The sequence below is a fragment of the Pseudonocardia thermophila genome (assembly GCF_900142365.1).
Classification (GTDB): domain Bacteria; phylum Actinomycetota; class Actinomycetes; order Mycobacteriales; family Pseudonocardiaceae; genus Pseudonocardia; species Pseudonocardia thermophila.
Map to the genome: position 1 here is coordinate 57672 of NZ_FRAP01000015.1, position 113226 is coordinate 170897.

A 113226-nucleotide genomic window follows, 5' to 3' on the forward strand; every position below is an offset into this window, starting at 1 on the left:
CGGGTCGCCCGAGCACGCGATCAGGACCGCGTCGACCCCGGCCGCCGCCAGGTCGGTGACCTCCTGGGTGATGTCGGCCTGGTTGAGCAGCATCGGGTACGGACGGGCGGAGTCGGTGGCCCGGCGCAGGTGCTTGACGTAGGTGTGCACCAGCTCGGTATCCGGCGCGGCCACGCGCGCCAGGTTCGCCTCGACCATGCGGCCGTAGTCGGCCGAGCTGGCCTGCGTGGTCATGTGGACGACGCCGATCCTCATCGCGTCTCCTCTCCGGCGCGCGCGGCTGGGGACAGGTAGCTGACGGCCGTCATGCCGCCGTCGACGACGAGCGTCTGGCCGTTGACGTAGGTGGACGCACCCGACGCCAGGAAACCGACCGTCGCGGCGATCTCGTTGATCTCGCCCATTCGGCCGGTGGGGATCCGGGCGACGCGGGCGCCCTTCCACTGCTGGGTCATGCCCGTCAGGATCGGGGTTTCCACGAGGCCGGGGGCGACACAGTTGATCCGCACCCCGTGCGGTGCGAGCTCGTAGACGAGCGACCTGGTGAGCGCCATCAGGGCGCCCTTGCTAGCCACGTAAGCGGTGTTCTGCGCGTCGAGCGTGGCGATGCCGGCGATCGACGCGATGTTGACGATCGACCCGCTGCGCTGTGCGATCATCCGCCGCGACGCGTGCTTGATGGCCAGCACCGCGCCGCGCAGGTTGGTGTCGATCACCGCGGACCAGTTCTCCAGCGTCAGCTCGGTGATCGGTTGTTTGCGACTGATCCCTGCGCAGTTGACCAGTACGTGCACTCCGCCTTGCGCCGCGGCGAGCTCCACCAGCGACACCACGTCGTCCTCGGTGCGGACGTCGCAGCGGACGGCAAGCACGCCGTCGGTCTCGGCAGGGTCGACCGGGCCCGTGAGGTCGCCGACGACGACCCGCGCACCGCGGGCGCGCAGGTGCGCGGCGATGCCGGCCCCGATGCCGGACAGTCCGCCGGTGACGATCGCGACCTGCCCCCCGAGGTCACGCGGCAGCTCGGGCACTGCCGGGGCCGGTGTGGCCGACAGCGGCCGGTCGGGCGTGCTCATGGCCGCTCCAGGATGTAGGCGTTCGCCATGCCACCGGCTTCGCAGATGGCCTGCAGGCCGTACCGCGCGCCGGTCGCGTTCATGTGGTGGACGAGTGTCGCGGTCAGCCGCGCTCCGGTGGCGCCGAGCGGGTGGCCGAGCGCGATCGCGCCGCCGTTGGGGTTCAGCCGAGCAGGGTCGGCGCCCGTTTCCGCCAGCCACGCCAGCGTCACGGTCGCGAACGCCTCGTTGACCTCGAACACGTCGATGTCGTCGATCGTCAGGCCGGCGCGTCGCAGCGCCTGCTGCGTGGCGGTGATCGGCCCGGTCAGCATGAGCACGGGATCGACACCGGTCACCGCGAACGACGCAAACCGGGCCAGCGGGGTCAGACCGTGTCTGCGGGCGACGTCCTCAGCCATGATCAGCACAGCCGCCGCCCCGTCGGAGATCTGCGACGAGTTGCCGGCGGTGACGATCCCGTCGGGCCGGAACGCCGGCTTGAGCTCGGCGAGCGTCGCGACGTTCGTACCCGGCCGGATTCCCTCATCGGCGACGTGCATCCCGCCTTGCCCGTCCGGGATGCCGACGATCTCGGCGTCGAACCGGCCGCTCTCCCGGGCCACCGCGGCGCGCGCGTGCGACTCGGCGGCGTACTCGTCGGCCCGGGCGCGTGTCAGTGACCACTTCTCGGCCACCATCTCGGCGGCGAGGCCCTGCGAGAACTCCACGTCGCCGTAGCGTTCGGTGATCCGGGGCCCGCGTGCCTGCCCGTGGCCCGACGTGCGGGTGGCTCCCATAGGTACGCGCGACATCGACTCCACCCCGCCGGCGATGACGATGTCGTACTGGCCCGCCATCACCCCGGCGGCGGCGAACGCCACGGTCTGCTGGGAGCTGCCGCAGGCGCGGTCGACGGTGGTCGCCGGGACGGTGTCCGGCCACCCGGCCGCCAGCAGACTCCAGCGACCGATGTTGGACGACTGTTCGCCGATCGTGGTGACGCATCCGAAGATGACGTCGTCCACCACGTCCGGTTCGATCCCGGTGCGTGTGACCAACGCGTTGAGCACGGTGGCGGAGAGGTCGACCGGATGGATGCCCGACAGCATGCCCTTGCCCGGCTTTCCGCGGCCGATCGGGGAACGGACGGCGTCGACGACGACTGCGTTGCGCATCGGGGTCCCTCCTCAGCGGGCCGACAGGCGCTGGGCGCCGTCGAGCCGGATGACTTCGCCGTTGAGCATCGGGTTCTCCGCGATGTGGAGCGCGAGCGCCGCGTACTCCTCCGGGTGCCCCAGCCGGCGCGGATGCGGGATCTCGGCGGTCAGCCCGGCCCGGATCTCCTCGGAGTACCCGGCGATGATCGGGGTGTCGAACACACCGGGCGCGATCGAACACACTCGGATCAGCTTCGAGGCCAGGTCGCGCGCGGCCGGCAGCACCATGCCGTTGACCCCGGACTTGCTGGCCGCGTAGTGCACCTGGCCGGTCCTGCCCTCCCACGCCGCGATCGACGAGGTGAGCACGCACACGCCCCGCTCGCCGTCGACCGGTTCGAGCGCGGCCATGGCGGCCGCGACGTGGCGCAGCACGTTGTAGGTGCCGACGAGGTTGATGCCGATCACGCGCTCGAAGGCCGCGCGGTCGCCCGGTGAGCCGTCCTCGGCCAGGAGCCGCAGCGGGCCGCCGACCCCGGCGGTGTGCACGAGCAGGCGAGGCCCGCCCCACTCCTGGGTGCGCGCGACGGCCGCCCGTACCGCGTCGTCGTCACGCACGTCACCGGGCACGAACGCCGCCACGTCGGTGCCGAACCTGCCGGCGACCTCCGCACCCGGCGAGGTGGGCAGGTCGAGGACCACGGCACGCCCTCCGGCGGCGACGATCTTCTCGACGGTCGCCAGACCGAGCCCGGAGGCTCCGCCGCTGACCAGTGCGGTTTGTCCCTGGAGCTTCATGCGTTCGTGTCCTCCTCCGTCGTCGGCGTGGTCAGGTAGCGGCGCGCCCCACCGGTCCACGGCGGCATCAGCCCGAGTCGGACGGTGGCGAGGTCGATCGCGTCCCGCAGGCCGGCGTGCTCGTCGGCCAGCTCCACCGCCGCGGTCGCGACGGCCCGCAGGATGTGCCCGGCGGCGGCGATGCCGGTGTCGGTGACGTCCTGCGCCGGCGCGGAAGCCACGCAGCGCAGCCCGGCCCACGCGACGGCTTCGGCGACCACGGCGGGGTCGTAGCCGGCGGCGGTCTCGGCTGCCCGGGCGGCCAGCACCGCGGACGGGGCTGGGCCGGGGGAGACCTCGACGACGCCGAGCCCGTGGCGGATCAGGGCGGCCAATGACCCGGCGATCGCCTCACGAGCAGGGTCGGCCGGGTCGATGGCCACTTCGAGGAAGTGCAGCCCGTCGCCCACGACGTCCTCGTGCAGGCGGGCCTGCCCCGGAGCAAGCTCCTCGGCGTCGGTGATCTCCACCGTCACCCGGCCGCCGCGCCCGGCGATCCCGCCCGTGACCGCAGCGGGTCCGCCCTCGGGGTACTCGGTGTAGCGCCAGGCCTTTGCGCACGCGAGCAGACGACGGGCAGCCTCGGTGCCGCCGGTGAACGTGACCGTCATCGGTTCGGTGGCAGCCGCTCGCTGCGTGGCAGCGCGCCGGAAGCTGGTGAGGTCGTGGAAGTTGACCCGGATGGTGTTCTTCGCCTCCGGCGTCACGACCAGCTCGCCGAGCGCCTCGGACTCGGCGTGCATGGCCGCCGCGACGTCACCGGTGGCGGCCAGCGCGACAACCCGAGCGACGAGCCGGCCTGCCCGGGCCGCCCGGCGGGGCTCGGGGTGCGGGTTGTCAAGTCGGATCCGCGCCGGTGCGGTGTCCCAGCGTTGCCGGGCCGGCCGGGGAGCGGAGCGCAGCCAGGCCGAGGCGCGCTCGAGGGCTTGCTCGACGGAATCGGTGACGTCGTCGACCAGGCCGGCGGCGTGGGCTGCGTCGGCGTCGAGCCGGCGTCCCGACGTGATCAGGTCGATCGCCGGGCTGCCGAGCAAGAGCGTGCTGCGGACCACACCCCCGACTCCGGGGATGAGGCCGAGTACGGTCTCCGGGAAACCGACGACCGTGCGCGGCGACCGCACCGCGATTCTCCGGTGGCACGCCAGGGCCAGCTCGAGGCCGCCGCCGAGTGCGGCGCCGTCGAGGACGGCCACGACGGGGACCCCGGCGTTCTCCAGCCGGTGCAGGCGGCGCTTGCGCACGTCCACATCGGCGACGAACGCCGCCCGGTCCTCCGGCCGCACGGCCAGCAGCCGGTTGAGGTCACCGCCGGCGAAGAAGCTGGACTTCGCGGACGTCAGTATCACGCCGATCAGCTCGGACGCCTGCGCCTCGAGGCGGTCGAGCGCGGCGTCCATCGCCCGGGCGAACGCGTCGTTGAGCGTGTTGACCTTGGCCGTGGGGTCGTCCAGCACGAGGCGGACCAGGCCGTCACCGAGCTCTTCCCAGCGAACGGCCGGCGCCGGGGCGCGCGTGTCCGCCTGGTCCGCGGTGTGCGTCATCGGAAGGCTCTCCTCAAGGTGTGCGTCGACGAACGGCGCCCGGCCTCGGGCGGCCTCTCGGCTACCGCCGCCGCATACTACCGAGTATGATTTCTCCATACTACTGGGTATGATGTCATCCTCGCCCATGCGATAGGGATCCCTGCCATGACTGCTTCGACCTCCTCCGCCGTCGACTACGACGCCGTGTTCGCCTACGCCCGGGACGTGCTGGCTCCGCTGGCGGAGAAGGGGCTGCACGGCCGGGTCGACCCCGTGCTGACGCGTGCCCTCGGCGAGGGAGGCATCCTCCCCGCGCTGTATCCGGAGGGCGACCGAGCGCAGGCGAGCGCCCGCACGATCTGCGAGATCCGGGAGCGTGTCGCCTATCACTGCGTGGCCGCCGAGGTGGCCGTGGCGATGCAGGGCATCGGCGGCTACCCGATCCTGCAGTCCGGGCAGGACCACCAGCGCGCCGAGTGGCTGCCGCGCGTGCGCACCGGTGAGGCCGTCGCGGCCTTCGCGCTCACCGAACCGGAGTGCGGGTCGGACGCGGCAGCCGTGCAGCTGCGCGCCGAGCGGACCGGGCGCGGCTGGAAGCTGTACGGCAGGAAGAAGTGGATCAGCAACGCCCCTGGCGCGCACTTCTACACGACGTTCGCCCGCACCGGGGACGAGCCGGGCAGCCGCGGCGTGACCGCCTTCCTGGTGCCCGCCGACCGTCCGGGCCTGACGGCCACCCCGCTCGAGCTGATCAACCCGCACCCGATCGGGACGCTCGACTTCGACGGCGTCGAGGTCACCGAAGACGACGTGCTCGGCGAGGTGAACCGTGGCTTCCGGGTAGCGATGCAGACGTTCGACCTGTTCCGGCCGAGCGTCGGCGCGGCGGCGATCGGCATGGCGCAGCGCGCGCTCGACATGACGGTCGAGCGCGTCACGACGCGCCGGATGTTCGGGGTACTGCTCGGCGAGAAGCAGGGGGCGGCCCACCAGCTCGCCGACGCCGCGACTGCGCTGGATGCGGCACGGCTGCTGGTCAGGCGGGCTGCCGACGCCTACGACTCGGCCGATCCTCGGGTGACGGCGCATTCGGCGATGGCCAAGCTGTACGCGACCGAGACGGCTCAGAAGGTGATCGACACCGCGGTGCAGCTGCACGGCGCTGCCGCGCTCGCCGCCACTCATCCGGTGGGGCAGCTCTACACCGAGATCCGCGCGACCCGTATCTATGAGGGTGCCTCCGAGGTGCAGCGGGATCTGATCGCTCGTGACCTGTTTCGCGACACCGCCTTGGGGCGCCGTTCCAGCCGGGCGGCTCGCTGAGCCGGCCGGCACCGACAGCGACACGCGGGAGGCCGTCATGTCTGAGTCATCCGGACGCTCGATCCGCTCCGGTGAACGGGGACGGGAGGTGCTCGACGCCGCGGCAGCCGTCTTCGCCCGCAAGGGATACGCCCAGACGAGCCTGGATGACATCGCCGACGAGCTCGGGGCGACCAAGGGGCTGATCTACCACCACTACCGGAGCAAGGAGTCGCTCCTGCTGGACGTGCTGACGACCGGGGCGAAGACGCTCATCGACGGGGTGCGCCAGATCGCCCGGTCCGACGGCGACCCGCGGGCCCGCCTGCGCGCAATGGCCCGCGAGCACGTCCGGATCACCATGACGGACGTCGCCTACCAGCGGACGGCCTTCCGCAGCCTGCCGATGCACGTCTACCTCGCCCGGCGGTCGGTGGACGAGCGCTGGGGCAAGCTGCACGAGCTCCGCGCGGAGCACGAGGGCATGTTCCGCGACGTGATCGAGCAGGTGCTCAAGGAGGACGGGCGCACGCTGGACTCGGTGGACACCCGGACGCTCGCCCGGGGCATGCTCGGCGCCTTGAACTGGGTGAACGTGTGGTATCGAGAAGAACGCGACCAAGACGTCGACGGCATCGCCGACACCCTGGCCGAGTTCGTGGTCAACGGCGTCTCCCCACGCCCGTAGGCATTCCCGGCCGCGTGCGGTCACATCCCGTCCTCCCGCGTCGCCGCACACCTCCGGCATCGAGATGCCGAGCTCGACCTCCTTCTGCTCGGGTGCAGGCTCGAACATGTCGCCTCCGGTGACGCGTCGATCGCACGGGTCGCGGACGGATGCCGGGCGGGTGTCACCCGGTGAGGACACCGGCCACCTGCCGTGCGCTCCAGGCGAGCGCCGCCGCGGCGGACGCGGGAGCGGGGTTGAGCGTGACGAATCCGTGCACCTGGCCGGACCAGCACCGGTGGTCGACGTCGACGCCGCCAGCTCGCAGGTGCTCGGCCAGGGCCTGGCCCTCGTCTCGTAGGACGTCGAACTCGGCGGTGACGACGACCGTGCGCGGCAGCGGGGGCACCGGATCCCAGCGCAGTGGGGTGGACCAGTAGGCGTCGCCGCCCGGGGCGTACAGCTGCCAGAACCAGCCCATCGTCGATGTCGGCAGGACGACTTGACAGTCCGGGTCGCGGTGGCTCGGGGCCGCGCGCTCCGGGTCGACCGCGGGGTAGAACGCCACGACGGCGTCCGCGCGGGCTGTGTCCGGTTGCCGGGCGACGGCCGCCAACGCCAGGTTCGCGCCCGCACTGTCACCGGCCAGCACGATCCGTCGCCCCGGACAGGCCCGTGCGATCGACCGCCAGGCGGCGGTGACGTCGTCGATCGCGGCGGGATACGGGTGCTCCGGGGCAAGCCGGTAGTCGATCACCGCGACGTCTGCCGACCACGCGGCGGCGAGCCGGCGGGCGAACGGCAGCGACGCCGCCGCGGAGCCGAGGACCCACCCGCCGCCGTGCACCCACAGCACGACGGCGGGCGGGGCGGGATCGACCTCCAGCACGAGCATCGTCCGGTCCGTTCCCGCGACCTCGCGGACGAGCTCCCGCGCCGCGGACGGGCCGGGATCCTGACCGGGCCGCAGGACCCCGGAGACGGTCCGGGCCTCGGCCACACCCAGGGTTTCCAGCGGGGGAGCCGACGATGTGCCCTTGGCGGTGAGGATGGCCGCCACTTCGGGATCGATCCCCACCGGTCAGCTCCTGACGAAACCCGAGTAGCCGGCGGCCGCGACTTCCTCGGTGCGCCGGGCGTACGCGGGGAAGCCACCCGCGTACGGCATGAACACCCGCGGCTTGCCGGGCACGTTGGCGCCGATGTACCAGGACTTGGCCTTGAAGAACATCGTTCCCTCGGCGAGCTCGTTGGCGTGCTTGACCCAGGCGTCGGCCGCAGCCGCCTCGGCCTCGATCCGGGTGAAGCCGCGGTCGCGCTGGTCGTTGAGCAGTTCGGTGAGCCACTCGACCTGCTGCTCGCCCGTGGTCACCACGTTGGCCAGCACGGACGGCGAGCCGGGCCCGGCGAGGTAGAAGAAGTTCGGGAAGCCGTGCACCGCGATGCCCAGGTGGTTGACCGGGCCGCCTCGCCAGGCGTCGCGGAGCAGCTCGCCGTTGGCGCCCTTGATGTCCAGCCGGGTGAGCACGCCCGTCATGGCATCGAACCCGGTGGCCAGCACGATGTCGTCGACCTCGAGCAGTCGCCGGTCGGTGCGGATGCCACGGGCCTCGAATCCGGTGATCGACTCGGTGCCGAGCAGGTCGACCAGCTCGACGTTGTCCCGGTTGAACGTCTCGTAGTAGTTGGTGCCGACGCAGATCCGCCGCGCGCCGACGGGGTAGCCGGTGGGCATCAGCTTCCGGGCCACCTCGGGGTCGCGGACGATCTCCCGGATCTTGCCGTGGATGAACGCGGCGAGAGTTGCGTTGGCTTCCTCCGATGTCTTCAGGTCGGTGAACGCTGAGGTGATGTTCGTGCCGCCCAGGTCCCAGAACCGCTGGTAGCGGGCGTTGCGCTCCTCCTCGGAGACGTCGAACGCGGACTGCGTCGGCAGCTCCTTGAGGTATGCGGAGCTCATCGTGCGAACTGTTGCGCGACGCTCTCGGTATGTGGCCTTGACCGCGCGGTCCTCTGCCTCGGTGATGGGCCGGTTGCGGGCGGGGACGACGAAGTTGGGGGTGCGTTGCAGCACGTACAACCGCTCGGCCTGCTCGGCGATGATCGGGATGGCCTGCACGCCCGACGAGCCGGTGCCGATCACCGCCACGCGGTGGCCGTGGAGATCGACTTCCTCACGCGGCCACTCCGCAGTGTGCAGGATCCGCCCGGCGAAGGCGTCCATCCCGGGGAACTGCGGCTTGATGGGAGAGGTCAGCGGGCCGGTGGCCATCACGACGTAGCGCACCCGGATCGGGTCGCGCTCGGAGAACGTCACCCGCCAGCTCCGAGAGGTCTCGTCCCAGTCCATGCCGGTGACCGTGGTGCTGAACGAGATGAGGCGGCGTAGGTCGAGCCGGTTGGCGACGAAGCCGAGGTACCGCCGGATCTCGTCGGCGTCCGAGAACCGCTCGCTCCAGGTCCACTCCTGCTCCACCTCGGGGCTCATGGACAGGCTGTAGTCGTGGCTCTCCACGTCGCACCGGGCGCCGGGGTAGCGGTTGTTGTACCAGGCACCACCCACGTCGCCGTTGGTCTCGACACCCATCACGTGGTGCCCGGCGTTGCGGAAGTGATACAGGGCAGCGAGCCCGGAGAACCCGGCGCCGACGACGAGGACCTCGGCGTCGACCGTAGAATTGCGGGCGGTTGTCACTTCGTGGTGCCTTTCAATCGAAAGTGATAACTGTCCGCGCGTACGACGCGCGGTCCATGACGTCGAAGGCCGCATTGACCTCGTCGAGCGGGACGGTGTGCGACACGAGCGCGTCGAGGTCGAGGCGGCCTTCGACGCACAGCCGCTCGTAGTTGGCCACGTCGCGAGCGAACTGGCCGCCACCCATCTTCGATCCCTGGACGCGGCGCTCGCTCATCATCAACGGCTCGAGCGGCAGAGTGACGTCGGCGCCCATCCGGGCCATTCCGACCGAGGTCAGGGTGCCGCGCACCCCCAGCATGGCGAATCCGCCGCGCACGGTGGCCGGACTGCCGACAGCTTCGATCACGTGGTCCGCGCCGCCACCGGTCAGCTCGACGACTTCGGCGGCCGCGTCGTCGCCCGCGAGGACCCCGTGAGTGGCTCCGAACCGGCTGGCGATGGACAGCTTGGCGGGGTCGACGTCCACCGCGACGATCGGTGACGCGCCACTGAGCCGCGCGGCTGCGACAGCGCTGAGGCCCACACCGCCGCAGCCCACGACGACGACCGATTCCCCGGCTCGCACACGCGCGGTGTTGATGACCGCTCCCATGCCGGTGACGACCGCGCAGCCGAGCAGGCAAGCGGTCGCGAACGACAGCCGGTCGCCGATGCGGGCGACCCCGCTGGAGTGGACGAGCACCTGCTCGGCGAATCCGCCCACCCCCACGTATGCCTGAACCGGCCGGCCCTCGAGGGAGAGCCGCGGAGGCAGGTCGCGAGGCCGGGAGCGCGGCTTGTTCCGGCAGTGCTGGGGATGCCCTCCGACGCACCAGCGGCACGATCCGCAGAACATCGTTCCGGTCACCACGACTCGGTCGCCTGGACGCACGCCGGTGACACCCCGGCCGACCTCGAGGACCTCTCCGGCGACCTCGTGGCCGAGCACGACCGGGAGCCCGGGCTGCTGTCCGCCGCGTGCCGCGGTCAGGTCGGAGTGGCACACCCCGGACGCCCGCACCTCGACGAGAACCTCGTCGTCGAGCGGCTTGTCGATGTCCAGCTCGGTGACCCGGAGTGGTTCTCCGTAGCCGGCGAGGATCGCTGCTCGCATCGTCGTCTCCCGACTCGCAACTCATTCGTTCGAGACCATACAACCTATTTATGGTATTAAAAAGAGGTTGGGTCGAGGTTGAGGAGAGCTGGTGCCACCTGTTCGCGATCAGCGCCAAGACAAGGTCTTCATCGGGGGCCGCTGGACGGAGTCGGATGGAGGTGCGCTCGTCGACGTCCTGTTTCCCGGCGACGGCACACCCATCGGGCAGGCCCGCCTGGGCAGCACCGCCGACATCGACCGGGCGGTGAAGGCCGCCGCGGCCAGCTTCGCGTCGGGTGTGTGGCGCGACACTCCTCCCGCGCAACGCCGGGCCGTGCTGGATCGCGCCGCGGACATCCTCGAGGCAAAGATCGAGCTCCTGGCCGACGTCATGACGAGCGAACTGGGATGCCCCCACTGGTTCGCGACCGGGTACCACATCCCGTCGCCGTTGCGGAACCTGCGCTACTACGCCGAGCTGGCTGAGACGTATCGGTACGAGGAGGTCCGCAGCGACGGCAAGAACCGGTCGCTGGTGATCCAGGAGCCGGTCGGTGTCGTGGCCGGGATCACCCCGTGGAACGCGCCGCTGGGCACGCCGATCCTCAAGGCCGCGCCGGCGCTGGCCGCGGGCTGCTCGGTGGTGCTCAAGCCCGCGCCGGAGACCCCCTTCCTGGCCGGCCACCTGGCCGATGCGCTGGCCGAGGCGGGCCTGCCGGAGGGCGTGCTGAGCGTCGTGCCCGGCGATCGCGAAGTCGGCGCGCACCTGGTGGCGCATCCGCTGGTCGACAAGGTGGGGTTCACCGGCAGCACGGCGGCCGGCCGCGCGATCATGGCGGCGTGCGCGCAGCGGATCGCCCGGCCGACGCTCGAGCTGGGCGGCAAGTCGGCTGCGGTCGTTCTCGACGACGCCGACACCGAGCAGTTCCTGCGCGGCTACGTTCCGGCCGCGACAATGCTGTCCGGACAGGCCTGCATCGCCCCGACCCGGGTGCTGGTGTCCCGCAGGCGCGCCGACGAGATCATCGACGCGCTCACCGAGGCATTCGCCGCGCTGCGCGTCGGCGACCCGTTCGATCCGGAAACCCAGGTCGGACCGCTGATCAGCGAACGGCAGCGCGACCGGGTGCTCGGCTACTACCGCAAGGGCGTCGAGGAAGGCGCCAAGGCCGCCACCGGCGGCGGTGTCCCGCAGGGCGATCAGTACGCCCGCGGCTGGTACGTCGAGCCGACCGTGTTCGTCGACGTCACCTCCGACATGGCGATCGCGCAGGAGGAGATCTTCGGCCCGGCGATCGTGGTGCTGGTCTACGAGGACGAGGACGACGCGGTCCGCATCGCCAACGACTCGATCTACGGCTTGTCGGGATCGGTGTGGTCGGCCGACCAGGAGCACGCTCTCGCCCTCGCGCGCCGTATCCGCACCGGCATGGTCAGCATCAACGGCTTCGGGCAGGCGAAGGGTTCGCCGTTCGGCGGGTTCAAGCAGTCGGGCATCGGCCGGGAGATGGGCCCGGAGGGCATGACGGCCTACCTGGAGACGAAGTCCGTCGGGATCGGCCCGGACGCATGACCGGCACGTTCTACCTCGTCCGGCACGGCGAGACGAGCTCGAACCTGATCGGTGCCCTCGACACCGCCGCGCCCGGCCCGGGACTCACCGAGCGCGGCCGGGAGCAGGCCAGGTCGCTGGTCGCCCACTTCCGTGACATCCCCATCGCGTCGATCCACGTCAGCAATCTCACCCGCACGCACCAGACGGCCGCGCCGCTGGCCGCCGATCGGGGCCTGGAACCGATCGAGCACGCCGGGTTGCGCGAAGTGGGTGTCGGAGAGCTCGAAGGGCGCAGCGATCACGCGTCGGTGGCCACCTATCACGCACTGTACCGGCGGTGGCTAAGCGGTGAGATCGACGATCGCCTACCCGGCGGCGAGTCCGCACGGGAGGCGCTCGAGCGCACCGACGCCGTGTTGTGCTCGCTGGACCTGTCGCACGGGCCTGCGGTGGTGTTCAGCCACGGGTCGACGATCCGCCTGTGGGTGGCCATGCGGTGCGTGAACGTGGAGCCGTCGGTCGGCGCTCGGTTCATCGAGAACACCGCGGTGGTGAAGATCGCCGGCGGGCGCGGTACCTGGCGCTTGGAGTCGTGGGACCAGCGTACCGACCCGGCCCGCGACGCGCCGCCGGCAGGATCACCCGCCCCTGCCCCGAGTGATCGAGTCGCGGCAGCCGATGCGTCGCCATCAGGCCACGACGTCGTGGCCTGATGGCGACGCGGCGATCGGACCCGGCGGCCGGTTCCAGTCACCTGGTCGAGGACGTGACCAGCGGTACCGTCAGTGCCCGGCGTGCTTCTGGGCGATGTCGCGGCAAGGGGCCACGCGTCAGGTCGGCACGCGAGGTGAGCTCACCACTACCGAGCGCGGTGCCTCCGTTACGGCAAACACCGTATATTAATCGCAAGAATGTGCGGATCTGCTCCCGGGAGCCCACGTGACGCTGGTACGACCCAGGAAGACGGCGGTGCACCTCGCACAGCGCATCGCTGCCGACATCAACGAACGGGGCCACAAGGTTGGCGACCGGCTGCCGACCGCGAAGGAGATGCAGGCCGAGTACAACGTCGGCCACGGCACGCTCCGCGAGGCCTTGCGGTACCTCGAGCTGCAGGGTCTCATCTCGCTGCGCACCGGCCCGCAGGGTGGTCCGATCGTCCGGCAGCCCGACGCCGAGGCGCTGTCCACGACACTGTTGCTGCTGCTGCAGTTCCGCAGGGCCCCCTACAGCGCGGTCACCGAGGTCCGGTCGGCGCTCGAGCCCGTCATGGCGCGGCTGGCCGCCGAGCGGACGACCGACGAGCAGCTCGATCAGATCCGCGAGAGCGTCGAGAACATGGAGCGCGCGCTCGACGAGGAGGGCCCGTTCATCGCCGAGAACAAGCGCTTCCACAAGCTCGTCGCGCACGGCTCGGGCAACGACATCTTCGGGTTCTTCATCGACTCGATGATCGAGATACTGGACGGCTCGCCGATCGGCAAGGAGTACCCGGCCGCCCGCCGCGCCGCCGTGGCGAAGGCGCACCGGGCCATATACGAGGCGCTCGCCAGCCGTGACCCGGAGCTCGCGGCCAAGGCGATGGCCGATCACGTCGGGCAGTCCGTGTCGTACATGAAGGGCCGGTACGCCGAAGCGTTGGCGGCTCCGATCACCTGGACCATCAGCTGAGTGCGGACGGCGTGTTCGCGCCGGGCGGTCGGGGCACCCTGACGGCGCTCCCTCCATGGTGCAGCGCACCCGGTCGGCCGGCGAGCCGGTCCACGTCGGGATCGAGGCGAGCGCCGTCCGCGGCTACGTCCGCTCCTTCTGGGCGTGTCCGCGGTGGCAGGCGTCGTGGTAGGCGATGCCGGCGCGGACGGGGTGGCGCGGCACGCGGGGGCCGTCGGCGAGGGTGTCGACCAGCACCTCGTGGACGTCGCTGACGGATCGGGAGGAGCGGGCCGCTACGCCGGTCCGACGGATGGTCAACCGGTGTCGGTGGATACGCTGGGACGCCGTAGTACTCTCGCGCCGGGCTGGCGGGGGATCTCGAAGAGGGCGGATGTCGCAAGCACGAGGCCGGGGCGGTGCCTCGTCCCGGCGGCGGGACGACGCTGCGCGACGTGAGGAGATCACGGCGCGGCTGGAGGAGATCTTCCTCGCCGAGGGGTTCAGTTCGTTGACCTTCGACGACCTGTGCCGGCGCCTGCACTGCTCGAAGACGACCCTGTACCTGGTGGCCGCGACTCGCGAACAGATCATCCAGCGGGTCACGCGGCGCTTCTTCCAGAAGTCGACGGAGGTCATCGAGGCGGCGATCGCCGGGACCGAGGACCCGGCCGAGAGGATCGTGCGCTACCTCGCCGGCGTCGGCGCGGCGATGAGCCGGAACTCGCGGCAGTTCTACGAGGACATGGTTTCCTACGAGCCGACCGCCGCCATCTACCGCCTCAACGCCCGGGCCGCTGCGCGCCCGAGGCTGTCGCTGCGCGGTCGACGGGGGATTCCTGACCGCTCTGCGGTGACGCAGAGCCGGAACGCGTCCTCGTGCTGAAACTGTGGGGTTCCAATGGTTCGTTCCCGATCTCGGCGGTCCGTCCTCGGTGTGCTCTGCGCGACCGCCGCGGTGTTCGTCGTGTCCTGCGCCGCCCCGCAGGCGGCGCAGCCGGAGCAGGATCATCGCGGCGGCCGGGTGACGGCGGCGCCGGATGTCCGGGCCTGGTTCGACTACGATCGGCCGGCCTCGTTCGACAGCGTGGTCTCCGCGATCGAGGTGCCGACCCGCGACGGTACGAAGCTCGGCTGCAACCTGGTCAGGCCGGCGCGCGGTGGGGTCCCGGACGACGGTCCGCACCCGGGGATCGTCCACTCGTTCTGGCCGTACCGGAATTCGGTCGCTGCGGAGCACGAGTACCTCGCCGAACGCGGGTACAACGTGCTGCTCTGCTACGTGCGAGGCACCGGTACGTCCGGTGGGAGCTTCCCGACCTGGTTCGAGCCCGTCGAGGCGCAGGACGACTACGACGTGATCGAGTGGCTCGCCGCGCAGCCCTACTCGACCGGAGACGTTGCGCAGGTCGGGGGGAGCTACGGCTCGATCACGGCCTACCGCGCCGCGGCGCTGAAGCCGCCGTCGCTCGCACCATCGTGCCGTTCGTGTCCCCCACGAACATCTACGCCGAGTGGGTCTACCCCGGCGGGGTCCCGTCCACGATGGGGGAATGGTGGCAGACGTTGCCGGTGGTATCGGACACCGACCGCGTCAGCACTCTGCGGTCCTTCCAGGAGAATTCGAGCTACAACGAGTTCTGGGAGCAGATCGCCATAACCGAGGAGTTGGCGCAGGTCGACGTGCCGGTGCTGCACATCGGCGGCTACTTCGACATATTCAAGGAGGGTGGATTCGATGCCCTGCGGCAGCGGCCGGACAAGACGTGGCTGATCACCGGCCCGTGGACCCACTGGGATTTCCTGGCCGTGCCCGGCGAGGACGCTCCGGCGGCGGTCGATCTCTCCTACGGCGTCATCCTCCAGTGGCTCGACCACTGGCTGCTGGGGGACCAGAGGGCGAGCGTGCCACCGTCGCGGGTCATCAGCTTCGAGAACACCTCCACAGCGGGAGAGGGCACCTGGGGCGCGCACGACACCTGGCCCGTCGCCGGTGTTTCCACCACGCGGTTGTTCCCGGCGGCCGATGGTGGTGTGAGCGCAACGGCCCCGGCGTCGGGTGAGTGCAGCTACTCGGTCAATCCCTACGACGGTCCGTCCGTCGGCCAGACGGGGACCATGCCGCACGCGGCGGATCAGGATCAGGCGGCGAACGAGGGCGTGGACAACGCGCGCGGCAACGGCCGCTGCAGGTGGCCCGACGGCGGCCGGGAAGACGGCGTCTGCGGCCGGACGACGTTCACCCTCCCGGCGTTCGACACCGACACCTCGATCGCCGGCCCGGTGACCCTGCACCTGACCGCGTCCATCACCGCGGCGGACACGCACTTCGTCAGCAAGCTGGAGACGGTGCTGCCCGACGGGCGGGTCCTGCCGATCGAGACCGGGTACCTGCGCGCCCAGCTGCGCACCAGCCTCAGCCGGCCGGAGGAGATCGAGCCGGGCAAGCCGATCCCGTACACCATCCCGCTGGGGAACATGCACTGGAAGTTCAAGGCCGGCGAGAGGCTGCGGGTGACGCTGAGCGGCGGTGACTTCCCGAAGATCAAGCCCACCGCGCCTGCCGGGATCGTGACGATCCACCACGGCACCGGCACGTACCTCGACGTGCCGGTGGTCGGAAGCTAGGGAACGACCGCCGGGCGATCGCTGATCCCGCGCAGCGGCCCGGTCTCCGCTGCGCGGGATCAGCCGAACGCTGTGGCGCTCGGCGCCGGCGCTAGTGCTGCGGGACCGGCACCCCGCGGATCGAGGCGTCGAGCAGCTGCACCGGGTGTAGCAGCGGCCGCTCGCCCCGCAGGTGCTTGCCGATCTGCAGCAGGCACCCCGGGTTCGCGGTGACGACGACGTCCGGCTGGGTGGAGCGGACGTTCGCGGCCTTGCGTTCGCCCAGCTCGGCAGCGGCCTCGGGGTGGAGCAGGTTGTAGATGCCCGCGGAGCCGCAGCACAGCTCAGCCTCGGGCAGGTCCACCAGCTCCACGCCGGGGATCGAGGCGAGCACCGCGCGCGGCTGCGCCCGCACCTTCTGGGCGTGCCCGAGGTGGCAGGCGTCGTGGTAGGCGACGCGGGCGCGGACGGGGTGGCGCGGCGCGCGGGGGCCCTCGGCGAGGGCGTCGGCCAGCACTTCGTGGACGTCGCGGACGGAGCGGGAGAAGCGGGCGGCGCGCTCGGCCCACTCGGGGTCGTCGGCGAGCAGGTGGCCGTACTCCTTCATCGACGAGCCGCAGCCGGCCACGTTCGTGACGATCGCGTCGACGCCGAGCACCTCGAACGTCTCGATCGTGCGCTTGGCCCGGACGAGCGCCGGGGCCTCGCGACCGGAGTGCAGTTCCAGCGCACCGCAGCACTGCTGGTCGCGCGGCACGACCACGTCGAAGCCCTCGGCGGCCAGCACCCGTACGGTGGCGGCGTTGACGCGGTGGAAGAACACGTCCTGCACGCAGCCGGTGAGCAGCGCGACGCGGCCGCGCCGGTTGCCGCCCACGGCCGGGGTGACGCGGGGGAGCCGGGCGAACGCCTCCCGGACGGCGACCGGCGGCAGCAACGACTCCACGGCAGCCAGCCGGGCGGGCAGCGTCGCGGTGATGGTCGAGACCAGCTTCGCGACCGAGGGAGCGCGGCGCAGCCGCTGGTAGAGCGCGCCGGGCAGGGCGGCCAGCCGCAGCCTCCGCTTGTACGGGAACAGCGCGAAGATCGCGCCGCGGAACAGCTGCTCGCCCCGCGGGCGGGGCACGTTGCGCTCGATCTGCGGGCGCACCGCCTCCAGCAGCCGGTCGTACTGCACGCCCGACGGGCAGGCGGTCACGCACGCCATGCAGCCGAGGCAGTTGTCGATGTGCTCGGTGAAGGCCCCCTCGAGGGGGATCTCACCCTTCTCCGCGAGGTCCATGAGCAGGATGCGGCCGCGCGGGGAGTCCATCTCCTCGCCCCACAGCCGGTAGGTGGGGCAGGTGGGCAGGCAGAAGCCGCAGTGCACGCAGTCCGAGAGCAGCTCGCGGGCCGGTGGGCGGTGCGCGTCGAACACGGGTGTCACATCCAGGGGTCGAAGCGGCCCGGGCCGAGCCGGCCGGCTGGGTCGAGGGACTGCTTGACGGCGCGCAGGACCTTCAGCGCCGACGGGGGCGGCCCCCACGCGGAGACGGACGCGCCGGCGGGGCGGCGGCGCAGCACCGATGTGCCGCCGGCGGCCGCGACGGTCTCGTGCGCGGCGGCGACGTCCTGCGCATCGAGCACGACGGTGGCGATGCCGGTGCCCAGCCCCGCGGTGATCGCGCGGGCCGGGAGCGCGGTCAGCACGCCGGGCAGCTTGGACGGGCGGACGCCGATGCGCAGCACCGCATCACCGGGGCCGCCGCGGACGATCGCGGCGTGCTCGGCCCAGCGGTCGTCGCCGTCGACGGCGCCGGGCAGGACGGGGCGCAGCCGGTCCAGGCGGGCGTCCATCGCGGCGGCGGTGCCGTTGAGCCGGACGAGCAGCGTGCCGGCGTCCGGGGTGGTGCCCAGCCACTCCAGCGCCACCGCCTCGTGCGGCCCGGCGAGCACGGCCCGGGCCAGCTCAGCGGCCTCGGTGAGCGAGCAGGACACCGCCAGGGTGGCCTCCCGCTCGGGCACCGGGTGCAGTCGCAGCACCACCTCGGCGATCACGGCGAGGGTCCCGTACGAGCCGTGCAGCAGCTTGGCCAGGTCGTAGCCGGCCACGTTCTTGATCACGTGTCCGCCGCTGCGGGCGACCGTGCCATCGGCCAGCACGAGCGTGACCCCGATGACGAGGTCGCGCATCGACCCGAACGCCAGACCGCACGGGCCCGCGTCGCCGGTGGCGACGAGTCCCCCGACGGTGGCGCCCTCGGCGACCCGGGCGGCGTCCAGGCTCACCCGCTGGTGGTGCGGGGCCAGCTCCTCCTGCAGCTGCCGCAGCGGGGTCCCCGCGCGCACGGCGACGGTCATGTCGCCCGGGTTGTGCACGACGATCCCGGCGAGACCGGTGGTGTCGAGCACCGCGTCGACCGGCCCGAGCGGGCCCGCCCAGTCGGCGGCCGTGCCGGCGCCGGCGATCCCGAGCGTGCCGGAGCTGTCCAGGACTGCGTCGCGCAGCTCCTTGAGATCGGTGGGGTGCAGCATCGATGCGGTCACAGCCGTTCGATCACTCCTGCCTCCTCCAGCGGGTGCGGCCGGTACTTGCCGGGCTCCCCGCACAGCCGCGGGGTGGGCAGCACCTTCCCCGGGTTGCAGATGCCCTGCGGGTCCCACGCGTCGCGCACCCGCGCCATCACGGCGAGATCGTCCCGGGAGAACATCTTCGGCATCGAGCACGCCTTGTCGGTGCCGATGCCGTGCTCGCCCGACAGCGATCCGCCCATCTCCACGCACAGCTCCGCGATGGCCGAGGTCAGCTCCTCGGCGCGGGCGGTCTCCCCGGCGGCGCCGTCGTAGAGCACCAACGGGTGCAGGTTTCCGTCACCGGCGTGGAACACGTTGGCCACCCGCAGGCCGGCCGAGCGGCTCATCGCGGCGATCCGGTCGAGCGTCTCGGCGAGCCGGGTGCGCGGCACGACGCCGTCCTGGACGAAGTAGTCCGGGCTGATCCGCCCGACCGCGGCGAACGCCGCCTTGCGGCCGCGCCAGATCGCCGCCCGCTCCTCGGCGGAGCCCGCGATGTGCAGCCTGGTGCAGCCGTGCGCTTCGCAGATCCGCCGGACCTGCTCGAACGTCGATCCGCACTCCTCAGCGGGGCCGTCCAGCTCGACGACGAGCGCAGCCGGGGTGCCGATCGTGTACCCGGCGTGCACCGCCTCCTCCGCGGCCTCGATGGCCAGTGCGTCCATCATCTCGACGGCGGCGGGCACGATCCCGGCCGCGACGACGTCGGAGACCACCTCGCCCGCCGCGGCGACCGACGGGAAGTCCGCCAGCAGCGTCCGCACCGTCTCCGGGGTGCGCAGCAGCCGCACGGTGACCTTGGTGACGATGCCGAGCGTGCCCTCGGAGCCGAGGAACAGCCCGCGCAGGTCGGGGCCCTGCTGCTCGCCGGTGTCGGAACCGAGGGTCACCGTCGAGCCGTCCGGGAGCACGACCTCGACCGCCAGCACGTGGTTGGTGGTGAAGCCGTACTTCAGGCAGTGCGCGCCGCCGGAGTTCTCCGCGACGTTGCCGCCGATCGTGCACACCTGCTGGCTGGACGGGTCGGGCGCGTAGTACAGCCCGTACTGCGCCACGGCGCGGGTGACGTCGAGGTTGGTGACGCCGGGCTCGACGACCGCGCGCCGGTCCACCGGGTCCACCTCGAGGATCCGGTTGAGCCGGTTCAGGCCGATCACCACGCCGTCGGCGACCGGGAGCGCGCCGCCGGAGAGCCCGGTGCCCGCGCCACGGGCCACGAACGGCACCTCGTGCTCGGCGCAGACCCGCACGGCCGCGGCCACCTGCTCGGCGGTGCGGGGGAGCAGCACCAGCTCAGGGACGACCCGGTGCCCGGTCAGGCCGTCGCACTCGTAGACCCGGCAGCGGACCGGGTCGCTCAGCACGTCCTGAGGATCGAGCACGGCCTCGAAGGCTCGTCGCGCAGCACCGTCCAGCGGCATTGCCCCACCGTACGACGACACAAGAAATTCCGCAATGCGGAAAACAAAATCCGCATGCTAGAATTCGTGTCGTGGCTGCTCTGGAGATCGATCCCGCCCTTCGTTCGTTCGTGGCCGACGAGCTGTTGCCCGGTCTCGACATCACCCCCGAACGCTTCTGGGAGGTGCTCGACAGCCTGCAGCAGCGCTTCGCCGGGCGCATCGCGGAGCTGCTCGCGCGCCGCGACGAGCTGCAAGCGCGCATCGACAGCTGGCACGAGGAACAGGGCGGGGCCGGGGACCCGGCCGCCTACGAGGCGTTCCTCACCGAGATCGGCTACCTGCTCCCCGAGGAGCAGCCGCACATCACCGTCACCGACGTCGACCCGGAGATCGCCACGATCGCCGGGCCGCAGCTCGTCGTGCCCGCGACGGTGCCCCGCTACGCACTCAACGCCGCCAACGCCCGCTGGGGCTCGCTCTACGACGCCTTCTACGGCACCGACGCGCTGCCGCCGCTGGACCGCGGGCTCGCTCCCGGCTACGACGAGGAGCGCGGTGCGCAGGTGATCGCCGAGGTCGACCGGCTCCTCGACGAGTTCTTCCCGCTCGCATCCGGCAGCCACGCCGACGCCACCGCCTACACGGTCAACAACGGGCAGCTGGTCGTGCACACCGCGACGGGGGAGACCGGGCTGGCCGACGCCGACCAGTTCGCCGGGTACTCCGAGCGCGGCGTGCTGCTGCGCCGCAACGGGCTGCACGTCGAGCTGCACATCGACCGCGAGCACCGGGTCGGCCGCCAGCACCACGCCGGGATCGCCGACGTCGTGCTGGAGTCCGCGGTCACCACGATCATCGACCTCGAGGACTCCGTCTCCACCGTCGACGGCGAGGACAAGGCGCACGGCTACCGCACCTGGCTCGGCCTGATGACCGGGAAGCTCGAGGCCACGTTCGAGAAGGGCGGTCGCACGATGACGCGCGTCGTGCACGGCGACCGCACCTGGACCGCGCCCGACGGCTCCCCGCTCACCCTGCCCGGGCGCGCGCTGCTGCTGGCCCGCACCGTGGGCCACCACATGACCTCGGGCGCCGTGCTCGTCGACGGCGAGGAGGTCGCGGAGGGCGTGCTGGACACGCTCGTCGTGGCCACCGCCGCGCTGCACGACCTGCGTGGGCTCGGCCGGTTCACCAACTCCCGCACGGGCAGCGTCTACATCGTCAAGCCGAAGCAGCACGGCCCCGACGAGGTGGCGCTCACCGTTGAGCTGTTCGCCGCCGTCGAGGAGGCGCTGGGCCTCGCCCCGTGCACGCTCAAGATCGGCATCATGGACGAGGAACGGCGCACCTCGCTCAACCTCGGCGCCTGCATCGCCCGCGCTGCCGACCGGGTCATCTTCGTCAACACCGGCTTCCTCGACCGCACCGGCGACGAGATCCACACCGACTTCCACGCCGGCCCGGTCGTGCGCAAGGAGTCGATGAAGTCCTCGAAGTGGCTCTCCACCTACGAGGACTCCAACGTCGACGTCGCGCTGGCCGCGGGCTTCGCCGGCCGCGCGCAGGTCGGCAAGGGCATGTGGGCCAAGCCCGCCGCGATGGCCGCGATGCTGGAGCAGAAGGGTGCCCAGCCGGAGGCAGGTGCGAACACCGCGTGGGTGCCGTCGCCGACGGCCGCCACCCTGCACGCGCTGCACTACCTGCGCACCGACGTGGCCGCCCGCCAGCGCGAGCTCGCCGGGCGGCGCACCGACCGGCGCGGCATGCTCGCCGTGCCGCTGCTCACCGAGCCCCTCACGCCCGAGGAGATCCGGCACGAGCTGGAGACCAACGCGCAGTCGATCCTGGGATACGTCGTGCGCTGGGTCGGGCTGGGCATCGGCTGCTCCACGGTGCCCGACCTGGAGGGTGTCGGCCTCATGGAGGACCGCGCCACCCTGCGCATCTCCAGCCAGCTGATCGCCAACTGGCTCCACCACGGCATCGTCGACGAGGAGACCGTGCGGGTCACGTTCGCGCGCATGGCGGCGCTGGTCGACGAGCAGAACGCGAGCGAGCCGGGTTACCCGCCGATGGCGGCGGACCTCGAGGGCAGCGAGTCCTTCCAGGCCGCGCTCGAGCTGGTGTTCACCGGTGCCACCGAGCCCAACGGCTACACCGAACGGGCACTGACCACCTGGCGGCAGCGGGCGAAGGCCCGGGCGAAGAGCAGCTGAGCGATCGTAGGGTCGAGGCGTGCTCGAGCTGCGCCGCGTCCCGATCGACCACCCCGACGCCCGGCAGCTGATCAACGGGCTGTTCGCCTTCTACGGCGAGGTCTACGGCGGTGAGGGCGACGCGACTCCCGTCGACGTGGCCGAGTTCTCCCCGCCCCGCGGGGCGTTCTACGTCGGCTACCTCGACGGGGAACCGGTCGCGTGCGGGGGCTGGCGGGCGCGGGACCACGACCCGGCCGATCCGCAGGTCCGCGACGGCGACGCGGAGATCAAGCGGATGTACGTGGCGCCCGGGCACCGCGGCCGCGGCTTCGCCCGCGCCGTCCTCACCGCGCTGGAGGAGAGCGCCGCGGCGGCCGGGCGCACCCGCGCCATCCTGGAGACCGGCAGCCCGCAGACCGCCGCGATCCGGCTCTACGAGGCGGCCGGCTACACCCGCATCCCCGGCTTCGGCCGGTACCGCCGATCCCCGCTGAGCCGCTGCTTCGCCAAGCTGCTCGTGGGGGCGCGCACCTCGGTGTCCGCCGAGGTCCCACGATCGGGCGCCGGCTGATCACGATCTCGGCGCGCTCCGGCCGCACCTCTGGCGCCGGGCGCTCCCAGGGCAGATGATGCGCTGCGGCGCGCATGAGGGAGCGCACATCGACGCATCAGGGGGCTGCCGGATGACGGTGCTGGCGCAAGCGGTCGAGACCCGCCTGGACACGGCGTGGTACGACTACGTCTTCATCGCTTTCTACTTCGCGCTGGTGCTCGGCATCGGGATCGCAGCGCGCAGGTCGGTCTCGTCCAGTCTGGACTTCCTGCTGTCCGGGCGGGCGCTGCCGGCGTGGGTCACGGGCCTGGCGTTCATCTCGGCGAACCTCGGCGCGCTCGAGCTGATCGGGATGATGGCCAACGGCGTCAAGTACGGCGTGCCCACGGTGCACTACTACTGGATCGGCGCGATCCCGGCCATGGTGTTCCTCGGTATCGTGATGATGCCGTTCTACTACGGCAGCAAGGCCCGGTCGGTGCCGGAGTTCCTGCGCATGCGGTTCAACAAGACCACCCAGCGGGTGCAGGGCGTGGCGTTCGCGCTGGCCTCGGTGCTGATCGCCGGGGTGAACCTGTTCGCGCTCGGGCTGGTGATGCAGGCGCTGCTGGGCTGGTCGCTGGCCGTGGCGATCCCGGTCGCGGCGCTCGTGGTGCTCGCGTACACGTTCTTCGGCGGGCTCTCGGCGGCGATCTACAACGAGGTCCTGCAGTTCTTCGTCATCCTCGCCCTGCTCATCCCGCTCACGGTGGCCGGGCTGGTGCGCGTCGGCGGCTGGAACGGGCTGAAGGAGCGGATCACCGAGGCCGGCTTCCCCGACGACCTGGCGTCCTGGCCGGGCACGTCGCTCACCGAGATCCCCAACGGGTTCCTGTCGGTGATCGGCATCGTGTTCGGTCTCGGCTTCGTGCTGTCCTTCGGCTACTGGACGACGAACTTCGCTGAGGTGCAGCGGGCGCTCTCGGCGCGCAGCATGTCGGCCGCGCGGCGCACACCGATCATCGGGGCGTTCCCGAAGGCGCTGATCCCGCTGGTCGTGGTGGTGCCGGGCATGGTGGCCGGGGTGTTGGTGCCGCAGCTGGTGGCGCTCAAGCAGTCCGGCACCGACGCCCCCGAGGGCGGGGTCACCTACAACGACGCGCTCACCCTGCTCATGGGCGAGGTGCTGCCGAACGGGCTGCTCGGGGTGGCGCTGGCCGGGCTGCTGGCGGCGTTCATGGCCGGGATGGCGGCCAACGTCTCCTCGCTCAACACCGTCTTCACCTACGACCTGTGGCAGGACTGGATCCGGCCCGGCCGCTCCGACCGGTACTACCTGCAGGTGGGGCGGGTCGTCACGGTCGTCGGCTGCCTGCTGGCGATCGGCACCGCGTTCATCGCGAGCGGCAGCCAGAACCTGATGGACTACATCCAGACCCTCTTCAGCTTCTTCAACGCCCCGCTGTTCGCGATCTTCATCCTGGGGCTGTTCTGGAAGCGGATGACGGGCCCGGCGGGCTGGACGGGCCTGGTGGGCGGCACGCTCGCCGCGGTCGTGGTCGACCGGTTGGTCGCGGCCGACGTGATCGACGTGTCGAGCCAGGCCGGCAGCTTCATCGGGGCGTCGTCGGCGTTCGTGGTCGGGGTGGTGATCGCGATCATCGTGTCGTCGTTCACCACGCCGAAGACCGACGAGGAACTGCGCGGTCTGGTGTGGGCGCTGACGCCGAAGGAGGCGCGCACGCACGAGGCCGTCGGCGTCGACGCCGGCTGGTACCGCTCGCCGATGGTCCTCGGCGGCCTCGTGCTCGCGCTGACCGTCGTCCTCTACATCGTCTTCTGACCGGGGAGGGAAACCGTGGCTGAACTGGGGAACGACTCCGCCGGCGAGGCGGAGGAGGTCCACCACGCGGCGTCGTCGCTGTTCGATCTGCGCACCGTGATCGCGTTGCTGTTCGGCGTCTACGGCCTGTTGCTGCTGATCATCGGGATCGTCGACACCACGCAGGAGGAGATCGAGAAGTCCGGCGGGCTGCACATGAACGTCTGGAGCGGGGTCGTGATGCTGGTCGTGGCCGCGCTGTTCTTCACCTGGATGCGGCTGCGGCCGGCCCGCCCGCCGGAGACCTCCTCCTGAGCGGGGTTCAGCGGCGGCGCAGTGCGGGCGGCGGGTTGAACGCGAACAGCGTCCACTCGTCCAGGCGGCGCACGGTGCGGCGGATGCGGTCGATCACTGCGTCTCCTCTCGATGAGGGTCGTCTCCAGGGGTGTGCACCCGGTACAGCGCGCACGCTTTCTGGATCGTTCCAGTCGATCAGGTGAGGCCGCTCACGACCGGCTGACGGGGCCTCCTAGGCTGAGCCGGTGCCCATCTATGCACTCGGTGACAGCGAGCCCGACATCCATCCCGAGGCGTACGTCCACCCGGACGCGGTGGTGATCGGCAACGTGAGGATCGGTGCGGAGGCCTCGATCTGGCCGACGGCGGTGCTCCGCGGCGACGAAGGGCGCATCGAGGTGGGTGCCCGCACGAGCATCCAGGACGGCTCGATCATCCACACCACGCCCGAGGAACCCACGATCATCGGCGACGAGGTCACCGTCGGGCACAACGTGCACATCGAGAGCGCCACGATCGGCGACCGGGCGCTGATCTCGTCCGGGTCGGTGGTGCTCAACGGCGCGCGCATCGGGGAGGGCGCGGTGGTCGCGGCGGGCGCCGTCGTGTCGCCGCGCGCGCAGGTCGCCCCCCGGACCATGGTGATGGGGATCCCGGCCAGGGTGCGGGAGGGCTTCGAGGTCGGCCCCGAGTACGCGGAGCACGCCGTTGCGAGCTACGTCGCGCGGGGCAAGCGGTTCCGCGCCGAGCTGCGGAGGATCGACTGATGGCGGGCAAGCCCCTGGAGGAGATCGTCGAGGCGGGCTGGGCGAAGGCGCTCGCCCCGGTCGCCGGGCAGATCGCCGAGATGGGCGACTTCCTGCGCGCCGAGCTGGCAGCGGGCCGGCGCTACCTGCCGTCCGGGCAGAACGTCCTGCGCGCGTTCCAGCAGCCCTTCCACGAGGTGCGGGTGCTCATCGTCGGGCAGGATCCTTACCCGACGCCGGGGCACGCAGTGGGCCTGTCGTTCTCGGTCTCGCCCGAGACCCGGCCCCTGCCGCGGTCGCTGGTGAACATCTTCCGCGAGTACTGCGACGACCTCGGCCACCCCGAGCCGTCCACCGGGGACCTCACACCGTGGACCCGTCAGGGCGTGCTGCTGCTCAACAGGTGCCTCACCGTGACCCCCGGCAAGCCGGGCTCGCACCGCGGCAAGGGCTGGGAGGCGGTCACCGAACAGGCGATCCGCGCCCTGGTCGCCCGCGACTCCGAGCCGCTCGTGGCGATCCTGTGGGGCCGTGACGCGCGTAACCTCGTGCCGCTGCTGCAGGACGTGCCGTGCATCGAGTCCGCGCACCCGTCACCGATGTCGGCGGCGAACGGCTTCTTCGGCTCGCGGCCGTTCAGCCGGGCCAACGCGCTGCTGGAGGAGATCGGCGGCGAGCCCGTCGACTGGAAGCTGCCCTGACGCACGGCGAAAGGCCCTCCGACCAGCCGGTCGGAGGGCCTTTCACCGGGAAGTCGAAGATCAGACTGCGGCGGCCCGCTGCACCCGACCGGACTTGATGCACGTCGTGCAGACGTTGATCTTGCGGGTGTTGCCGCCCTGGGCGACGCGCATCGACTGGATGTTCGGGTTGAAGCGCCGCGAGGTCTTCGCCTTGATGCGCCGCTTCAGCGCACCCTTGCCGAGCCGGGCGTTGCGCTTGCCGAAGCCTGGCGACTTGTCGCAGATCTCGCAGACTGCGGCCATGATCGTGAATCCTCTCCGTACCGGCTGAAAGGGCGCGTACCAGCGGTCAAGTCTACAGACCCGCTCCGGCGCACCCGCGTCGAGGGCGGTGCGGCCCTCGGCCCACCACCCGGTCCGCAGCCGATGCTAGCGTCCGCCGGTGTCCGTCTCCGCGCCCGGGTCCGTTCTGTGTTCGGCATCGGAGGAGAACCTCGCGACGGCGGGACACGAGCTGCGCAGCGTCTTCGGCCGCGGGATCGGTATCGAACGGCTGGGTCCCGACGCGTTCGTGTGCACCGGCCCGCCGATCGAGGAGATCGCGGCGGCCGCGAACTCGGGCCGGATCGCGTTCGTGCAGCACCTCGCGGTCGAGCGGGTGCGGCTGCCGGTCGGGAGCGGGCTCGCCGACGTCGTCGCGGCCGCCGTCGAGCTGGCCGGTGGGCAGGCCGATCTCGCCGTGCAGGCATGGGCGAGCGGCGCACCCCGGGCCGGCTACGGCGCCGGGGACGTCTACACGGGAGTCCGCGACGCGCTCGCCGAGCACGGCACGACCGTCGCCCGGGCCGGCCGCGAGCACGTGCTGTCGGTGTGCACGACCGAGCGCGGCGTCGTGCTCGGCCTCAACCGCACCGGCGTCGCACTGAGCGACTGGCCCGGCGGACGGGTGCGGCTGGCGAAGGGGCCCGGGCACGTCTCGCGCGCGGAGTTCAAGCTGGAGGAGCTGTTCATGCTCCTGCCGCTGGAGCTGCCGCGCAGCGGCAACGCCGTCGATCTCGGCGCCGCCCCCGGCGGCTGGACGCGGATCGTGCGGTTGCGCGGGCCGCAGGTGTGGGCCGTCGACCCGGGCGACATGGACCCGCGGGTGCTGGCCGATCCCGGCGTGCACCACGTCCGCACCACGGCGGGGGAGTTCTTCCGCGCGACCGACCTGGAGTTCGACCTCGTCGTCAACGACATGCGGATGGATCCGCTGCTGTCGTGCGAGGTGATGCTGGAGGCCGCGCAGCGGCTGCGGCGGGGCGCCCCGGCGGTCATGACGCTCAAGACGGGCACCCGCCGCCCGCTGCAGACGCTGCAGCGCTGCCGGGAGAAGCTCGCCGCCGCGTACGAGGTCGTGTTCGCCCGTCAGCTGCACCACAACCGCCACGAGCTGACGGTGGTGCTGAGAAGACGGTGACGAAGGCGGTGACCCGCCGCGATACCGTGGGGTCCGTGACGCAACGCAAGGTCTCGCTGACCGGCATCAAGCCCACCGGCGAACCGCATCTCGGCAACCTGATCGGTGCGATCCGCCCGGCGCTGCAGCTGGCCGACACGTACGAGGCGATGTACTTCATCGCCGACTACCACGCGCTCACGACGGTCCGCAGCGCCGACGAGATGCGCCACTACTCGCGGTCGGTGGCGGCCACGTGGATCGCGGCCGGCCTGGACACCGACCGGATCACGATGTACCGCCAGTCCGACGTCCCCGAGACGTTCGAGCTGGCCTGGGTGCTGTCCTGCGTCACGGGCAAGGGCCTGATGAACCGCGCCCACGCGTACAAGGCGATCCGTGACCGCAACGCCGCCGCCGGGATCGAGGACCTCGACGCGGGCGTCAACATGGGTCTGTACAACTACCCGATCCTCATGGCGGCCGACATCCTGCTGATGGACACCGACGTGGTGCCCGTCGGCAAGGACCAGTCGCAGCACGTCGAGTACGCCGCGGACATCGCGAAGTCGTTCAACGCGCTGTTCGGCGAGACGTTCACGCTCAAGGTTCCCGAGCTGGTGCTGCCCGCGGCCGACGCCGGCAAGACCCTGCCCGGCACCGACGGCCGCAAGATGAGCAAGAGCTACGACAACACCATCCCGCTGTTCGCGCCGTCGGCGCAGCTGAAGAAGATCGTCCGGCGGATCGCGACCGACTCCACGCCGGTCGAGGAGCCGAAGGACCCGGACAGCTCGTCGGTGTTCCTCATCCTCGAGCAGTTCGCCGCGCCCGACGTCGTCGCGGACGTGCGCGAGCGGCTCAAGGCGGGCGGGATGGGCTGGGGCGAGCTGAAGAACATCCTGTTCGAGACCCTCGACACCCAGATGGCGCCGCTGCGTGAGCGCTACGAGGAGCTGATGCGGCCCGACAGCGACCTGGACGAGCGGCTCGCCGAGGGCGGGGTCAAGGCCCGGGCCCGGGCCCGCGAGGTGCTCAGCGGCGTGCGCGCCGCGGTCGGGGTCGACTGACGACTCCCGGGGTTCATCGCCTGCGCAGGACGTAGATGCGCGGGTGGTGGCCCTTGTTGAACACCCTCTGCTCGCTGACCGGCTGCCACAGGTCCGCCGCGGCGGCCACGCACCGGCCCATGATCTTGATCTCGTGGGTGAGCACGACGAGCCGGGCCCCCGGCGCGGCGACGTCGTGCGCGCGGCGCAGCAGCAGGGTGTGCAGCTCCTCGTTGTGAGCGTGATCACCGATCTTGTCGCCCCACGGCGGATCGGACAGCAGCACGTCGAACGGGCCGGCGGCGGCCCAGTCGTCGTCGGCGATGTCCGAGGTGTAAAGCGTCGCGCGGCCGGTGAGGCCCGCCCCGGCGAGGTTCTCGCGGGCCGCAGCGATCGCGTCCGCGGCCAGGTCGACGCCCACCGCGCAGCGGGCGCGCGCGGCGAGCAGTCGCTCCACGAGGATCGTGCCGGAGCCGCACATCAGGGCGGCCACGCGGTCGTCGGGGCGGGGCTTCGACAGCCGCACCATCGCCGCCGCCACGGTGGCGTTCGCGGCGGCCACGTAGCCGGCGCGGCGCCAGGCCCGCGCCGAGAGCGGCCGGTTGCCCAGCCGCACCAGCACGTCCCAGCCGGCCCCGGAGCGGCGGAACCGCAGCAGCGTCGTGCCCTCCTCGGGATCGTGGCGCATGCGGGTGGCCGCGGCGAGCTGCTCCGCGATCCGCCGGTACACCGCGGAGTCGCGCCCGGCGGCGTCGATGCGGAACGAGTGCGACACCGCCCGCGAGTCCGCGGTCGCCGCCTCCCGCACCGTCGCCACGAGCTGCGGGAACAGGCTGCCGTCCAGGAACGACGCCGGCCGCGGTACATCGGCGTGCAGCACGAGGAACGGCGCCACCACGGTGCGCAGCGCCATGAGCGTGTGCAGCGGCCCGGCGACCGTCGCCGCCACCGCGTCCTCGCGCACCCTGGTCACCGGCTTGTCGCCGACGACCGAGCGCAGCTCGTCGCGGACGACGTCCTCCAGGCCGGGCAGGAAGGAGAACTCGACCCGGCGGCCGGTCTTCTCCTTGGCCTTCTTGCGCGGCGGGGCGCCGCTGCGGCGGGCCGGACGGGTGCTGGGCCGGGTGCCGCGTGCCACGGGGTGCCTTCCGATCGGGGGTTCAGGGTGCCTGTCGGTCTCGAGTGTCCCAGCGGGGCAGCGGCCGGGAGGGCAGCGGGCCGGCAGGAAGGCAGCTCCTGCAGCCCGGCTCGACCGGTCCGCAGCCCGTGTGCGCCTGACCGGTTACCCTCCGCGCGTGGTCCCCGCTCACGAACCGGTCCTCGACGCGGCCCTGTTCGTCCGGTGGGTGGCCGCGGCCGCCGAGGGCCTGGAGCGGCACTGCGCCGAGATCGACCGCATCAACGTCTTCCCGGTCGCGGACGGCGACACGGGCTCGAACATGCTGCTCACGATGCGGTCAGCGGTGGCCGAGGCGGAGCCGCGCGACCGGCGCGCTCCCGATCTCGCCGCGGCGGTGGCGAAGGGGGCGCTGGTCGGGGCGCGCGGCAACTCCGGGGTGCTGCTGTCGCAGGTGCTGCGCGGGGTGGCCGACGCCGTCGCTCGCGGGGGTGACCTGGGGGACGCACTGGCCGCGGCGGCGACCGCGGCCCGCTCGGCGGTGTCCCGGCCGAGGCCGGGCACGATGCTGACCGTCCTGGACGAGGCCGCCGCCGCGGCTGCGGGCAAGGAGCTGGCCGACGCCGCCACCGCCGCCGCGGACGCCGCCGAGCGCGCGGTGCGCGAGACCACCGCGCAGCTGCCGGAACTGGCCAGGGCCGGGGTGGTGGACGCCGGTGGGCTCGGTCTCTACGTGGTGCTGGACGCGCTGGCGGGGCTGGTGACCGGCCGCGCCCCGACGGAGACGGTGCCGCTGCCCGCGACCACCGGCCGCCCGCCGCTGCGCAGCCGCGAGGCGCTGGTGGGGGAGCGGGAGGGCGGATCGACCGACTTCGAGTACGAGGTCATGTACCTGCTCGACGGGGTGAGCAGCAGGGCCGCCGACGCGCTGCGCGACGAGCTGGACCAGCTGGGCGACTCGGTCGCGGTCGTCGGCGACGGCTCCGGCACCTGGAACGTGCACGTCCACTGCTCCGACATCGGCGCGGTGATCGAGGCGGGGCTCGCGGTCGGGCGGCCGCGGCGGATCACGGTCGTCCGGTTCGCCGACACCCCGGCCCCGGGTGCGGCGCCGGAGCCCGCCGGGGCGCGGTTCGTGAAGGCCCGGGCCGTGCTCATGGTCGTGACCGGCTCGGAGATCGCGCAGCTGGCCCGCGAGGCGGGCGCGGACGTGCTGGAGCGCGGGCCGGACGAGCCCGTGGAGCCGGCGGCGCTGGCCGCGGCGATCGCCGGCACCCGCGCCCGGCACGTGGTGCTGCTGCCCGGCGAGTCCGAGCTCACCGCCGTCGCGGAGCGGGCCGCGGGGATGGCCCGGCGGGCCGGGCAGGACGTGGTCGTGGTGCCGACGTCGTCGGTGCTGCAGGCGCTGTCGGCGCTGGCTGTGCACGATCCGCACCGCCGCGCGGGCGACGACGTCGTGGCGATGGCGGAGGCGGCCGCCGGCACCCGCACGGCGGCGCTCATGGTGGCCGAGTCGGAGGCGCTCACCTGGGTGGGCCGCTGCGAGCCCGGCGACGTGCTCGGCATCGCTGACGGCGAGGTGGTGCTCATCGCTCCCGACCTGGCCGTCGGTGCCCTGTGGTTGGCTCATCGCATGCTGACCGCGGGCGGGGAGATCGTCACGGCGCTCCTGGGCGCCGGGGTCGACGATTCGCTGGGTGAGGGGCTGGCAGCGGATCTGCGGCGCACCCACCCCGAGGTCGACGTGGTGGTGCACCGCGGGGGGCAGACCGACTATCCGCTGGTGCTGGGGGTGGAGTAGTGCCGCGGTTCGATCGCGTCGATCTCGACACCCCGCTGAAGGGGCTGCTGGGCGGCACGGCGGCCCAGCTGCTGGAGAAGGAGCTGAACATCCGCACCGTCGGCGAGCTGCTGCGGCACTACCCGCGCCGCTACGTCGACCGCGGGCGGCTCACCGACATCGCCGGGTTCGAGATCGGCGAGCACGTCACGGTCGTCGCACAGGTCGTGCGGGCCGAGGAGCGCCGGATGAAGACGCGCGCCGGGAGCCTGCTGCAGGTCGTCGTCCGCGACGAGAAGGGCGCGACCCTGAACTGCACGTTCTTCCACCCGAGGAAGGTCGCACCGTTCGTGCGGCCCGGGGTGCGCGCGATGTTCTCCGGCAAGGTCGGCGTCTTCAGGAATCAGCTGCAGCTCACCCACCCCACGTTCGAGCTCATCGACGAGGAGGACGAGATCCGACCGTTCGTGTCGGTGTACCCGGCCACGGCGGGCATCACGTCGCAGCAGATCTGGCGGTGCGTGCGCCAGGTCCTCGACATGATCGACCTCGACGACGTCGCCGACCCGTTGCCGGAGGAGCTGCGCCGCCGCGAAGGACTCGCCGGCCTGGGCCGGGCGCTGCGGCGCATCCACCTGCCCGACACGGAGGCCGACCAGCACGCCGCCCGCGCCCGGCTGGTGTGGGACGAGGCGATGGGGGTGCAGCTCGCCCTCGCCCTGCGCCGCGAGGCCACCGCGCAGCGCCCGGCGCCGGCCTGCCCGCCGCGGCCCGACGGGATCGCGGCCGCGTTCGACGCTGCGCTGCCGTTCGAGCTGACCGAGGGCCAGATCCAGGTCGGCCAGGAGATCGCCGCAGACCTGGCCCGCGAGCACCCGATGAACCGGTTGGTGCAGGGCGACGTCGGCGCCGGGAAGACCATCGTCGCGCTGCGGGCGATGCTGCAGGTCGTCGACGCGGGCAAGCAGGCGGTGCTGCTCGCGCCCACCGAGGTGCTCGCCGCCCAGCACGCCCGCTCGCTGCGCACCATGCTCGGTCCGCTCGGGCAGGCCGGCGAGCTGGGCGCCGCCGAGAACGCCACGAAGATCGCGCTGCTCACCGGCTCGCTGGGCGCGAAGGCCAAGCGCGAGGCGCTGCTCGACGCGCAGTCCGGTGCGGCCGGCATCGTCGTCGGCACCCACGCGCTGATCGAGGACCGGGTGAAGTTCGCCGATCTCGGGCTGGTCGTCGTCGACGAGCAGCACCGCTTCGGCGTGGAGCAGCGCGACGCGCTGCGCTCCCGCGGCGAGCTCGCCCCGCACATGCTGGTCATGACGGCCACCCCGATCCCGCGCACGGTCGCGATGACGGTGTACGGCGACCTGGCGGTGTCCGCGCTGCACGGCCTGCCCGGCGGGCGCTCGCCGATCTCCACCACGGTGGTGCCGCTGGCGGAGAAGCCGGCCTGGTTCGACCGGGTGTGGGCGCGGGTGCGCGAGGAGGTCGAGGCAGGCCACCAGGCGTACGTGGTGTGCCCGCGGGTGGGGGAGTTCGCCGCCGAGGAGGACGAACCCGACGAGCCGCTCGAGGACGACGAGACCGAGGAGCGGCGCCGTCCCCCGCTGGCGGTGCTCGACGTCGGACCGAAGCTGGCCGAGGGGCCGCTGCAGGGCCTGCGGCTCGGCATCCTGCACGGCAAGCTGCCGCCCGACGAGAAGGACGCGGTGATGCGCGCCTTCGAACGCGGCGAGCTCGACGTGCTCGTCGCGACCACGGTGATCGAGGTCGGGGTCGACGTCCCCAACGCCACCGCGATGGTGATCCTCGACGCCGACCGGTTCGGCCTGTCCCAGCTGCACCAGCTGCGCGGCCGGGTGGGCCGCGGCTCGGCGCCGGGCGTGTGCCTACTGATCACCGACATGCCGGCGGGCACCACCGCCCGGGAGCGACTGGACGCGGTCGCCAGCACCACCGACGGTTTCGAACTGGCCCGGCTCGATCTGGAGCTGCGCCGCGAGGGCGATGTGCTCGGCTCGGTGCAGTCAGGGCGGCGCTCGGGCCTGCGGCTGCTGTCGCTGCTGCACCACGAGGAGATCATCGTGAAGGCGCAGCAGTACGCGATGGACCTCGTGGCGCAGGACCCGGGTCTGCGCCAGCACCCGCGGCTGCGGGCACTCGTCGCCGAGACGATCGGCGACGAGGAGCGCGCCGCCTACCTGGACAAGGTGTGAGTCAGGCGGTGTGAGTCAGGCGGTGTGAGTCAGGCGGTGTGAGTCAGGCGGTGTGAGTCAGGCGGTGTGAGTCAGGTGGTGTGACTCAGGCAGCGGGCAGACTGGTCCGCGCCGCTTCCTCGATCGCGATCTTCGCCGGCTGCGGCACGTGCACGACACCCGCCCTGTCGAGCTTCTCCAGCTCGGCGCGGGCCAGCGCGTAGGCGGCGTGGCGCTCGGGATCGCTGTCGGAGTCGCGCGCGGTGGTGAGCAGCTTGACGACGCGCTCGATGCTGCGCCGCTCGTCCGGGCTGAGCCCGGACAGCCGGATCCGCTCCGCCGCGTCACGGGCCGCCTGCCAGGCCCGCTCGGCCTTCTCCACGGCGCGGACGAACGCGTCCGCGTGCTGGCGCGGCGGGTACTGGTCGGTCTCCAGGGCCTGCGCCTCGGCGAACGCGTCGACGAACCGGGCGGTGCTGGGCACGCTCACGTCCGACAGCGCGGGCAGCCGCAGGACGGCGAGCGGGTCGCACTCATGGGCGGCGTAGGCGTCGCGCAGGGCGTGGAACCGGCTACGGGCCTGCGCCCACACCTGCTCGGGGCTCGGCGGGGGCGGTGCGGGCCGGGGTGGTGGCGGCGCGTACCCCTGGTGCGGGTGCCCGTACGGGTGGCCGTACTGACGTGCGTGGCGCAACGCCTGCTGGTGCGCGAACCGCTGGGCGCGGCGCTCCAGCCGCCGGCGGCGCCGCTGCGGCCCGGCCACGAGGTTGACGATGCCGATGCCGAGCAGCACGGGCACGATCGGCGTCATGAGCGCACCCACGGCGGCGATCCCGACCGCCACGGTCACCATCGCCGTGGTGCCCAGCGCGATCATCATGACCAGGGCGAAGACCAGCAAGGCCCCCGCCGGGGGGAACGAACGTCGCATGCGCGCCTCCTCTCGGAGCCGGCGACCGTCCGCGAAGGCCGCAGCGTGAGCCTGGTGTCGCACCCTTCCCTTGGTACCCCAGCCGGGCAGAGCTTGCAGGGGCCGATCGGGTGCACCGGCGCGGCCGAGATCGACCGGACGGATCATCCGGTGATCACCCGGTGGTGCGATCCCCAGCTCCGTTCGGGGCGGCCGCGGCCGGCGTGCGCCGATCGGACTGTCCGCTCTGCGATACGCGGTGATCGTCAGCACCGCGTCCGGCAGGTACGGTTCGCCCGCCGGTGAGATCCACCGGCGCGCGAGGAGGTTCTGCGTGTTCGAGAAGGTCCTGGTCGCCAACCGCGGCGAGATCGCGATCCGCGCGTTCCGTGCAGCGTACGAGCTGGGTATCGCCACCGTCGCGATCTACCCGTACGAGGACCGCAACTCCCTGCACCGGGCGAAGGCCGACGAGTCGTACCAGATCGGTGAGGTGGGTCACCCCGTCCGGGCATACCTGTCGGTCGACGAGGTGATCAAGGCCGCGCGCAAGGCCGGCGCCGACGCCGTGTACCCCGGCTACGGGTTCCTGTCGGAGAACCCCGACCTGGCCGAGGCGTGCGAGGAGGCGGGCATCACCTTCGTCGGTCCGCCGGCGTCGGTGCTGCACCTGACGGGCAACAAGGCGCGCGCGGTCGCCGCCGCCCGCGAGGCCGGGGTGGCGGTGCTGGCCTCGTCCGAGCCGTCGTCCGACGTCGCCACCCTGCTGGCCGCCGCCGACGAGATCGGCTTCCCGATCTTCGTGAAGGCCGTGGCGGGCGGCGGTGGCCGCGGCATGCGCCGCGTCGACGATCCCGCGCAGCTGCGTGAGGCGATCGAGGCGGCTATGCGGGAGGCCGAGTCGGCGTTCGGCGACCCGACGGTGTTCCTCGAGCAGGCCGTGGTCAACCCGCGGCACATCGAGGTCCAGATCCTCGCCGACGCGGTGGGCAACGTCGTGCACCTCTACGAGCGCGACTGCTCGGTGCAGCGGCGCCACCAGAAGGTCGTCGAGATCGCGCCCGCGCCGAACCTGGATCCCGAGCTGCGCGACCGGATCTGCGCCGACGCGGTCAAGTTCGCGAAGCACATCGGCTACGTCAACGCCGGAACCGTCGAGTTCCTCCTGGACGAGCGCGGCTCGTACCACTTCATCGAGATGAACCCGCGCATCCAGGTCGAGCACACGGTGACCGAGCAGGTCACCGATCGCGACCTGGTGATCGCGCAGCTGCGCATCGCGGCCGGCATGACCCTGCCGGAGCTGCGGCTGCGCCAGGAGGACGTCACGATCTCCGGTGCGGCGCTGCAGTGCCGGGTCACCACCGAGGACCCGGCGAACGGGTTCCGCCCCGACACCGGCGTGATCAGCACCTACCGCTCGCCGGGCGGGCCGGGTGTGCGGCTGGACGGCGGCACCACGCACACCGGCGCCGAGGTCAGCGCGCACTTCGACTCGTTGCTGGTGAAGCTGACCTGCTACGGCCACGACTTCGCCAACGCGGTGCGCCGCGCGCGGCGGGCGATCGCCGAGTTCCGCATCCGCGGCGTGGCCACGAACCTGCCGTTCCTCGCGGCGGTGCTCTCGGACCCGGACTTCGCGGCGGGCCGGATCACCACCTCGTTCATCGACGAACGCCCGCACCTGCTCACCGCGCGCCGGCCCGCCGACCGCGGTACCAAGCTGCTCACGTACCTGGCCGAGACCACCGTCAACAAGCCGAACGGGCCGCGGCCGCAGGTCGTCGAGCCGACCGACAAGCTGCCGGCGTTCGACGCCTCCGCGCAGCCGCCGGAGGGTTCGCGGCAGCTGCTGCGCAAGCTGGGACCGGAGGGCTTCGCGCGGTGGCTGCGCGAGCAGACCGCCGTCGCGGTCACCGACACCACCTTCCGCGACGCCCACCAGTCGCTGCTCGCCACTCGCGTGCGCACCCGCGACCTGGTCGCCGTCGCGCCCGCCGTCGCGCACACGGCGCCGCAGCTGCTGTCGCTGGAGTGCTGGGGCGGCGCCACCTACGACGTGGCGCTGAGGTTCCTCGCCGAGGACCCGTGGGAGCGGCTGGCCGCGATCTCCGCGGCCGTGCCGAACATCTGCACCCAGATGCTGCTGCGCGGCCGCAACACCGTCGGCTACACCCCGTACCCGACGGAGGTGACCGACGCGTTCGTCGAGGAGGCAGCGGCCACCGGGATGGACATCTTCCGCATCTTCGACGCGCTCAACGACGTGGCGCAGATGCGGCCCGCGATCGACGCGGTGCGCGCCACCGGCACGGCCGTCGCGGAGGTGGCGCTCTGCTACACCGGTGACCTGTCCGACCCGGGCGAGAAGCTCTACACGCTCGACTACTACCTGCGCCTGGCCGAGCAGATCGTCGAGGCGGGTGCGCACATCCTCGCGATCAAGGACATGGCCGGGCTCCTGCGCCCGCCGGCGGCGAAGAAGCTCGTCACCGCGCTGCGGGAGCGGTTCGACCTGCCGGTGCACCTGCACACCCACGACACCGCGGGCGGCCAGTTGGCCACCCTGCTCGCCGCGATCGACGCCGGGGTGGACGCCGTCGACGCCGCGGTCGCGTCGATGGCCGGCACGACGTCGCAGCCGTCGCTGAGCGCGCTGGTCGCCGCCACCGACCACACCGAGCGCGCCACCGGGCTCTCGCTGGCCGCGGTGGGCGACCTGGAGCCGTACTGGGAGGCGGTGCGCAAGGTCTACGCGCCGTTCGAGTCCGGGCTCGCCTCGCCCACCGGGCGCGTGTACCACCACGAGATCCCCGGCGGGCAGCTGTCGAACCTGCGCCAGCAGGCGATCGCGCTGGGGCTGGGCGACCGGTTCGAGCTCATCGAGGAGCTCTACGCCGCCGCCGACCGCATCCTCGGGCGGCTGGTCAAGGTCACGCCGTCGTCGAAGGTCGTGGGCGACCTGGCCCTGCACCTGGTGGGAGCCGGGGTGTCAGCGGAGGAGTTCGAGGCCGATCCGGGCAAGTTCGACGTGCCCGACTCGGTGATCGGGTTCCTGCGCGGCGAGCTGGGCGACCCGCCGGGCGGCTGGCCGGAGCCGTTCCGCACCCGCGCACTCGAGGGCAGGCCCCCGGCGAAGGGGACCACCCAGCTGACGATCGAGGACCGCCGCGGACTGCGCGACGACCGCCGCGCCACGCTGAACCGGCTGCTGTTCCCCGGCCCGGCCAAGGAGTACGCCGCCCACCTGGAGGCCTACGGCGACACCTCGGTGCTGTCCAGCAAGGACTTCTTCTACGGGCTGGACAAGGGGAAGGAGCACACGGTCACGCTGGAGCAGGGCGTCACGCTGCTCATCGGGTTGGAGGCGATCAGCGAGCCTGACGAGCGCGGCTACCGCACCGTGCTGGCGACGCTGAACGGGCAGCTGCGGCCGATCGCCGTGCGGGACACGTCGATCGAGTCCACGGTGAAGGCCACCGAGAAGGCCGAGCGCGGCAACCCTCGCCACATCGCCGCCCCGTTCGCGGGCGTGGTGACCCTGCAGGTCGCCGAGGGCGACCGGGTCGCGGCCGGCCAGACCGTCGCCACCATCGAGGCGATGAAGATGGAGGCCAGCATCACCGCCCAGCAGTCCGGCACGGTCCGCCGGCTGGCCATCGGCGAGGTGCAGCAGGTCGAGGGCGGCGACCTGCTGGTGGAGCTGGAGTGACCCGGATCATCGCCGGCATCGCGGGCGGACGTCGGCTGGCCGTGCCCCCGAAGGGCACCCGGCCGACGTCCGACCGCGTGCGCGAGGCGCTGTTCGCCTCGCTCGGCCACGACCCCGGGCTGGTCGGCGCCGCCGTGCTCGACCTGTGCGCCGGTACCGGCGCGCTGGGGCTGGAGGCGCTCTCCCGCGGCGCCGCCCACGCGCTGTTCGTCGAGTCCGACCGGCGCGCCGCGGCGGTGCTGCGGCGCAACGTGGCCGCGCTCGGGCTGGCGGGCGCCGAGATCGCCGTCGCCGACGCCGGGGCGCTGCTGCGCGCCCCGGCGCGGCGCACGTACGACATCGTGCTGGCCGATCCGCCCTACGACCTGCCATCGGCCGAGATCGCGGGTTGGCTCGCCGACGCCGCCGACCAGGGCTGGTTCGCCGAGGACGTCGTCGTGGTCGTGGAGCGCACCGTTCGCGACGGCGCGTTCCCGTGGCCGGAACCACTCCGCGCGCTGCGTGAGCGTCGTTACGGCGACACCGTTGTGCACGTCGCTGCCCGGTAGCCTCCCGCTCATGCGGCGCGCCGTCTGCCCCGGATCCTTCGACCCGCCGACGAACGGGCACATGGACATCATCGGGCGGGCCGCGGCCCTGTTCGACGAGGTCGTGGTCCTGGTGGCGGTGAACCCCAACAAGAAGGGCCTGTTCACCGTCGACGAGCGCATCGCGATGCTCGAGGAGATCACCAAGCCGTTCGGCAACGTGCGGGCCGACTCCTTCGAGGGACTGCTCGTCGACTACTGCCGCCGAGCAGGTGCCGACGCGATCGTCAAGGGCCTGCGCGGGCCCGGCGACTTCGAGTACGAGCTGCCGATGGCACAGATGAACCAGCACCTCATCGGCATCGAGACGCTGTTCATGGCCGCCGACCCGAAGGCCAGCTTCGTCGCCAGCTCGCTGGTGAAGGAGGTGGCGAAGCTCGGCGGCGACGTCACCGACCTGCTGCCACCGGCCGTGCACAGCCGCTTGATCCAGCGGCTCACCGAGCAGGGTTGACACGCGCTGCGGCTGCGAATGCCGGGGCACGCCGCGGCCCGGTGGGATGATGCGAGCGTGTACCGGGTCTTCGAATCGCTCGACGCTCTCGTCACCGTCGTCGAGGAGGCGCGCGGGGTCCCGATGACGGCCAACTGCGTGGTTCCCCGCGGCGAGGTGCTGGAGCTGCTCGACGACGTCCGCGAGGCCCTGCCCGCCGAGCTCGACGACGCCCAGGACGTGCTGGACCGGCGCGATGAGCTGATCGAGGAGGCCACCCAGGAGGCGGAGCACACCCGCAGCACCGCCCAGGCCGAGGCCGAGGAACTGCGGGCCGATGCGCGCGCCGAGGCGGAGCGGCTGGTCGCGGCGGCGCGCGAAGAGGCCGAGCAGCTGCTGGCGAAGGCCCGGCACGAGGCTGAACGGACCGTCGCCGAGGGCCGCCGCCAGTACCAGGAACTCACCGACCGCGCCCACGCCGAGGCCGAGCGGCTGGTCGAGTCCGGGCGCGCCACCCACGACCGCTTCGTCGCCGAAGGCCAAGCCGAGCAGGCGCGGCTGGTCTCGCAGACCGAGGTGGTGCGCGCCGCCCATGCCGAGGCCAGCCGGATCGTCGACAGCGCCGAGCACGAGGCGGCCCGGCTGCGCCAGGAGTGCGATGCCTACGTCGACACCAAGCTCGCCGAGTTCGAGGAGACGTTGAGTCGGGCGCTGCGCACCGTGTCCCGCGGCCGCAGCCAGCTCTGGTCGGGCGGGCCCGCCGCTGCTCCGGTCAACGGACGCTCCGGGACCGGCATGGATCTGATCGACTGAACTGACCGACTGAACTGGCCGACTGCGCAGTTGATCGATCGGGGTCGCACCTGCGGTTTTTCGGTTATCCTCCGGCTGCGTGGGGGGACGCCGGGTTGAGCCCGATCCAGCGACCTGGTGGGATCGGTACGGACATCGCCTGGAGCCGCGGACGCTCGTCGGCTCCGACGGGCGGCTGCAGAACGAGCAGCAGGGGGGAACGAGCGGCATGCCGGCACCGACGGGTGCGCCGTATCCACCGCAGGGGCAACCACCGCCACCCGGGCCACCACCGCCGTACGGGCCACCACCGCACGGCCCGCTCTTCGCCCCGCAGCCGGGGCCGTACCCGCCGCAGACGACGGGGCAGATCCCACAGCCGCAGACCACGCAGCAGCAGATGCCCCAGCAGTCACCACCCGCTCCGAAGACCGCCGCCGAGCTCTCCGGCGACGCGATCCTGCGCACCCGCTCCGACGAGCCGTCCGGTGGGTGGCGGCGCGCGGTCCTGCGGTTGTCCGGCGGGCTGCTCAACCCCGGCCCCAGCCGCGAGGAGCTGCGCGAACGCGAGGTGCTGCACCGCATCCGCCGCCCGCTGCTGCACTCGCACCGCATCGCGGTCACCTCGATCAAGGGCGGCGTCGGCAAGACCACCGTCTCCACCCTCCTCGGGCTGGTGATGGCCGAGAACCGGGGCGACCGCGTCATCGTCGTCGACGCCAACCCCGACGCCGGCACCCTCGCTGACCGGCTCACCGGCGAGACCACCGTGACCGTGCGGGAGCTGCTGCGCGATCTCGACCGCATCAACAGCTGGACCGAGGTGTCGCGCTACACGAGCCTCGCCGGGCGTCTGCAGGTGCTCGCGTCCGAGCAGGACCCGGCCGCGGGCAACGCGTTCAGCCGCGAGGAGTACGAGGACGTCTGCGCGCTGCTCGACCGCTTCTTCAACGTGATCATCACCGACTCGGGCACCGGGCTGGTGCACTCCGCGATGGAGGGCACGCTCAAGCTCGCCGACAGCCTGATCATCGTCGGCGCCCCGACGGTGGACGGGGCCGGGCGCGCCAGCAAGACCCTCGACTGGCTGTTCGCGCACGGCCACGGCGCGCTGGCCGCGGAGTCGGTCGCGGTGCTGTCCTGCGACCGCACCAGCGACGAAGTCGATCGCGCCCGGATCCGGGACCACTTCCGGGCGCGCTGCCGCGCCGTCGTGGAGATCCCGCACGATCCGCACCTGGCCACCGGGGGTCGGGTGCAGCTCGACCGGCTGCGCCCGGCGACCCGGGCCGCCGCGTACGAGCTCGCGGCGCTCATGGCCGACCAGTTCGTCACCTAGGCGCCCTGACCGGCGCGAGGGGGGGAGTGACGCACGCATGACCCAGCCGACCGCAGTCGCCCGTACCGCCGCGGAGATCACCGAGGACGCCGTCGTGCGGTTCCGCGGCGACCGCCCGCGCCGCGGCTGGCGCGGCGCCGTGTACACGGCCACCCGAGGCTGGGTCAATCCCGGCCCGGGCCCGGCCGAGGCCACCCGCCAGCAGTGGCTGACCCGGATCCGCCGCCCGCTGCGCGGCGTCCACCGGGTCGCGGTCACGTCGATCAAGGGCGGGGTCGGCAAGACCACCGTCGCCGCCGGCCTCGGGCTGGTGCTGGCCGAGAACCGCGGCGACCGGGTCATCGCGGTCGACGCGAACCCGAACGCCGGCACGCTCGCCGACCGGCTCACCGCCGACACCACGGTCACGATGCGGGAGCTGCTGCGCGACGTCGAGCACACCCGCTCGCTGACCGACCTCGCCCACTTCACCAGCCTCGCCGGGCGGCTGCACGTGCTGGCGTCCGAGCAGGACCCGGCGATGAGCGCGCTGCTGCAGCGCGAGGAGTACGAGAAGGTCGTCGCGCTGCTCGCCCGCTACTACAACGTCGTGATCACCGACTCCGGCACCGGGCTGATCCACTCTGCGATGGAGGGCACCCTCGCCACCGCCGACAGCTTGGTCGTCGTCGGCGCCCCCACCGTCGACGGGGCCGCCCGCGCGAGCCTGACCCTCGACTGGCTGGAGGCCGAGGGCTACCGCGAGGCCGCGGCCGACGCGGTCGTCGTGCTCTCGTGCGACCGCAGCAGCAAGGACGTCGACGTCACCCGGGTGCGGGAGCACTTCGCCGCCCGCTGCCGCGCCGTCGTCGAGATCCCGTTCGACCCGCACCTGGCCACCGGTGGGCGGATCGACGTCGAGCGGCTGCGGCGGCGCACCCGGGATGCGTTCCTGGAGCTGGCCGCGCACGTGGCGGACGGGTTCGATCCCGGTCGCGTCCCGTCCGCGCCGGCGGCGTCGGGGGAGGTCCCCGCGCTCGCCTGACCGTCCCTCACCATGCGTGAGGTCGGCTCGGGTGGTGGCGCAACGAACGGCACTTTCGTCAGGAATGCTGCTGACGAAAGTGCCGTTCGCTGCACTCGGGTGGGCTACGGAGTGTGACCCCGCGTGGGGTCAGTCGTCGGCGTCCGAGTTCTTGCCAGAACCCTTGGCACCGCCCTCGGACGAACCCTTCTCGGACTTGCTGGAGCCCTTGTCGCCCCGGTCTGCCTTGCCGGAGCCCTTGCCCTCGTCCGCCTTGCCGCGGTCGCCCCGGTCGGATCCCTTGCCGCCCTTGTCCGCGCCGCCCTTGTCCGCGCCGCCCTTGTCCGCGCCGCCCTTGTCCGCGCCGCCCCGGTCCTTGCCCCTCTTGGACCTGTCGCCCTTGTCCGTGCCGTCCGTGCCGTCCTTGCCGGGCCGGTCCCCTTTCCCCGGCTTGTCGGGGCCCTTCTTGTCCTTGGCGGGACCGCCGTTCCCCTTGCCGGACTCGCCGGACGACTTCTTGCCCTTGTGCTCGCCCTTGCCCTTCGGCTTCTTCTTGCCCGGGTCGGGCTCGTCGGCCTTGTCCTTTCCGGGGCCCTCGTCCTCAGCGCTCTTGCCGCCGGACGACTTGTCCTTCGCGCCCTCGTCCTTCGCGCCTTCGTCCCCTGGGCCCTCGTCGCCGCCCTGTGTGCCCTGCCCGGAGCCGTTGTTCCAGCCGATGCCGGTGCGGTCCTTGTGCTCCTTCTTCCCGACGGGCCGCTTGCCGCCGAGCAAGCCGTCGAGCAGCCCGCCGCGATCCTCGCCGCGGCCGTGGTCCTCGTGCTCGTCGTGGCCCTCGTCGTCGTTGTCGTCCGTGCTGGACCAGCGCTGCCCCTCGTCGTGGCCGTCGTGATCGTCACCGGCGCGGTCCCGGCCCCCGCCGAGCAGGGCGTTGCCGACGCCCGCGACCGCCTCGCCGACGCCGGTGACTGCTCGGCCGAGGCCGGAGGCAGTGCTGGAGACGGTGCTGGAGACGGTGTCGGTGACCGCGCCGACCACCTGGCCGACCGGGCCGCCCTGATCGTCCTGCTCGCTGGTGGAGCTGCCGTCCCGCGCCGGTCCGGGACCGGGGCGGAGGAGCGTGCCGCTGCGGCCGGGGAACGGGCCGGCCGCCGTCGGGGTCTCCCGGCGCTCGTTCTGCCCGCCGGGCCGCGGCGCGGCCGCCGCGACGACGCCGCCCGCGCCACCGCCGTCACCACCACCGGCGTTGCCACCGGAGCCCCCGCCCGGTCTCGAGCTGCTGCCGACGAGCGCCAGGACGGTGTCCACGATCGCGCGGGTGCCGGCGGCGGCGGTGTCGGGGAGCGGGGCGGCCAGCGCCGAGGTGACGTGGGACCGCAGGGTCTCGACGGTCTTGCGGGTGGAGTCGAGGAGCGCCGCGCGGGCCTGCCGCTCCCCGAGGGCGCTGCTGCCGGCGACGGCCGTGGGGCTCGCCGACGCGTGCGGCGCGGACGCGATCGTGCGCTCGATGGCGGCGAGCTGGTTCTCGGCCGCAGCGAGGGTCTTCTCCGCCTCCGGCAGTGCCCGCCAGGCCTCCAGCTGCGCGGCGAGCGTCGCCCGCAGCTGCAGCAGCTCGTCCTTGCGCGCGAGCAGGGCCTGCACCGCCTCAGGGAGGGCGCCGGACGTGGCCAGGTCACTGGCGTACCACGCCTGCTCGACCCGCTCGATCTCCTCCAGCTGCTGGCTGAGCCCGGCCAGCGCGATGCTCGCCCGGGCCGCCCAGTCCCGCCCGTCGTTCTGCGGGCCGGGCAGCGCGGTGGGCTCCGCGGTCTGGACCTGCGGGTCGCTGGCGACGTAGCCGGTGCCCCCGGCGACCAGGCTCGCGATGGCGAGGCTCGCGATCGCGCGGCGGCGCCGCTCGGCCGCGGTGGTCTTGCGCTCGCTGCGCAGCAGCGGTCCCTTCACCGGTCGCAGCACCCGCTCGGGCTGCGCCGCCGCGCCGCGGAACGGGTTGCGCAGCCGCCGGGACGCGCCCGGCAGGACGGGTCGGATCCGGGCGGTCACCGGCTCCGGCGCCACGGGAGCCTCGATCCGCTCGATGCGTTCAGTGGGCGGATCGGTGTCCTTCGACTCGGTCGTGGTGGCCGACTCGGTCGTGGTGGCCGACTCGGTCGTGGTGGCGGCCAGCTCGGCGCGGGCCGCCTGACGCTGCTTGCGGGCTGCGCTCCGGTGGGCCGGACAGCAGTAGCGCCGCGGCGGCCCGCCGGTGTCCGTCTGCTCGATGACGACGTCGCAGCCCGGTAGGGCACACGTCGTCGGTTGGGCGCTGTCGGCATCGCTCATTCGGTGTCCCCCCTAGGACTGCTCGCCCGTTCTGCAGGGGCCACCGGCCGGTCGCGACGCCTGCGCCCGCCCGGATCGACCCCGGCACAACGGTCCGTGGGCGATCCCGGCCGGGAGCCGTCATCGCCCGCCTGTGCCCGCACCGCCGCGACCTGGTTGGACGCCCCCCGGCCTCCGTCGTCCGTCGTTGCGGTGCGTGCACACACCTCAGCGCCGGGATTCTATCGGGTGAATGCCATTTCCGAGCCATGGATTCCGGCCGGCTTCCCCGATGTATTTGTGTCAGAAACAATTTCCGGTGCGGGCGGTCACCGGCGGACCGCGGTAGGTTCGGCGTTCGCGAACCGCCGTTCCCGCGACCGTTGGTGAGTAGGATCACCGCGACCCACGGCCGGTGGCGTAGTGGTGGTGCCGGCCCGCGGTTCCGGCATCGGGGGGAGAGGACACATGCCGAAACGAGCATTCGTGCCGCCGCACCCGGACACGCGGCCCGACGGGCCCGCAGCGGACAGTGTCGATACGAGAGCCGATGCGAGAGCCGATGCGGACACCGAGGACCCCGGGAAGACCGCGGCGGCCCAGGCGACGGCCGCCCCGCCCCGGCAGATCGCCCGGCCCGGACGGCCCGAGGAGCCGACCCGGCAGAACCCGCCGGCGCCACGATCAGCACCACGCGCGGCACCGTCGCCGACACCGCCCCTGTCCCTCGAGAAGCACGCGCAACCACCGTCCGCCGACCCGCGCTCAGCGGACGAGCTCACCGATCTCACGATCGTCAAGCCGCGCTCGGACGCGCCCGCGTCGGGCTGGCGGCGTGCCCTCTACTCGCTGACCGGCGGCGCGATCAACCCCGGCATCGGCCCGGCGGAGCGGCGCCGCCAGGACCTCGTCGCCCGCATCCAGCGGCCGCTGCCGGGCACGCACTTCGTGTCGGTGGTGTCGATGAAGGGCGGTGTCGGCAAGTCGACGGTGGCTGCGCTGCTCGGGCTGATGCTGTCCGAGCACCGCGGCGACCGGGTCGTCGGCATCGACGCGAACCCCGATGCCGGCACGCTCGCCGACCGGCTCACCGGTGAGTCCGAGCTGTCGGTGCGCGACCTGCTGGAGCACCTCGACGACATCCGGGCCCTGCCCGACGTGGCCCGCTACACCAGCCTCATCGGGCGGCTGCAGGTCGTGGCCTCCGCGCAGCGCCCCACGACGCGCACCGAGTTCGACGGCCGCGCGTACGAGCAGGTCACCGGGGTGCTGTCCCGCTACTACGACATCATCATCACCGACTCCGGCACCGGGATGCTGCACTCGGCGATGGCGGCGACGCTGCAGCGGGCCAGCAGCCTCGTCGTCGTCGGCACCCCGACCGTCGACGGTGCGAGCCGGGCCAGCAAGACCCTCGACTGGCTCGTGGCGCACGGGTACGGCGAGGCCGTCGAACGGGCGATCGTGGTGCTGTCGGCCGACCGCTCCAGCGACGAGGTCGACATCAGCCGGTTGCGCGCGCACTTCACCGCCCGCTGCCGCGCCGTCGTGGAGATCCCGCGCGATCCGCACCTGGCCGCGGGCGGTCGCATCGAGGTGAAGCGGCTGCGCCCGGCCACTGCGGACGCCTACCTGGAGCTGGCCGCGCTCATCGCCGACGAGTTCGGCAGCGCGCCGCCGCAGCGGGCCGTCTCGTGAGGTGGCCGGCGGTGGTGCTGCTGACCGGGCTGCTGATCACCGGCTGCACCGCCACCACGGCGGGCACCCCGGAGCCGGCGGGAACCGCGGCGCCCGCACCCCCGGCCGCCGCGGCGCCGGACCCCCCGGGCACCTGCGTCGTCGTGGCGGGTCGAGGCAGCGTCAGCATGCGGGGGAGCGGCCGGGTCAGCACGGTCAACGGCCGCACCTCCCTCACCTGCGGCAGCGGCCCGGCGCTCGCGATCGGCGAGATCGGCGCAGATGGTGTGGCGCTGGAGGTGTCCGGTTCCCGGCTGACGGTCGCGGTCGGTGACCGGGCAACGGTCGGCCCGTACACGGTCGCCGTCGACCAGGTGGCGGACGGGCAGGTCCGGATGCGGGTCAGCCCTCCGCGGTGAGCGGGACGGGCCTACCCTGAGCAGGGTGAGCACGCACCACCCCGTCGCCGACCGCTCGGACCCCGCGAGCCCGTGGGTGTTCGGCACCCGCGAGCTGGGTCGGCGCGCCGGCGCCTCGCGCACCTACGAGCGCACCATCCCCGCTCCCGATCCGCGTTTCGGTCTGGAGACGATCGGCGTGCCGGTCGGCTCGCCCGTCCAGCTCTCCGTCCGCCTCGAGGCGGTCACCGAGGGCGTCTACGTCTCCGGCACCGCGCACGCCAGGCTCGAGGGCGAGTGCGCCCGCTGCCTCGATCCTGTGTTCGACGAGACCACCGTCGTGCTGGGGGAGCTGTTCGCCTACCCCGAGAGCGTCACCGACGAGACCACCGACGCCGACGAGCTGCCGCGGGTCGTCGACGACACCGTGGACCTGGAGCAGACGGTGCGCGACGCGATGGTCACCGAGCTGCCGCTGGCGCCGCTGTGCCGGCCGGACTGCCGCGGGCTGTGCGCCGGCTGCGGGGAGAAGTGGGTCGACCTCGAGCCGGGTCACGGACATGAGACACTGGATCCCCGCTGGGCCGCCCTCAAGGACCGCCTGCACGCCGACTGAGCCGCTTCGACCAGCCAGGAGACGATCGATCGTGCCCCCAGTCCCGACCCGTCCACGCGGAACGTCCTGAGTCGGGGGGATCACGTGGCGGAGCGAGCGCAGCAGGGCCCGGCCGAGGACCGTGGCCCGCTTCTCGAGGCGATCGGTGTCAAGATCGACGACGAGCTGCTCACGATGGCGCTGACCCATCGCTCGTACGCCTACGAGAACGGTGGGCTCCCCACGAACGAGCGACTGGAGTTCCTCGGGGACTCAGTGTTGTCGATCATCGTCACCGAGCGGCTCTACCGTGATCACCCTGATCTGCACGAGGGCCAGCTGGCGAAGTTGCGCGCCAGTGTGGTCAACATGCACGCCCTGGCCGGTGTGGCCGCGGGGCTCGGCAGGGACGGCCTCGGCGCCTTCCTGCTGCTCGGCCGCGGCGAGGAGCTCACCGGCGGCCGGCAGAAGAGCAGCATCCTCGCCGACGCCATGGAGGCATTGATCGGCGCGGTGTACCTGCAGCACGGACTGGAGACCGCCCGCGAGGTGGTGCACCGGCTGTTCGAGGAGCTCCTGCTCGGCGCGCCCCTGCTCGGGGCGGGCCTGGACTGGAAGACCAGCCTGCAGGAGCTCACCGCCGCGGCCGATCTCGGCGTCCCCGAGTACGTGATCGGGGAGAGCGGCCCCGACCACATGAAGGTCTTCACCGCCACCGCGGTCGTCGGCGGGCGCGAGCTCGGCGACGGCGAGGGCCGCACGAAGAAGGAAGCTGAGCAGAAGGCCGCTGAGCTGGCTTACCGCACGTTGAAGGCAGAGGCCGAGGCCGCGGCGGCCGAGGCCGAGTCCGAGGGCTGAGTGCCGGAGCTGCCCGAGGTCGAGGTCGTGCGCCGGGGCCTCGCCGAGCACATCCACGGCCGGACGATCGCCGAGGCGACCGTGGCGCACCCGCGCGCGGTGCGCCGCCACCTCGGGGGCGGGGCCGACTTCGCCGCGCGCCTCGCCGGGCGCACGATCACCGGGGTGTGCCGGCGCGGCAAGTACCTGTGGCTGGAGCTGGACGAGCCCGGTCCCGGCGCCGACGCCGTGCTCGCCCACCTCGGCATGAGCGGGCAGATGCTGATCGCGCCGGAGGACAAGGTGCCCGGCCCGCACCTGCGCGTGCGGGTCCGGTTCGCTAACGACGGCCCGCAGCTGTGGTTCGTCGACCAGCGCACGTTCGGCGGTATGTCGATCCACCCGCTCGCGCCCGCGGCCGGGGGCGGGCTGCTGCCGGAACCGATCGCGCACATCGGCCGGGACCCGATGGACCCCGCTTTCGACCTCGACGCCGCCGTCGCCGGGATCCGCCGCAGGCGCACCGAGATCAAGCGGGCCCTGCTCGACCAGACGATCGTGTCCGGCATCGGCAACATCTACGCCGACGAGGCCCTGTGGCGGGCCCGGCTGCACGGCGCTCGCCCCACCGAGAAGCTCACCCGGGCGCAGGTCCGCACCGTGCTGGAGGCCGCGGCCGAGGTGATGGAGGCGGCACTGGCCGCGGGCGGCACGTCGTTCGACTCGCTGTACGTCAACGTCAACGGGGCATCGGGCTACTTCGATCGCTCCCTCGACGCGTACGGGCGCGAGCACCAGCCGTGTCGCCGCTGCGGGACCCCGATCCGGCGGGAGCCGTTCATGAACCGCAGCTCGTTCAGCTGTCCGCGCTGCCAGCCCCGCCCGCGAACACGACGCTGAGTCACGCGATCGGTGCGGCGAGTTGCCCGTTCCGCCGGCCGAGTTCTGCGTACGGTCCGGCGCGTCAGGCGTTCGGGCCGCCGCGGTGCGCACGTCGTCGGGGTGACGGGGGTGTCGCGACCGGTCCGCACAGGAGTAGACCGGTCCGGTACGGCCAGCGACGGGAGAGCGATGGCGGACACGGGCAAGGCGGGCGCGACGCAGGCGCCGACCCGCACGATCTTCGGGCACCCGATCGGGCTGGCCAACCTGTTCGGGGTCGAGCTGTGGGAGCGGTTCTCGTTCTACGGGATGCTCACGATCCTGGCCTACTACCTGTACTTCTCCCTCGAGGAGGGCGGGCTGGGGCTCCCGCAGGCCACGGCCACCGGCATCGTCGGGGCGTACGGCGGGTTCGTCTACTTCTCGACCGTGCTCGGCGGCTGGCTCGCCGACCGGTTGCTCGGCATGGAGCGCACCGTCTTCTACGGCGGCATCGTCGTGATGGCGGGCCACATCGCGCTGGCGATCCTGCCCGGGCTCGCCGGGGTCGGCGTCGGCCTGGTGCTGGTGGCGCTGGGCAGCGGCGCGCTCAAGGCCAACGCGTCGTCGCTGCTCGGCACCCTCTACGAGAAGGGCGACGTCCGCGCCGACGGCGGGTTCACGCTGTTCTACCTGGGGATCAACCTGGGGGCGTTCATCGGGCCGATCGTGACCGGACTGCTGCAGACGTCGCTCGGCTTCCACGTCGGCTTCGGCGCGGCCGCGGTCGGGATGGCGCTCGGGCTGATCCAGTACGTCGCGTTCCGCAAGAACCTGGGCACGGCCGGCCGGCACCCGACCAACCCGCTGCCGCGGTCGGCCTACCCGAAGGCGATCGCGCTGATCGTGGGGATCATCGCGGTGATCTGCGTCGTGCTGTTCACCGAGCTGATCCCGCTCGCGTCGGTCTCGACGGCCGTCACCGTCGTGCTCCTGCTGGCGTCGATCGGCTACTTCGCGCTGATGCTGCGCAGCCCGCGGGTCGCGGCGGCGGAGCGCACCCGGGTGCGGGCGTTCATCCCGCTGTTCATCGCGAACGCCGCGTTCTGGGCGCTGTTCCAGCAGATCTTCACCACGCTCGCGGTGTACTCCGAGGAGCGCATGGACTGGACGATCTTCGGCTGGACCGCACCGGCCAGCTTCATCGGATCGGAGGAGCCGATCTGGGTGATCCTGCTCTCCGGCGCGTTCGCGGCGCTGTGGACGCGGCTGGGCGACCGGGCTCCGTCCACGCCGCGCAAGTTCTCCTACGGCGTGATCGGCATGGGTGTCGCGTTCCTGCTGTTCCTGCTGTTCGCGGGCAGCACGGGTAACACGGTGCCCGCGATCGCGGTGCTGTTCATCCTCGCCCTCTTCGCCATCTCCGAGCTGCTGCTCTCCCCGATCGGGCTGGCCGTCACCACCAAGCTCGCGCCGGAGGCGTTCCGGGCGCAGATGATGGCGCTCTACTTCTTCTCGGTCGGGATCGGCACCTCGCTCTCCGGGCGGCTCGCAGGGTTCTACTCGCCGCAGGACGAGGTGGCCTACTTCGGCATCAACGGGGCCGTGGTGATCGTCATCGGGTTGATCATGTTCGCCATCGCGCCGTGGATCAGCCGGCACATGGAGGGGGTGCACTGACGGTCCGGGGTGAACGAACGGCACTCTCGTCCACTCAGAGTGGACGAGAGTGCCGTTCGTTGCGTTCGGCGACCTACAGCCACCCCCGCCTCTTGAAGATCACGTACAGCACGGCGCTGGTCACGATCATCAGCCCGACCGCCATCGGGTAACCGAACGGCCACTCCAGCTCCGGCATGTGCGCGAAGTTCATGCCGTAGATGCCCGCGACCAGGCTCGGCGCGAACGCGATCGCCGCCCACGACGACACGCGCTTCATCTGCTCGTTCTGCCGGTAGCCCGCCTCGGTCAGCCGGGCCATCTCCTCGTTCTGCCGCTGCCCGACCAGCGCGGCGTTGACGCTGAGGATGTTGGACAGCAGCTGCCGGAAGCCGTCGATGCGCTCCAGCACCCGGGTCGAGTGGTCGGCGACGTCACGCAGCCGCCGGCCCAGCTCCACGTCGAGGGTGACCTCCTTCTCCTCGACCTGTTCCTGGATGTCCCCGAAGAGGTCCCGCAACGGGGCCACGGCGCGCTGGAACTCGATCACCTCGCGGCTGAGCGTGTAGATGCGCTTCGACACGGCCGAGTCGCCGCCGAACACCTGCGTCTCGATCTCGTCGATGTCGCGCTGCAGGCCGTCCAGCACGGGCACGTAGTCGTCGACGATCCGGTCCATGATCGCGTAGAGGACGGCGTACGGGCCGATCCGCAGCAGCGCGGGATCGCCCTCCAGCCGCTTGCGCACCGCGGCGAGGTCCGGCTCCGCTGCGTGCCGCACGGTGATCACGAAGGACGGCCCGATGAACAGGTGGATCTCGCCGATCGTCACCGACTCGGTGGCGTCGTCGTAGCGGGCGGGCCGCAGCACCACGAACTCGACGTCGCCGTAGCGCTCGATCTTGGGCCGCTGGTGGGCGTGGACCGTGTCCTCGACCGCGAGCGGATGCAGGTCGAACTCGGCGGCGACCGCGGCGATCTCGTCCTTGCCGGGATCGACCAGCCCGATCCAGCAGAACGCGTCGGGAGCGCCCGCCGCGCACTCGCGCAGCCTGGTGAACGTCTGGTCCAGCGATCCGGGCTCCGCCGCACGGCGGCCATCGACGTAGATCGCGTTGTCGATCACCGGCATCCGCCGCACCTCCAGCCTCCGGCCAGATCGTCAGCGTAGCCACGGCGTGGTCCCTGCCCGGGTGTGCCGGACGCCGAGTCCTCGCGTCGAGAACGAACTTGTGGTGATCAACAGGGCGATTCGATCACCACAGCTTCGTTCTCGACGCGGTGTCGAGCGTCACCGTGGACCGGAGCGGGTCAACTGCGGATACACTAGTGTCAAGATTGGATCCATTCTTGCTCAAGTACGGCTGGCGGGGCGCCGCGCCGGCGGACACGACGGGAGGGAGCGCTGGCATGAACCGCGTCTCCGCCGACGGCGTGATCGACGTGGCCGCGGAGCGCCGCCGCACCCTCGGGGCCGCACTCTCGCACCACTTCAACTCCGCCGGCGCCGCCCTACCGTCGTCGGACGTCCTGGCAGCCGTCGTCGACCACCTGCGCCTGGAGGAACTGCTCGGCGGCTACGAGGCGGCCGCCCTCGTCAAGGACGCGACCGAGGCCGCCTACTCCGCCTGCGCGGCGCTCGTCGGGGCGCAGCCCGAGGAGATCGCGCTGTTCGACAGCGCCTCCACTGCGCTGCGGGTGCTGCTCGACGCCGTGCGCCCGGCGCCGGGCACCCGCCTCGTCGCTGCCCGCAGCACGTACGTCAGCCACGCCCTGCACCTGATGACGCTGGTCCGAGAGCGGGGATCGGAGCTGGTGGTCGTGCCGACCGACGACGCGCGGCGGGTCGATCTCGGCGCGCTGACGGACGTCCTCGCCGACGGGCGGCCGTCGATCGTCACGGTCGCCCACGTGCCCACATCGTCCGGGCTGGACGAGCCGGTGGCCGACATCGGTCGCATCGCGCGGGCCGCCGGTGCCACCTACCTGCTGGACGCGACGCAGACGGTCGGGCACCTGCGCGTCGACGTCGACGAGATCGGCTGCGACGCGCTCGTGACGACGGGGCGGAAGTTCCTGCGCGGCCCGCGCGGCACCGCGTTCGCCTACATCCGGCGCTCGTTCGCGGAGCGCCTGCTGCCCACCGCCCCGGACGTGCGCGGGTCGAGGTGGTCGTCCGGCGACGACTGGGAGGTGCTGCCGGGCGCCCGCCGGTTCGAGACGTGGGAGGCGAGCGTGGCGGCCCGGCTAGGGCTCGGCCGGGCCGTCACCGAGGTGCTGGAACGCGGGATCGACGCGACAGCGGCCTTCCTGTGCGGCCTCGCCGGCACGGTGCGGGCCCGGCTGGCCGAGGTCCCCGGCATCGTCCCGGCCGACCCGGCGGACGCCCGGTCGGGGATCGTCACGTTCACCGTCGACGGGGTCCCGGCCGCGGACGTCGTCAGGCGGCTGGCCGAACGGAACGTGCGGGTCGTCGCCGTCCCCGCCGCGCACGGGCAGTGGGACCTGGGCGACCGCGGCATCGCGTCCGTCGTGCGGGCGTCGGTGCACGTCTACAACGACCACGGCGACGTGGACGCGCTGGTGCGCGCCGTCGCCGAGGTGGCGAAGGAGGGTGTGCGGTGAGCGAAACGGACGCCGAGTTCCTGGTGGTCGGCCTCGGCGTGCACGGGAGCGCGGCGGTCGCCGCGCTGGCCCGCCGCGGCAAGGAGGTCGTCGGGCTCGACCGGTTCACGCCGGGACACGGCCGCGGCTCGTCGCACGGCCGCACCCGCATGATCCGCCGCGCGTACCCGAACCCGGTGTGGAACGACTTCGTGAGCCGGGCGTTCGACGGCTGGGCTGAGCTGGAGCAGCTGACCGGCACGACGCTGGTGCACCGCACCGGCGGCCTCTACGCGCACGCGGGTCACGAGCCGCAGCTGCAGGGGCCCGATTGCCGCGTGCTGGACTCCCCGGAGGAGCTGCGCGAGGCCATGCCCGGTTTCGCGGTGCCGGAGGGCTACCGGGCGGTGTACGACCCGGCGGCGGGCGTGATCGAGGCCGAGCGCGCGCTGGGCGCGTTCCGCGCAGTCGCGGCGGAGGAGGGCGCGCAGCTGCGGTGGGGCGTGCAGGTCCACTCGTGGCGCGCCGCGGACGGGGGAGTCGTCGTCGACACCGACGACGGGGTGCTGCGGGCCCGGCGGCTCGTCCTCGCGGGCGGGCCGTGGATGAGCGCGCTCGTGCCGGAGCTGGCGCCGCTGTTGGAGGTGTGGCGCATCCTCACCCTCACCGCTGCGCCGGGGCAGGAGGCCGGGTCCCCGCCGCTGCTCGGCGCGTTCTCCGTCGATCGGCCGGAGGGGCTGGTCTTCGGCATCCCGGACGCGGACGCGAACGGCGTGAAGATCGGGGTGGACGCCGGCCCGGTGTGGGACCCCGAGATCCCGGTCGCGGCGCCCACCGAGGCGGAGGTGGGCGAGCTGCGCCGGCTGCTCGCGATCTACGTGCCGGAGCTGGACACCGAGCCGGTGGAGACCGCGGCGTGCCTGTACACCATGACGGCCGACAAGCGGTTCGTCGTGGGTCCGCTGCGGGGAGCGCCCGAGGTGATCGTCGCGTCGGCCTGCTCGGGGCACGGGTTCAAGTTCGCGCCTGCGCTGGGGGAGCTGCTCGCCGACCTGGCGACGGGGATCGACCGGCCGGACGCCGAGTTCGTCTCGACGCGGCGACGCGGGCTGTGAGGTTCAGCCGCGGAACACGGTGGAGGAGCGCTTCTCGTACCAGCGGGCGAGGTGCTCGCCCGCCTTGATGATGTGCTCGCGCAGCTCTGCGCGGGCCGTCTCGGCGTCGCCTGCGGCGAGGGCGTCGAGGATGCGCTCGTGCTCGCGGAAGTTCTCGTCGCGGTAGCGGCTGTCGGTGAGCAGCAGCTGCGCCGAGACGTTGCGCGGGAACGCCTGGTTGATCTCGTCGATCATGCGGGCGAGCCGCGAGTTGCCGGACAGGTCGGCGATCGTGCTGTGGAACAGGTCGTTCTCGGGCCGCTCGCTGGGCGGGATGTCGTCGAGCCTGCTCTCCTTGGAGGTCCGCTCGTACATCGCCTTGTTCGCCGCGCGCAGCTGTTCGATGTGCTCGGCGGAGATGTTCTCCACCGCGAGGGAGGCGGCCAGCCCCTCCAGCTCGGCGCGCACCTGGTAGGCCTCGCGCACGTCCCACGGCGAGGGCACGCGGACGACGGCGCCGCGGTTGGGGACGACGTCGATCAGGCCCCCGGTCTGCAGCTGGCGCAGCGCCTCGCGCACCGGTGTGCGGCTCACCCCGAACTCGGCGGCCAGCTCGGCCTGGCGCAGCTGGGCGCCGATCGGGTACTCGCCCGACATGATCTTCGTCCGGATCAGGGCGGCGATCGCGTCGACGAGTGCAGGGCCCGTGGCGTGCTCCGGTAGGGCTTCCTGACCCAAGTCGACTCCTCGCGTTCTCGGCCGCCGCGCGGGTGATCACGGTACCAGAGAGGCGTGATTCCGGATGCGTGGTCACATCTCCCGGCCACAATCTTGCCAGATTGGATCCACTCTTGCGATATTAGGATCCACACGGACTCGACAGGTGGGTACGACGCGATGCTGAAGAAGGAAGACAACGAGAAGGTCACCCGCTCGGGGCCGGGGACACCGCTCGGCAACCTGCTGCGCTCGTACTGGCAGCCGGTCGCGCTGGTCTCGGAGATGTCGGACGAGCGCCCCGTCAAGGCGGTGCGCATCATGAGCGAGGACCTGGTCCTGTTCAGGCGCAGCAACGGCTGGGGCCTGGTCAGCCGCTACTGCCCGCACCGCGGCGTGGACCTGTCCTTCGGCCGGCTCGAGGGCGACGGCATCCGCTGCCTCTACCACGGGTGGCTGTTCGACGCCGAGGGCCGCTGCGTCGAGCAGCCGGCGGAGCCGCCGCACAGCCAGTTCCGCCACAAGGTCCGCATCGCGAACTACCCGTGCATCGAGAAGAACGGGATCATCTTCACCTACATGGGTGCGGGTGATCCGCCGCCGCTGCCGAACTGGGACTGCTTCGTCGCGCCGGAGGAGTACACCTTCGCGTTCAAGGGCCTCTGGGAGTGCAACTGGCTGCAGGGGCTCGAGGGCGGCATCGATCCGAGCCACGTGTCGTTCCTGCACCGGTTCCTCAAGGAAGACCCGCGCGAGAAGTACGGCCAGCAGTTCGCCGAGGAGGTCGCCGGCACCGGCAAGACCCTCTCCACGCTGGTCGGCGAGTTCTACCGGCCGGACATCGAGGTCGAGGAGGCCGAGCACGGCCTGCGCGTCTACGCACTGCGCCAGCTCGCCGAGGACGTCAAGCACGTGCGGATCACGAACCTGCTCTTCCCGAACGCGTTCGTCGTGCCGTTCGGCAACACCAAGGTCTTCACGCAGTGGCACGTGCCCGTCGACGACGAGCACCACTACTGGTACATGATCTGGTACGACTTCGCCGAGCCCACCGACAGGGAGACGCTGCTGCGGCAGCGCCTGGAGGGCGTGACGCTGCCGGACTACCGCCCGATCCGCAACCGCAGCAACAACTGGGGCTTCGACCCGCGGGAGCAGAAGGAGCTCACCTACACCGGCATGGGTCTGGACATCAACGTCCACGACCAGTGGGCGGTGGAGAGCATGGGCCCGATCCAGGACCGCACGGTCGAGCGGCTCGGCACGTCCGACCGGGCCATCACCGCCAACCGGCGCCTGCTGCTGCGCGCGATCGACGCGTTCGCCGCGGGCGCGCGGATCCCGGCCCACCCGGTCAGCGAGTCCGAGGCCGCCGCGCTCACCGGGCCCGCGGCCGTCGACCTGATCGCCGAGGCCGGCGACTGGCAGACCGAGTGGCGGGAACGGGAGGCCGAACGCCGCGCGGCGTCGCCGTGGGCGGGCCCGCTGATGCGAAGCGGTGAGACCGTCGATGCGTGAGCGGAACGCGGACGAGCGAGACGTCCGGGAGAACGGCGGTGGGGTGTCGGCCCGGCCGATCCTCGCCGAGGACCGGAACGGGTTCGTCGGGCGGCGCGGGCTCTGGGACGAGGAGCAGTGGGCCGCGGCCGGGCAGATCCGACGGGTGGTCGACGAGCTCGGCATCGAGATGGTGCGGTTCTCGTTCGTCGACCAGCACGGCGTCCTGCGGGGCAAGACGATCTCGCGCGGGGCGCTCGCCGCGGCGATGCGCTCGGGCGTGACCGCGCCGAGCTCGCTGCTGCTCAAGGACACGTCGGGACAGACCGTCTTCCCGGTGTTCAGCTCCGATCCCGAGGTCGGCACCGCGGGGTTCGTCGGCGCAGGCGACATCGTGCTCGTGCCCGACCCGACCACGTTCCGCGTCCTGCCGTGGACGGAGCGGACCGGGTGGCTGCTGTGCGATCTCTACTTCCGCGACGGCTCGCCGGTTCCGTTCTGCACACGGCGGATCCTGCGCAACGAACTGACCGGGCTCGCGGCCAAGGGTTTCGGGATGACCGTCGGCGCGGAGCTGGAGTTCCACGTGTTCCGCTCGCAGGATGCTGAGCTCACCGTCGAGCACGTCGGCGCGCCCGGCCGGCCCGGCGCGGCCAAGCCGGTGGCACCGACCACCCGCGGCGCGCAGCTCCTGCTGGAGGACGGGCTGGACCGGATGCAGCCGCTCGTCGACGAGCTCTACAAGGGGCTCACGCTGCTCGATCTGCCGCTGCGCTCGATCGAGCTGGAGTTCGGGCCGAGTCAGTTCGAGATCACGATGGAGGCTGGACCCGCCCGGCTCATGGCGGACGCGATCGTGCTCTGCCGCTCCGCTGTCCGCCGGATCGCAGCCGGCCTCGGCTACCACGCCACGTTCATGGCGCGTCCGCAGGGCGCCGAGGGCGCATCGACCGGCTGGCACCTGCACCAGTCGCTCACCGACGTGAACACCGGCCGCAACGTGTTCGTCCCCGAGGAGCCGGACGCGGTGCTGTCCCCGACGGCATCGGCGTACCTGGCCGGGCTGCTCGACCACGCCCCGGCGGCTGCGGCGTTCGCCACCCCGACCGTCAACGGGTACAAGCGCTACCAGCCGAACTCGCTGGCCCCCGACCGGGTCGCGTGGGGGATCGACAACAAGGGCGCCATGGTGCGCGCGGTCGGCGGGTCCGGCGACCCCGGCACCCGGCTGGAGAACCGGTTCGGCGAGCCCGCGGCCAACCCGTACCTCTACATCGCCTCGCAGATCATCAGCGGGATCGACGGGATCGACCGGGGGCTCGCCGCCCCGCCGCCGACCACCGATCCGTACCGCACCGAGGCGCCTGCGCTGCCGAGCAACCTCGGTGCCGCGATCGACGCGCTGGCGGCCGACCAGGTGTTCCGCACCGCGCTCGGCGACGTCGTCGTGGACTGGTACGTGCGGCTCAAGCGCGCCGAGTTCGGCCGCTACCTGCGGCACGTCTCCGACTGGGAGCAGCGGGAGTACTTCGACATCTTCTGATCTCGTGCGCGGGCGGGGCCCGCAGGGGTGCGGCCTTCTCCCGGTCCGGCCCCGCTTCGCGCACGGCGCGGTGCCCGCGCGCACGATGCGCGCGGGCACCGCTGTGCCTCGGCCCGGGCTACTCCGTGTTGGTGGCCGTGCTGGTGGCCGTGTAGCGGACGATGTTGGTCTGCACCTTGCGCAGCAGGCCGCGCAGTGCGCCGATCTCGGCGGCGGTCAGCGAGAGGGCGTGCGAGATGCGCACGGGCGTGTCCTTGATCCGCTCGCGGAGCGCGGTGCCCTCGTCGGTGAGGGCGACCTCCACGGTGCGCTCGTCGTCGGCGCGGCGGCGCCGGGCCACCAGTCCCATCCCCTCCAGCCGCTTGAGCAGCGGCGTGAGGGTGCCGTAGTCCAGCTGCAGCGCGGCCCCGATCTCCTTGATCGAGCTGGGACCGTTCTCCCAGAGCACGAGCAGCACGAGGTACTGCGGGTAGGTGATGCCCACCTCGTCGAGCAGCGGGCGATAGACGCCGGTCAGCGCGCGCGACGCGGCGTAGAGCTCGAAGCACAGCTGATCGTCGAGCCGCAGCGAGTCCGAGATCGCCGTTTGTTCCGTGGACACGTGTGAAGGATACCACTGGCAAAAGTAACTTGTGCGCAAGGAAATCGCGCGCTAGCTTATGGCCATCGGAACGATCCCGAGGAGGACGCCATGAGCGAGAAGGCGGCAGTGCTGGACAACGTGGTGCTGGAGCCGGCGGCTCAGGAGTTCGTTCAGGCGACGGCCAACCCGCCGTTCCTGTTCGATCTCGCCCCGGTCGACGGTCGGGCGGCGGTCGAGGAGGCCCAGTCCGGACCGGTCGAACTGCCCGAGGTGGACGAGGAGTGGGTCACCGTCGACGGTGGCCCGACCGGGTCGGTCAAGGCCCGGATCGTGCGCCCGGCCGGGGTGACGGGCACCCTGCCGGTGATTCTGTACATCCACGGCGCCGGCTGGGTGTTCGGCAGCGCCCACACCCACGACCGGCTCGTGCGGGAGCTGGCCGTGGGCGTGGGTGCGGCGGTGGTGTTCCCGGAGTACGACCGCTCGCCCGAGGTCCGCTACCCGGTAGCGCTCGAGCAGAGCTGGACGGTCGCGAAGTGGGTCGCCTCCGGGGTGCGCGAGGACCTGGACGCCTCGCGGATCGCGGTCGCCGGCGACTCGGTCGGCGGGAACATGTCCGCCGCGCTGACCCTGCTCGCCAAGGAGCGCGGCGACGTGCACTTCGCCCAGCAGGTGCTGTTCTACCCGGTGACCGACGCGAACTTCGACACCGAGTCCTACCACCGGTTCGCCGAGGGTTACTTCCTCCGCCGGGACGGCATGCAGTGGTTCTGGGACCAGTACACGACCGACCCGGCCGAGCGGGCGCAGATCACCGCGTCGCCGCTGCGGGCGACCACCGAGCAGCTGGCCGGGCTGCCGCCGGCGCTCGTGATCACCGCCGAGGCCGACGTGCTGCGCGACGAGGGTGAGGCCTACGCGGCCAAGCTGCGCTCGGCCGGGGTGCCGGTGCTCGCGGTGCGCTACCAGGGCATCGTGCACGACTTCGTGATGCTGAACACCCTGCGCAACACCCCGCAGGCCGAGGCGGCGATCACCCTCGCGATCAGCACGCTGCGCAAGGCCCTGGCCGGCTAGCCCCTTCGGTCGGTCTGCGCGGCGTCGAAAGGCTACGAACGGCACTCTCGTAGGCACCCTCGCTGACGAGAGTGCCGTTCGTAGGCCTCACGGAGCCAATGTCCCGGGGATGGGGAACCCCGCGGGGAAACGGGTGCTCCAGGGGGTACGAGCACCCACGGGGAGCGGGCGTCAGGGAGCGGACGCCCGTCGGGTGAGGGGGTTCCCGGGATCGGCCGGGCCGTGTCGGGCGGCCCGGCCGATCTGTGTTCAGTGCGCTCTGCGACGCAGGCGCAGAGCGCGGGCTCGCGCGCTCGTGTGCCGGCGACGGCTCGGCACCGGATCGGTGGGCGGCCCGATGAGTCGTCGAGGGGCGCCTGCGGTGCTCGTGCCCTCGTCCCTCGGGGCCTTGTGCGCCTCACCGACGTCGTCGACGCGCGCTGGCGCGGTGGTCGCCCCGCAGAGGTGTTCGGTCAGGTGCGGCCGGAACGCCGGTCCTTCGCACCACCCTGCCGTTGCACCCGCCGCCGCGCGCGGCTGGCGCGCAGCGGTCCCGGCCCGGCTCACCTGCCGAAGTCCTGGGTCCAGTACGAGCCGTTCGCCGCGTAGCCCACGCCGATGGCGACGAAGCTGCAGTCGAGGATGTTGCGCCGGTGGCCCGGCGAGTCGAGCCAAGCCTGCACCACGGCGGCGGCGGTGCGCTGGCCGCGGGCGATGTTCTCTGCCGCGGGGCTCGGGTAGCCCGCGGCGCGGATCCGGTCGGCGAAGTCGCGGCCGTCGAGGCTGTCGTGCTCGAAGTAGCCCCGCCGCGCCATGTCCTCGCTGTGCGCTTGCGCGGCCCGGGTCAGGCGCGCGTCGATCTCGAGGGGGGCGCAGCCCGCGGTGGCCCTGGCCTGGTTGGTCAGCGCGACCACCTGGGCCTGCGCTCCGGACGCGGCGGGGGCGCCGGGCCGGGACGGAACGGGCGACCGAGTCGCCGACGGCCGCGGCTTCGGGGTCGCGCTGAGCCGGGGCGTTGCGCGCGGGGTCGGGCTCGGGGTGAGGGTGGGTGTGCGCGACGGTGCTGCCGTGGTGGTGGCCGGCGTGAGGGGTGGATCGATCACGATCGCGGCGGGCGCGGTCGATCGCGTCGGCGTGGTCAGCGCGGCGACGCCCACCCCGCCGGCGAACGCGGCGGCGCCCGTCAGCGCGATGAGGACGGCCGCACCACGCCGTCCGAGGTTGATCACGAACAGGTAACGTAGCAGCGTGACCAGGAGCAACGGGGATGCGACCGTTCGGCTGACCGCGTGGGTGAGCGGACGGGTGCAAGGCGTCGGCTTCCGCTGGTGGGCCCGATCCCGTGCGCTGGAGCTGGGGCTGACCGGGCTCGCGCGCAACCTGCCGGACAAACGGGTGCTCGTCGTCGCCGAGGGGCCGCGCAGCTCCGCGGAGAAGCTGCTGGACCTGCTCAAGAGCGGGACGACCCCCGGCCACGTGTCCGACGTGGCGGTGCAGTGGGGTGAGGCGACCGGCGGGCTCACCGGCTTCGAGGAGCAGTAGCCGACGGGGCGTGGCGGCCTCGCTACGCTTCGGCGACCAGCAGATCCTCCGGAGAACCCACCCGTGCACCTGAAGAGCCTGACGCTGAAGGGCTTCAAGTCCTTCGCCTCGGCCACCACCCTGCGCCTCGAGCCGGGGATCACGTGCGTCGTGGGCCCCAACGGTTCGGGCAAGTCCAACGTCGTCGACGCCATCGCCTGGGTGCTCGGCGAGCAGGGGGCCAAGGCGCTGCGCGGCGGCAAGATGGAGGACGTCATCTTCGCGGGGACCGCCGGTCGCGCCCCGCTCGGCCGCGCCGAGGTGACCCTCACGATCGACAACTCCGACGGGGCGCTGCCGATCGAGTACTCCGAGGTGTCGATCACCCGGCGCACGTTCCGCGACGGCGCGGGCGAGTACGAGATCAACGGTCAGCCGTGCCGTCTGCTCGACGTGCAGGAGCTGCTGTCCGACTCCGGCATCGGCCGGGAGATGCACGTCATCGTCGGGCAGGGTCAGCTCGACGCCGTGCTGCAGAGCAAGCCGGAGGAGCGCCGCGCCTACATCGAGGAGGCCGCAGGCGTCCTCAAGCACCGCAAGCGCAAGGAGAAGGCGCTCCGCAAGCTCGACGCGATGCAGGCCAACCTCACGCGGCTCACCGACCTCACCGCCGAGCTGCGCCGCCAGCTCAAGCCGCTGGGCCGCCAAGCCGAGATCGCCCGCCGCGCGCAGGCCGTGCAGGCCGAGCTGCGCGACGCCCGGTTGCGGCTGGCTGCCGATGACCTGGTGACCCTGCGTGACCAGATCGCCCGCGACGAGGCCGACGAGGCCGCCGCCCGGCAGAAGCGCGCGGAGACCGAGGAGCAGCTCGCGGTCGCCCGCATGCACCAACAGGAGCTGGAGGCCGCCCTCGCCGCGGACGCGCCGAAGGTGGCCGCCGCCCAGGACACCTGGTACCGGCTGTCCGCGCTGGCCGAGCGCCTGGCCGGCACCGTCCGGCTGGCTCAGGAGCGCCGCCGCCACCTCGCCGATCCCGTCGAGACCCGCACCTCCGGCCGCGACCCGGACGAGCTGGAGGCCGAGGCTGCCGCGGTCGCGGAGGAGGAGGAGCTGCTCGTCGAGGCCGTCGTGCAGGCTCGGCGCCGGCTCGCCGAGGTGATGGAGGAGCGCGCCGAGCACGAGCGGCAGCTGGCCGCCGCCGAGCGCGCGCACATGGCGGCCGTCCGCGCACTGGCCGACCGCAAGGCCGGGCTCGCGACCCTGGCCGGCAAGGCGGAGGCGCTGCGCAGCGGGGCCGCGGCGACCGCCGACGAGATCGAGCGGCTCTCCGAAGCGCTGGCCGAGGCTCAGGAGCGGGCCGAGGCCGCCCGCGACGAGCTGGAGGACGCGCGCGCCGAGATGGGCGAGCCCGACGCGCTCGATCCCGAGCTGGACGAGCGGCTCGCCCAGGCCCAAGAGGCGTTCGAGAACGCCCGGGCACGGGTGGCCGAGCTGGTGGCCCGCGAGCGGGAGCTGGAGCAGCAGCGGGCGCACTGGCGGGCCCGGGTCGACGCGCTGTCCGTCGGGCTCGCGCGCAAGGACGGCTCCGCCGAGCTCACCGATCTCGACGGGGTGCTCGGGCCGCTGCCCGGACTGATCACCGTGGATCCCGAGGCCCGCCCCGCGGTCGCCGCCGCGCTGGGCGAGCTCGCCGAGGCGCTCGCGGTGCGGGACCTGGGCAGCGCGCGCTCGGCCGTGGAGCTGCTGCGCGAACGGGACGCGGGCCGCGCGACCCTGGTGATCGCGAACGAACGGCCCTTTCGTCCACTCGGGGTGGACGAAAGGGCCGTTCGCAGCGCCGGGGGCCGGTGGGCAGCGGAGGCCGTCAGCGGGGACGGGCCCGCCGTCGCCGCGGTGCGAGCGCTGCTGCGCTCGGTCGTGGTCGTGCCCGACCCGGCCGCGGCCGTCGCGCTGGTGACGGCCGAGCCGGAGCTGACCGCGGTCACCGTGGCCGGCGATGTGTTCGGCGCGCACCGGGCAACCGGTGGTTCCGGTACGGCGTCGAGCGCGCTGGACGTCCAGGCCGCGATCGACGAGGCGTACGAGCGGCGGGAGGCGGTCGAGGCGGAGCTGGCCCGCCTGCGGCCGGCGCTCGAGGGCGCCCGTGCCGAGGAGGCCGCCCGGCAGGCCGACGTCGAGGCCGCCCGCCGCGCCCGCGCCGACGCCGAGCAGCGGCGTGCCGCCGCCGAGTCGCGGCTGAAGCTGCTGGAGCAGGCGGCGAAGTCGGCGGAGGCCGAGGCGGCCCGGCTCAAGGAGCGCCGGGATGCCGTGGAGGCCCGCCGCTCCGAGGCGCTGCTCGCGCTGGAGGCAGCGGAGCGCCAGCTCGCGATCGCCGAGGACGAGCCGCTGGAGGACGAGCCCGACACCGAGCTGCGCGACGCCGCCGCCGAGGCGCTGGCGAACTCCCGCTCGGCCGAGGTCGAGGCCCGGCTCGCCCTGCGCACCGCGGAGGAGCGGGCCCGCGCCATCGCCGGGCGCGCCGAATCGCTGCGCCGCCAGGCCGCGTCCGAGCGGCTGGCCAGGGAGCGCGCCGAAGCCGCCCGCCGGGCCCGGGAGCGCGAGGCCGCGATCGCCGATCTCGTCGTCGAGGCGGGGGAGCGGGCGGGCGAGGCCATCCAGGTGTCGCTGGCCAAGGCGGCCGCCGAACGAGACGCTGCCGAGGCCACCCGCCGGGCCCGCGAGCAGGAGCTGCGCGAGGCCCGCGAGGTCACGAACCGGCTCTCCACGCTGCTGGACAAGCTCACCGACGCCGTCCACCGCGACGAGGTGGTGCGCGCGCAGCAGCGGATGCGGCTGGAGCAGCTCACCGAGAAGGTGCTCACCGAGTTCGGCATCGGCGTCGACGACCTCATCGCCGAGTACGGGCCGGACGTGCCCGTCCCGCCGTCCGCGGCGGAGATGGCCGAGTACGAGGCGGCGAAGGAGCGCGGCGAGCAGGTGAGCGTGCCGCCGCCGATCCCGTACGACCGCGCCACCCAGGAGCGGCGTGCCCAGCGGGCGGAGAAGGACCTCGCGATGCTCGGCAAGGTCAATCCGCTGGCGCTCGAGGAGTACGCGGCGCTGGAGGAGCGCTACCGGTTCCTGTCCACGCAGCTGGAGGACCTCAAGAACACCCGCCGCGACCTGTTCACCGTGGTCCGCGAGGTCGACGAGAAGATCCTCGAGGTCTTCACGAAGGCCTACGAGGACGTCGCGCGCGAGTTCGGCACGGTCTTCCAGACGCTGTTCCCCGGCGGCGAGGGCCGCCTCGTGCTCACCGACCCCGACGACATGCTCACCACCGGCATCGAGGTCGAGGCCCGGCCGCCCGGCAAGAAGGTGAAGCGGTTGTCGCTGCTGTCCGGCGGGGAGCGGTCGTTGACCGCGATGGCCCTGCTCGTGGCGATCTTCCGGGCCCGGCCGTCGCCGTTCTACGTGCTCGACGAGATCGAGGCCGCCCTCGACGACGTCAACCTGCGCCGGCTCATCTCGCTCATGGAGGAGCTGCGCTCGACCAGCCAGCTCATCGTCATCACGCACCAGAAGCCGACGATGGAGATCGCCGACGCGCTCTACGGCGTGTCCATGCGCGGTGACGGCATCACCACGGTCGTGAGCCAGCGTCTGCGCCCGGCCGGCTGAGCGTCGGGCACGGCGCTGCCGTGATCACGACGCCTCGTTGATCACGGCAACGTCGATCTCGATCCCGGGAATGTCTTGACACCACACCGTGGACTGGTGGAAATTTTCACCACTTGCTCCTCGTCTGAAAGGTTGTGTTCATGGCGGTGCCGGCCGAACCCGAGGCCGCGGACGCGGGCGGTGGCCAGCTCCTGGGCCGCCTCCGCAGCCGCCTCCCCGGCCTCTCCGGGGCGCTGCGCCAGGTGGCGGAGGTGATCCTGGAGGACCCCGAGTGGGCCTCCCGGGCGACGATCGTCGAGCTCGCCGAGCGCAGCGGCACGTCCTCGGCGACGGTCACCCGGTTCTGCCGGACGATCGGCGTCGGCGGCTACACCGAGCTGCGCGTCGGCATCGCCACCGACCTGGGTCGGGCCGCACAGGCGGGCTGGGAGGTCGGCATCGGCGCGGACGTGCTGCCCGACGACCCGATCGACCGCGTCATGCGCACCCTGCTCGCCGTCGACGTGCGGGCCATGCAGGAGACCGCGGCGGCGCTGGACCTGCGCGCCGTCGAGGCGGTGGTCACCGCGCTCGCCAGGGCCCGCCGGGTCGACTTCTACGCGACGGGCGGCAGCGCCGCGGTCCTGGAGGACATGCAGCTGCGGCTGCACCGCATCGGCATCGCCTCCTGGACCTGGTCCGACGTGCACAACGGGCTCACCAGCGCTGCGCTGCTGCGTCCCGGCGACGTCGCCATCGCGCTGTCGCACAGCGGCACCACCACCGAGACCGTCGAGATGCTCGCCCAGGCGCGGCGCAGCGGGGCGTGCACGGTCGCGGTGACCAACTTCGTGCCGTCGCCGATCACCGAGGTCGCCGACCACGTGCTGTCCACATCGGTGCGCGAGCCGTCGTTCCGCTCCGGCGCGATGTCGGCTCGGCACTCCCAGCTGCTCGTGCTCGACCTGCTGTACCTGGGCGTCGCCCAGCGCATCCACGAGCAAGCCACCGAGGCGTTCTCGGTCACCGCGGACGCCGTCGCGACGCACCGCACCCCGGCCAGCGGCGCCCGGCCCCGGCACGGCGGCTCGTTGCTCTCCCGCGTCGCCGCGCAGACCGGTGAGCCGGGAGAGGAGCCGTGACCGCGCCCGCGCGGTCGACGATCTCCGCCGCGACCTACGCGGCGGTCGTCGGGCGCGTCGTCACCGAGGTGGCGGCGGCCCAGTCCGCGGCCGTCTCCGCGGCCGCTCGCCTGGTGGTCGAAGGCCTGCGCGCAGGTGGGGTCGTGCAGGCCTTCGGCACCGGGCACTCCCAGGCCACCGCCATGGAGATCGCCGGCCGGGCCGGTGGTCTCGTCCCCACCAACCTCATCGCGCTGCGCGATCTCGTGCTGCTCGGCGGGGCGGATCCTCAGGTGCTGGAGGACCCGTTCCTGGAGCGCGATCCCGCGGTGGCGCGGCGGCTCTACGAGCTGCACGCCGTCGACCCACGGGACATCTTCGTGATCATCTCCCATTCCGGGGGCAACGGCGCCGTCGTCGAGTTCGCGCACCTCGCCGCGCAGCGCGGCCACCCGCTGATCGCGATCACTTCGTCGGCGCACAGCCGCCGGATCACCGCCCGGCACCCGTCGGGCCGGCGGCTGTTCGAGCTGGCCGACGTCGTCCTCGACACCCACGCCCCCTACGGCGACGCCGTCCTCGCCGACGGCGACGTGCGGGTCTGCGCGCTCTCCTCCATCACCGGCGCGCTGCTCGCCCAGATGGTCGTGGCCGAGGTCGTCGCCGCCCAGCTCGCCGCCGGTGACCGACCACCCGTCTACCTCTCCTCGAACGTGCCCGAGGGCGACGACCACAACCGGGCGCTCGAGGCCCGCTACGCCGGGCGCATCCGCCGCACGGCCTGAAGCGGGCCGCATCACGACAGCCGAGAGCCGACCGAACGATCTGGAGAACCCCATGACCGCTGGCCTCGACCGCAGGCAGTTCCTCCAGCGCCTGGCCGCCGCCGGCCTGCTGGCCGTGCCCGCCACCGGTGCGCTCGCCGCGTGCGCCACCGGTGGCGGCGGCACGTCGTCCGGCGGGGCCGTGGGCGAGGTCAGCGCCACCAACCCGCTCGGCGTCGCCGCCGACGCCCCGCTCGATGTCGTGATCTTCAACGGCGGCTACGGCGAGGACTACGCCAAGGCCCATGAAGCGATGTACCGCGAGCTCTACCCGCAGGCGCAGGTCAAGCACACAGCCACCACGCAGATCTCCCAGGAGATGCAGCCGCGCTTCGTCGGCGGCAACCCACCGGACGTGCTCGACGACTCCGGCGCGCAGAAGATCGAGTACGCCAATCTCGTCAATGAGGGGATGCTGACCGACCTCACCCCGTTGCTCGACGCCCCGTCGCTGGACGACCCGAACGTCAAGGTCCGCGACACGCTGCTGCCCGGCACCATCGAGCAGGGCACGTTCGGCGGCACCTGCTACGGCGTCAACTACGTCTACGAGACGTTCGCGATCTGGTACTCCGAACCGCTGTTCGAGAAGAACGGCTGGACCCCGCCCACCACGTGGGACGAGATGATGGCGCTGTCGGAGCAGATCAAGGCCGCCGGCATCGCGCCGTTCGCCTACGGCGGCACCAACGCCGCCGACTACGTGCTCGACCTCAACCTCGGCGCCGCGATCAAGCAGGGTGGCCCGGACGTCATCAAGAACATCGACAACCTCGAGCCGAAGGCGTGGCAGCAGGAGCCGCTCGTGCAGGCCACGCAAGGCATCGAGGAGATGGTGCGCAAGGGCTACTTCCTGCCCGGCTCGGAGGGCCTCAAGCACACCGAGGCGCAGACGCAGTGGGTGCAGGGCAAGGCCGCGTTCTACGTGTCCGGGTCGTGGATCGAGAACGAGATGAAGACGATCTCGCCGCCGGACTTCCAGATGACGGCGCTGCCGATCCCGGTGCTCGAGCCCGGCTCGGCCATGCCGACGACGGCGTTGCGCACCCAGCCCGCGGAGTTCTTCTGCGTGCCCCGCGACGCCAAGAACGTCCGCGGCGGCATGGAGTACCTGCGGATCATGCTGTCGAAGAAGGGTGCGGCCGCGTTCGCGCAGGAGACCGCCTCGGTGCCCGTCGTGAAAGGCGGCACCGACGCGGTCGCGCAGAAGACACCCGCACTCGCGTCGCTCTCCGCGGCTCTCGACGCCGCCGGGGACAACGTCTTCAACTGGCAGTTCTGGATCTGGTACGCCGCGTTCAAGCCGGCGGTGAAGACCGAGATGGGCAACCTGCTCGCCGGGCGGACCACCGCCGACGGGTTCCTCTCGGCGATGCAGGCGGTCGCCGACGAGGTCGCAGGTGATCCCTCCATCACCAAGTACAACCGCTGAGGGGCGATCCGTGCGCCACGGCAAGTACCCGTTCATCATCGGGTTCCTCGCGATCCCGCTGCTGCTCTACGCCGTCTTCGTCATCTCGCCGTACGCCCAGGCGTTCTACCTCTCGCTGACCGACTGGCGGGGCCTGTCGAACCGGCAGGACTTCGTGGGCCTCGCGAACTACGCCGAGCTGTTCACCGACACCCAGTTCTGGCGCGCGATGGGCCACAACCTCGCGCTGCTGATCGTGGTGCCGCTGTTCGTGATCGCGATGGCCCTGCTGTTCGCCTCCGCCACAGCGATCAGCCGGGTCCGCGGATCGCGGTTCTACCAGGTGGTCTTCTTCTTCCCGCACGTGCTGCCGGTGGTGATCGCCGGCATCCTGTTCGCGTTCCTCTACAACCCGCAGGCCGGCCTGCTCAACGCGTTCCTGCGGGTGGTCGGGCTGGAGTGGCTCACCCGGGCCTGGCTCGGCGACGACGCGGTCGCGCTGCCCGCCGTCATGGTCGTGATGATCTGGAGCGCGGTCGGGTTCTACTACGTGCTGTTCTCCGCCGCGATGAAGTCCGTGCCCCGCGACGTCTACGAGGCAGCCACCCTCGACGGGGCGGGCCGGCTGCGCACACTCGTCTCGATCACCATCCCGATGATCTGGGAGAGCGTGCAGGTGTCCTACGTCTACCTCGGCATCGCCGCCCTCGACGGCTTCACGCTGCTGCACACGATGCTGCCCGACGGCGGCCCGAACCGCTCCACCGAGGTCGTCGCCCAGTACCTGTACCGCACCGCGTTCGACGAGGGCCGGTTCGGCTACGCCTCGGCGATCGGTGTGACGCTGTGCCTGTTCACGCTGGTGCTCGCGATCGTCGTGATGCGGTTCTCCCGGCGGGAGCAGGTGGAGTACGCATGACCCTCACCCCGACGAAGCCGCCGCAGCACCCCGCGCCCGTGGAGATGGACCCGCCCGAGGACGGCCCTTCGGTCGGGGAGCGGGTGGCGTCCGTGTTCTCCACCGGGTTCGTCGCGGTGTGGGCGGTGCTCGTGGTGCTGCCGCTCCTGTGGGCGGTGCTCACCGCGTTCAAGTCCGACCAGGAGATCCTCACCGATCCGTGGGGCCTGCCGCAGCAGTGGCGACTGGACAACTTCGCCAGGGCCTGGACCGAGGGCAACATCGGCACCTACTTCGTCAACAGCCTGATCGTCGTGGTCACGGCGACCGTGCTGGTGATGCTGCTCGGCGCGATGACCGCGTACGTGATCGCGCGCTACCGCTTCCCCGGCCGCGACGTCATCTACTACACGTTCGTCGCCGGCATGGCGTTCCCGATCTTCCTGGCGCTGGTGCCGCTGTTCTTCGTGGTGAAGAACGTCGGCCTGACCGCCACCTACCTCGGGCTGGTCCTCGTCTACGTCGCCTACGCCCTGCCGTTCACGGTGTTCTTCCTGACCGGGTTCTTCCGCACCCTGCCCGGCTCCCTCATCGAGGCGGCCCTGCTGGACGGCTGCTCGCACGCCGGGGTGTTCTTCCGGATCATGCTGCCGCTGGCCGAGCCCGGGATCGTCAGCGTGGGGATCTTCAACTTCCTGGGGCTGTGGAACCAGTTCATCCTGCCGCTGGTGCTGATGCCGGATCAGGACAAGTACGTGCTGTCGCAGGGATTGGTGGTGCTGGCGGCCACGCAGGGGTACCGGAGCGACTGGAGCGGGCTCTTCGCCGGGCTGGTGATCGCGACCTTGCCGGTGGTGGCGGTGTACATCGTGTTCCAGCGGAGGATCCAGGAGGGATTGGCGGTGGGGGCGTTCCGGTGAGGGCGCGAGTCTCGCCTCGGTGCCGCGCGTTCTGCGTTCCGGCTGGGTAGTCGCGGGGCTTGGCCCCGGGTGAGCCGGGCCCGGGTGCGCCGGGGGTGGCCGGGGTGTGCGGGGTTGGCCCGGGGCGCTGCCCCGGAACCCCGCCAGGGCGCTAGGGCTCGGGGAGATCTGGGCGGGAGAGCCCGTGTTCCCGCCACGAAACGGCAGAAGATCCACGCTCCCGCACACCCCACCGTGCCCACCGCAGCTCCCGGAACCTCCGCCGCCCGGGGGCCCGGGAGATCGTCGGTGCCCGCCGCTACGTCCGGAAAGCCGCGGCACCCGCCTCGCTGGATGAGGTCTTCGGTGGATTCGCGGTCGCCACCCAACACGCCGACGCGGCGGTGGCGCGACAGGACCAGACCATGCTCGCCGCCGCCCACGCCCTGGTCGACGATCTGATCGCTCGCGGGATCACCGATCCCGACGACGTCGACCACGCCCGGGCGGCGGTCACCGAAACCACCGGCCACCTCGACCCCCACTCGCCGATCCCCGGCTACGGCACCATCACGGTGACCCTGTCCACCGACGGCAACGGCTACCGCGCCTTCCACAACCACGCAGAAGAATTCGGCGTCACCGAACGACCGAGGAGGAAACGACGACCGAAACCCCGATCACCGTGAATTCCTCGTTGAGTCCGCTGGGTCGGGGATCCGGGCATCGCATCCGGGCGGTGCAGCGCGCCAGGACGGGCGAACCGCGACACGCCGGAGATCACCCGGGGCACCTCGTGGCCCGGGCAGGGCGGCATGGGTAATCTCCGCTCCGAACCGCCCACGGCGGGCCCGGCGCTGCCGCTCCTCGTCCACGTCGGAGCCTCGATCCGCTCCGTTGTGGAGTCGGCGCGCCGTGCTCCGTCGGGAGCGGGTCGCTCCCCAACCGCTTGCCTGCGCCGGTCGCCGGTGTCGGGGTCCGGTCGTGTCCGGGCCCTCGGCGTCGTCGGCTTGTCCGCTGTCGCATGCGGCAGGGGACATCGGAACGGTCGCGGGTGCACGAAGGGGTAAGGCGCATGAGCATGGCCACGATCCTCGCGGGGATGCCGGAGCTTCGTCGGCGGTTCCTCGAGGAACACGCGCCCGATGCGCGGGGGCGGTGCCGGGAATGCCGCAACGAGGCGGGTCCGGCGAGCACGTGGCCGTGTGTCCCGTACCGGATCGCGAGCGAGGCGCAGCGCATCGCCGACGGCGAGCTGCCCACTCCGTCGTCCACCACGTCGGCTCCGCGCCGGGAGACGCGGGTGTCCGTCCAGACCCGCAGCTTGCTGACGTCACCCGTTTCGGATCTGCTGTCCCCGCCCGAGCGCCCGCCCGCCCGCCGGCTGAAGTCGATCCCCGCTGCGTCCTGGCAACCGCGCTGGTAGCCCCTAAGGTGAGGGCCTGATCATCCGCCGGCCCCGCCTGGAGGTTCCGTGCCCGCTGTCGTGCCGCGATCGTTCCCCATGCGCCTGGCCGATCGGGCGCTGGCAGCCGCGCTCGGGCTGCCGCGGTCGAGCGGCGACTACACGGTCGAGCGTGGGGTGCGGGTGCCCATGCGCGACGGGGTCGAGCTGCTGGCCGACCACTACGCGCCCGCCGGGCCGGTCGGACGCGGGACAGTGCTGGTGCGGACCCCGTACGGGCGGACCGGGCCGATGGCGATGCTGATCGCCCGGGTGTTCGCCGACCAGGGCTACCACGTGGTGCTGCAGAGCTGCCGCGGCACGTTCGGGTCCGGGGCGGTGTTCGACCCGATGCGGTACGAGATCGACGACGGCCACGACACCGTCGCCTGGCTCCGCACCCAGCCGTGGTTCGACGGGCGGCTCGCCACGACCGGCATGTCGTACCTCGGGTTCACGCAGTGGGCCCTGCTGACCGACCCGCCGCCGGAACTGCGGACGGCGATCGTGCTGGTGGGGCCGCACGACATGCACCGCGCCGCGTGGGGCACGGGGGCGTTCACGCTCGACGACTTCTTCGGGTGGAGCGAGATGATCGTCCACCAGGAGGAGCCCGGGTTCCTGCGCGGCTTCTACCGGCAGGCCACGGCGAACCGTCGGCTCACGCCCGGCAAGAACGGGGTGCCGCTGCTGGCGGCGGGGGAGCGGCTGCTGCTCGGCAAGGCCCCCTGGTACCGCGAGTGGCTGCGCCGCCCGGACCGCGACGACCCGTACTGGACGCCGCTGAAGGTCGGTGCGGCGCTCGACCGCGTGCAGGTGCCGGTGCTGCTGATCGGCGGCTGGATGGACCTGTTCCTCCGCCAGACCGTCGACCAGTACACCCACCTGCGCTCCCGCGGCGTCGACGCGGCGCTGACGATCGGGCCGTGGACGCACGTCGGCGTCATCACCAAGGGCGTGCGCACTGTGCTGCGCGAGCAGATGGACTGGCTCGACGAGCACCTCGCCGGTGATCGCCCGGCCGGCCGACCGGCGCGGGTGCGGGTCTACGTGACCGGGGCGGACGAGGGGTGGCGCGGCCTGGCCGACTGGCCACCCGCGCACGCCGAGGAGGCGCTCTACCTGCACCCGCAGGGCGGGCTGGCGGCCGAGCCGCCCGGTCCCGGTGAACCGGATTCCGAGTTCGTCTACGACCCGGCCGATCCCACCCCCAGCCTCGGCGGACGGCTGCTGGCGGCCGACGCGAGCGGGTGGCGCGACAGCCGACCGCTCGCCGCGCGCTCGGACGTGCTCGCGTTCACCGGGCCGCCGCTGCCGGCGCCGCTGGAGATCGCCGGCACGCCGGTGGCCCACCTCGCCCACCGCAGCGACAACCCGCACTGCGACGTGTTCGTGCGGATCTGCGACGTCACCCCGGACGGCCGCGCGGTGAACGTGTCCGACGGGTTCCGCCGGCTCGTGCCGGGCGAGCACGATGCCGATCTCGTGCTGCCGCTCGATCCGTGCGCGCACCGGTTCGCCGCGGGGCACCGCGTGCAGGTGCTCGTCGCAGGTGGAGCGCACCCCCGCTACGCCCGCAACGTCGGTTCCGGCGAACCCGTGGCGGACGCCACCACGCTCGTCCCGTCGCACCGGCGGCTGCAACACGGCACGTCACGGGTGGTGCTGCCGGTCGTCGGGCGCTGACTAAGCGCTTAGTGAGCAAGCTCGCAGCCGTCGGACCTGCGACGACCGGGGGTGCACGGGGCAGGATCGGCGGGGAACGGGCGCCGTGGCTCGACGCGCGCCCCGCGAATCACCGATGATCAGGGAGTAGCGCATGAGTGCAGCTGGACGGGTGGCCATCGTGACCGGCGCCGCGCGCGGGATCGGGGCCGCCGTCGCCAAGCGGCTGGCCGCCGACGGGCACGCCGTCGGCGTCTTCGATCTCGACGAGGCGGGCGCGAAGAACACCGCCGCCGAGATCGCCGCGGACGGGGGCAAGGCCATCGCCGTCGCCGTCGACGTCTCCGACGAGGCGGGCGTCAACGCCGCCGTCGAGCGCGTCGCCGCGGAGCTGGGCCCGCCGGTCGTGGTCGTCAACAACGCCGGCGTCATCCGCGACAACCTGCTGTTCAAGATGTCCGTCGACGACTGGGACACGGTCGCCAACGTGCACCTGCGCGGTGCGTTCCTGGTCACCCGGGCGGCGCAGAAGTACATGGTCGAGGCCAAGTTCGGCCGCATCGTGAACATGTCGTCGACCTCGGCGCTGGGCAACCGCGGTCAGGCCAACTACTCCGCCGCGAAGGCCGGCCTGCAGGGCTTCACCAAGACGCTGGCCATCGAACTGGGCAAGTTCGGCGTCACCGCCAACGCGATCGCCCCCGGTTTCATCCAGACCGAGATGACCAAGGCCACCGCTGAGCGCATCGGCATCCCGTTCGAGAAGTTCATCGAGGAGTCGGCCAAGGCCATCCCGGTGCAGCGCGTCGGGCAGCCGGAGGACATCGCCAACCTCGCCAGCTTCCTCGTCAGCGACGGCGCCGGCTTCGTCTCCGGCCAGGTGATCTACGCAGCGGGTGGCCCGACCAACTGACCTCCCCGCGCGGAGCGGGGACCGGGACCCGGCTGCGGGTGAACCGGGATCGTCCGGTATCCGTGTACCCATCGTGCACCGGTCCCTGCTCCGCCTGCTGCCCGCCGCCGCGGCCCTCGCCGTTCTGGCGGCGCTCGCGCTGCACCTGGGCACCGACGAGGTGCTGGCCACGATCGCCGCGCTCGACGCGGGCGTGCTCGCGGCCGCGGTGGGGATCGGGTTCGTCTCCACGACCGCCAGCGCCACCCGCTGGTGGCTGATCGCCCGCTCCGCCGGGCTGCGGCTCTCCCTGCGCCGGGCCGTCGCCGACTACTACCGCGCCCAGCTGGCCAACACGGTGCTGCCCGCAGGGGTGCTCGGCGACGTGCACCGCGCTGTCGACCACGGCCGCCGCAGCGGCGACCTCGGCGGTGGCGTGCGCGCGGTGATGCTCGACCGCATGGCCGGGCTGGTGGTGCTCGTCCTGGTCGCGGTCGGGGTGCTGGCCGCCCAGCCGCGGCTGCTGCCCGTGCTCGCCGATCTGGTCCTGCCGTCCGCGGCCGTCGGGCCGGTGCTCGGCGGGCTCGCCGCGGCCGCGGTCCTCCTCCTGATCGTCTTCCGCCGCCGACTCCTGCCGCTGGTGCGGGACCTGCGCCGGATGGCCACCATGCGCGTCTGGCCGGGCGTGGTCCTGCTCTCGGGCGTCGCGATCGCCGGCTACCTCGCCACGTTCGTCCTGGCTGCCCGCGCCGCCGGCGTGACGGCGCCGGTGGCCGAGCTGCTGCCCGCCCTGCTGCTGTCCTTGCTGGTCATGGGGCTGCCGATCAACGTCGGCGGGTTCGGCCCGCGCGAGGCCGTCGCCGCCGTCGCGTTCGCGGCGCAGGGGCTGGGCGCGGCGGCCGGGTTCGCCACCTCCGTCGGCTACGGGGTGCTCTGCCTGGTGGCCTGCCTGCCCGGGTTGCTGACGCTCGTCCGTCGGCTCCGGCCGGTCCCGCCCCTGGACCTACCGGCTCCGTCGTGCGGACTCGCGTCACCGCGGCCCGATCACGCGAGCAGCCCGCGTCGCATCGCCGCCGCGACGGCCGACGCCCGGTCGGAGACCTCCAGCCGGTCGTAGATGCGCTGCAGGTGCGTCTTCACGGTGGCGACGCTCAGGCACAGCTCGGACGCGATCTGCGCCGCCGAGCGGCCGTCGGCTGCCAGCCGCAGCACCTGCGTCTCCCGCGCGCTGAGCAGCGGGCGGTCCGCGAGCTTGCGGCGGGTCCGGATCTCGTCGACGAGCCCCGTCTGGAACGCCGACGGGATGACGGTGCCGCCTCGCGCCACCGTGCGCACGGTCTCGGCGATCTCACCGGCACTGCTCGACTTCAGCAGGAACGCGCGGGCGCCCTGGCTGAAGGCGTCGTAGACCGTTGCGTTGTCGCCGTAGGCCGAGAGCACCACCGTCCGGGTCGGACAATCCTCGGCCTCCAGGGCGGCCAGCACCTCCAGTCCGGCCAGCTCGGGGAGCCGCATGTCCAGGATCGCGACGTCGGGATGCAGCGCGTGGATCTGTGTGAGGGCCTCCCGGCCGGTCGCGACCGCGGCGACGACGTGCAGCCCGTGCTGGCCGTTCAGCGCCTGCGTCAGGCCGTCCCGGTAGATCGGGTGGTCGTCGGCGATCAGGATGCTGATGCCACCGGAGCGCCGAGGACGATCGGGCTCAGCCATCGTGGGTCCTCCCGGTGGTGAGCGCATGGACGCGCCGGAGCAGTTCGAGCACGGCGACCGGCTTCGTGATGTAGTCGTCGGCGCCCGCGCACCGTATCTGCCGGATCCGCGCATCGGTCGCGTCCGCGGAGAAGACCGCGACCGGGACGGCCGCGGTCCGCGGATCCGCCCGTAGCGCCGCGAGGACCTGCTCGCCGCTCATGTCGGGCAGGTGCAGGTCCAGCAGCACCACGTCCGGCCGGATCGCGCGGGCCCGGGCCACCCCGCTCTCGCCGGTGCCTGCGACGGCCAGCTCGATCTCCCGGCGCAGCGCGAGGATCTTCTGCACCAGCTCGACGTTCGTGTCGTCGTTCTCGACGTAGAGCACCCGGGTGGGCGCGGGGAACTCCGGCAGCTCGTCGGGGTCCTCCGGGGCGTCGTCGGCCAGCACGGAGGCGACGGCCTCGGGGGTGGCCTCGCGCCGGGGCAGATCGATGTAGAAAGTGCTGCCGGTGCCGTCCTGGGGGAGGACGCCGATGGTGCCGCCCATCGCCTCGACGAGCCGCTTCGACAGCGCCAGCCCCAGCCCCGTGCCCTCCGTGCCGACCTCGGCGGCCGCGAGCCGGGTGAACGGCAGGAACAGCTTGTCGAGATCGTCGGGATCCAGGCCGGGGCCGGTGTCGGAGATCAGTATGCGCAGCGTCGCCACGTCCACCTCGGCGAACCGCACGTCGACGCGCCCGTTTCTCCGGTTGTACTTGATGCCGTTGGTGATCAGGTTGATGAGCACCTGCTTGAGACGCCGCGGATCGGCCTCGACGAACTGGTAGAGCCCCGCGTGCAGATCGACCGCCAGTTCGATCCCGTGGCGGCCGGCCAGCGGGCTCAGCAACTCGACGGCCGAGGCGACCGGAGCCACCGCGTGCACGACCTCGAGCTGGATGTCAATGTGGCCCGCCTCGATCCTGGCCTGGTCGAGCAGCTCGTTGATGAACGTGAGGAGCAGGCTGCTCGCGTCGAGGATCCGGGACACCGCCTGCTGCGCGTCGCCGGGCAAGGCCCGCCGCTGCAGCAGCTGCCCGAAGCCGATGATCGCGTTCAGCGGCGTGCGCAGCTCATGGCTCATGCGGGAGAGCAGCTCACTCTTGGCCTGGCTGGCCTTCTCGGCCCGGTCCCGGGCGGCCCGGGCGGAGGCCTGCGCCCGCTTGAGGTCGGTGATCTCCGTGGAGATCCCCGCGACGGCGACCACCCGCCCCTCGCCGTCGAACAGCGGGAACTTCACCGAGCGGTACGCGCCGTGCGGGCCGACCGCAGGCTCCTCGAACTCATGCGCGCGCCCGGTGCTGAACACCAGCGCGTCGTTCTCGTCGAACGCGCGGGCCATCTCGGGCGGGAACACGACGTCGTTCGTCTGCCCGATCAGCGACGCCGCGGACGCCCCGAAGTGCTGGGCGAAGTACTCGTTCGCGTAGACGAACCGACGCTGCGTGTCCTTGATGTAGATCAGCGCGGGGGACTTCTCGACGATGTCGTGCAGGTGCGACGGGTTGGGCGCGTCCGGGCGGGACCACCGCTGCGGGCCGGGAAGCACGGAGACGACGAACTCGCGGTCCCCGTCGGGCAGCTCGTCCAGCTCCGTCGCCTTGATCTCGACGCGCAGGCCCTCCGCGCCGCGGGGCCTGCGCAGCAGTGCGGGCCAGCCCAGGCGCCCGGCCCCGGCCCGCAGCAGCGCCGACGCCGTCGTGGCGGTCGTCTCGTGCGCGACGACCTCCTCGAGCGTGCTGCCGACCAGCTCATCGGGGGTCGTCCCGACCAGGTCGCAGAGCGCCCGGTTCGCCTGCTCGATCACCGCGCCGCCGTCGGGTCCCGCGGGCGGAACGCGCACGATCGCGTGGGCGACGGGCAGCGACCAGAAGATCGTGTCGCCGTGCAGCTCCGGCGAGCGTACGCGCGTCGTGCCGGATCGAGGCGTCACACAGCGTCCCCCTCGTCGAGTCCTCCGGACCTGGCCTGGCCCCACTAGTTCGGCCGGCGTCCACGTGGTGGCGCGTACGACCGTACCCCGCGATCGGCGCCGATCGGCCTGCGCACCCCGGACCCGGCCGAAGGGATGAACGCAGGTTCATCCCCTCCTCGTCGATCGGCTGATTGTGGCGTTCATGCGCTGCTCGCGATGCTTGCGGCCGTACGGATCACGGGCCTGTCGGCCCGGCTCTCGAACCGGCGACACGGACTGCCGGTCGATCACGACGACACATGCCCGGCGCTGCGTGCTGCGCCGGACGACCTGGCACGAGGAGGTGCGGAGCGCATGACTTACTCGATCCTCGGCCTCGATCCGCAGGCGGGACAGATCGGGGTGGCGGTCCAGTCGCACTTCTTCGCGGTGGGCAGCCAGGTCGCCTGGGCCCGGCCGGGCGTCGGCGTGATCGCGACCCAGGCGCTCGTCGAGCCCACCTACGGATCGCGCGGCCTGGAGCTGCTCGCTGCGGGGGCGTCCCCGCAGGACGCCCTCGACGCGCTGCTCGCGGCCGACCCCCACGCGGACACCCGGCAAGTGGCGATGCTGACCGTCTCCGGGGACGGGGCAACACACACCGGTGCAGGCTGCATCGGGTTCGCCGGGCACGCCGTCTCCGCCCACGCCCGGGCGCAGGCCAACCTGGTGGCGTCCACGGACATCTGCGCCGCCATGACCGACGCCTTCGAGTCGGCCGTGGGTCCGCTGGCCGAACGCCTGATCGCCGCGCTGTGCGCCGCCGAGGAGCACGGGGGCGACCTGCGCGGTCAGCAGGCCGCTGCGCTGCGCGTGGTCCGGACCGAGCCCACCGGCAACGCGGTCGAGGACGTGGTAGTCGATCTGCGCGTCGACGACGCGGTGCGTCCGCTGGACGAGCTCGCACGGTTGCTCATCCGCTCCCGCGCGCTCGCCGGGCTGCTCCGGCTCCTGCAGACCCCCGGGCTGCTGACCGGCGAGTTCCGCGCGTCGGAACCCGCGGTGGCCGCGGCGCTCGACGAGCTGGACCGGGCCCAGGCGCTCGCCGGGCCGGACAACACGGAACCGCTGGTGTGGAAAGGGCTGCTGTTGGCCAGGGCGGGCCGGACCGAGGAGGCCCGGGTCTGCTTCGGTGCCGCCCGGCGCACGATCCCGCGCCTCGGCCTGCTCCTGCGCCGGCTCGCCGCCGCCGGCATGTGGACCCGCGGCACCGCCGAGCTCGACGCCCTGATGCCCGACCGCTGACGACAGAGGACCGAGGGAAGGACGAATCGATGTCGACGATCGACCAGGATCGTGAGCAGATCCTCAAGCTGCACAAGGACTGGTGGGAGGCCAACCACCAGCTCGTCATCCCGCTGATGGAGACCGCGTTCCCGGCGGGCGACGCCTACCTGATGTTCAACCTCAACGGCCACCCCTACTTCGGCATCGAGGAGAAGGTCGAGCTCTGGAAGCACTACCAGAACGAGCTCGACATCGTCGCCTTCCCCGACATCCGCATCATGCGCCTGACGATCTCCGGCGACATGGCCTGGTTGGCCTGCGAGGGCATCTTCCCGATGCGGGTCATCGGGTCGTCGGGCACCGGGTCGGCCACGTGGCGCACCGAGCAGGGGGTCGAGTACGACCCGTTCGGCCTGCGGGCCACGGAGATCTACCAGCGCGACGACGGCGACGGCAACCCGGTTTGGAAGATGTGGCACTTCCACTGCTCGCCGATGCCGCCCGCGGACGAGCCGCGGCCCGGTCTGGGCGGCACGCGGCAGGAGCGCGGCCTGGGTGGGGGCCCTGGCATCACGCCGCTGCGCGTGACCAGTGAAGGCGTGCGCTCCTGACCTCCGGACGGCGGGCCGGTCCGCGACCGCCCGGCCCGCCCTCCACCCACCCCCTCGACCCCCGATGGAGGAGAGCCTGTGGCCGAGACGCCCGTCGGAGTCTTCATCGCCACGTCCACCGCACCCGGGCAGATCCCGCCACTGGCCGCGAGAGCCGAGGACCTGGGGTTCGGCGAGCTGTGGCTGGCCGAGGACTACTTCTGCTACGGCGGATTCACCGCCGCCGCCCTCGCGCTGGCCGCGACCCGCCGCATCGCCGTCGGTGTAGGGATCGTGGCCGCGGTCGCCCGCCATCCCGCGGTGACCGCGATGGAGATCGCCACCCTGGCCGGTGCCCACCCCGGCCGCTTCCTGCCCGGCATCGGGCACGGGCTGCCGATGTGGATGGACCAGATGGGGATCGCCGCGCCGTCCCCGCTCAGCGCCCTCACCGAGTGCGTCGAGGGCGTGCGGGAGCTGCTGCGCGGCGGCACAGTGGACCGCACCGGCAGGCAGTTCACGTTCAAGGGCATCACCGCGGTGCACCCTCCGCAGATCGACGTGCCGATCCTGACCGGCGTGCTGGGGCCGAAGTCGTTGAGGCTGTCCGGGCGCATCGCCGACGGCACCGTGATGAGCGTGCTCGCCGGCACCAGGTACCTGGAGGCCGCGGCGGGCCACATCCGTGACGGCATGGCCGAGGCGGGCCGCACCGAGCATCTCCTTCCGACGTTCGCGCTGTTCAGCGTGCACCGCGACGGCGCCGTCGCGAAGTCGGCGGTCCGCCCGGCGCTCGCCATGTACATCACTGCGCTGGGCGCCCAGAGCCCGCTCACCGGCGCCTTCGGCTACAACGAGGAGATCGCGCGGATGCTGGCGGAGATCCCGGCAGCGGACCTGCCCGACGAGCTTCCGCAGGAGTGGATAGACACGCTCACGGTCGCCGGCGATCCCGATGAGGTCGCGGCGCGCATCAAGGACCTGCTCGCCGCAGGGGCGACCAGCGTCGTGCTCTCCCCCGTGACCGCCGAAACGGCCGACGCCGAGCTGGAGCTGGCGGCGCAGGCCGTCCTGCCCCAGCTGTCCTGAGGACCCGATGTCTCCAGACGAAAACACGCCCACCGCGTGGCGCGCCGGTCCGATCGCCTACCTGCACTGGGCCGGAGCCCCGCACCGTGTCCCGATCCTGTTCCTGCACCCGGTCAACACGGCGGCCGCCGTGTGGCGGCACGTGGTGACGTGCCTCGCCGGGGAACGGGCGGCGATCGCCGTCGACTACCGGGGGCACGGCCGGTCCGCGTCGGGCGGCCCCTACCTGCCGCGCGACTACGCCGAGGACGCGCTGCGCGTGCTCGACGACGCCCGCGTGGCGCGCGCGCACGTCGTGTGCGGATCGATCGGTGGCGCGGTGGCGGTCGAGCTGGCTGCGCTCGCACCCGACCGCGTGCTGAGCATCTGCGCCTTCGGCGCCGGCCTGCGGATCGGCTGGTCGGAGGAGCAGCTGCAGGCCGTCGAGACCGAATTGCGCCGGGTCGGCGTGCGGGCCTGGTTCACCAGGCACGGGGCCGGGATCCTCGGGCCCGACGCGCGGCCGGGTGCCGCTCGTGAACTGGCCGAGCTCGCCTCCCGAGGCGTCGACGGACCCCGTGATCCCGACGTCGTCGTGGAGGTGATCCGGGCGACGTTCGGGCAGGCCGACTCGCGCCCCGCCGCGCAGCGGCTGCGCCAGCCGCCACCCGCCCGGGTGTTCGTCGGCCTGCACGATCCCACCTGTCCCCTGGAGGCGGGCCGAGAGCTGGCGAAATACCTCGGGGGTGAGGTCGACATGATGCCGGGCCTCGGCCATCTGCCGATGCTGGAGGATCCGCGCGCGACCGCCGCGGCGATCAGGGAGTTCCTCGCCGGACTCGACGGCTGACTCCGCACCGTTCCCCGAACCCGAACCCTGGAGCCGGCGACCGATGACCCCCACGAAGATCATTGCCGTCTCGCCGCGCAGGCTGGTGCGCTACGGCCTGCGCTTCCTCCTGGGCCACCGCCAGGACGTACGCCTGCTGGCCGAGGTGGACCGGCTCGCGCACGCCGCGCGACTGCTCACCCACACCGCGCCGCACGTGATCGTCGTCGACGCCGAGGCACTGGACCCGCAGACCCTCGACGCCGCGGTGATGCAGGAGATCCGCCACCGCCACCCGATGTGCCGGGTGGTGGCGCTGGCGGAACTCGCCGAGGTGCCGCGGTTGCAGCTGAGCAACGTCGGTTTCGCGCGGGTCCTCGACCGCGACGCCGTGGGGCCGGAGCTGGCGACGACCCTGCAGACCGTCCGTTCCGCCAGGGCCGACGTCCTGCGGATGAACCGGGTCGCCGAGCTGGACAGCGGCGGCGAGCAGGCGGCGCGCCCGGCCGTGCCGAAGCTGACCGAGCGGGAGTTCGAGGTCCTGACGCTCGTCGCCCTCGGCTGCACCAACAGCGAGATCGCCGAGCGGCTCTACATCAGCAACGCTGCCGCGAAGTTCCACGTCGGCAGCCTGATCAGGAAGTTCGGGGTGGCCAACCGAACCGCGGTGACTTTCGAGGCGAGCCGGATCGGCCTGATCCGCCCCACCGGCGCACGAGCCGCACAGAACGTCCGAGCCACTTCGTGACCACGAGAGCGACGAGATGATCCTGGAGAACGAGTTCACCCTCTCCGCGCCCATCGCGGACGTGTGGACGGCCCTCAACGAACCCGAACTGGTCGCGCCCTGCTTCCCCGGCGCCGATCTGACCTCGTGCACCGGCGACAGCTTCACCGGCATCGTGAAGGTGAAGCTCGGGCCGATCTCGCTGACCTACCGCGGCGAGGGTGCCTACGTCGAGCGCGACGACGCGAACCACACCGTGGTCATCGCGGCGAAGGGCCGCGACGCCCGGGGCAACGGGACCGCGGAGGCCCTGGTGACCGGCGAGCTCGTCGAGCTCGCCCCCGGCGAGTGCCGGGTCCGCATGCGCACCGACATGTCGATCACCGGGCGGCCGGCGCAGTTCGGCCGCGGCGTGATCGCCGATGTCGCCGACTCGATCATCGGCAGGTTCGCCGACTGCCTCGCCGCCAAGCTCGTCGGCGGGGAGCCCCCGGCCGCGCCCGATCCGGCGCCGGTCCGGCCCCTCCCGGCGGCGGACGCGGCCGGCCCGTCCGGGGACGCCGTGCTCGACGTGGCCGACATCGTGAAGGCCGCGGTGCCCAAGCAGGTCCAGCGGGTCGCGCCCGTCGTCGTGGCGATCCTTCTGCTGCTCGCGGTACTGGTGAACCGCCGCGCGAGCCGCTAGGGCTGCCCCGGCTTCAGCTGCACGAACAGCGCCGTGACCTCGGCGCAGACCCGCTCGCCGTCGCGCAGCTCGCCGACCAGGAAGCGCTTGCGGCCCTCCTCGCGGTCGAGCCTGGCCAGGACCTGCAGCTCCGTACCCACCGGGGTGACGGCGCGGTAGTCGGTGCGCAGGTAGGCGGTGCGGGCGAGCGGGCGGCGGCCGACGTGCGCGCAGATCCCGAAGAAGTCGTCGAACAGCAGCGGGATGACGCCGCCGTGCACCGCGCCGTTGCCACCGATGTGCCGCGGCCCGAACGTGACCCGGCCCCGCACGGACGGCAGGGGCTCGGCGCACACCTCGTCGACCTGCAGCGGCGGGATCAGCATCTGGCCCCGACCCGGCTCGTCGAGCAGGGTTCCGCAGATCCGCTCTGATTCCGGCACGGCGTGCTCGGCGAGCCGGGACGACAACGCCGTGAGCGTCCTGCGGATGTCGGCGACGAGTTCGGCGGGCGGCGCGGCCTCGGTGATCCGGTCCTCCAGCTCCCGCACCGCCGCGATCATCTCCGCGTATCCGGCCGGAACCGTGCCCCTGGGTGCGTGCGGCATCTCGAGGACGAAGTCGGCGGGATCGAGGATGGTCACGATCGGACGTTAACTCGGCGGTAGCCACGATCCGCCATCCGACGGGGCCGATCGTGGTGAACCGCACTCAGCCGGGAGGACGGGTCCAAGCGGTGGCTGGACGCAGCGCCGCAACCAGTGGTCGACTGTCGGGCGTGGCGACGACGGAGGAGGCCAGGGCGCGCGAGCTGGTGGCCGCGCAGGAGAAGGCGGAGGCGCTGTTCGCCGCGGTCACCGAGCGCGGCCTGATCGCACCGGGCCGGTGGGAGTCCGAGGTGAGCGCGCAGGTGCGCGACCTGGGTGCCGAGCTGTTCGGCACGCGCAAGCACTGGCACAAGCGGATCGTGCGGTCCGGGCCCAACACGTTGAAGCCGTACGCGGAGAACCCGCCGGACCGCGTCATCGAGACCGACGACATCGTGTTCGTCGATCTCGGGCCGGTGTTCGCCGAGTGGGAGGCCGACGTCGGCCGCACCTACGTGCTCGGCGACGATCCGGTGAAGCTGCGGCTGCAGGCGGATCTGCCGCGGATCTGGTCGGCCGCCCGCGCCCACTTCGAGGCCCACCCCGGCATCACCGGCGGCGAGCTGTACGCCCACGTCGTCGGGCTCGCCGGGGCGGCGGGCTGGGAGTTCGGCGGCGTGCACGCCGGCCACCTGGTCGGCGAGTTCCCGCACGAGTCGATGGACGGGGAGCGGATCATGAGCTACATCGCCCCGCCCAACACGCTGCCGATGCGCCGGCCGGACCGAGCCGGGCGGGCCGCGCACTGGATCCTCGAGGTGCACCTCGTCGACCGGGAGCGGCAGATCGGCGGGTTCATGGAGCAGCTGCTCACCCTGCCGTGACCGTGGTGGTCTTGAATGGCCCCTGTGACGGTGCGCTGGGGAGTGATCGGTCCGGGCCGGATCGCGACCAAGGTGGTCGGCGATCTGCCGCTGGTACCGGGTGCGGAGTTGGCGGCCGTCGCGTCGCGGACGTCGATCGAACGGGCCGAGGCCTTCGCCGCCGTGCACGGCGGCGCCCGCGCGTACGGCTCGTACCAGGAGATCGTCGCCGATCCCGACGTCGACGTCCTCTACATCGCCACCCCGCACCCGCAGCACCGCGCGGCCGCGCTCGCCGGGATCGCCGCCGGGAAGGCGCTGCTGGTGGAGAAGGCGTTCACCGTCAGCGCCGAGGCCGCGCGCGAGATCGTGGCCGCCGCGAACGAGGCCGGGGTGTTCGTCATGGAGGCGATGTGGACCCGCTTCCAGCCGGCGATCGTGCGGATGCGGGAGCTGATCGCAGACGGGGCGATCGGCGAGGTCACCGCGGTGCAAGCCGATCTCGGCATCGCCGCGCCGACTGACCCGGCCGACCGCTACTACAACCCGGCACTCGGCGGCGGCGCCCTGTTCGACGTGGGTGTGTACCCGATCTCGTTCGCGCAGATGGTGCTCGGCGTCCCCGACACGGTCGCCGCTACCGGGCGGCTCGCCCCGTCGGGCATCGACCTGGAGGAGTCGGTCCTGTTCGGCTACGCCGACGGCCGCAGCGCCGTGCTGCACGCCAGCATCCGGGCTGCGCGGCCCGGGCAGGCCCGGGTGTTCGGCACCGGCGGATGGATCGACGTGCCGCCGCGCTTCCACCACCCGTCCCGCATCGTGCTGCACCGCGCAGGCGCCGAACCGGAGACGATCGAGGTCCCGGCGACCGGTGGTGGGTACTTCCACGAGCTCGTCGAGGTCACCGAGGCCGTGGCCGCCGGGCGTACGGAGAGCGCGGTGATGCCGCTCGCCGACACCCTCGCCGTGCAGGAGTTGATGGACGAGATCGCCCGCCAGATCGGCCTGGTCGTGCAGGAGGGGCCGGCGCAGCTCTAGCTCAGAGCGCAGATCAACGGACCGGGGGCAGCCGCGGGATCGCCGAGCGCACCAGGTCGGTGGCCTTCTGGCAGGCCATGGCGGGGCTCGCCCCCGGCTGGTCGGTCGCGAGCGCGACCTGCACCGACAGCACCTCCAGGCGCTGCATGCCCGACGCCGACGTGAAGCTGCGCTGCGCCACCGCCGCCTCGCAGACCGGCGACCCGGTCGCGGACGGGAACGTGTTCGCCCAGCGCCCGTCGAGGGTGAACAGACCGTTGCCGCCCTCGAGGTTCGAGTAGCGGGTGAAGTTCACCAGCACCCGCGCGCCCGTGGGGAACGCCGGATCGGCGCCGTAGCGGCAGGACCAGTCGTTGTAGCCGCGCTCGCGCAGGTCCCGCAGCGACGGCACCGAGCTGAGCGCGGCCGGGTCGATGACGTCGCAGGCCCGCACCGACAGCAGCGACGTGCGCGGCGGGCCCAGCTCGCGGTGGCGCACGGCGCCGGAGGTGAGCACCTCGAGCGCGTCCTCGGTGGCGGCCTCGGCGGCGTCGCACACGGGGAACGAGGTGTCGTTCGTCCCGGCGCCCGAGTAGATCTCGATCCGGTGCTCGTCGGGCAGCACGATCGTGCGCTCGCAGGAGCGGTGGTACTCGGTGGCCCGGTAGACGATCAGCTCGCCGGTCGGCGTCGGCTGCCCTGCGGGCGGCATCAGCTTCTTCGCTGCGATCGTCGCGGTCACGAAGCCGCGGTCGGTGTCTCGCTCGATCCCGACCGTGCACGAGGCGGGCGAGCCGAGATCGTCCAGCAGCGTCGTGCGGCCGAGCCGGGCGAGCGCGTCCGCGTCGACGAAGGAGCACGGATCGGCGGTGCTCACCTCGCCGAGCAGACTCGGCGGCGGAGGAGTGGTGCCGGGGGGTGCGGCGGCCGTTCCGGCGATCGTGACGACGGGCTTCGCGACCAGCACGGCGCCCGTGACGACGGTGATCGCCGCGATCGTCGCGAGGAGAGCCACGAGCCATGCCTTCGACCGCTTCCGCGGTGGCTCGCCGGGCACGGGGCGGCCGAGCCCGGCGGGTGCCGGACCGGTTGGTGGTGCGGCGATCCACGACGGCTGGTGGCCGGGCCCCGCCATCCGCGGATCCGATCCACCGGACCCCTGCTGTCTCACTCCCTGCTCCTCCTGCGCCCGCCCGGGCCGTGCGTCGATCAAGTTAGCGGTGCCTGCCGCAGGGCCGATGGCGGGCGAGTCGATCGCGACGGTGTTGTCCGGGGCGCTCGCGACGGTGGTCCCATGGCTGGTCCTGGATCCCCTGGGTGGGGACTCGGGGTCGGCGATCGCGGCCAGCCGCCGCCGCGCCGCCCACGCGGTGGGGCGGGCGTCGGGGAACTCGGCCCGCATGGTGTGCAGCGTCGCGGCCAGCCGGTCCGACGCGGTGAGCCCGGTGCGGGCCAGCTCCTCAGCCAGCGCGGTGCCGAGCGCGTACACGTCCGCGGCCGGACCGGCAGGGCGGCCGGACGTCAGTTCGGGCGCGGGGTGGGCGGCGTCGGGGGCGAGGTCGGGCGGCGCGGTCGCGAACCCGGCGAGCAGGGCGGAGCCGTCCGGGCGGACGAGCACGTGCTCGGCACGGACGTCGCCGTGCACGATCCCGGCACCGTGGGCGGCGACCAGCGCACCGGCCGCAGCGGCGCCGATGCGGGCCAGCTCTCGCTCGTCGGCGCACGGGTGCTCGGGCAGCGGGACGGCGTCGACGTGGTCACGCACGACCCACGTCCCGTCGTCGTGCAGGAGGTCGATCGGGGGCAGCAGGGTGGGCGCAGTGAGGCCGGTGAGGGTGCGGACGGTCGCGGCGAGCCGGGCGGTGACGTCCCCGGCCGCCACCCGCGTGAGGACGACGGTGCGGTCGGCTTCGTGGTCGTGGGCGAGCCACGTCGCGGGTTCCCCGGTGCGCTCGGCCAGGCGGTAGCGGTGCGCGAGCGTGCGTGGCTCACCCATGTCCGAGGTCTACCCCCGCGCGCACGGGACGGGTCCCGGCGCGACCTGCCGGACGGCGTTCACCCCGGAAGCCTAGTGCCGGGTGTCCCGTTCGCCGGAGGCGCTCGCGGGAGGGGTCCCGCGGTGGCGCCGGTAGAACGGTGGACCGAGAGCCGTCGCCGGACGCAGATCGGACTGGCCGAGGAGCACACCCACAGCGCGCGGGCGGGCACGTTCGTCGAGTTCCTGCCTCCTGACACAGGAGCCTCGCCCGCCCCCGGCGCCGCCCGGCACCCTGTCCGCGCTGAGCCGCTTCGGCGGGATCCGGGTCGCGCCGGGTGCGCGGATGACCGTGCTGTTCGGGCGCAAACGAGCCCGAGGTGCACGGCTGCGTAGGCCCCGACGATCTCGGCATCAGCCGCCGGCACGGGTACGTCCGCCACGAGAACGGGCAGTGGCACGTGCACAACGTGGGCGAGCTGCCGTTCGGCTGCCGGGGTTCCCGGCTGGTGCTCACGGGGGAGAGCCTCCCGCTCACCACCGCCTACACGCCGATCTTCATCCGCACGTCACCGGGCTGCGAGCATCTGCTGGAGACGCGGATCGCCGGGCAGCCGCTGCCCGACGGGGAACCCCGCCACGACCAGGAGACGCCCGGCCGGTCCGCTGGCAGCTCAGCCCGAAGGAGCACCTCGTGCTGGTGGTGCTGGGCCAGCGCTACCAGCGGCACGAGGCGCACCCGCAGCCGCTGACCTGGGACACCGCAGCCGCGGAGCTGGCCGAGCTGCAGCCGGAGGAGGGCTGGCCGGCGAAGAAGGCGGCGGCGCGAGTCGTGGCGGGCGTGCGCGAGCGGATGGTGCGGCTGGGCGCCACCGGGCTCACCCGCGAGGAGGTGGGTGAGCCGGTGGGCGCCCAACCACAACCTGGTCCTTGAGCTCTTGCTGTCCGCCGCGATCGTGCCGCCGGACCTGGAGCTACTCGGTCAGCCCGCCTGGTCGGCCGTCTTCGGGCCCTTCGCCGCGACCTCCTCCGCGTACTTCTTCGTCATGTGCTCGACCGCGCTGATCTGGGTGGCGGCGTGCGCGTCCCGGTTCTGGCGGGCGCGCTCCGCCGCGGCGAGCGTGCTCTCGGCCTGGCCCTGGAACTCCGGCATCACGTACTGGGCGACGAGCTCCCACGAACGCCGGGTCGCCTCCGGGTTGGCCCACTCGTGGCCGAGCAGCAGGAACGCGCCGAAGCCGCCGTTGGACTGCTCCCAGAGCCTGCGCACCTGCTCCTTGGCGTCGTCCGGGGTGCCGACGACGCCGATGCCGGCCTCGACCAGGTAGTCGATCATGCCCCGGATCTCCTGGCTGGTCCCGACGTCCATCTGCGGGAACGCGGCCACCTTCTGGAAGTAGTTGAACCAGTGCGCGATGCCGTACTCGACGTCGCGGTAGGCCTGCTCCCGCGTCTCCGCCACGTGCATGAGGCCGACCAGGCGCCACGACGAGCGGGGCGGGACCGGGCGGCCGTAGGCGGCGGCACGCTCCTCGACGACGTTCCAGTGGTGGGCGAGGGCGTCGAAGCCCTCCTTGGTGAGGGTGGCGCCGATCGAGAGCAGCCCGACGCCGTGCTGACCGGCCAGCATGGGCCCGGTCGGCGACGCCACCGCGGCCACGGCGACCTCGAAGCACGGATCGGAGTAGGGCCGCAGCTGCAGCTGGGCGTCGATCAGCTTGTGGGTGCGGGTGGTCGCGGTGACGACCTCGCCGCGCAGCAGCCGCATGATGATGTCGAGGTTCTCGGCGAGCAGCTCGCGGGTGTCGGTCGGGTTCAGCCCGATCATGGCCGAGTCGGTCGGCAGTGAGCCCGGACCCACGCCGAGCATGGCGCGGCCGCGGGTGAGGTGGTCGAGCATCACCATGCGGTCGGCCACCCACAGCGGGTTGTGGTAAGCCGCCGAGATGACGCCGGTACCGAGCTTGATGCGCTTCGTGCGTTCGGCCGCAGCGGCGATGAAGATCTCCGGCGAGGCGATGATCTCGCTGCCGGCGGAGTGGTGCTCACCGATCCACGCCTCGTCGAAGCCGAGGGCATCCAGGTGCTCGATGAGCTCGAGATCGCGCTGGAGCGCGAGCGTCGGGTTCTGGCCGGGCTTGTGGAACGGAGCGAGGAACGTGCCGAAGCGAAGTCGGGTCATGGACCCGATGATGACCGAGATCACCTCGTTCGCAGAGTGTGGACTATGACCGGGCCCACCCAAGGGTCAGGTTGTCCGGACGGGGTGGGCGGCGACCGTCGGGGCAGGCAGCCGGCCGGTGACCAGCTCCACTGTCCGAGTGAGCGTGGAGTGCTCGGGGATGATCTCCTCGTCCGGCAGGCCGAGCAGATCCTGGTGGCGGTACCACCCGCAAGTCCTCGACCGTGGAGGGGGACCGGCGGGTGCCGTGCCGGCGCACCGACTCGGCGAACGCCACGTCGAGGTACCACACGCTGGTGCGGCCGAGGTGGTCGGCCACCAGCTCCTCGAGCACCGGGCCGTACCGGGCCGCGGGCATGATCCCCTCGCAGACGACGTGGTAGCCCGCGTCGAGGCGGAGCGCGCTGTCTGCGAGACGAGGGCGGGTGCGGCTGCACCGGGCGCGTCGCGTTCGCCCAGGACGATGCGCCGCAGGTAGTCCAGCTCGACGAGTGCGCAGCCGCGGCCGTAGGCCTCGCGGACCAACCCGGCGACCGTCGTCTTGCCGGCCGCCGAGTCGCCGCGCAGCACGATGAGGCTGGTGCCGGGGAACCCGTCGGGAGCATAGGGGGGTTGCACCCTCTGTGTGATCGTCCGATCACCGGATGGTGTTACGGCCGTTCGGCGTAGGAGTCCCGGCGTTTGCGGCGCAGGGCCCGGTACTCGCGGGCCACCAGCACGATGATCAGCAGGTCGAGCGCGGCCAGCACCGGCAGCACGATCGACCCGGTGTTCACCGCACGGTGCAGCTCGTACGCCACGAACACCGCGAGCACCGCGATGACCAGCGGATAGGCCCGCAGCCACTCCTTGAGCAGCGCCACCGCCATCGCGATCTTCAGCAGGCCGTGCAGGCCGAGGTAGACGACGGCGAACGTGCGGTTGCCCGAGGCGAACTCGGTCGTGCCGGCGATGAAGTGCCGGGCGAGCGATCCGTCGGGCGGGCCGAGCAGATCGCGGGTCAGCACCCACTCGACGAACTCCCGCACGAACGCGGCCGGCGTCCCGAGCAGCACGACCGCCGCCACCAGCTCGACGAGCCCGTCCAGCCCCTTGAGGGCGACGGCAGCGCGGAACAGGCGCTCCTGGGCCTCCACGGCAGTCGTGTCTACCGCACCCGGACACCCCGGCGCTCGGGCCGCCGGACGCTCTGCCACCGTTGTGTGCCATGACGGCCTCCGCGCCCCCGGCGCTCCCCACCACCGGACTCGCCACGGCACTCATCGCCCGCCGCTCGGTGCGGGCGTTCGTCGACGCGCCACTGGACCCTGCGGACCTCACCGCGCTGGCCTGGGCGGCACAGGGTGACACCGGCGACGGGCGGCGCACCACTCCCTCCGCAGGCGGCCGGCACCCGCTGGCGGTGACCGCCGTCGTCCGGCACGTCACCGACACCGCGCCCGGCCTGTGGCGCTGGGAGCCCGACGCCGGTGCGCTGACCCGGGTGGCGCCGGGCGGGTTCGGGCCGGCGCTCGCCGCCTGCACCGTCGACGCGCGCGACTGGCTCGCCGACGCCGCCGTCGTCCTCCTGCTGTCGGCCGATCTGGAGGCCGCCCGCGCGGCGTTCGCCACCGAGCCGCCGGCGTGGGAGCGCGGCGCCCGCTACGTGTGGCTGGAAGCGGGCGCCGCCGCCCAGAACCTGGCTCTGCAGGCCGCGGTGCTCGGACTCGGCGCGGTGCTCGTCGGCGCGTTCGACGACGACCTCCTGCACGCCGTGCACCCCGAGCTGCTGCCCGACGGCCACGACCCGCTGGCGATGGTCGCGGTGGGTTGCGCGGCCTGAGCTGCCCGGCCGCCCTACCGCGCGGGCCGCTGCGCCGCCTGGGCGCGGCGCGCGGCCACCGCGGAGCCGGACTCCCGCGCGGCCGCGCGGCGCAGCAGGCCCGGCCCCACCAGGGCACCGGCCAGTGCCCACAGGCCCAGCGCGGCGACGGTCGCCCCGGTCCGCCACGAACCGCCGATCTCCACCGCAGCCAGCGCGTCCGGCAGCAGTGCCGAGCGCAGGCCCAGCCCCATCCAGTACAGCGGGAACACCTGGCCGACGGCCTGCAGCCAGCCGGGCAGCGCCGTGATCGGGTAGAACAGCCCGGACACGGCCGCCAGCGCGAAGAAGACCATGGTCACCAGGCCGAGCGAGCGGGTGTTCGCGATCGTCGCGCCGAGCACCGCCCCCAGCGGCAGGGTGGCGGCCAGGCCGAGCACGAGCACCCACGCCAGCGTGGGCCAGGCACCGGGCCGGGCGAGTTCCAGCCCGTCGTAGACGAACGCGGCGGGCACCAGCACCATCAGCGTCGTCGCCACGACCAGCGCCGCCTTCGCCAGCACCGCCCCGACCAGGTAGCCGATCACCCCGTTCGGAGTGGCCTTGGCCCGCAGCAGCGTGCCGTCCTCACGGTCCATCGTCAGCGCGACTGCGAGCCCGAGCACGCCGGAGAACACCACGTTCGCCGCCAGCACCCCGGCCACCGACTGCGTGCCGAGGGAGAAACCGGAGCCCGGTACCGGGGTGCCGCGCAGCACGAACATCACCACCAGCACCACGATCGGCAGCCACAGCCAGCCGAGCAGCTCGCCGAGGTTCGTCATCGTGTTGCGGAACTCGATCCGGCCGCGCGCGATCCCCGCGCGCACCGCGGCCGTGCGCGGGCGGGTCATGCCGGCACCGCCTCCGCCTCTGTGCCCGTCCCCATCTCCGTCCCTGTCCCAGCCTCCTGCTCGGCGCGCTCGACCAGCGCCAGGTACGACTCCTCCAGCGTCGGCACCCGCACCGTGAGATCGGTGATCCGCATCCCGTCGCGGCGCTCGCGGGCGAACAGCTCCCGCACGAACGCCGTCGGATCGCTCACCCGGGCGCGGTGCTCCGCTCCGCCGCGGCACCAGCGCACCTCCCCGTCGCCGACGACCTGCGCCGCCAGCTCGGTCGCGGTCCCGTCGGCGACGATCCGGCCACCGGCGAGCACGACGATGCGGTCGGCGAGCTTCTCCGCCTCTGCCAGGTCGTGGGTGGTGAGCAGCACCGCCGTGTCTTCGCCGGCCACGGTGGTGCGCACCAGTTCGTGGAACTCCAGCCGCGCCTGCGGATCGAACCCCGTGGTCGGCTCGTCGAGGAACAGCAGGTCCGGGCGCCCGACGAGGCCGACGGCGACGTCCAGGCGGCGGCGCTGCCCACCGGAGAGCGTGCCGATCCGCCGGTCGGCGACGTCGGCGAGCCCGACGACGGCGAGCAGATCGTCGACCGCGCACGGGCGGGGCCGGGCCGCAGATCCGTACGGCGCGTAGAAGCTCCCGAGGTGGCCGAGCAGCTCGCGCACCCGCCAGGCGCTGTGGTCGCGCCACGACTGCAGCACGATGCCCAGCCGGGCCCGCCACGCCTCATCGCCGTGATCGGGATCGGTGCCGAGCACCGTCACCGTGCCGCTGGAGCGCTTGCGGAAGCCTTCGAGGATCTCGATGGTGGTGGTCTTGCCCGCCCCGTTGGGGCCGAGGAGCGCGACGATCTCGCCGCGGCCGACGTCGAGGTCGACGCCCCTCAGCACCTCGCGGGACCCGTACTGCATGCGCAGGCCGCGCGCCGTCACGGCCGCTCCATTCCCCGGTTTCATAGGGTTCGACCGTATCGTTGAAATTCCTGTTGAACTTCTGCTCGAAATCTGAGCAGGTGGGCCCGTGCAGAACCTCAACTCGGAGTAGAGGGCAGTGCGACCGATCGACGTGGCACGGGCGGCTGGGGTGTCCCCGCAGCTGGTGCGCAACCTCCTCGCCGAGGGCGTGCTGCCGCCGGCGCGGCGCACCCCGGGCGGGCACCGCGTGCTCGACGAGCGGCACCGCGACGCGCTGGTGGCCCACCGGGCGCTCGTCGCCGGGTTCGGGCACCGCACGGCCCGGGAGGTGCTGCGGGCCGTGCACGCGGGCGACGAGGCGGCCGCCCTCGCGCTCGTCACCGAGGGGTACGCCGAGCTGCACGCCCAGCGGCTGGCGCTCGCCGAGACCGCCGCGGCGGTGGCGGCCGTGGCCGCGGCCGAGGAGAACACGCAGGCGGCGGCCGCCGTGCCGCCGGGCGGGCTGCTGGTCGGGGAGCTGGCGCACCGGCTGCGGGTCCGCCCGTCCGCGCTGCGGGTGTGGGAGGCCGCGGGCCTGCTGCACCCGGCGCGGGACCGCGACGGCTACCGCCGCTACCGCGCCGCGGACGTCCGCGACGCCCGGCTCGTCGTGCTGCTGCGACAGGCCCACCACCCGTTCCCGCAGATCCGCGCGGTGCTCGACGGGGTGCGCAGGACCGGCGACACCACGGCGCTGCACGCGGTGCTCGACCAGCGCCGCGCGTTCCTCGACGCCCGGGCCCGGGCGATGCTCACCGCCGCGGCGGCGCTGCACGCGCTGATCGAGGGCCGGCCACGTTGATCGCGGTGAGCGAACGGCGGGCCCGCCGTGGAACGATCCGCAGTCCCGGCTGGTTCGAGCCTCTGATCGATCGGCGCCGGTGCCGACGCGAGGATCGAAACCAGTCCGAGGAGTGCCATGTCTGCGACCACGTCCGTCGAACTCACCAAGGCCGAGCGCGAGCTGCTCGCCCGGCCGCTGCACGCGATCCTCACCGTCGCGCCGCTTCCCGGGCGACGGCCGACCCCGCGACCGGTGTGGTTCGAGCACCAGCCCGACGGAAGCGTCGAGATCATCACCTTCGCCCGGGCCGGCCGGGTCCGGCGCATCCGCGAGGACCCGTGGGCCGCCGTGCTCGTCGCCGCCCCGCCCGGGGAACCCGAGCACTGGGTCTCCCTGGAGGGGCCGGCGAGCATCGAGACCGACGGTGTGGCCGATGTGTGGCGGCGCATCGCCGGCCGCTACTGGGACCTCGGCGATCCCGAGAAGCGCGCCACCGTCGAGGGCTTCCTCGAGGCGGAGGATCCGGTGCGCATCGTCGTGCGCCCGGCGAAGGTCGCGCGCGGCGGCTGAGGCCGCGCGCCGGTCACCCCTCGGCGGGCGCCGGCTGCCCGACGACGGCGCCGACGAGCGCGGCCGCGGCGCGGACCCACAGATCCGGGTCCGGCGCCGCGCCGGTCAGCGCGCAGTGCTGGGCGAGGCCGGTGACGAGTGCGCGCTCGATGAGCGCCAGCTCCGCGGCTGCTCCGGCGCTGAGGCGCTGCCCCGTCGCGGCGACCGTGCGTCCCTCGAGGAGCCGCGCCAGCTGGCGGCGCGGCAGGTCGTTGACCTCGATCAGCGGATCGTCGGGCGTATCCTCCGCCAGGTGCAGCGCGAGCGCGTCGATCTCGAGGCGCAGCGCGCGGCGGTCACCCAGCGCGGCGACGAGATCGGCGTAGGCGCGTGCGTACGCGGCGACGGCGTCTTCGGTGCAGGCGTGTTCGTCGAGGCGGATCGGGTCCGCCATCTCGTCGAGCTGCGCGATCCTGCGGTCGAGGACGGCGCGCAGGAGCGCGCGCTTGGATCCGAATATCGAGTAGATCGCGCCGGTGGTCAGGCCGGCCGCCTCGGCGATCGCCTCGATGCCCACCGCGTGGTAGCCGTGCTCGGTGAAGAGCCGTTCCGCGGCGTCGGTGAGCGCCTCGGCGTTGCGCCGTCGTGCCTCGGCCCGCTTGCCTGCCATCCGTGTCCTTCCCGTTGTCTCCTCGCGGCCCCCATCGTAGTCTCACTATTCGGATAGTGCCTCTACGAAACGGAGCTCGGGCATGCCCGACGACATCCGCGCCGCGCTGGCGCGCATCCCCGACCTGGACCGCTTCCCCACGGTGGACGAGATGCAGGCCGAGCTCGATCGGCTGGCCGCGGCCCGGCCCGATCTGGTGGAACTGCGCCGGATCGGCACGTCGCGGCTCGGCGAGCCGCTGCGGATGGCGTCCATCGGCGGCGGGGACCGGGACGCACTGGTCGTCGGCGGCCCGCACGCGAACGAGCCGATCGGCTTCCTGGCGGTGCGGGAGCTGGGCAGGCTGCTGTGCAGCGACGACCGGCTGCGGGAGCGGCTGGGGTTTCGCTGGCACCTGATCCCGTGCGTCGATCCCGATGCCGCCCGGCTCAACGAGGGCTGGTACGTGCGGCCGGAGAACCGGGAGCGCTACATCCGCGACTTCTACCGGCCGGCGACGGACGAGCAGGTCGAGTGGACCTTCCCGTACCTGCACGAGCCCGGCTACTTCGACCGCATGCTGCCGGAGACGCAGGCGCTGGCGCGGGTGATCGACGAGGTGGCCCCGGCCGTGCAGTGCTCGCTGCACAACGGCGAGTACGGGGGCGTGTTCCACTACACGACCAGCGACGACCCGGAGCTGGCCGAACGGCTGGCGCACGCCGTGGCCTGGGCGGACCTGCCCCTGCACGACGCGGTGTTCGAGGCGCCGGTGACCAGGGTGATCCGGCCCGGGGTCCTGCTGATGCCCACCGCCGCGGAACTGGCGTCGATGGCCGAGGCTGCCGGAACGCGTGCGCTGTTCGGCGCGAGCAGCGGCGAGTACGCAGGCCGGCACGGCGCCGTCACGGTGGTGACGGAGGCACCGCTCTGGCCCGATCCGCGCGCCGCCGACGCGCGCGCGTGCGGGCGCAGCTTCGCCGAGGTCGTCGCAGACGGCGTGGAGGTGCTGGAGGCGTCCTTCCGCGACCTGGAGGACGCGGTGTCGGCCGCGGACGACGAGCTGCGCGTCGACACCGTCTTCCGGCGCTCGCTGACAGACGCGCGGACCGCGGCGGGGGTCGTGATCGGCGGCTGGCGCGCCGTCGTGGAATCACCCGAGGCCGCCGGCAAGCCGGCGACCGTGGCGGAGGAGTTCTCGTTCGCCACGCTGCCGTTCACCCTCCGGCTGCGGATCGCGGGCACGGCGCTGCGGGCGCTGGATGCCGAAGCGGCCTGCGGGAACGTCCCGGCAGGCGTGCGCACCGCCCGGAACCGGGTCGAGGAGTTGCTGCAGGACTGGCTCCGCGAGGCCGACGCCGTCCTGCCCGCGCAGTCGATGAGCATCCGGGCCGCGGTCGTGGCGCAGGTCGGCGCGGCGCTCGCGGTGGCGGAGCACGTCGGCAGCCGGCGGGCTCCCGTGGCTGCGCTGCGCGGAGTCCCGTTGCCGGAACCAGACCCTGCTAGCACCAGGCCCTGCTAGAACCAGACTTTCCGGCCCGCCACCGGACGCCCGATGCTGCCGAGCACGAGGAGGACGAGGCCGACGACGAGCAGGATGCCGCCGACGTAGTAGAGCAGGCTGAGGCCGGTGAGCCAGCCGATGAGCAGCAGGATCAGACCCAGGATGATCATGGACGGTGTCCTTTCGGTACTTCTGATCCGCGCCGGTGGACGGACCGGCCCGGTCCTACATGGGTGGTGACCGGTTGGTCACGACCTGACGAGCGGAACATCCCCCAGCTGCGGGGCGGCCAAACCCGGCCGGCCACATCGGACACGAACAGCCGTCCACCGCCGGTCCGGGGTACGCCTGGTGGAGCAGCAGGCGCCCCCGCGTTCGGCGGCAACCGGGTCAGCTCGCCACGAACGGCTCCACGGCGGCCAGCTCCGCCGGGTCGGGCGGGGTGTCGCGCTCGCAGGCGCGCAGCCCGGCGATCAGCGCCGGCTCGTCGAGGTTGCGCCCGATCACCTCGAGCGTCGTGCACCGCGGCCGGTCGGACGGCCACCGATCCCGGTCGACGCGCAGCTGCCGGCCGACCGCGTGCAGGACGTGCCGCCGGCGGCCGCCGAGATCGGCGAACCCCTTCACGCGGTAGGCGTCGGGATCGCGGTCCCGCAGGAACTCCACCAGCCCGGCCGGGTCGAGCGGGCGCTCAGCGCGCAGCGTGACCACCTGGTAGCCGTCGTGCAGGTGCGGATGGGCGTGGTCGGGTTCCTGCGCGAGCAGGAGCTGCCGGCCGGGGTGCTCGGTCACCTCGTAGAGCAGCCGCGGATCGACCACGCCCTCGCTGGTGACCACGATGGGGGCACGCACGTTGACCGAGCGGGCGTGCGCGCGTACCCGTTCGGTGCGCTCCGGGCCGGCGAGATCGGCCTTGTTGAGCACCACCAGATCGGCGAGCCCGATGTGCCGGTCCAGCTCGGTGTGCAGCTGCCGCACCCGCTCGAACTCGGCGGCGTCGACCACCTCCACGAGGCCGCCGAACACCGAGTTCCGGTCCGCGGCGGCCTGCACGAGCGCGGCGAGCCGGTCCGGTTCGGCGATCCCGCTCGCCTCCACGATCACGACGTCGATCTCCGACCGCGGGGCGGTGAGCCGGGCGAGCAGCTCCGCCAGCCCGGCCTCGTCGGTGGCGCAGCACAGGCACCCGTTGCCGAGCGGCACCATGCCGCCGACGGCCTGACCGACCAGCATCGCGTCGACGCCGACGCTGCCGAAGTCGTTGACCACCACGCCGATGCGGGTGTCGCGGCTGTGGCTGAGCAGGTGGTTGAGCAACGTCGTCTTGCCGGCACCCAGGAAGCCGGCGAGCACGATCACCGGTACCTGACGCACCCGTCCTTGCTACCACGCCGGTGCGGCGCCGATGCCCGCCGGTCACCAGGGACGCCGGTCAGACGAAGTACCGCAGCCACACGTACCCGAACGCGATCACCGTCGAGAAGATCGTGGTGATGATCCCGTAGCGGGTGAACTGCCAGAACGAGATGGGGTGGCCCATGCGCGCGGCGATGCCGATCGCGACGACGTTGGCGCTGGCCGCGACCGCGGTGCCGTTGCCGCCGAAGTCCGCGCCGAGCGCGAACGCCCACCACAGCGCCTGCCCGATCGTCTCGCTGGGCACCTCGGCCACCAGGCCCTCGACGATGGGTGCCATCGTCGCGGTGTAGGGGATGTTGTCGAAGAACGCCCCGAGCACCGCCGACCCGAAGATCAGCGCGCCGGCCGCGACCAGGAACTGGTCCCCGACCACGTCGACGACCCATCGGCCGATCACGTCGATCACCCCGGTGTGGACGAGGCCGGCGACCATCACGAACAGGCCCATGAAGAAGACCAGCGTCGGCCACTCGACCTCGCGCATGACCTCGTCGGTGTCGAGCTTGGCGATCAGCATCATCGCGCCGGCGCCGATCAACGCCACGATGGACGGGGCGATGTGCAGCACCGAGTGCAGGCTGAAGCCCAGCACGACGAGGCCGAGCACCACGAGGCAGCGCGCCAGCAGCTTCGGGTCGGTGATGGCGCGGCGCTCCTGCAGCGCCATCACCTCTTTGACGCGCTCCGGGTGGTACTGGAACGATCGCCGGAACATCACCTTCGTGAGCAGCACGAACGCCGCGAAGATGAACGCGACGATCGGCGTCATGTGCACGAGGAAGTCGGTGAACGTCAGCCCGGCGCGGCTGCCGATGATGATGTTGGGCGGGTCGCCGATCAACGTGGCGGCGCCGCCGATGTTGGACGCGAGGATCTCCGCGATCAGGTAGGGCTGGGCCGCGATGCCCAGCCGGTTGCAGATCACCACGGTCACCGGCGCCACGAGCATGACGATGGTGACGTTGTCCAGCAGCGGTGACGCGATGGCGGTGATCGCCATCAGCATCACCATGAGGCGGTAGGGCCGACCGCGGGAGCGCTTCGCCGCCCAGATCGCGAGGAAGTCGAAGACCCCGGTCTGCTTGATGATCCCGACGATGATCATCATCCCGAGCAGGAGGAAGATGACGTTCCAGTCGATCCCCTCGTGCTCGGAGAAGAACACCTCGGCGCCGGGGGTGAAGCCCAGCAGGGTCATCAGGCCGGCCGCGATCAGGACGACCTTGACCTTGTCGATCTTCTCCGTGGCGATGTAGTAGAAGCCGACCAGGAAGATGGCCAGCGCTCCGGTCGCGCTCACCCAGGACATGGGTGTCCTCCGAACATGTCTCAGGCACCCTGCGTCGGGGCTGCGGAAACGCCCGGCGGCGACGGCGAACGAGGAACAGCGACAGCAGGGTGGTGAGCGAACGGCCGACGTCGAGGGTCAGCCGGTCGCCTGGCCTCCGGCGGCGAGCTGGGTCATCAGCCGGTCGAGCGTGATCGCGCCGAGGAGACGACCGGCCGGGTCGACGACCGCGACGAGCGGGCTGCGCACCCGCGCCATCAGCGCCGCGACCTCCAGCAGCGTGGAGTCGTCGCGGATCACGGCAGGCTTGCCGAGGCTGCGCGGCAGGCAGTCGCCGACGGTGAGATCACCGAGCTCGTTCCAGAAGGCATCGGCGTGCTCCTCGTCGATGGCCCGGGCGAGCGCGGCGTCCTCGCGGTGCACCCGCGGCACGGTCAGCATCAGGACCTGGGTCCCCGGCAGCACGGTGAGCGGCTTGCCCTGCTCGTCGACCACGATGAGGCCGGGCAGGTGGTCGCGCGCCATCACCTGGACCGCGTCCGCGACGGCGTCGGTCGACGACACCGTGGGCACCGGCTCGGCGAGCTCACGAGCTCTCATGTGACCGTTCCTCCGGGCGGGCTTCGGCCATCGCGGTAGCGGGATCGACTGTACGTGCCCGGTGCTCGGTGCGAGCACCGGGTCACGCGGCGGGGGGACTGCAGCTGCTCCGCACGGCGCCGCCCCGGTCACGGAGTCGCCCCGCTCAGCTGCGCGACCGCCCGCTCCAGCGCGTCGAGCCGTTCCCGCACCGACGGTGAGTGCAGCAGCTCGGCGAGGTGGTCGGCCTCGTCGGGGGTGAGCGGGATCTCGTGATCGACCCGGTCGGGGTCGTCGGGCGGGATGCCGTAGGTCAGGATGGTCCGGGTTCCGTCGTGGTCGACGAGCACGCCGAGCCGGGCGCCGCTGCGGGTCTCGATCATGTGCAGCACGCCCCGTCCGGGCACCGTCGTCGAGTGGAACTCCACGGTCATCTCACGTCCTCTCGTCGTCGTTGTCCTTCGGGGGCGACGCTCGCCGCCCAGCGGGTGAGGCGGGGATCGACGGCGACGGTGACGTCGCGCAGCTCGACCGGGCCCAGCTCGATCCCCCAGTCCGTCGCCTGGCTCCGCGCCACCGGCGCCGCCAGCACCGCGTCGGGCGCCGCGGCCAGCTCGGCGAGACCGCGCGCCGCGACGTGCCGGCGCACCTCCCCCTCCAGCGCCCGGTCGAGCGCTGCCCAGACGCCCTGGTGGCCGGCGAAGCGTGCCGGGTCGGCGACCCGGCACTGCGCGACCACCGCGGCCCGCACCCCGATCCCGTCGGCGGTGACGGCGTCGATGCCCTCGACCACCACGTCCTCGGGGGTGAGGCGCACCGGGACGGTGCGCGCCGCGGGTGGCCACACCGCCACCAGCCCGGGCCCCCGCACCCGGGTGCGTCCGCGCCGGTCCGCCACGACCAGCCGCTGGTGCGGCGGCACTGCGCGCACCACGCAGACGGCGAGCACGATCAGCGCCAGCACGGCGACGACGGCGAAGCCGAGGAACGGCTCACCGGGCGGGGCGGCTGCAACGCGCACCCCGTCCGGCATGTGGCCCACCTTCTTGTCTTGTCTTCGTCCGTCCTGGTCCCAGTGTCCTTGCAAAGGACACTGGGGACCATCGGGTACAGCACCCACATCCGGTGGGTAGGGGTATGTAGAAGTGAGGGGTATCGATACGGATGGACACGGCGTGGTGAGCAAGCGAAGCTGGGCGTCCATGGGGACACCGGCGAACCGCCTGTCCCGGCGGATCGTCCTGATCAACGCCGTGGTGTTCACCGTCGGCACGCTGCTGCTGGCGGTGTCCCCAGCGACCGTGTCGGCCCCGGTGCTGCTGACCGAGATCCCCGTTCTCGCGATCGGCCTCGCCGTGATCCTGGCCGCGAACGCGTTCCTGCTGCGCCGCAGCCTCGCCCCGATCGACGCGCTCACCGACGTCATGGCGCGCGTCGATCTGCTGCGCGGCACCGATCGCGTCGCCCCGCCGCAGGGGGGCGACCTCACCTCGCTGGTCGAGGCGTTCAACGCGATGCTCGACCGGTTGGAGACCGAGCGGAGCACGAGCAGCGGGCACGCGCTCGCCGCGCAGGAGGCCGAGCGCCGTCGGATCGCCCGCGAGCTGCACGACGAGATCGGCCAGGGGCTCACGGCGTCCCTGCTGGCGCTGCGGCGCACCGCGGACCGGGCTCCGGAGGAGCTGCGCGCCGATCTGCACGCCGTCCAGGAGACCGTGCGCGCCTGCCTCGACGACGTGCGCAACGTCGCCCGCCGGCTGCGTCCGGACATGCTGGAGGACCTGGGCCTGGTCAGCTCGCTCACGGCGCTGTCCTCCGAGCTGGCCGACGCGTCCGACGTGACGGTGGTGCGCTCGATCGACCCGGACCTGCCCCCGCTGTCCAGCGACGTGGAGCTGGTGATCTACCGGGTCGCCCAGGAGGCCATGACCAACATCGCCCGGCACGCCGACGCCAAGCACGTGGCGGTCGGGCTCGGGCGGGAGGGGAACGCGATCGTGCTCCGGGTTCGCGACGACGGCCGCGGTGGTGTTGCGGAGCAGGCCGTCGAGGAAGGCGCCGGCATCCGCGGCATGCGGGAGCGGGCCCTGCTCGTGGGCGGGCGGCTCACGTTCCGCACGCCCGAGGGTGGAGGCACGGAGGTACGGCTGGAGGTGCCGCTGTGACCGCGCCCAATCCGACACCGAATCATCCGACACCGCATCATCCGACACCGCATCCGGCGGCACCGCAGACGCAGGCGCAGACCCCGACCCGGATCCTGCTCGCCGACGACCACGCGCTGGTCCGCCGCGGGCTGCGGCTGATCATCGACGCGGAACCGGACCTGAAGGTCGTCGCCGAGGCCGCGGACGGGCAGGAGGCCGTCGACGCGCTGGTGGGGCCGAACGCGATCGGCGGGATCGACCTCGCGGTGCTCGACATCGCCATGCCCCGGCTCACCGGTATCCAGGCGGCCCGGGAGATCTCCCGGCGGGCGCCGGAGGTCAAGCTGCTGATGTTGTCGATGTACGACAACGAGCAGTACTTCTTCGAGTCGTTGAAGGCCGGGGCCTCGGGGTACGTGCTCAAGTCGGTGGCCGACCAGGACCTGCTGGACGCCTGCCGGGCCGCGATGCGCGGCGAACCGTTCCTCTACCCGGGCGCGGTGACCGCGCTGATCCGCAACTACCTGCAGCGCGCCCGCGTCGGTGATCGGCTGCCGGACGCGATCCTCACCCCGCGCGAGGAGCAGATCGTCAAGCTCATCGCGGAGGGCCACACTTCGCGCGAGATCGCCGACGCGCTCACGATCAGCATCAAGACCGTGGACCGCCACCGCGCGAACATCCTGCAGAAGCTCGGCCTGCGCGACCGGCTCGACCTCACCCGCTACGCCATCCGCGCGGGTCTGGTGGAGCCGTGAGCAGTGGGTCTCCCGCTGAGGTCTCCCGCGTCGAGCACGAAGTCGTGGTGATCGAATCGCCCTGTTGATCACCACAGGTTCGTTCTCGACGCGGCACCTCGGGTCAGGGGCGCAGCCGGGCCAGTGCCTCGTCGATCCCCGTGGCCTCGGGGAGGGGCTCACCTGTCGCGATCCGCCGCCGCCACTCCTGCTCGCGCTCGGCGACGACCCGGCCCGCCTCGACCGCCTCCGCGAGCCGGTCGTGCGGCACTACGACGACACCGCTTGAGTCGGCGCGCACCAGGTCGCCCGGCCGCACGGCGGCCCCGCCGATCTGCACCGGCACGTTGATCGCGCCGGGTCCGGTCTTCGACCCGACGGCGGGGTGCGCACCGCGGGCGAACGTGGGCAGGCCAGTGGCGTCCATGCCGTCCACGTCGCGCACCACCCCGTCGACGACGAGCCCGGCGCAGCCGAGCCCGACCAGTGCACCCGCGACGATGTCGCCGATGACCGCGGCGTCGAGCCGCCCACCGCCGTCCACGACGAGCACGTCGCCCGGGCGGATGTGGTCGACGGCCTTGAGGACGTAGACGACGTCGCCCGGCTTCGTCCACACGGTCACCGCCGGTCCGCAGACCTCGCGGCCACCGGCGATCCGGGCGATGCCCGGGCCGGCGACCGCGACGGGCCCGTCGGAGTCGGCGAGCTGGGTCGTGGCGAGCTCGCCCAGTGCGGCGAGCAGGGCGGGGTCGGGTCGGGGGCCGGGCTCCCCGATCGACCACTGGTCGGGATGGGTCGGGCTCACGGCTCGACCCTAAGAGGTCAGACCGTCGCGGTGAGCGTGACCTCGATGTTGCCGCGCGTCGCCTTCGAGTACGGGCACACCTGGTGAGCGGCCGCGATGAGCTGGTCGGCCGTCTCCTGCGGGAGCCCGGGCAGGTACGCGGTGATGTCGGCGTTGATCGCGAAGCTGGTGTCGTCGGGTCCGATGCCCACGGCCACCTCGACGCTGGTGCCCTCCGGGACGGCCATCTGCTGCTTGCCCACGACCAGCCGCAGCGCGCCGTGGAAGCAGGTCGCGTAGGCCGCGGCGAACAGCTCCTCCGGGTTGGTGGCCCCACCGGGCCCGCCCAGCGCCGGCGGCATCTTCACGTCGTTGTCGATGAACCCCTCGCTGCTGCGCACGTGCCCGTCGCGGCCGCCGCCGGTCGAGACCGCCGAGACCGTGTAGATCGCCGCCATGGTCGTCATCCTTCGTGGGTGCAGTTCTATTGTGAGCAACTGTATTGCACACAACCAAATTGCGCACCACTTGCTGCCGGGTATCGTGGCGGGGTGGTCGCCGACGAACAGACACCGCCGCCGCTGGACGCGCAGCTCTGCTTCGCGCTGCACGACGCGGCGCGGGCGATGGTCGGCTGCTACCGCCCGCTGCTCGACGAGGCGGGCCTCACCTACACGCAGTACCTGGTGATGCTCGTGCTGTGGGAGAGCGACGAGCCGGTGGCGGTCGGGACGCTGTGCGAGCGCCTGCACATGGACAGCGGCACGCTCTCCCCGCTGCTCAAGCGGTTGGCGGCGCGCGGGCTGGTCACCCGCTCCCGCTCGCCGCACGACGAGCGCAGCGTCGAGATCGCCTGCACACCCGCCGGGCACGCGCTGCGCGGCCCGGCCGCCCGGGCGAACGCCGGCTTCTTCGCCGCCACCGGTATGACCCTGGAGGAGGCGACGGCGCTGCGCGACCAGGTCGTGGCGCTCACCTCGCGGCTGCGCGGGAACGGCCACGCGCAGGCCGGCTGATCCTCCCTACGATGGCGCCATGTCCGTCGCCGCGCCGCCGAGTTCGGTGATCGGCCGCGCGTTCTCGCTGCTCACCGCGTTCCGGCCGGGCGAGGCCGAGCTGTCGCTGGCCGAGCTGGCGCGGCGGACCGGTCTGCCGAAGCCGACCGCGCACCGGCTGCTCGGCGAGCTGGCCGAGTGGCGGGTCGTCGAGCGCGTCGACGGCGGCTGGCGGCTCGGTATGGGGCTGTTCGAGCTGGGTCAGCGCGCCCCCGGTCAGCGCAGCCTGCGCGAGGCGGCGGCGCCGTTCCTGTCCGATCTGTTCGAGGCGACCCACGAGACGGTCCACCTCGCCGTCCTGGACGGCATCGAGGTCGTCTACGTCGACAAGCTCACGACCCGGCGCGGGCCGATGGTCGGGTCCCGGGTCGGCGGCCGGATGCCGGCGTACTGCACCGGCGTGGGCAAGGTGCTGCTCGCGTTCGGACCGCCGGAGCGGGTGGCCGCCGTGGTCGCCGCCGGGCTGCACCGGCGTACCCCGCGCACCGTCATCGCGCCGGGGCTGCTCGCCGAGGAGCTGACCAGGGTCCGGGAGCTGGGGCTGGCCGAGGAGCACGAGGAGTCCGCGGTCGGCATCGCGTGCGTCGCCGCACCCGTCATGGCGGAGGGGCCGCACGCGGTCGCGGCCATCTCGATCACCGGCTGGGCGAACCGGCTCGACACCGCCCGGCTCGGGCCCGCGGTGCGCACCGCTGCGCTCGGGCTCTCCCGCGCACTCCGCAGCCAGATGTGATGCGGGTCACGTTCAAGGGATGTCGAGGGCGGGCAGCCGGCTCCGTTCCCGCTGCGTCCCGACCCCGAACGAAGGAGCGCTCGCGATGGACGCCCAGACCGTCACCGCCACCCTGAACCGGCCGATCGCCCGAGAGCTGCTGGACTCGGCCATGGGCCGGTTCTCCTACCTCGGCCTCGACGGCGACCCCCGGGTCGTCCCCGTCGGGTTCTGGTGCACCGGTGCGCAGATCCGCTTCGCCACCGCGGTGAACTCGGCCAAGGTGGCCGCGCTCCGCGTGCATCCCCGCGTCGCGATGGCCGTCGACCGGTTCGGCGTGCCTCCGCGGTCGCTGCTCGTGCGCGGATCGGCCACCGTCGAGATCGTCGACGGCGTGCCGGAGGAGTACCTGGCCGGCGCCCCGAAGCTCATGCCGGCCGAGGCCGTGCCCGGGTGGCGGGCCGGGGTGCAGGCGCTCTACCGGCAGATGGCGGTGGTCTCGATCACGCCCGACCACGCCGTGCTGCACGACTTCGAGACCACGCTGCCGCGCGCCGTCGCCGAGCTGCTCGCCGAGCAGAGCTGAAGGAGGACGCCGTGCCGCGCTACCTGATCCTCACCAAGCACGACGCCGCGCTCGACGTTCCGCCGATGGACCAGTGGGATCCCGCCGATGTGCAGGCCCACCTCGACTGCCTGCGCGCGCTCAACGACGAGCTGGCCCGCCGCGGCGAGCTCGTCGAGATGAACGCGCTGTCCGGGCCGGAGCTGGCGAAGATCGTCACCGCCGACGGGAGCGGTCCGCCGGTGGTCACCGACGGCCCGTTCCCCGAGGCCAAGGAGGTGCTGGCCGGCTACCAGCTGGTCGACGTCGAGTCCGAGGAGCGGGCGCTGGAGATCGCCGCGGCGGTGTCGGCGGCCCCCGGCCCGGGCGGGGTGCCGCTGCGCCAGCGCATCGAGGTGCGTCAGGTGATGTTTACCTTCGCCCCGGACCTGTGACCGCGCTCGAGCACGTGCTGCGCCGGGCCGCCCCGCAAGTCCTCGGCGTGCTCGTGCGCCGGTACGGCGACTTCGCCGCCGCCGAGGACGCGGTGCAGGAGGCGCTGATCCTCGCCGCCGCGCACTGGGCCCGCGACGGCGTGCCGGACCATCCGCACGCCTGGCTGATCCGCACCGCCACCCGCAAGCTCGTGGACGAGCACCGGGCCACGGCCGCGCGGCACCGGCGCGAGGCCGCCGTCGCGCTGGAGCCGCCGCCCGCGCCGGTGCCCGACACCGACGACACGCTGCGGCTGCTGGTGCTGTGCTGTCACCCGGTGCTGACCCCGGCGTCCGCGGTAGCGCTCACCCTGCGCGCCGTCGGTGGGCTGACCACGGCCGAGATCGCCGCGGCGTTCCTCGTGCCGGAGCCGACGATGGCGCAGCGCATCAGCCGGGCGAAGGCCCGGGTGGCCGCGGCCGGAGCCCGGTTCGAGCTGCCGGAGCCCGCCGAGCGCGGCCGGCGCGTGCAGGCCGTGCTGCGGGTGCTCTACGTGATGTTCACCGAGGCGCACACCAGCAGCGGTGGGGCCGGGTTGCAGCGCGTCGACCTCGCGAGGGAGGCGATCCGGCTCACCCGGCTGCTGCACGCCGCGTTGCCCGGCGATCCCGAGGTGGCTGGGCTGCTGGCCCTGCAGCTGCTCACCGACGCCCGGCGCGCCGCGCGGACCGGACCGCACGGCGCGCTGGTGCCGCTGGAGGAGCAGGACCGCAGCCTGTGGGACCGGGCCGCCATCGCCGAGGGGCTGAGCCTCGTCGTCGCGGCCCGCCGGGCCGGGGTGGTGGGGGAGTACCAGCTGCAGGCCGCCGTCGCCGCGGTGCACGCCGCCGCCCCGACCGCGGCCGACACCGACTGGGCCCAGATCCGCACCCTCTACGAGCTGCTCGAACGCCTCACCGACAACCCCGTGGTCACGCTGAACCGGGCCGTCGCGGTGGCCCGCACCGAGGGTCCGGCTGCCGGGCTCGCGCTGCTCGACGAGATCGCGCCCGTGCTCGCCGGCCACCACCGCCTCGACGCCGTGCGTGCCCACCTTCTGGAGGAGGCCGGACGGCCCACCGAGGCGGCCCGGCACTACGCCGCCGCGGCCGCCCGCGCGCTGAACCTGCCGGAGCGGGAATACCTGACGAAACGCGCGGCGCGGGCGCGCAGCGCCACATGACCGCGTTCACGTCGACGGTCCGGTGGTCGCGACCGCGCCGCGGCCGACGGCGCGATCTCCGGTCCGCTGCGCCACCACGTACGCCTGCTCGGACGCTTCCGTCCGGTCCGGGTCGGGCGGCCTGAACACCACGGTGAACCCGGCGTCGGTCAGCCGGGCGGCCACGCCCAGCGGGGAGTGCCACCACACGTCGAACGCGATGCCCAGGCGGTGCCGCGGCCGCCGCGGCGGCGCCGGTCGTCACCCGCCTTGAACCCGGAGACGAGGTACCCACCGGGCCCTACGACCCGCGCCAGCTCCGCGAACACCGCACGCTGCTCAGCGGGCGGCAGGTACATCAGCGAGCACCAGCACACGACCCCGGCCGGCGACGCGTCCGCGTACGGCGGGTCCCGCGCGTCGACCACCGCGAACTCCGCCCCGGGATGCGCGCGGCGGGCCGCCTGCGACCATGCCGGATGACGCGTCGACGCCGCGCGGGCGCAGGCCCTGCGCCGCCAGGTACGGGACGAGCCGCCCGGTGCCGCAGCCGACGTCGGCCACCTCGTCCCCGACCGCGCGGACGAGCTCGCGGAACAGTCCTAGCACCGCCCGGTCGGCGGGCATCCGGTCGAGCGCGTCGGCGAGCCGCTCGGCGTAGAACGGGACGAGCACGTCGTGTGCGTGGCGCACCTCGGCGAGGCTGCGGGCGGGATCGACCGGTACGTCGTACGGCGTGGCGTCCTCCATTGGGGCCGCACCGCAGGGGCGGGCACCGACGCTCACGGGAACGCCGTCCAGCGAGCCGCTGCCCACACCGCCCCGAGCAGCGCCAGCACCGCCGCCCCGACGAGGAACGCGCTGACCTCCACGTCTTCCCGTTGGGTCGCGACGGTCTGCGGAAGATCGTCCAGGACGTTCTGCAGTTCGCCCGCGTCGCCCGCGGCGAAGTACTCGCCGCCGGTGGTCTCGGCGACCTGGCGCAGCGTCGTCTCGTCGGCCACCAGGTAGCCGCCCGCGCCGCCGGTGAACCCGCCGAACCAGCCGTCGCTGCCGTTCGCACCCAGCTGCGCCGGCGTGCACATCATCGACGTCGGGTTGCGGGTGCCGAACCCGATCGGGTAGACGCGCACCCCGCGCTCGGCCGCGGCCTCCGCCGCCTCCTGAGGGGAGATGCCCCGGGTGTTGGCGCCGTCGGTGAGCAGCACGACGATCTCCGGCGCGTAGGTGCCCGGCTCCCGCGGCCGCAGCGGCGTGACCCCGGATCCGGTCGGCGCGACGTTCGCGTCGATCTCCGCGATCGTGTCGACCGCCTTCAGGATCGCGGCGCCGATCGTGGTCCCGCGGCCGATGGTCAGCCCGTCGACGGCCCGCAGCAGCGCCTCGCGGTCCTGGGTGGGGGCCACCGCCACCTGCGCGAACCCCGAGAACACCACCAGCCCGATCCGGGTGGACGAGTCCTGCTTGGTGATGAAGTCGCGGACCGCGTCCTGGGCGGCGGCCATCCGGTTGGGTTCGACGTCGGTGGCGCACATCGAGCCGGACACGTCCAGCGCCATGATCACCGCCGAGCGCGCCACCGGGATCTCGGCGCTCACCTGCGGTCGGGCGGCGGCGAGCGCCAGCAGCGCGATCGCCGTGAGCAGCAGCCCGAACGGGACGTGCCGCTTCCACGGCGGCCGGCGCGGTGCCGCGGCCCGCACGAGCGCGAGATCGGTGAACCGGACGGCCTGGCGGCGCCTGCGCCGCTCCAACCACACGTAGTACGCGATCGCCGCCGGCACGACGAGCAGCGCGAGCAGGGCGACGGGCCACAGCACGGTCATCGGCGAGTCCCCCTCCTCGCGCGGGGCCACCGGCGGACGGTCCCCCACCGCCCGCCACGAACGGACCTTCCGTCAGCACGGTGCGCACGGTTGGGGCTGCGGCAGCCGCGATCCGCCTCGCGCGCGGTGGCGCCGCGCAGATCGGCGCCGGCGCCGCGGCCCCGTGCCCCGGGCCGCCCCACCGCGCCCGGCCGAGCGCTGCCGGAGGGTGACCACGGCGCTGCAGCGGGCATCACGACACCGCCCGTCCCGTCCGGTGCAGCGACAGCAGCAGCGCCGCGAGCAGCGCCAGCGCGGCGAGCCCGGCGGCGACCGCGGTGAGCTCCACCCGCCGCGGCTGCACCGTCCACGCCAGGTCCACGGCCTGGGTCAGCGCCTGCTGCGCCACCGGGTCGGTGCCGGCGACGTAGCTGCCGTCGGTGCGCTCGGCGATATTGCGCAGCCGGGACTCGTCGAGACGGGTGGCGATCTGGAAGCCGTCGATGTCGACGACGGTGCCGGCCGGGCTGCCGAACCCCACCGCGTACACGCGCACGCCCGCGCTGGAGACGATGTCGGCGAGCTCGCCTGGATCGATCTCCCCGGTGTCCTCCCCGTCGGAGAGCAGCACGATCGATGCCGAGCTGTGGAACCCGAGATCGGGGCCCTGCTGCTCGATGCTGCCGCTGGCGGTGCTGCCGACCGACACGGGCACCCCGACGATCGTGGACAGCGCCGCCTGCAGCCCGCCCGCGGTGCCGGTGCCGCCGGTGGGCTGCAGGCGGTCGATCGCGGCGAGCACGAGCGCTCGGTCGGCCGTGGCCTCCTGGGTGACCAGCCCGGTGCCGCTGAACGCCACCACCCCGATCAGCACCGACGGCGGTTGGCTGAGCACGAAGTCCCTGGCCAGCGCCTGCGCCGCGGCGAGCCGGGTGGGCTGCTGGTCGGGCGCGGCCATGCTGGCCGAGGTGTCGAAGGCGAGGATCACGGTGCCCTCGCGGCGCGGTTCGGGCACCTTCGCCTCGGGCCGGGCGAGCCCCACGACGAGCAGCGCGAGCCCGACGAGCAGCAGTACCGGCGGCCACCACCGGCCCCGCCCGACGGGCCCGGCCGCGGCGATCAGGCCCAGCTCGGCCAGCTCCGCGCGCCGGCGTTCCCGGGCCCGCAGCTGCGTGCGGTACCACCAGGCCGCTGCCGGCACTCCCACCAGCAGCAACAACGCCCACGGCCACAGGAACGTCATCGCCGCCGGGCCCTGCTGCGCAGGCGGGCGAGCTGGAACAGCGCCCGCACGAGATCGTCGTCGGTGGCGACGGGGTGCAGGTCGAGCCCGGCCGAGGCGAGGTCGGCCGCCAGCGCGGCCTGCCGCTCGTCGGCGCCGGCCCGCAGCCGGCGCTGGAACGCCGGGTCGCCGGTGTCGACGAAGATCACCTCGCCGGTCTCGGCGTCCTCCACGTAGATCATCCCGACGGCGGGCAGATCGAACTCGTGCCGGTCGAGCACCTGCACAGCGACCACGTCGTGCCGGCGGGCCAGCTGCCCGAGCGGGGCCTGCCAGCCGGACGGGCCGATGAAGTCGCTGATGAGCACGATCAGCGACCGCCGCCGCGCCACCCCCTGCACGGCGCGCAGCGCCGCGGCGAGGTCCGTGCTCGTCGGGGTGTCGGTGGGCTCGTCGCCGGGGGCGGCGCGCAGGACGTGGTCGATGATCCGCAGCACCTGGTTGCGGCCCTGACCGGGCGGGATGGTCTCGCGCACGGCCCCGTCGAACAGCAGCGCTCCGACCCGGCTGCCGCCGCGGGAGAGCAGCTGCGCCACCGTGGCCGCCACCTCGGTCAGCACCCGGTGCTTGCGCCGCTGCGCGGGCCCGAACGCCATCGACCGCGACACGTCCAGCACCAGCCACGCGGTGACCTCGCGGTCCTCCAGGTACTCCCGCACGTGCGGGACGTCGGTGCGGGCGGTGACGTTCCAGTCGATGTGCCGCAGGTCGTCGCCGTAGGCGTACTCGCGCAGATCGGCCACGTCGACGCCGGTGCCGCGGAAGAGCGTGCGGAACTCGCCGTGGCGGCGTCCGTCGAGGTACCGCAGCACCCGCCACTCCAGCCGGCGCAGCACCCGCTCCGGGGTCACGACCCCGGCCGGCCCGGTGGTCATGGGGTCCGCGCGCCGCGCTCGGGGTGGGCGATCTCGGGCAGCGGTATCGCCGCGAGCAGCGGATCGAGGATGTCGTCGGGGGAGACGTCATCGGCGAGCGCCTCGTAGGACAGGACGAGCCGGTGCCGCAGCACGTCGCGGGCGAGATCGCGCACGTCGGTGGGCAGCGCGTAGTCCCGGCCGCGCAGGAACGCCAGCGCCTTCGCCCCGAGCACCATGTTGATCGACGCGCGCGGGCTCGCTCCGAACGTCACGTAGCGCGCCATCTCCGGCAGCCCGGCCCCGGCCAGGTCGCGGGTGGCGGCGGCGATCGACACCGCGAACTCGATGATCTGCGGATCGACGTAGACGGCGTCGGCGGTGCGCTGGAACTCCAGCAGCCTCTCCGGGGAGAGCACCGGGGCGGGCCGCTCGGTGGTGCCGATCATCCGCTCGACGACGACGAACTCCTCCGTCGCGGACGGGTAGCCGACCAGCACCTTGAACATGAACCGGTCGAGCTGTGCCTCCGGCAGCGGGTAGGTGCCCTCGGACTCGATCGGGTTCTGGGTGGCCATCACCAGGAACGGCTCAGGCGCCGGGAACGTCTCGCGCCCGATCGTGACCTGGCGTTCCTGCATGACCTCCAGCAACGCGCTCTGCACCTTCGCCGGGGCGCGGTTGATCTCGTCGGCGAGCAGCAGGTTGGTGAACACCGGGCCGCGCGAGACCTGGAACTCGCCGTCGCGCTGGTTGTAGATCCGGGTGCCCACGACGTCGGCGGGCACCAGGTCGGAGGTGAACTGGATGCGCTGGAACTGCCCGCCGATCGCCTGGGCCAGCGCCTTCACCGCCATCGTCTTCGCCAGGCCGGGCACCCCCTCGACGAGCAGGTGCCCGCGGGCCAGCAGCGCCACGAGCATCCGCTCCAGGAGCGCGTCCTGACCGACGATCGTCTTCTTGACCTGGTAGAGGGTCTCCTCGAGCGGGCCCGACAGCATGTGCGTTCCTCCGTTCACTGTTGGGGCCCGCCGGCCGCACCGCCGGCGGTGGCGATCGGCACGGCGAACCCGATGCCGGAGAAGGTCTCCCCGCCCGCCGGGTTCGCCAGCCCGGTGACGATGCCGACCACTTGGCCGGCGCGGTTGATCAGCGGTCCGCCGCTGCTGCCCGGGTTGACGGCCGCGTCGAACTGGATGAGTCCGGTGAGCTGCACGCCGTTCGGGGCGGTGATGGTGCGGTCGAGGCCGGACACGACGCCCGCGGAGATGCTGCTGCGCAGCCCCAGCGGGTTGCCGACGGCGAACACCTGGTCGCCGATCGGCGGCGGCCCGGCGAGCACGGCCGGCACCAGCACGGCCGGAGGCCGGTCGGCGATCAGCACCGCGATGTCCTGGT

At 72.7% G+C, this 113226-nt stretch carries 112 protein-coding genes and 1 pseudogene (2 of these 113 running past the window's edge); 68 read left to right on the forward strand and 45 right to left on the reverse strand.

All coding sequences use genetic code 11. The annotated features are described in order from the left end of the window. The 5 genes in view from BUE41_RS19165 to BUE41_RS19185 are tightly spaced (at most 12 nt apart) and all read right to left on the reverse strand, a layout consistent with a single transcriptional unit that may run on beyond the window. Positions 1-255: the 5' portion of an aspartate/glutamate racemase family protein gene (locus BUE41_RS19165; protein WP_073458522.1), read on the reverse strand. 537 nt of this gene lie to the left of the window's left edge; 255 of the gene's 792 nt are visible here — the first part of the coding sequence; the start codon lies at positions 253-255; the stop codon falls past the left edge of the window. Next, on the reverse strand, positions 252-1076 hold the full coding sequence (locus tag BUE41_RS19170; RefSeq protein WP_084755405.1) for an SDR family NAD(P)-dependent oxidoreductase: 825 nt from the start codon (positions 1074-1076) through the stop codon (positions 252-254). Before BUE41_RS19170 ends, BUE41_RS19165 begins: the two co-directional genes overlap by 4 nt. Further along, positions 1073-2233 (reverse strand): thiolase family protein, encoded by a 1161-nt coding sequence (locus BUE41_RS19175; protein WP_073458523.1) that lies wholly within the window; start codon positions 2231-2233, stop codon positions 1073-1075. The genes BUE41_RS19170 and BUE41_RS19175 overlap by 4 nt, the downstream gene beginning before the upstream one ends. 12 nt (positions 2234-2245) lie before the next feature. Further along, positions 2246-3013 (reverse strand): SDR family NAD(P)-dependent oxidoreductase, encoded by a 768-nt coding sequence (locus BUE41_RS19180; protein ID WP_073458524.1) that lies wholly within the window; start codon positions 3011-3013, stop codon positions 2246-2248. Further along, the gene (locus tag BUE41_RS19185) at positions 3010-4593 is read right to left on the reverse strand and encodes an enoyl-CoA hydratase-related protein (protein ID WP_073458525.1); all 1584 of its coding nucleotides are present in this window, start codon (positions 4591-4593) and stop codon (positions 3010-3012) included. The genes BUE41_RS19180 and BUE41_RS19185 overlap by 4 nt, the downstream gene beginning before the upstream one ends. A gap of 147 nt (positions 4594-4740) precedes the next feature. Here BUE41_RS19185 and BUE41_RS19190 point away from each other — a divergent pair, with 147 nt between their 5' ends. Next, entirely contained in the window at positions 4741-5898 is a 1158-nt protein-coding gene (locus BUE41_RS19190; protein WP_073458526.1) for an acyl-CoA dehydrogenase family protein, read from the forward strand. A 37-nt stretch (positions 5899-5935) separates the two neighbouring features. Next, positions 5936-6565, forward strand: coding sequence for a TetR/AcrR family transcriptional regulator (locus BUE41_RS19195; RefSeq protein WP_084755409.1), 630 nt, complete (start codon positions 5936-5938; stop codon positions 6563-6565). Between the two features lie 163 nt (positions 6566-6728). Here BUE41_RS19195 and BUE41_RS19200 read toward each other — a convergent pair whose 3' ends face one another. Genes BUE41_RS19200 through BUE41_RS32460 form a run of 3 tightly spaced genes read right to left on the reverse strand, consistent with a single transcriptional unit; the run spans position 6729 to position 10335 of the window. After that, the gene (locus tag BUE41_RS19200; RefSeq protein WP_073458528.1) at positions 6729-7622 is read right to left on the reverse strand and encodes an alpha/beta hydrolase; all 894 of its coding nucleotides are present in this window, start codon (positions 7620-7622) and stop codon (positions 6729-6731) included. Between the two features lie 3 nt (positions 7623-7625). Then, a complete protein-coding gene (locus BUE41_RS19205) occupies positions 7626-9239 on the reverse strand; it encodes a flavin-containing monooxygenase (RefSeq protein WP_073458529.1) in 1614 nt (537 codons plus the stop codon). A 13-nt stretch (positions 9240-9252) separates the two neighbouring features. Next, positions 9253-10335 (reverse strand): alcohol dehydrogenase catalytic domain-containing protein, encoded by a 1083-nt coding sequence (locus BUE41_RS32460; RefSeq protein ID WP_073458530.1) that lies wholly within the window; start codon positions 10333-10335, stop codon positions 9253-9255. A gap of 91 nt (positions 10336-10426) precedes the next feature. Between BUE41_RS32460 and BUE41_RS19215 the strand changes: the two genes are divergently transcribed. From BUE41_RS19215 to BUE41_RS19225, 3 genes are all read left to right on the forward strand, one after another. Continuing rightward, a complete protein-coding gene (locus BUE41_RS19215) occupies positions 10427-11890 on the forward strand; it encodes an aldehyde dehydrogenase (protein ID WP_073458531.1) in 1464 nt (487 codons plus the stop codon). Beyond that, positions 11887-12585 carry a histidine phosphatase family protein gene (locus tag BUE41_RS19220; RefSeq protein ID WP_073458532.1) on the forward strand — a complete coding sequence of 233 codons (699 nt, stop codon included), beginning with the start codon at positions 11887-11889 and terminating at the stop codon, positions 12583-12585. Before BUE41_RS19215 ends, BUE41_RS19220 begins: the two co-directional genes overlap by 4 nt. A gap of 256 nt (positions 12586-12841) precedes the next feature. After that, on the forward strand, positions 12842-13543 hold the full coding sequence (locus BUE41_RS19225) for a FadR/GntR family transcriptional regulator (protein WP_084755413.1): 702 nt from the start codon (positions 12842-12844) through the stop codon (positions 13541-13543). 123 nt (positions 13544-13666) lie between these two features. Here BUE41_RS19225 and BUE41_RS30860 read toward each other — a convergent pair whose 3' ends face one another. Beyond that, positions 13667-13843 (reverse strand): hypothetical protein, encoded by a 177-nt coding sequence (locus tag BUE41_RS30860; protein ID WP_159444935.1) that lies wholly within the window; start codon positions 13841-13843, stop codon positions 13667-13669. A 73-nt stretch (positions 13844-13916) separates the two neighbouring features. Between BUE41_RS30860 and BUE41_RS19230 the strand changes: the two genes are divergently transcribed. From BUE41_RS19230 to BUE41_RS19240, 3 genes and pseudogenes are all read left to right on the forward strand, one after another. Then, on the forward strand, positions 13917-14408 hold the full coding sequence (locus BUE41_RS19230; RefSeq protein WP_073458534.1) for a TetR/AcrR family transcriptional regulator: 492 nt from the start codon (positions 13917-13919) through the stop codon (positions 14406-14408). A 15-nt stretch (positions 14409-14423) separates the two neighbouring features. After that, positions 14424-14984: pseudogene (locus BUE41_RS32970) on the forward strand (CocE/NonD family hydrolase); the annotation flags it as partial. A 26-nt stretch (positions 14985-15010) separates the two neighbouring features. Beyond that, positions 15011-16150 carry a CocE/NonD family hydrolase gene (locus tag BUE41_RS19240; protein ID WP_143172246.1) on the forward strand — a complete coding sequence of 380 codons (1140 nt, stop codon included), beginning with the start codon at positions 15011-15013 and terminating at the stop codon, positions 16148-16150. Between the two features lie 91 nt (positions 16151-16241). Here BUE41_RS19240 and BUE41_RS19245 read toward each other — a convergent pair whose 3' ends face one another. Genes BUE41_RS19245 through BUE41_RS19255 form a run of 3 tightly spaced genes read right to left on the reverse strand, consistent with a single transcriptional unit; the run spans position 16242 to position 20103 of the window. Then, positions 16242-17546 (reverse strand): (Fe-S)-binding protein, encoded by a 1305-nt coding sequence (locus tag BUE41_RS19245; RefSeq protein ID WP_234997424.1) that lies wholly within the window; start codon positions 17544-17546, stop codon positions 16242-16244. Positions 17547-17551: 5 nt separating this feature from the next. Then, positions 17552-18655 (reverse strand): FAD-binding oxidoreductase, encoded by a 1104-nt coding sequence (locus BUE41_RS19250; RefSeq protein WP_234997426.1) that lies wholly within the window; start codon positions 18653-18655, stop codon positions 17552-17554. Next, on the reverse strand, positions 18652-20103 hold the full coding sequence (locus tag BUE41_RS19255) for an FAD-binding oxidoreductase (protein WP_073458537.1): 1452 nt from the start codon (positions 20101-20103) through the stop codon (positions 18652-18654). Before BUE41_RS19255 ends, BUE41_RS19250 begins: the two co-directional genes overlap by 4 nt. Before the next feature lie 71 nt (positions 20104-20174). Between BUE41_RS19255 and BUE41_RS19260 the strand changes: the two genes are divergently transcribed. From BUE41_RS19260 to BUE41_RS19285, 6 genes are all read left to right on the forward strand, one after another. After that, positions 20175-22301, forward strand: a complete 2127-nt coding sequence (locus tag BUE41_RS19260) for a malate synthase G (RefSeq protein ID WP_073458538.1) — start codon at positions 20175-20177, stop codon at positions 22299-22301. Positions 22302-22320: 19 nt separating this feature from the next. Beyond that, positions 22321-22854 carry a GNAT family N-acetyltransferase gene (locus BUE41_RS19265; RefSeq protein ID WP_073458539.1) on the forward strand — a complete coding sequence of 178 codons (534 nt, stop codon included), beginning with the start codon at positions 22321-22323 and terminating at the stop codon, positions 22852-22854. 112 nt (positions 22855-22966) lie between these two features. After that, positions 22967-24658 (forward strand): sodium:solute symporter family protein, encoded by a 1692-nt coding sequence (locus tag BUE41_RS19270; RefSeq protein WP_073458540.1) that lies wholly within the window; start codon positions 22967-22969, stop codon positions 24656-24658. 15 nt (positions 24659-24673) lie between these two features. Next, positions 24674-24952 (forward strand): hypothetical protein, encoded by a 279-nt coding sequence (locus BUE41_RS19275; RefSeq protein WP_327194777.1) that lies wholly within the window; start codon positions 24674-24676, stop codon positions 24950-24952. A gap of 227 nt (positions 24953-25179) precedes the next feature. Continuing rightward, entirely contained in the window at positions 25180-25701 is a 522-nt protein-coding gene (locus BUE41_RS19280) for a gamma carbonic anhydrase family protein (RefSeq protein ID WP_073458541.1), read from the forward strand. Then, positions 25701-26381 carry a uracil-DNA glycosylase gene (locus BUE41_RS19285; protein WP_073458542.1) on the forward strand — a complete coding sequence of 227 codons (681 nt, stop codon included), beginning with the start codon at positions 25701-25703 and terminating at the stop codon, positions 26379-26381. Before BUE41_RS19280 ends, BUE41_RS19285 begins: the two co-directional genes overlap by 1 nt. Positions 26382-26441: 60 nt before the next feature. Here the strand turns inward: BUE41_RS19285 and rpmB are convergent, their stop codons facing one another. Next, complete coding sequence (gene rpmB / locus BUE41_RS19290; RefSeq protein WP_073458543.1) at positions 26442-26666, reverse strand: 50S ribosomal protein L28; 225 nt, start codon at positions 26664-26666, stop codon at positions 26442-26444. Between the two features lie 139 nt (positions 26667-26805). Between rpmB and BUE41_RS19295 the strand changes: the two genes are divergently transcribed. Both BUE41_RS19295 and BUE41_RS19300 read left to right on the forward strand, forming a co-directional pair. Beyond that, positions 26806-27822, forward strand: coding sequence for an SAM-dependent methyltransferase (locus BUE41_RS19295; protein ID WP_073458544.1), 1017 nt, complete (start codon positions 26806-26808; stop codon positions 27820-27822). A gap of 35 nt (positions 27823-27857) precedes the next feature. Beyond that, positions 27858-28871 carry a tryptophan--tRNA ligase gene (locus tag BUE41_RS19300; protein ID WP_073458641.1) on the forward strand — a complete coding sequence of 338 codons (1014 nt, stop codon included), beginning with the start codon at positions 27858-27860 and terminating at the stop codon, positions 28869-28871. A 13-nt stretch (positions 28872-28884) separates the two neighbouring features. On the opposite strand, the gene BUE41_RS19305 is transcribed toward BUE41_RS19300, so the two are convergent. Beyond that, a complete protein-coding gene (locus BUE41_RS19305; RefSeq protein ID WP_073458545.1) occupies positions 28885-29988 on the reverse strand; it encodes a methyltransferase in 1104 nt (367 codons plus the stop codon). Between the two features lie 157 nt (positions 29989-30145). On the opposite strand from BUE41_RS19305, the gene BUE41_RS19310 reads away from it, so the two are divergent. Both BUE41_RS19310 and recG read left to right on the forward strand, forming a co-directional pair. Continuing rightward, positions 30146-31768, forward strand: coding sequence for a DAK2 domain-containing protein (locus tag BUE41_RS19310; RefSeq protein WP_073458643.1), 1623 nt, complete (start codon positions 30146-30148; stop codon positions 31766-31768). Beyond that, entirely contained in the window at positions 31768-33957 is a 2190-nt protein-coding gene (gene recG / locus BUE41_RS19315) for an ATP-dependent DNA helicase RecG (protein WP_143172247.1), read from the forward strand. The genes BUE41_RS19310 and recG overlap by 1 nt, the downstream gene beginning before the upstream one ends. Before the next feature lie 85 nt (positions 33958-34042). Here the strand turns inward: recG and BUE41_RS19320 are convergent, their stop codons facing one another. Continuing rightward, a complete protein-coding gene (locus BUE41_RS19320; protein ID WP_143172248.1) occupies positions 34043-34867 on the reverse strand; it encodes a hypothetical protein in 825 nt (274 codons plus the stop codon). Between the two features lie 313 nt (positions 34868-35180). Here BUE41_RS19320 and BUE41_RS19325 point away from each other — a divergent pair, with 313 nt between their 5' ends. The 6 genes from BUE41_RS19325 to BUE41_RS19350 all read left to right on the forward strand — a co-directional run bounded on the left by BUE41_RS19325 (position 35181) and on the right by BUE41_RS19350 (position 42733). Then, positions 35181-38558, forward strand: a complete 3378-nt coding sequence (locus BUE41_RS19325) for a pyruvate carboxylase (protein WP_073458644.1) — start codon at positions 35181-35183, stop codon at positions 38556-38558. Next, positions 38555-39106 (forward strand): 16S rRNA (guanine(966)-N(2))-methyltransferase RsmD, encoded by a 552-nt coding sequence (rsmD, locus tag BUE41_RS19330; RefSeq protein ID WP_073458547.1) that lies wholly within the window; start codon positions 38555-38557, stop codon positions 39104-39106. The genes BUE41_RS19325 and rsmD overlap by 4 nt, the downstream gene beginning before the upstream one ends. Before the next feature lie 10 nt (positions 39107-39116). Beyond that, on the forward strand, positions 39117-39599 hold the full coding sequence (gene coaD / locus BUE41_RS19335) for a pantetheine-phosphate adenylyltransferase (protein WP_073458548.1): 483 nt from the start codon (positions 39117-39119) through the stop codon (positions 39597-39599). Between the two features lie 57 nt (positions 39600-39656). Beyond that, a complete protein-coding gene (locus tag BUE41_RS19340) occupies positions 39657-40391 on the forward strand; it encodes an ATP synthase F0 subunit B (protein WP_073458549.1) in 735 nt (244 codons plus the stop codon). 208 nt (positions 40392-40599) lie between these two features. Further along, on the forward strand, positions 40600-41709 hold the full coding sequence (locus BUE41_RS19345) for a MinD/ParA family ATP-binding protein (protein ID WP_084755418.1): 1110 nt from the start codon (positions 40600-40602) through the stop codon (positions 41707-41709). Positions 41710-41746: 37 nt separating this feature from the next. After that, positions 41747-42733, forward strand: coding sequence for a MinD/ParA family ATP-binding protein (locus BUE41_RS19350; protein ID WP_073458551.1), 987 nt, complete (start codon positions 41747-41749; stop codon positions 42731-42733). A 129-nt stretch (positions 42734-42862) separates the two neighbouring features. Here the strand turns inward: BUE41_RS19350 and BUE41_RS30375 are convergent, their stop codons facing one another. After that, on the reverse strand, positions 42863-45031 hold the full coding sequence (locus tag BUE41_RS30375; protein ID WP_073458552.1) for a hypothetical protein: 2169 nt from the start codon (positions 45029-45031) through the stop codon (positions 42863-42865). A gap of 447 nt (positions 45032-45478) precedes the next feature. On the opposite strand from BUE41_RS30375, the gene BUE41_RS19360 reads away from it, so the two are divergent. The 6 genes from BUE41_RS19360 to BUE41_RS19385 all read left to right on the forward strand — a co-directional run bounded on the left by BUE41_RS19360 (position 45479) and on the right by BUE41_RS19385 (position 51058). Then, entirely contained in the window at positions 45479-46708 is a 1230-nt protein-coding gene (locus tag BUE41_RS19360) for a MinD/ParA family ATP-binding protein (RefSeq protein ID WP_200804019.1), read from the forward strand. 11 nt (positions 46709-46719) lie between these two features. Then, entirely contained in the window at positions 46720-47106 is a 387-nt protein-coding gene (locus tag BUE41_RS19365; protein ID WP_143172249.1) for a hypothetical protein, read from the forward strand. 25 nt (positions 47107-47131) lie between these two features. Beyond that, positions 47132-47701 (forward strand): YceD family protein, encoded by a 570-nt coding sequence (locus BUE41_RS19370; RefSeq protein ID WP_073458555.1) that lies wholly within the window; start codon positions 47132-47134, stop codon positions 47699-47701. Positions 47702-47785: 84 nt separating this feature from the next. Next, entirely contained in the window at positions 47786-48538 is a 753-nt protein-coding gene (gene rnc / locus BUE41_RS19375) for a ribonuclease III (protein ID WP_073458556.1), read from the forward strand. Next, on the forward strand, positions 48539-49417 hold the full coding sequence (mutM, locus tag BUE41_RS19380; RefSeq protein WP_073458557.1) for a bifunctional DNA-formamidopyrimidine glycosylase/DNA-(apurinic or apyrimidinic site) lyase: 879 nt from the start codon (positions 48539-48541) through the stop codon (positions 49415-49417). A gap of 171 nt (positions 49418-49588) precedes the next feature. Then, on the forward strand, positions 49589-51058 hold the full coding sequence (locus tag BUE41_RS19385; RefSeq protein ID WP_073458558.1) for a peptide MFS transporter: 1470 nt from the start codon (positions 49589-49591) through the stop codon (positions 51056-51058). Between the two features lie 73 nt (positions 51059-51131). Here BUE41_RS19385 and corA read toward each other — a convergent pair whose 3' ends face one another. Further along, the gene (gene corA / locus BUE41_RS19390) at positions 51132-52169 is read right to left on the reverse strand and encodes a magnesium/cobalt transporter CorA (protein ID WP_073458559.1); all 1038 of its coding nucleotides are present in this window, start codon (positions 52167-52169) and stop codon (positions 51132-51134) included. A 278-nt stretch (positions 52170-52447) separates the two neighbouring features. Here corA and BUE41_RS30865 point away from each other — a divergent pair, with 278 nt between their 5' ends. Next, positions 52448-53662 (forward strand): aminotransferase class V-fold PLP-dependent enzyme, encoded by a 1215-nt coding sequence (locus tag BUE41_RS30865; RefSeq protein WP_073458560.1) that lies wholly within the window; start codon positions 52448-52450, stop codon positions 53660-53662. Then, a complete protein-coding gene (gene solA / locus BUE41_RS30870) occupies positions 53659-54756 on the forward strand; it encodes an N-methyl-L-tryptophan oxidase (RefSeq protein WP_073458561.1) in 1098 nt (365 codons plus the stop codon). Before BUE41_RS30865 ends, solA begins: the two co-directional genes overlap by 4 nt. A gap of 3 nt (positions 54757-54759) precedes the next feature. On the opposite strand, the gene BUE41_RS19405 is transcribed toward solA, so the two are convergent. Then, positions 54760-55473 carry a GntR family transcriptional regulator gene (locus tag BUE41_RS19405; RefSeq protein ID WP_073458562.1) on the reverse strand — a complete coding sequence of 238 codons (714 nt, stop codon included), beginning with the start codon at positions 55471-55473 and terminating at the stop codon, positions 54760-54762. 159 nt (positions 55474-55632) lie between these two features. On the opposite strand from BUE41_RS19405, the gene BUE41_RS19410 reads away from it, so the two are divergent. Together BUE41_RS19410 and BUE41_RS19415 are read left to right on the forward strand one after the other, a co-directional pair. Next, complete coding sequence (locus BUE41_RS19410) at positions 55633-56970, forward strand: Rieske 2Fe-2S domain-containing protein (RefSeq protein WP_073458563.1); 1338 nt, start codon at positions 55633-55635, stop codon at positions 56968-56970. Continuing rightward, positions 56963-58492, forward strand: a complete 1530-nt coding sequence (locus BUE41_RS19415) for a glutamine synthetase family protein (RefSeq protein ID WP_084755419.1) — start codon at positions 56963-56965, stop codon at positions 58490-58492. The genes BUE41_RS19410 and BUE41_RS19415 overlap by 8 nt, the downstream gene beginning before the upstream one ends. A 118-nt stretch (positions 58493-58610) precedes the next feature. Here BUE41_RS19415 and BUE41_RS19420 read toward each other — a convergent pair whose 3' ends face one another. Continuing rightward, entirely contained in the window at positions 58611-59093 is a 483-nt protein-coding gene (locus BUE41_RS19420) for a MarR family winged helix-turn-helix transcriptional regulator (protein ID WP_234997428.1), read from the reverse strand. Between the two features lie 90 nt (positions 59094-59183). Here BUE41_RS19420 and BUE41_RS19425 point away from each other — a divergent pair, with 90 nt between their 5' ends. Further along, positions 59184-60152 (forward strand): alpha/beta hydrolase, encoded by a 969-nt coding sequence (locus BUE41_RS19425; RefSeq protein ID WP_073458564.1) that lies wholly within the window; start codon positions 59184-59186, stop codon positions 60150-60152. A gap of 542 nt (positions 60153-60694) precedes the next feature. Here BUE41_RS19425 and BUE41_RS32465 read toward each other — a convergent pair. Continuing rightward, positions 60695-61360 (reverse strand): CAP domain-containing protein, encoded by a 666-nt coding sequence (locus tag BUE41_RS32465; protein WP_268794509.1) that lies wholly within the window; start codon positions 61358-61360, stop codon positions 60695-60697. Positions 61361-61379: 19 nt separating this feature from the next. On the opposite strand from BUE41_RS32465, the gene BUE41_RS19435 reads away from it, so the two are divergent. From BUE41_RS19435 to BUE41_RS19490, 12 genes are all read left to right on the forward strand, one after another. Then, entirely contained in the window at positions 61380-61673 is a 294-nt protein-coding gene (locus BUE41_RS19435; protein WP_073458566.1) for an acylphosphatase, read from the forward strand. A 63-nt stretch (positions 61674-61736) separates the two neighbouring features. After that, positions 61737-65312 (forward strand): chromosome segregation protein SMC, encoded by a 3576-nt coding sequence (smc, locus tag BUE41_RS19440; RefSeq protein ID WP_073458567.1) that lies wholly within the window; start codon positions 61737-61739, stop codon positions 65310-65312. 140 nt (positions 65313-65452) lie between these two features. Beyond that, on the forward strand, positions 65453-66433 hold the full coding sequence (locus BUE41_RS19445) for a MurR/RpiR family transcriptional regulator (protein WP_084755452.1): 981 nt from the start codon (positions 65453-65455) through the stop codon (positions 66431-66433). Then, on the forward strand, positions 66430-67197 hold the full coding sequence (locus tag BUE41_RS19450) for a sugar isomerase domain-containing protein (RefSeq protein WP_084755421.1): 768 nt from the start codon (positions 66430-66432) through the stop codon (positions 67195-67197). Before BUE41_RS19445 ends, BUE41_RS19450 begins: the two co-directional genes overlap by 4 nt. A 52-nt stretch (positions 67198-67249) precedes the next feature. Beyond that, complete coding sequence (gene ngcE / locus BUE41_RS19455) at positions 67250-68668, forward strand: N-acetylglucosamine/diacetylchitobiose ABC transporter substrate-binding protein (protein WP_073458569.1); 1419 nt, start codon at positions 67250-67252, stop codon at positions 68666-68668. 10 nt (positions 68669-68678) lie between these two features. Next, positions 68679-69566 (forward strand): carbohydrate ABC transporter permease, encoded by an 888-nt coding sequence (locus tag BUE41_RS19460; RefSeq protein ID WP_073458570.1) that lies wholly within the window; start codon positions 68679-68681, stop codon positions 69564-69566. Beyond that, positions 69563-70465 carry a carbohydrate ABC transporter permease gene (locus tag BUE41_RS19465; protein WP_084755423.1) on the forward strand — a complete coding sequence of 301 codons (903 nt, stop codon included), beginning with the start codon at positions 69563-69565 and terminating at the stop codon, positions 70463-70465. Before BUE41_RS19460 ends, BUE41_RS19465 begins: the two co-directional genes overlap by 4 nt. A gap of 404 nt (positions 70466-70869) precedes the next feature. Beyond that, positions 70870-71133 carry a hypothetical protein gene (locus tag BUE41_RS19470; RefSeq protein WP_159444936.1) on the forward strand — a complete coding sequence of 88 codons (264 nt, stop codon included), beginning with the start codon at positions 70870-70872 and terminating at the stop codon, positions 71131-71133. 386 nt (positions 71134-71519) lie between these two features. Further along, complete coding sequence (locus tag BUE41_RS31400) at positions 71520-71870, forward strand: hypothetical protein (RefSeq protein WP_073458572.1); 351 nt, start codon at positions 71520-71522, stop codon at positions 71868-71870. Positions 71871-71918: 48 nt separating this feature from the next. Beyond that, on the forward strand, positions 71919-73574 hold the full coding sequence (locus tag BUE41_RS19480; RefSeq protein ID WP_234997429.1) for a CocE/NonD family hydrolase: 1656 nt from the start codon (positions 71919-71921) through the stop codon (positions 73572-73574). Between the two features lie 133 nt (positions 73575-73707). Further along, on the forward strand, positions 73708-74466 hold the full coding sequence (gene fabG, locus BUE41_RS19485; protein WP_073458574.1) for a 3-oxoacyl-ACP reductase FabG: 759 nt from the start codon (positions 73708-73710) through the stop codon (positions 74464-74466). A gap of 73 nt (positions 74467-74539) precedes the next feature. Next, the gene (locus tag BUE41_RS19490; RefSeq protein ID WP_073458575.1) at positions 74540-75562 is read left to right on the forward strand and encodes a lysylphosphatidylglycerol synthase transmembrane domain-containing protein; all 1023 of its coding nucleotides are present in this window, start codon (positions 74540-74542) and stop codon (positions 75560-75562) included. Here BUE41_RS19490 and BUE41_RS19495 read toward each other — a convergent pair. Further along, positions 75490-76155 (reverse strand): response regulator transcription factor, encoded by a 666-nt coding sequence (locus BUE41_RS19495; protein ID WP_073458576.1) that lies wholly within the window; start codon positions 76153-76155, stop codon positions 75490-75492. The genes BUE41_RS19490 and BUE41_RS19495 overlap by 73 nt on opposite strands. Beyond that, positions 76148-78109, reverse strand: coding sequence for an ATP-binding protein (locus BUE41_RS19500; protein WP_073458577.1), 1962 nt, complete (start codon positions 78107-78109; stop codon positions 76148-76150). Before BUE41_RS19500 ends, BUE41_RS19495 begins: the two co-directional genes overlap by 8 nt. A gap of 336 nt (positions 78110-78445) precedes the next feature. Between BUE41_RS19500 and BUE41_RS19505 the strand changes: the two genes are divergently transcribed. From BUE41_RS19505 to BUE41_RS19530, 6 genes are all read left to right on the forward strand, one after another. Continuing rightward, positions 78446-79375 carry a DUF1028 domain-containing protein gene (locus BUE41_RS19505; RefSeq protein ID WP_073458578.1) on the forward strand — a complete coding sequence of 310 codons (930 nt, stop codon included), beginning with the start codon at positions 78446-78448 and terminating at the stop codon, positions 79373-79375. 29 nt (positions 79376-79404) lie between these two features. Beyond that, positions 79405-79968: a YybH family protein gene (locus tag BUE41_RS19510; RefSeq protein WP_073458579.1), complete on the forward strand. Its 564-nt coding sequence runs from the start codon at positions 79405-79407 to the stop codon at positions 79966-79968. Positions 79969-80046: 78 nt separating this feature from the next. Then, positions 80047-81036: an LLM class flavin-dependent oxidoreductase gene (locus BUE41_RS19515; RefSeq protein ID WP_073458580.1), complete on the forward strand. Its 990-nt coding sequence runs from the start codon at positions 80047-80049 to the stop codon at positions 81034-81036. A 7-nt stretch (positions 81037-81043) separates the two neighbouring features. Next, positions 81044-81865 (forward strand): alpha/beta fold hydrolase, encoded by an 822-nt coding sequence (locus tag BUE41_RS19520; RefSeq protein ID WP_073458581.1) that lies wholly within the window; start codon positions 81044-81046, stop codon positions 81863-81865. Between the two features lie 43 nt (positions 81866-81908). Beyond that, positions 81909-82592 carry a helix-turn-helix transcriptional regulator gene (locus tag BUE41_RS19525; RefSeq protein ID WP_073458582.1) on the forward strand — a complete coding sequence of 228 codons (684 nt, stop codon included), beginning with the start codon at positions 81909-81911 and terminating at the stop codon, positions 82590-82592. Positions 82593-82608: 16 nt separating this feature from the next. Next, positions 82609-83256: an SRPBCC family protein gene (locus tag BUE41_RS19530; RefSeq protein WP_073458583.1), complete on the forward strand. Its 648-nt coding sequence runs from the start codon at positions 82609-82611 to the stop codon at positions 83254-83256. Here the strand turns inward: BUE41_RS19530 and BUE41_RS19535 are convergent. After that, a complete protein-coding gene (locus BUE41_RS19535) occupies positions 83253-83879 on the reverse strand; it encodes a PaaI family thioesterase (protein ID WP_200804020.1) in 627 nt (208 codons plus the stop codon). The two genes, BUE41_RS19530 and BUE41_RS19535, sit on opposite strands and share 4 nt — an antisense overlap. 134 nt (positions 83880-84013) lie before the next feature. Here BUE41_RS19535 and BUE41_RS19540 point away from each other — a divergent pair, with 134 nt between their 5' ends. Together BUE41_RS19540 and BUE41_RS19545 are read left to right on the forward strand one after the other, a co-directional pair. Further along, positions 84014-84706, forward strand: coding sequence for a M24 family metallopeptidase (locus tag BUE41_RS19540; protein WP_073458584.1), 693 nt, complete (start codon positions 84014-84016; stop codon positions 84704-84706). A 15-nt stretch (positions 84707-84721) separates the two neighbouring features. Further along, the gene (locus BUE41_RS19545; RefSeq protein WP_073458585.1) at positions 84722-85723 is read left to right on the forward strand and encodes a Gfo/Idh/MocA family protein; all 1002 of its coding nucleotides are present in this window, start codon (positions 84722-84724) and stop codon (positions 85721-85723) included. A 13-nt stretch (positions 85724-85736) separates the two neighbouring features. Here the strand turns inward: BUE41_RS19545 and BUE41_RS30380 are convergent, their stop codons facing one another. Further along, positions 85737-87698 carry a serine/threonine-protein kinase gene (locus tag BUE41_RS30380; RefSeq protein WP_073458586.1) on the reverse strand — a complete coding sequence of 654 codons (1962 nt, stop codon included), beginning with the start codon at positions 87696-87698 and terminating at the stop codon, positions 85737-85739. 359 nt (positions 87699-88057) lie between these two features. Between BUE41_RS30380 and BUE41_RS31405 the strand changes: the two genes are divergently transcribed. Together BUE41_RS31405 and BUE41_RS31410 are read left to right on the forward strand one after the other, a co-directional pair. Next, the gene (locus tag BUE41_RS31405; RefSeq protein ID WP_073458587.1) at positions 88058-88429 is read left to right on the forward strand and encodes an FHA domain-containing protein; all 372 of its coding nucleotides are present in this window, start codon (positions 88058-88060) and stop codon (positions 88427-88429) included. Next, on the forward strand, positions 88372-88611 hold the full coding sequence (locus BUE41_RS31410; RefSeq protein WP_073458588.1) for a hypothetical protein: 240 nt from the start codon (positions 88372-88374) through the stop codon (positions 88609-88611). The genes BUE41_RS31405 and BUE41_RS31410 overlap by 58 nt, the downstream gene beginning before the upstream one ends. Positions 88612-88659: 48 nt before the next feature. On the opposite strand, the gene BUE41_RS19565 is transcribed toward BUE41_RS31410, so the two are convergent. Next, positions 88660-89859: an LLM class flavin-dependent oxidoreductase gene (locus BUE41_RS19565; protein WP_073458650.1), complete on the reverse strand. Its 1200-nt coding sequence runs from the start codon at positions 89857-89859 to the stop codon at positions 88660-88662. Positions 89860-90509: 650 nt separating this feature from the next. After that, entirely contained in the window at positions 90510-90995 is a 486-nt protein-coding gene (locus BUE41_RS19575; RefSeq protein WP_073458589.1) for a DUF2127 domain-containing protein, read from the reverse strand. A gap of 71 nt (positions 90996-91066) precedes the next feature. Between BUE41_RS19575 and BUE41_RS19580 the strand changes: the two genes are divergently transcribed. After that, positions 91067-91681, forward strand: coding sequence for a SagB/ThcOx family dehydrogenase (locus BUE41_RS19580; RefSeq protein WP_073458590.1), 615 nt, complete (start codon positions 91067-91069; stop codon positions 91679-91681). Between the two features lie 14 nt (positions 91682-91695). On the opposite strand, the gene BUE41_RS19585 is transcribed toward BUE41_RS19580, so the two are convergent. Further along, a complete protein-coding gene (locus BUE41_RS19585; RefSeq protein WP_073458591.1) occupies positions 91696-92553 on the reverse strand; it encodes an ABC transporter permease in 858 nt (285 codons plus the stop codon). Further along, positions 92550-93500, reverse strand: a complete 951-nt coding sequence (locus tag BUE41_RS19590; RefSeq protein WP_073458592.1) for an ABC transporter ATP-binding protein — start codon at positions 93498-93500, stop codon at positions 92550-92552. Before BUE41_RS19590 ends, BUE41_RS19585 begins: the two co-directional genes overlap by 4 nt. A 109-nt stretch (positions 93501-93609) precedes the next feature. Between BUE41_RS19590 and BUE41_RS19595 the strand changes: the two genes are divergently transcribed. Together BUE41_RS19595 and BUE41_RS19600 are read left to right on the forward strand one after the other, a co-directional pair. Continuing rightward, the gene (locus BUE41_RS19595; protein WP_234997431.1) at positions 93610-94299 is read left to right on the forward strand and encodes a MerR family transcriptional regulator; all 690 of its coding nucleotides are present in this window, start codon (positions 93610-93612) and stop codon (positions 94297-94299) included. A gap of 117 nt (positions 94300-94416) precedes the next feature. Further along, positions 94417-94851: a pyridoxamine 5'-phosphate oxidase family protein gene (locus BUE41_RS19600; protein WP_073458594.1), complete on the forward strand. Its 435-nt coding sequence runs from the start codon at positions 94417-94419 to the stop codon at positions 94849-94851. Between the two features lie 13 nt (positions 94852-94864). Here the strand turns inward: BUE41_RS19600 and BUE41_RS19605 are convergent, their stop codons facing one another. Continuing rightward, a complete protein-coding gene (locus BUE41_RS19605; RefSeq protein ID WP_073458595.1) occupies positions 94865-95500 on the reverse strand; it encodes a TetR/AcrR family transcriptional regulator in 636 nt (211 codons plus the stop codon). An 82-nt stretch (positions 95501-95582) separates the two neighbouring features. On the opposite strand from BUE41_RS19605, the gene BUE41_RS19610 reads away from it, so the two are divergent. Continuing rightward, a complete protein-coding gene (locus BUE41_RS19610; RefSeq protein WP_073458596.1) occupies positions 95583-97001 on the forward strand; it encodes a M14 family zinc carboxypeptidase in 1419 nt (472 codons plus the stop codon). On the opposite strand, the gene BUE41_RS31415 is transcribed toward BUE41_RS19610, so the two are convergent. The 6 genes from BUE41_RS31415 to BUE41_RS19635 all read right to left on the reverse strand — a co-directional run bounded on the left by BUE41_RS31415 (position 96998) and on the right by BUE41_RS19635 (position 101302). Continuing rightward, a complete protein-coding gene (locus BUE41_RS31415; protein ID WP_200804021.1) occupies positions 96998-97153 on the reverse strand; it encodes a hypothetical protein in 156 nt (51 codons plus the stop codon). The genes BUE41_RS19610 and BUE41_RS31415 overlap by 4 nt on opposite strands. A gap of 220 nt (positions 97154-97373) precedes the next feature. Then, entirely contained in the window at positions 97374-98357 is a 984-nt protein-coding gene (locus tag BUE41_RS19615; RefSeq protein ID WP_073458597.1) for a CobW family GTP-binding protein, read from the reverse strand. A gap of 58 nt (positions 98358-98415) precedes the next feature. Continuing rightward, positions 98416-99711, reverse strand: coding sequence for an ArsB/NhaD family transporter (locus BUE41_RS19620; protein ID WP_073458598.1), 1296 nt, complete (start codon positions 99709-99711; stop codon positions 98416-98418). Between the two features lie 117 nt (positions 99712-99828). Next, complete coding sequence (locus BUE41_RS19625; protein WP_073458599.1) at positions 99829-100290, reverse strand: CBS domain-containing protein; 462 nt, start codon at positions 100288-100290, stop codon at positions 99829-99831. A 128-nt stretch (positions 100291-100418) separates the two neighbouring features. After that, positions 100419-100703 (reverse strand): cation:proton antiporter regulatory subunit, encoded by a 285-nt coding sequence (locus BUE41_RS19630; protein WP_073458600.1) that lies wholly within the window; start codon positions 100701-100703, stop codon positions 100419-100421. After that, entirely contained in the window at positions 100700-101302 is a 603-nt protein-coding gene (locus BUE41_RS19635) for an SPFH domain-containing protein (RefSeq protein WP_073458601.1), read from the reverse strand. Before BUE41_RS19635 ends, BUE41_RS19630 begins: the two co-directional genes overlap by 4 nt. Before the next feature lie 169 nt (positions 101303-101471). On the opposite strand from BUE41_RS19635, the gene BUE41_RS19640 reads away from it, so the two are divergent. Both BUE41_RS19640 and BUE41_RS19645 read left to right on the forward strand, forming a co-directional pair. Further along, positions 101472-102434: a HAMP domain-containing sensor histidine kinase gene (locus BUE41_RS19640; RefSeq protein ID WP_073458602.1), complete on the forward strand. Its 963-nt coding sequence runs from the start codon at positions 101472-101474 to the stop codon at positions 102432-102434. Further along, positions 102431-103174, forward strand: coding sequence for a response regulator (locus BUE41_RS19645; RefSeq protein WP_084755439.1), 744 nt, complete (start codon positions 102431-102433; stop codon positions 103172-103174). The genes BUE41_RS19640 and BUE41_RS19645 overlap by 4 nt, the downstream gene beginning before the upstream one ends. 103 nt (positions 103175-103277) lie before the next feature. Here the strand turns inward: BUE41_RS19645 and BUE41_RS19650 are convergent, their stop codons facing one another. Further along, positions 103278-103961: an RraA family protein gene (locus BUE41_RS19650; protein ID WP_073458603.1), complete on the reverse strand. Its 684-nt coding sequence runs from the start codon at positions 103959-103961 to the stop codon at positions 103278-103280. Positions 103962-103978: 17 nt separating this feature from the next. Next, positions 103979-104398, reverse strand: a complete 420-nt coding sequence (locus BUE41_RS19655; protein ID WP_073458604.1) for an organic hydroperoxide resistance protein — start codon at positions 104396-104398, stop codon at positions 103979-103981. Between the two features lie 93 nt (positions 104399-104491). On the opposite strand from BUE41_RS19655, the gene BUE41_RS32715 reads away from it, so the two are divergent. The 5 genes from BUE41_RS32715 (at position 104492) to BUE41_RS19680 (ending at position 107908) form a co-directional block, all read left to right on the forward strand. After that, positions 104492-104956, forward strand: a complete 465-nt coding sequence (locus tag BUE41_RS32715; protein WP_073458605.1) for a MarR family winged helix-turn-helix transcriptional regulator — start codon at positions 104492-104494, stop codon at positions 104954-104956. 19 nt (positions 104957-104975) lie between these two features. Further along, a complete protein-coding gene (locus tag BUE41_RS19665) occupies positions 104976-105728 on the forward strand; it encodes an IclR family transcriptional regulator (protein WP_073458606.1) in 753 nt (250 codons plus the stop codon). A gap of 85 nt (positions 105729-105813) precedes the next feature. After that, positions 105814-106293: a pyridoxamine 5'-phosphate oxidase family protein gene (locus BUE41_RS19670; RefSeq protein ID WP_073458607.1), complete on the forward strand. Its 480-nt coding sequence runs from the start codon at positions 105814-105816 to the stop codon at positions 106291-106293. A gap of 11 nt (positions 106294-106304) precedes the next feature. Continuing rightward, positions 106305-106706, forward strand: a complete 402-nt coding sequence (locus BUE41_RS19675; protein ID WP_073458608.1) for a YciI family protein — start codon at positions 106305-106307, stop codon at positions 106704-106706. Further along, complete coding sequence (locus BUE41_RS19680; RefSeq protein WP_073458609.1) at positions 106703-107908, forward strand: RNA polymerase sigma factor; 1206 nt, start codon at positions 106703-106705, stop codon at positions 107906-107908. Before BUE41_RS19675 ends, BUE41_RS19680 begins: the two co-directional genes overlap by 4 nt. A 6-nt stretch (positions 107909-107914) precedes the next feature. Here BUE41_RS19680 and BUE41_RS30385 read toward each other — a convergent pair whose 3' ends face one another. The 8 genes from BUE41_RS30385 to BUE41_RS19710 all read right to left on the reverse strand — a co-directional run. After that, a complete protein-coding gene (locus BUE41_RS30385) occupies positions 107915-108097 on the reverse strand; it encodes a hypothetical protein (RefSeq protein ID WP_143172252.1) in 183 nt (60 codons plus the stop codon). Then, on the reverse strand, positions 108058-108315 hold the full coding sequence (locus tag BUE41_RS32975) for a class I SAM-dependent methyltransferase (protein WP_407691680.1): 258 nt from the start codon (positions 108313-108315) through the stop codon (positions 108058-108060). The genes BUE41_RS30385 and BUE41_RS32975 overlap by 40 nt, the downstream gene beginning before the upstream one ends. Beyond that, a complete protein-coding gene (locus BUE41_RS32080; protein WP_234997432.1) occupies positions 108227-108637 on the reverse strand; it encodes a methyltransferase domain-containing protein in 411 nt (136 codons plus the stop codon). The genes BUE41_RS32975 and BUE41_RS32080 overlap by 89 nt, the downstream gene beginning before the upstream one ends. Before the next feature lie 32 nt (positions 108638-108669). Next, on the reverse strand, positions 108670-109743 hold the full coding sequence (locus tag BUE41_RS19690) for a VWA domain-containing protein (RefSeq protein ID WP_234997433.1): 1074 nt from the start codon (positions 109741-109743) through the stop codon (positions 108670-108672). Between the two features lie 202 nt (positions 109744-109945). Then, positions 109946-110935 (reverse strand): vWA domain-containing protein, encoded by a 990-nt coding sequence (locus tag BUE41_RS19695; protein WP_073458610.1) that lies wholly within the window; start codon positions 110933-110935, stop codon positions 109946-109948. Beyond that, positions 110932-111849, reverse strand: coding sequence for a DUF58 domain-containing protein (locus BUE41_RS19700; RefSeq protein ID WP_073458611.1), 918 nt, complete (start codon positions 111847-111849; stop codon positions 110932-110934). The genes BUE41_RS19695 and BUE41_RS19700 overlap by 4 nt, the downstream gene beginning before the upstream one ends. Beyond that, entirely contained in the window at positions 111846-112829 is a 984-nt protein-coding gene (locus BUE41_RS19705; RefSeq protein WP_073458612.1) for an AAA family ATPase, read from the reverse strand. Before BUE41_RS19705 ends, BUE41_RS19700 begins: the two co-directional genes overlap by 4 nt. 14 nt (positions 112830-112843) lie before the next feature. Then, positions 112844-113226, reverse strand: the 3' portion of a protein-coding gene (locus tag BUE41_RS19710) for a S1C family serine protease (RefSeq protein WP_234997434.1). Its footprint extends 457 nt past the window's final position; the window shows 383 of its 840 coding nt (coding positions 458-840); its start codon lies beyond the right edge, outside the window — the gene reads right to left on this strand; the stop codon is at positions 112844-112846.

Bases quoted from the DNA above. Each gene is read 5' to 3' on its own strand.
- BUE41_RS19170 (WP_084755405.1), bottom strand. From the start codon at position 1,076: ATGAGCACGCCCGACCGGCCGCTGTCGGCCACACCGGCCCCGGCAGTG.
- BUE41_RS19175 (WP_073458523.1), bottom strand. From the start codon at position 2,233: ATGCGCAACGCAGTCGTCGTCGACGCCGTCCGTTCCCCGATCGGCCGC.
- BUE41_RS19180 (WP_073458524.1), bottom strand. From the start codon at position 3,013: ATGAAGCTCCAGGGACAAACCGCACTGGTCAGCGGCGGAGCCTCCGGG.
- BUE41_RS19185 (WP_073458525.1), bottom strand. From the start codon at position 4,593: ATGACGCACACCGCGGACCAGGCGGACACGCGCGCCCCGGCGCCGGCC.
- BUE41_RS19190 (WP_073458526.1), top strand. From the start codon at position 4,741: ATGACTGCTTCGACCTCCTCCGCCGTCGACTACGACGCCGTGTTCGCC.
- BUE41_RS19195 (WP_084755409.1), top strand. From the start codon at position 5,936: ATGTCTGAGTCATCCGGACGCTCGATCCGCTCCGGTGAACGGGGACGG.
- BUE41_RS32460 (WP_073458530.1), bottom strand. From the start codon at position 10,335: ATGCGAGCAGCGATCCTCGCCGGCTACGGAGAACCACTCCGGGTCACC.
- BUE41_RS19220 (WP_073458532.1), top strand. From the start codon at position 11,887: ATGACCGGCACGTTCTACCTCGTCCGGCACGGCGAGACGAGCTCGAAC.
- BUE41_RS19230 (WP_073458534.1), top strand. From the start codon at position 13,917: ATGTCGCAAGCACGAGGCCGGGGCGGTGCCTCGTCCCGGCGGCGGGAC.
- BUE41_RS19255 (WP_073458537.1), bottom strand. From the start codon at position 20,103: ATGCCGCTGGACGGTGCTGCGCGACGAGCCTTCGAGGCCGTGCTCGAT.
- BUE41_RS19270 (WP_073458540.1), top strand. From the start codon at position 22,967: ATGACGGTGCTGGCGCAAGCGGTCGAGACCCGCCTGGACACGGCGTGG.
- BUE41_RS19285 (WP_073458542.1), top strand. From the start codon at position 25,701: ATGGCGGGCAAGCCCCTGGAGGAGATCGTCGAGGCGGGCTGGGCGAAG.
- rpmB (WP_073458543.1), bottom strand. From the start codon at position 26,666: ATGGCCGCAGTCTGCGAGATCTGCGACAAGTCGCCAGGCTTCGGCAAG.
- BUE41_RS19320 (WP_143172248.1), bottom strand. From the start codon at position 34,867: ATGCGACGTTCGTTCCCCCCGGCGGGGGCCTTGCTGGTCTTCGCCCTG.
- coaD (WP_073458548.1), top strand. From the start codon at position 39,117: ATGCGGCGCGCCGTCTGCCCCGGATCCTTCGACCCGCCGACGAACGGG.
- BUE41_RS19345 (WP_084755418.1), top strand. From the start codon at position 40,600: ATGCCGGCACCGACGGGTGCGCCGTATCCACCGCAGGGGCAACCACCG.
- BUE41_RS19350 (WP_073458551.1), top strand. From the start codon at position 41,747: ATGACCCAGCCGACCGCAGTCGCCCGTACCGCCGCGGAGATCACCGAG.
- BUE41_RS30375 (WP_073458552.1), bottom strand. From the start codon at position 45,031: ATGAGCGATGCCGACAGCGCCCAACCGACGACGTGTGCCCTACCGGGC.
- BUE41_RS19360 (WP_200804019.1), top strand. From the start codon at position 45,479: ATGCCGAAACGAGCATTCGTGCCGCCGCACCCGGACACGCGGCCCGAC.
- BUE41_RS19385 (WP_073458558.1), top strand. From the start codon at position 49,589: ATGGCGGACACGGGCAAGGCGGGCGCGACGCAGGCGCCGACCCGCACG.
- corA (WP_073458559.1), bottom strand. From the start codon at position 52,169: ATGCCGGTGATCGACAACGCGATCTACGTCGATGGCCGCCGTGCGGCG.
- BUE41_RS30865 (WP_073458560.1), top strand. From the start codon at position 52,448: ATGAACCGCGTCTCCGCCGACGGCGTGATCGACGTGGCCGCGGAGCGC.
- BUE41_RS19410 (WP_073458563.1), top strand. From the start codon at position 55,633: ATGCTGAAGAAGGAAGACAACGAGAAGGTCACCCGCTCGGGGCCGGGG.
- BUE41_RS19415 (WP_084755419.1), top strand. From the start codon at position 56,963: ATGCGTGAGCGGAACGCGGACGAGCGAGACGTCCGGGAGAACGGCGGT.
- BUE41_RS19425 (WP_073458564.1), top strand. From the start codon at position 59,184: ATGAGCGAGAAGGCGGCAGTGCTGGACAACGTGGTGCTGGAGCCGGCG.
- BUE41_RS19445 (WP_084755452.1), top strand. From the start codon at position 65,453: ATGGCGGTGCCGGCCGAACCCGAGGCCGCGGACGCGGGCGGTGGCCAG.
- ngcE (WP_073458569.1), top strand. From the start codon at position 67,250: ATGACCGCTGGCCTCGACCGCAGGCAGTTCCTCCAGCGCCTGGCCGCC.
- BUE41_RS19465 (WP_084755423.1), top strand. From the start codon at position 69,563: ATGACCCTCACCCCGACGAAGCCGCCGCAGCACCCCGCGCCCGTGGAG.
- BUE41_RS19470 (WP_159444936.1), top strand. From the start codon at position 70,870: ATGCTCGCCGCCGCCCACGCCCTGGTCGACGATCTGATCGCTCGCGGG.
- BUE41_RS31400 (WP_073458572.1), top strand. From the start codon at position 71,520: ATGAGCATGGCCACGATCCTCGCGGGGATGCCGGAGCTTCGTCGGCGG.
- fabG (WP_073458574.1), top strand. From the start codon at position 73,708: ATGAGTGCAGCTGGACGGGTGGCCATCGTGACCGGCGCCGCGCGCGGG.
- BUE41_RS19495 (WP_073458576.1), bottom strand. From the start codon at position 76,155: ATGGCTGAGCCCGATCGTCCTCGGCGCTCCGGTGGCATCAGCATCCTG.
- BUE41_RS19505 (WP_073458578.1), top strand. From the start codon at position 78,446: ATGACTTACTCGATCCTCGGCCTCGATCCGCAGGCGGGACAGATCGGG.
- BUE41_RS19510 (WP_073458579.1), top strand. From the start codon at position 79,405: ATGTCGACGATCGACCAGGATCGTGAGCAGATCCTCAAGCTGCACAAG.
- BUE41_RS19520 (WP_073458581.1), top strand. From the start codon at position 81,044: ATGTCTCCAGACGAAAACACGCCCACCGCGTGGCGCGCCGGTCCGATC.
- BUE41_RS19525 (WP_073458582.1), top strand. From the start codon at position 81,909: ATGACCCCCACGAAGATCATTGCCGTCTCGCCGCGCAGGCTGGTGCGC.
- BUE41_RS19530 (WP_073458583.1), top strand. From the start codon at position 82,609: ATGATCCTGGAGAACGAGTTCACCCTCTCCGCGCCCATCGCGGACGTG.
- BUE41_RS19545 (WP_073458585.1), top strand. From the start codon at position 84,722: ATGGCCCCTGTGACGGTGCGCTGGGGAGTGATCGGTCCGGGCCGGATC.
- BUE41_RS30380 (WP_073458586.1), bottom strand. From the start codon at position 87,698: ATGGGTGAGCCACGCACGCTCGCGCACCGCTACCGCCTGGCCGAGCGC.
- BUE41_RS19565 (WP_073458650.1), bottom strand. From the start codon at position 89,859: ATGACCCGACTTCGCTTCGGCACGTTCCTCGCTCCGTTCCACAAGCCC.
- BUE41_RS19580 (WP_073458590.1), top strand. From the start codon at position 91,067: ATGACGGCCTCCGCGCCCCCGGCGCTCCCCACCACCGGACTCGCCACG.
- BUE41_RS19585 (WP_073458591.1), bottom strand. From the start codon at position 92,553: ATGACCCGCCCGCGCACGGCCGCGGTGCGCGCGGGGATCGCGCGCGGC.
- BUE41_RS19590 (WP_073458592.1), bottom strand. From the start codon at position 93,500: ATGAAACCGGGGAATGGAGCGGCCGTGACGGCGCGCGGCCTGCGCATG.
- BUE41_RS19600 (WP_073458594.1), top strand. From the start codon at position 94,417: ATGTCTGCGACCACGTCCGTCGAACTCACCAAGGCCGAGCGCGAGCTG.
- BUE41_RS19605 (WP_073458595.1), bottom strand. From the start codon at position 95,500: ATGGCAGGCAAGCGGGCCGAGGCACGACGGCGCAACGCCGAGGCGCTC.
- BUE41_RS19610 (WP_073458596.1), top strand. From the start codon at position 95,583: ATGCCCGACGACATCCGCGCCGCGCTGGCGCGCATCCCCGACCTGGAC.
- BUE41_RS31415 (WP_200804021.1), bottom strand. From the start codon at position 97,153: ATGATCATCCTGGGTCTGATCCTGCTGCTCATCGGCTGGCTCACCGGC.
- BUE41_RS19620 (WP_073458598.1), bottom strand. From the start codon at position 99,711: ATGTCCTGGGTGAGCGCGACCGGAGCGCTGGCCATCTTCCTGGTCGGC.
- BUE41_RS19625 (WP_073458599.1), bottom strand. From the start codon at position 100,290: ATGAGAGCTCGTGAGCTCGCCGAGCCGGTGCCCACGGTGTCGTCGACC.
- BUE41_RS19630 (WP_073458600.1), bottom strand. From the start codon at position 100,703: ATGACCGTGGAGTTCCACTCGACGACGGTGCCCGGACGGGGCGTGCTG.
- BUE41_RS19635 (WP_073458601.1), bottom strand. From the start codon at position 101,302: ATGCCGGACGGGGTGCGCGTTGCAGCCGCCCCGCCCGGTGAGCCGTTC.
- BUE41_RS19640 (WP_073458602.1), top strand. From the start codon at position 101,472: ATGGGGACACCGGCGAACCGCCTGTCCCGGCGGATCGTCCTGATCAAC.
- BUE41_RS19655 (WP_073458604.1), bottom strand. From the start codon at position 104,398: ATGGCGGCGATCTACACGGTCTCGGCGGTCTCGACCGGCGGCGGCCGC.
- BUE41_RS19665 (WP_073458606.1), top strand. From the start codon at position 104,976: ATGTCCGTCGCCGCGCCGCCGAGTTCGGTGATCGGCCGCGCGTTCTCG.
- BUE41_RS19670 (WP_073458607.1), top strand. From the start codon at position 105,814: ATGGACGCCCAGACCGTCACCGCCACCCTGAACCGGCCGATCGCCCGA.
- BUE41_RS32080 (WP_234997432.1), bottom strand. From the start codon at position 108,637: ATGGAGGACGCCACGCCGTACGACGTACCGGTCGATCCCGCCCGCAGC.
- BUE41_RS19695 (WP_073458610.1), bottom strand. From the start codon at position 110,935: ATGACGTTCCTGTGGCCGTGGGCGTTGTTGCTGCTGGTGGGAGTGCCG.
- BUE41_RS19700 (WP_073458611.1), bottom strand. From the start codon at position 111,849: ATGACCACCGGGCCGGCCGGGGTCGTGACCCCGGAGCGGGTGCTGCGC.
- BUE41_RS19705 (WP_073458612.1), bottom strand. From the start codon at position 112,829: ATGCTGTCGGGCCCGCTCGAGGAGACCCTCTACCAGGTCAAGAAGACG.